Source organism: Arthrobacter sp. B3I4 (assembly GCF_030816855.1).
Taxonomy (GTDB): domain Bacteria; phylum Actinomycetota; class Actinomycetes; order Actinomycetales; family Micrococcaceae; genus Arthrobacter.
On sequence record NZ_JAUSYK010000001.1, the window covers coordinates 1299372 to 1412070 of the forward strand.

Consider the following 112699-nt stretch of genomic DNA (forward strand, 5'->3'; position numbering starts at 1 on the left):
GCGTGCCCTGCAAAAGTGGGGGATCGTGATCCCGGCTGCCACCGCCGGCGATGCCCGGGAGCGCCGCTGGAAAGCGGCCGGCACCGACTTCACCATCAATTCCGGCGGAGGGCTGGCGAGCCCCGAGTTTGCCGTGCTGGATCTGGAACTGGATGCCTACCGGCGGCGGGTCAACGCCTACGCGAAGACCCGGGACGAGCAGCGGCAGCGCGGCGAGGCCTCCGAGGGCACTTCGGCGGTGGTGCTCGCCAGCAACCTGCTGTACCTGACCCCCGCCCAGCGCGCGGAGCTCAATGAGAGGCTTTTCGATCTGCTGCGGGACTACGAACTTGTTGATCCGAACCTGGTGCCTGATGGCGCGGTCCGGATGGCGACCATGTGGTCGATGATTCCCGACGACCGGGGCGGCCCGGCACCCGCCTGAACCTCCAGGGCAACAGAAAAGGCCGGGGAGAGGGTGGTGACCCTTTCCCCGGCCTTTCTATCCTGTTACGCCGGACGGATTGCCTTAGCGGCGGGTGCCGTCGACGCCGTCGGTTTCGATGCGTTCCTTGCGGACTTCCTCATCGACGGTGACCTCGTCGGTCACCACGTCCTTGTCGAGGCGGACGCGCTCGACCGGGACGGTTTCCTTGTCCACGACCGGGCGCTCCTCGTGCAGGATGACCTCGTGCTCTTCATCGCTGAGGTCCGGGCCGGACATCGCGTCGCCGCGGTTGGCCTCGGTGATCGGCTCGCGCTCAAGCCGGACTTCCTCGCGCTGGACCGGGACGGTCTTGGTCACGTTTTCCGTGGTGACGTACTTGCGCAACCGGACGCGGGCTGCTTCCTGCTTCTCGGTGCCAACGTTGAGCCGCTCTTCCGAGCGGGTCATGGCATCGTCCGTGGTCGGGCCCGAGGTGTCGTGGCCGACCGTGCCGTGCTCGTCGTGGCGTCCGGTACCTGCAACACCGGCGGTGCCGGCGTTGTGGCCGGAGGTGGCGTCGGTGTAGGTCCGGCCGCCGCCGCCAAGCTGGTAGTGCTGGTAGAGCCGCTCTTCTTCAGCGGGCTCAAGGTGGCCGTCAGTGTCGACGCGGGGAGCGTCCTTGACCTGGTCCTTGGTGTACGGGACAACGACGTCGTCCCCCTCCACCCGGGCCCCTTCCAGCGGAACGAAGCTCTCCGAGCTGCCGAACAGGCCGGTCTTGGCAGTAACCCAGCTGGGCTGGCCGCTCTCGTCGTCGGCGTAAACCTGGCCGACCGAGCCGATCTTGTCCCCGTCGGTGGAAACGATGTTGCCCTTGCGGTTCAGCAGGTCGTCGATGTGTTCCTTGGTGATCATGGTCTCTCCTTGGATATCAATCATTTACTGCGGTGGGGTGTTGCTCCAGGCAGCCGCCGTGCGGCGTGCTGACCAGCCGTCAGTCTGTTCGACGCCGAGTGGGTGGGGACCCTCCGGCGGTGGTGAAAGCCTTGCTGCTCGACCTTCTGTGCCTCTATCCTAAGCATGCTTACTACCCATTTGGCAAGCAAGCTTACTAATTTTTCTTTAAGTGAACATTGCGGCCCCGCCCCGGCGGCGCTGTTCGGGTGTCCGTTCCGGCGGACACCCGCGGCGCTGCCGGACCATTTATGTCCGCATACGGGGGAAGCCCCCGCCCGGATCCTGGATCCGGGTGCGGAGGCTTCCCCTTGGTACGAAGTGCCGGTTCAGGCCCTAGTGCTGGCCGAGGCTTCCACCGGCGGGCGGGAGGGTGCCGGTGACGCCCCCCGTGCCGGCCCTGCGTTCGGCTTCGCTCGCCGTGTCGCTCTGGGCGGTCCCGTCGGAGTCCCCTTCGATGTCGACCAAGCCGTTGGTCTGATCGAAAGGTTTGGCGTCCGAGCGGCGGCCTGTTCCCTCTCCTGTTAGTGCAGCGTCGTGAGCCAATGCGTCACCCTGCCCGAGCCCCTCGTCCGGGAAGACGCTCCCCGAGGTGCCGGTAGGGGGCACGGTGCTGGGTGTGGCCGGTTGCGCGGTCGTCGGCGGGACCACCGTCGTTTCGGCGGGTGCCGTGTCGCTATCGGAGTCCTTGCGTCCCGACGTCGCGGCGACACCTGCGGCGGCTGCTGCAGCGAGACCGACGCCGGCGATCACCTTGCCGGAGACGCCGGCTTTGCCGCTGTCGCCGCGGGAGGCGGCCGCATCGCTGATATCCGGCGTTCCCGTGGTGCCTGCGCCGACGGTTCCGCGCCAGGCTCCGGTGGCGTAGCCCTCGTCTTCAATGAAGGCTTTAAACCGGTTGAGGTCGCTCTCCGCCTGCTTTTCGACAATGCTGAGCTTGTCACCGATCTTTTCCACGACGCCTTCGGGTTCGTAGTCAAGTGAAAGTTGCACGGACGTCTGCCCGCCGCCGAGGTCCTCGAAGGTGACCGACCCGGCGTTGGTGGCACCCTCCGTTGCGGCCCAGGACACTTTCTGATCCGGGACCTGCTCGAGGATCCTGGCCTGCCACTGGCGGCGCACGCCAGCGATCTCGGCGGTCCATTCAAGCCTGTTGTCGCTGAGCTGCTTCACGCTCTTTACCCCGCCCATGAAGTGCGGGAACTCTTCGAATTGGGTCCACTGGTTATAGGCAACGCTGACCGGAACGTTGACCAGAATGCGCTTTTCAACCTTGGTGCTCACGGTGTCTCCTTTGATTGGAATCGAGGGACCAACAAGAGATGAACTACTCATCAGTATGCTTACTATATAGGTTCCTGCCGAGCCGTGCCAGAGTTTCCGGCTGCGGGCAACGTCAAGCAACCCGTCTGGCGCCGCCTCAGCTGCACTCTGCGGGCCAGGCCGTCAGCCCTTCCGGCCCTCGGTGGCAACGCCTTCAATGAAGTGGCGTTGCCCGAAGGCGAAGAGGACAAGCATGGGCAAGGTGATGAGCAAGGTGGCGACCATGACGAACTGGTAGTCGCCCTGGCCACCGTTCGTGGGACTGTACTTGGTCATGGCGTAGGCGATTCCCAGCGGCGCAGTGAAGCCCTCGACCGAGCCGGCGTTCAGATAGATCAGCGCGGACTGCAGGTTGTTCCAGCTGGCCTGGAACTCGAAGATAAAGATGACCACCAGGGACGGTATCGACAGTGGCAGGGCAATCCGGCGGAAGAGCCCGAAGTAGCTGGCACCGTCGATCCGTGCCGCCTCGAACAACTCGCGCGGCAGTCCCAGGAAGAATTGGCGCTGCAGGAAAATATAAAAGGCGGACCCGAAGAGGTTCATTCCGAAGAGCGGGATCCAGGTTCCCAGCACCCCCAGGTTCTTCCAGATGAGGTACTGCGGAACCATGGTCACTGCGCCTGGGAGCATCATGGTGGCCAGAACGAGCCCGAAGAGGAAGTTCCGGCCCGGGAACCGGAAGTAGGCAAAGCCGAAGGCAACCATGGAACTGGAGATGGTGACAAGCGTCGCGGCCAGAACGGCAATGAGGAAACTGTTGGTCACCCAGTTGACCAGCGGAAGCTGCTCCCAGACCTGCACGTAGTTCTGCGGAGAGAACGTGCGCGGGATCAGGGAATTATCGAAGACCTCGCCGCGGGGCTTCAGGCTGGCGGCGATCAGCCACACCAGCGGATAAAGGAACACTGCGCTGATCACGGTCAGCAGGGTCCACAGCAGCACCTGTGCGGCTTTAGTCCGTTGCGGCCGTGCCTTACGGCGGGGTGGCAGGGGCGCGAGCGGAGTCTCCGCATCTGGTGAGGGGGCGGTGGCCGGCGATTGCGTGCCGGCCGCCTGGGCCCGGGTGGTTGCCATTAGCGCTTTTCCCCTTCGTAGTAGACGAACTTGTTGCCGACTTTGACCTGGACCAGGCTGATCAGCAGGATCAAGACGAACAGCACCCAGGCCATGGCCGAAGCGAAGCCGAAGTTGAACTGGCGGAACGCCTGCTGGAAGAGATAGATGCCGTAGAAAAGTGACGCCTCCGGGGACGTGCTGGTTTGGTCCCGCCAGAAGAGCAGGTAGGCCTGGTCGAAGACCTGCAGGGCCGCGATCGTCAGGACAATCACGTTAAAGAACAAAGCGCCGGAAATCATCGGAATGGTGATGTAGAAGAACTTCCGGACCGGGCCCGCACCGTCGAGGGAGGCCACTTCGTACAGTTCTTTGGGGACGCTCTTAAGCGCTGCCAGGAAGATGACCATCGTACCGCTGACGCCCCAGAGGGTCATCAGGACGATCGAGGGCTTCACCCAGGCGGGATCAATGAGCCACTGGGGACCCGAGATCCCGAAAAACCCGAGCGCCTGGTTGATCGCGCCGGTGTTGCCGTTGAGCAGCAGCAGAAACACCGCGGCGGTCGCTACCGACGGCGTCATCTTGGGCAGGTAATACACGGTGCGGAAGAAGCCGGCCCCACGCCCTACCTGGTTCAGCAGCAGCGCGAGCCCCAGAGCCACACAGATTTCCAGCGGCACCGCCATGATGGCGTAGAACAGGGTGTTGGCCAGCGACGCGGCCACCTTGGGGTCCTCAAAAAGCAACTCGTAGTTGGTGACTCCGGCCGGTTTTGCCACGTTCGTGGCGAGATTGTACCGACTGAAGGAGATCACCAGGCTGTAGACCATGGCGCCGAGCATGAAGACGGCAAAGCCAACAATCCACGGCGAGATGAACAGATACCCGGCCAGTGCTTCCCGCCGGTTGTACTTGGTCCGCACTGGACGAGCTTTGCCGCCCGGCCTGCGCGGCGTGACCTTTACCGATGATTTTGTTTCCACCCCACGGCACCCCCTTCTCGACTCCTCATTGCACGCTAAGCCCGGCGGCGCGCCGCGCCACCGGGCTTGAGGCTTGCTTCCCCCTGCGGCTTCGGCTAGCTTTCGATTTAGCAAGCTTACTTACAGTGTGACAGTTAAAGCGCGTTTCGCCGAGGACTTCCCCGGCCGGGATGCCGATTGAATGGATTCGGGAGGATGCACATGCGGGTTCGTGAGAAGAGCGCTGCTGTACTGGCCGTGGCGGTTCTGGGGCTGACCGCCTGCGGCGGCGGCGGAAGTGCGTCGCCGGCGGCGACCAGCGATTTCAAGAAGGAAGCGTCGGGCAACCTGACGGCCTGGGCGTTTGATAATGCCGACGACGTCGGCAAAGCCCGCATTCAGTACGCGGGCTCCAAGCTTCCCGACGTCAAGATCACGATGGACCAGACGCCCTTTGACGCGCAGAAGTTCACCACCCGGGCTGCCAGCGGCGACGTGCCGGACGTGGTGCAGATGGACCGGGCCTTCGTCGCCACCTACGCCGCCCAGGGCCTCATCAAGCCGCTGGACGGCTGCTTCAAGGCGCAGGGCGTGGACCCGGTCAAGCAGTTTTACCCGGCCGTCACCCAGCAGGTCACCTACCAGGACAAGGTGTGGGCGGTGCCGCAGTTCTACCAGCCGGCCGCAATCATCCTTAATCAGACCGTCCTGCAGGCCGGCGGCGTTTCCCCGGCGGACATCGACACTTCTGACAAGGCGAAGCTCCTCAGCGCAGTGTCCAAAACCTACAAGTCAGAGGGGGACAACCCCTCGACGCTGGGCTTCGACCCGGTGGCGGGCGGCCAGGCAGAGCTCTGGATCCTGGGCCAGGGCGGCCGGCTGGTGGGGGACAAGGGGGTCCCGACTCTGGACGACCCGGCAAACGTCAAGGCCCTGGCCTTCGTGAAGGAAATTTATGATGCGCAGGGCGGTTATGCCAAGGCCAAGAGCTTCTCTGACTCATTCGACACCTTCGGCAAACAGAACCAGTTCGTCAAGAACCAGGTGGGCGCACAGGTGGACGCCCAGTGGTACGTCAACGTTCTGGCGCCCTATTCGCAGCAGCTGAACCTCTCGGCCGTGCCGTTCAAAGACAAGGACGGCAAGCCCTTTACGGTGGCCGGCGGGACCTCGTTTGTGATCCCTGCCGGTGCCAAGAACGCCGATGCTGCCTGTGCCTGGATGACCTCACTCGTCACCGATGAAGCGTGGACCGCGGCGGGCGAGGCCCGGGCGAAGAAGATCTCCTCGACCCCGGGCGGGATTAACACCGGCCTGTTTACCGGTTCCCCCTCGGCGGACAAGCTGATCCGCGACAAGTTCGTCAAGCCCAGCGGTAACGCGGGCTTCGATGAGACCATCCGGACCTATTACGACGTCCTCCCGACCGGAAAGTCGCTCGGCGCCTCGCCGGCAGGACAGGCGATCAAGACCGAACTGGGCAACGCTGTGGCCTCGACGCTGTTGGGAACAAAGGCGCCGGACAAGGCTCTCGCCGATGCCCAGGCCGCCGCAAAGCGCGCCTTTGACCAGGCCGGTTCCTGAGAGCTTTAGCGGCTTAAACCCAGCATCTGGTGCGAAACTGGACGGACTGCGGGCCTTCGTGGCTCAGCGGTCCGTCCAGTTTGCGGTTACGGGTAATCGAGGGAAAGCGAGCCAATGATGGCCGGCAACAAGAGGAGTGATGGCCCCGACATCTTCACGCGGTTCACCACGAAGACGTCGAAGATCCTCGGCCATGCCTGGGTTTTCGGGGCCGCAGTGGCAGTTCTTGTTGTCTGGGCGGTGACTGGACCGTTGCTGGGCTTTTCGGACACCTGGCAGCTGGTCATCAACACCGGAACGACTATCGTCACGTTCTTGATGGTCTTCATCATCCAGAACACTCAGAACCGGGATACCGCTGCGCTGCAGCTCAAACTGGACGCGCTGATGCTGGAACTCCAGGTCAGCAACGCCAAGCTTTACGATGCTGAGAACGAAGGCGAGAAAGAAATAGAACGCCAGCGCCGGAGAATTGAACAAGCGGCGGGGACCGACCGCGCGCCGCAACCGTAGCCTGCGCAGGCCTCTGGCCAGGTGCTACTTCGCGGGCACCGGCTTCGTACCCAGCAGCAGGTTCAGGCCCCAGCCGGCGGCCGTGATCAGCACGACCGCTCCGGCCATGGAGAGCAGTTCAGGCGGGGTGGTCAGTATTCCCAGGCTGACAATCAGTGTTGTTGCCCCTGCCGGCGGATGCGGCTTACGCAGCCAGGTCAGGAGCAACGTGGTGAGCGCAACGGAGAGCGCTCCGGCGGCCACATAGGCAACGGAGAGCCCCCCAACCGGGGCGGGAGGACTGCCCTTGAGGCCGACGGCATACAGGCACAGCACGCCCATCACCAGCCCCGTCAGGTGCCCCACGAGCGTGTTCGCCGGACGGGACGAGGGCTGATCGGGGGATTCGAAAAACAACATGACCGTCGGGCCGAGACTGGGAAAGAGCCAGGGCAGGTGCAGGGCCAGCCCGGCCACCCCGGACAGAGCCAGCAGCACGAGCGAGAGCACGGCGGCATACACGGCCGGGCCCAGCATGGTCCGGCGTGCTTTGAGCCGTTCCAACAGGGGCGGCTTCACGGCCAATCAACCACGGTTGTCCGCCTCTTCCTCCGAGCGCTAGAGACCCCGCCTGGGCCCTGTCCACGTCCCGCCCGTCCGAGGGGCCAGCATAGCGCTGCGGACGGGAACGAAGAAGCATTGAATTATAAGCACGCTTATGTTCCACTGCTTCTACGTCCTCCGACGCGATTTCCGGGACCCCCATGGTCAAAGGAAGTACCGACATGGATGAATCCAGCGCTTTTTCGCGACCCGACAGCCAACTGCGGCGGGCTGTGGAAAACAAACGCGTCCTCGACTACTTGGAGCTGGCCGAATCCTTGGCGGCGCGCTTCGCCGGCAGGGCCCGTGAACGGGACGACCTCACCCAGGTGGCCTATCTGGGCCTGGTCAAGGCGGCGCGCGCCTTCGATGAATCGCGAGGAGTCAGCTTCCCCGGCTACGCCGCGCCCACCATCACCGGCGAACTCAAGCGCTACCTTCGGGACCGGTGCTGGGTCGTACGGCCCCCGCGCCGGGTCCAGGACCTTCGGGGCGAACTGGTGCGTGAGGGCCCCGCGCTGGCGCAGGCCCTGGGCCGGAACCCGACTCCCGCTGAACTGGCCCGGCGGCTTGGGGTTCCGGTCCAGGAGGTCGGGGAAGCGTCCGCGGCGGCCTCCAGCATGCGGCCTGATTCCCTCGACGCCGCCGGCCCGCACTCTGACGGTCCCGCCGCGGCGGAGCTCCTGGCAGTTCAGGATCCTGACTTCGAGCGGCTGGACGAGCTTATCTGCCTGACCCAGGCGGTCAGCGAACTGTCCGCCGAGGACCGGACCTTGCTTTACCGCCGGTACTTCTGCGAGGAAAGCCAGACGGACCTGGGCAGGCGGTTCGGGGTATCGCAGATGCAGATTTCGCGGCGGCTTTCCAGGGTCCTGGTACATCTGCAGGAGCGGCTGTCGGAGCGGCAGATTCAGAGCAGGCCCAGTTCGCGGACCGCGTCCAGGACGTCGTGAGCGGAGACTCCCAGCAACGCCGGGTCGGGATCCGCAGCGAACGTGTCGCCGCGGCGCAGTTCGGCCTGGGTCAACGCGATGTGGGGCCCCGGCGGGGGACCCCACTCCTCGGGAGCAGCCGGTCCGAACAGCACCACCGAGGGGCGCCCGTAGGCCGAGGCGAGGTGCGCCGCCCCGGTGTCCGCCGAGATGACCAGGCGAGCCTGGGCAACCAGCGCCGCGAACTGTGCCAGCGACTGTTTCCCCGCGAGGACCGCCGCGGCGCCCGCGCCGGCCCGAAGCGCGACGTCTGCGGCCCGGGGTCTGTCTGCCGCCCCGCCGGTGAAGACCACGCGGTGGCCGGCTCTCTGTAACCCGGCCGCCACCTCAGCAAAGCGTTCCACCGGCCATAGACGGCTGCCGTAGGCGGCGCCGACGTGGATCAAGGTGCTTCCCGGGCGCTGCGTGGGAATGTCCGGGGCAGACAGGAAGAGGTCGCCGGGATCGGCGTGGATGCCGTGCCACTGCAAAAGACCGGCCCATCGGGCACGTTCGTGGACCCCGTCCCGCCAAGGTGGCCCGGGCTGCGACTCCGAGCGGTGCGAGATGATGCGGTTGGCCTCAAGCGCCTCGATCCGCGACTGGCTTTCCGGTCCGCAGCCGTGAAGGTTTACCGCTACGTCCACGATTCCCGGCCGCAAAGCCAAAGGTTCGTCCAGTCCGTGCGTTGGGAGCAGCTCAAACCCGCCCACCAGGGCCACTGCGTCTTCGAGCCAGCCCTGCGCCGCGTAGAGGAGCCGGTGCTCGGGATAGGCGCGGCGCAGGCCGTGCAGCGCCGGTACGGCCACCAGGAGGTCACCCAGCTTGAGTGCGCGCAGGACCAGCAGCACCGGTCTGCCGTCGTCGTGAAATCCCACCATCGAGGGCGCCCTCCTGTTCCTCTGTTTCCGGATTCTAGCCGGAACCGGTGGTCGGGGCGTTTAGCCGTTGCACGTTCGGGGAACGGTGCAGTTATGGAGCCTTCCGCCGGACGAGTGCTGGGGGCCGTCCTGTTCGACCGGGACGGCACCCTCATCCACGATGTGCCCTACAACGGCGACCCCGCCCGCGTGCGCCCGATGCCCTCCGCCAGGGAGGCGTTGCGCTGCCTCCGGGTGCGGGGCCTTGCCACCGGAGTGCTCAGTAACCAGTCGGGCATCGGCCGGGGCATTCTGACCCTTGAACAGGTGGCTGCCGTGAACGTCCGGGTGGAGCAGCTCCTTGGCCCCTTCGACGTATGGGGTATCTGCCCGCACCGGGCGGAGGACCGATGCGCGTGCCGGAAGCCGGCGCCGGGCCTGATCCGCCGGGCCTGCCGGCAGCTTCGGCTCGCGCCGGCAGAGGTGGCTTACGTCGGCGACATCGGAAGCGACGTCGAAGCCGCGCAAGCCGCAGGGGCACGCGGTATCTTGGTCCCGACCTCCGAGACGTTGCAGACAGAGGTTGAGGCTGCTCCGGAAGTCGCGCCGGATCTTTGGTCCGCCGTCCAGCTGTTACTTGCTGCGCCGTCGGAAAGGCCGACGCACTTGCCGCCGGCAGCGCCGCAGGCGGTGTCGGCACCGGTGTGGAAGGCTGCGGTCCGGGGACAGGTCCGATGAGCCGCGTCCTGATCGCCCGGCTCGACGGCGTCGGCGATGTCCTGCTGGCCGGCCCGGCCGTCCGCGCCGTCGCCTTCGGCCGGCGTCCCGACGGCGGCGCTCCCAACGACGTCGTTGTGCTGTGCGGTCCCGCGGGGGAACCGGCGGCGTCCCTGCTGCCCGGTGTGACGGAGGTTTTTAGCTGGAGCTGTCCGTGGATCGTCAAGCCGGCGCCGCCGGTGAATCAGGGCCACCTTGAGACTCTCAGCTCCTTCGTCCGGAACTCACGGATCGCCGAGGCCGTCATTTTGACGTCATTCCACCAGTCGCCGCTACCGCTGGCCCTGCTGCTCAGGCTGGCGGGCGTGGACCGCATCACCGGTGCCTCCACGGATTTCGCGGGAAGCCTGCTGGACGTGCGGCTGCGGCCCGGCGAGGACTTTCCCGAGGACCAGCCGGAGGCCGAACGCGCCCTGGGTATCGCGGGTGCGGCCGGTTTTCGGCTTCCGGCCGACGACGACGGGAAGCTGCGGGTGCGGGACGTCCCGGACGTGCGCCCCCTGGTGGGGGAGGAGCCGTATGTTGTGGTCCACCCCGGCACGGCCGCGCCGTCCCGGGCGTGGCCCCCGCTGCATCATGCCGCGGCCGTGGAGTTGCTCGAGGGGGCAGGCCACCGGGTCGTGGTCACCGGAGCCCGGAACGAAGCCCGACTGACGGCGACAGTGGCCGGGCCCTCCGCCCTGGATCTCGGCGGCCGCACGGACTTCCGGACGCTGGCCGGTGTGCTGGCCGGGGCCACGGCCGTGGTCACGGGCAACACCGGGCCGGCGCACCTGGCGGCGGCGGTGGGCACCCCGGTGGCGTGCCTGTTCGCTCCGGTCGTGCCGGCGGTCCGCTGGGCTCCTTACGGTGTGCCGCTGGAGATCCTGGGCGATCAAAACGCCCCCTGTACCCTCAGCCGCGCCACCGAGTGCCCGGTTCCGGGGCATCCGTGCCTGTCCTCGGTGTCTCCGGAGCAAGTCGTCGAGGCGGTGGAACGGCTGGCTGGCGGAGTGTCGTCGCTGTCCACCCGCCGGAAAGTGAGGCATTCATGAGGATCCTGCTCTGGCATGTCCACGGCTCCTGGACTGACGCTTTTGTCCGAGGCAGCCACGAATACCTCCTGCCCGTCCTGCCCGGCGGCGGGCCCTGGGGCCTGGGCAGGGCAGGGCGTCCCTGGCCGGACTCCGTCCGCGAAGTCAGGCTGGATGCGCTGGACCCGGACAGCGTCGATGCGGTGGTCCTGCAACGGCCCGGTGAAGCGGCCGAGGTGGCCCGCGTCCTGGGCCGGGAGCCGGGCAAGGACCTTCCGGCGGCCTACCTCGAACACAACGCCCCCCGCGGGGATGTGCCGAACTCGATCCACCCCCTCGCCGACCAGCAGTCCATCCCGGTGGTGCACGTGACCCACTTCAACGAGCTGTTCTGGGATACCGGCTCAACTCCGACGCTGGTGATCGAACACGGCATTCCGGATCCCGGTTACGCCTACACCGGTGAAATCCCCGCGCTTGCCGCCGTCGTCAATGAACCGGTCCGGCGGGGGCGGGTTGCCGGCACAGACCTGCTCGGCCGTTTTGCCGCCGCAGCGCCTTTGCGGGTCTTTGGCATGGGCGGTGACGGGCTGCCCGGCGCCGTCGCCTTGCCGCCGTCGAGGCTCTCCGTGCAGGGGGACCTGCGCACGGACCTGCTGCACCGCGAAATGGCCCGCTGCCGGGTCTACCTGCATCCTTTCCGTTGGACCTCGCTGGGACTGGCCCTGCTGGAAGCCATGCACCTCGGCATGCCCGTCGTGGTGCTGGGAACGACCGAAGCGGCACGTGCAGTCCCGCCGGAAGCGGGAGCGATTTCGACCTGTGTGGATGACCTGGTCCACACCGCCCGGGTGCTCATCGAGGACCCGGACGAAGCCCGCCGCCGTGGGGTGGCTGCGCGGGAGGCGGCTCTGCGCCGCTACGGGCTGGCCGCATTTCTGGCCGCCTGGGATGTCCTGCTGGAGGAGCTGACCGGCCCGCGTTTTCGGACCGGACGCCTCCTCATTCCAGCCCAAGAAAGGTGGAGCGAGTGAAGATCTCAATGGTGTCCGAGCACGCAAGTCCGCTGGCGGCCCTCGGCGGCATCGACGCCGGCGGCCAAAATGTCCACGTGGCCTCCCTGTCCGCCGCCCTGGCCAGGCGGGGGCACCACGTCACCGTGTACACCCGGCGGGACGCGGAGGATCTCGCGGCCAGGGTGCGGGTGGCCCCGTGCCTGGAAGTAGTCCACGTAGAGGCCGGCCCGCCGCGGCATGTGCCCAAGGACGAGCTCCTTCCGTTCATCGGCGAGTTGGCCGACGGTATTGCGCGCGACTGGGAAAAGCGGCCGCCGGAGGTCGTGCACGGGCACTTCTGGATGTCCGGGCTGGCCTCCCTCGACGCGTCCCGGCAGCTGGCCCATGGCGGTCACCGCATCCCGGTGGTCCAGACGTTCCACGCGCTCGGCACGGTCAAACGCCGGCATCAAGGAAACGCGGACACCAGTCCGCCGGAAAGGCGCTGGCTGGAGCCCTCGGTCGGGCGCAGTGCTGACCGCGTCATAGCAACCTGCTCCGACGAGGTGTTTGAGTTGAAGGCGATGGGGGTAGCCCCCGAGCGGATTTCAATCGCGCCCTGCGGCGTTGACCTGAGGCTCTTTTCCGGCACGGGCGCTCGGAGCCCGCGCAATCGGGGCCACCGGATACTTTCCGTCGGGCGTCTTGTGCCCCGCAAAGGGGTGGAGATTGTGATCCGGTCCCTGCCCGCTCTGCGGGACGAGGGTTTCGACGACGTCGAGCTGCTGATCGTGGGCGGCGCCGGTGACGCCGCCGCAACGGAAACCGATGCCGAGGCGCGCCGGCTCCTGGCCGTCGCTGCGGAGCTGGGCGTCCGCGAGCAGGTCACCTTCCTCGGACAGGTGCCCCGCAACGCCATGCCGGGAATCTTCCTCAGCGCGGACGCTGTGGTCTGCACGCCTTGGTACGAGCCGTTCGGCATCGTTCCGCTGGAAGCCATGGCGAGCGGCATTCCGGTGGTGGCAGCGGCGGTGGGGGGTCTGCGGGACACCGTTGTAAACCAGGTGACGGGATTGCTTGTGCCGCCCCAGGATCCGGCGGCTACAGCCGCAGCGCTAGCCCGATTGCTGGCGGACCCGGGGCTGGGCCGGCAACTGGGCCGGGCCGGCCAGCAACGGGCCCGTGCCCGCTACAGCTGGGACCGGGTAGCCGCCGAAACCGAGCATGCATACCGGGAAACCCTCCGAACGAGCGCAAGACACAGTGGGCGCGCGGCCCGCGGGCAGTTCCAGCGGGTGGAAGGAGCGGCGCTGTGACTATCGAATCCTCGTTGGCGCAGGCGATATACCGCTGCCGGGTCAGTACGCGGTCCGCCGCGCTTCCGGTTGCGGTCCGGCAGCCAGCCGACTCGGCCGTTCCGGGCACGGACGCCGCCGTGGAGGCACACCTGCTCAACGTCCTGCCGTCGCTGGAATCACTGCGCGGCCAGTCGGCCCGGTTGGCTGCCTGGGGCGGGGAGTTGGCCCGCCGGCTCCTGGCCGGCAACCGCCTGCTAGCTGCCGGTAACGGCGGTTCGGCTGCCGAGGCGCAACATCTAACGGCCGAACTCGTGGGCCGGTTCGACGGCGAGCGCGCGCCGTTTTCCGCTATTTCCCTGCACGCGGACACCTCAGCTGTGACTGCGATTGGGAATGACTACGGATTTGAGGAGCTCTACGCGCGGCAGGTCCGCGCTCATGGCCGTCCCCGGGATGTGCTGATGCTGCTCTCCACCAGCGGTCGAAGTGAGAATTTGATTCGGGCCGCCAAGGCTGCCGCGGGTCTGGGCGTCACGACTTGGGCGCTGACAGGACAGGGGCCGAACCCGCTCACCCGATGCTGCGATGAAGCAATTACTATTCATGGGCCTGCCGCCAATGCCCAGGAATGCCACTTGATCGCGGTGCACGCCGTCTGCCGGGCGTTCGACGCCGAGATCCACCGGTTAGGCGCACAGGAATTTCCGCGGGAGTTGCGGCCATGAACATTGTTGTGGTGGGCGATGTGCTGCTGGACGTTGACCTGGACGGCGAAGCCACCCGTCTCTGCCCGGACGCGCCCGTCCCTGTCGTCGACATCACCACCGTCAGGGCCAGGGCAGGGGGCGCCGGGCTGGTGGCCAGGATGCTGGCCAATGACGGCCATGACGTGCGCCTCGTGACGGCCCTGGGCCGTGACGAACCCGGGCACCGGCTCCTGGGGGAACTGACGGGCATCACCGTGGTTGCCGGGCCGTCGGGGGCGCCGACGCCGGTCAAGACCCGGCTCCGGGCAGGCGGCCACCCCGTGGCCAGAATTGATGAAGGCTGCCGGGTGCGGTCTGCGCCGGAGGTTACTCCGAAGATGCTGGCGGCGTTAAGCGACGCCGACGTTCTGGTGGTGGCGGACTACGGCCGGGGCCTGACCAGGAACAGCAGCCTGCGGACCGCCGTCGCAACGCTGGCCCGCAGTGTTCCCGTCATCTGGGACCCGCACCCGGCCGGAGCCGCGCCGGTACCCGGGGTTACCGTCGTGACCCCGAACCAGTCCGAGGCCCAGGCCGCCGTCCGGGCAGCCGGGGCGGGTGCTCCCGGGGGGGCCGGTGAGGTTGCCGCGGCACTGCTGCGGCACTGGCAGAGCAAGGCAGTGCTGCTCACGCAGGCGGACCAAGGGGCCACTCTTGTCCAGGTATCAGCCCCGGTGCCAGTTCACCTGGCGGCGCCAAGTGTTGCCGTCCGTGATTCCTGCGGCGCCGGCGACCGGCTGGCGGCCAGTCTTGCTGGCCACCTCGTCAGCGGATCCGCGCTCGAGGAATCCTGCCGCCGTGCCGTCCGGGAGGCGTCCGCGTTCCTGACCGAAGGCGGCGTCGCGGCACTGCCCTCCCTGCCACGCCCGCTGCGGTTCCCCTCCGCAGAAGCGGAACCGGACGCTCTGGCCGTGGCACGGCGGGTACGGGCGCTCGGCGGCACCGTTGTCGCCACCGGCGGATGTTTTGACCTGCTGCACGCCGGACACGCCCGTACGCTTGCCGCGGCCAGGGGCCTGGGGGATTGCCTCATCGTGTGCCTCAATTCCGACGACTCGACCCGCCGCCTCAAGGGGGCCGGGCGGCCGATCATCAGCCAGCAGGACCGTGCCGAGCTGTTGCTCTCGCTCCACTGCGTGGACGCGGTGCTGGTCTTCGACGAGGCCACTCCGGAAAGGGCCCTGGCGCAGCTCCGGCCGGACATCTGGGTCAAAGGCGGGGACTACGATCCTGCCCGGCTGCCCGAAAGCGCTTTGGTGCGGAGCTGGGGAGGCCGCTGCCTGAGCGTCCCATACCACCCCGCACGGTCCACAACCGGCCTGGCGGCGGCGCTGGCCCGCGTGGGCTGACGGCGTTAACACCGGCAATGCGCGCACCAGGACCTGCGGCGCAGAGAAGTTCCGGCCCGGAGCGGGCCGGCCAACGAAAGGAACATCATGACAAGGACCATGCTGCCCACCCTGCCCGGCATCCGGGTGGTGGTGACCGGAGGGGGATCAGGGCTCGGCGCCGCCATCGTCGACGCCGTGCTCGAAGCTGGCGGGACGCCGTTCGTGCTGGACCGGGACGTCCGGAATGTGGCCGGGGCTAAAGCCATCGAAGTCGACGTCGCAGACCGCGCAGCAGTCACGGCGGCGGTGGCCCAGGCGGCTGAAGCCCTTGGCGGCCTGGACGCGGTGGTCACCGCGGCCGGGATTGACCGCTGCGGGAAGTTGGAAGACGTTGCGGCCGATGAATGGGAGAAAGTCATTTTCGTGAACCTTCTGGGCACTGTCTCGGCAGTGCGGGCGGCGCTGCCCTTCCTGAAGTCATCCCGGGGCCGGGTGGTCACCGTGGCGTCGACCCTGGCCAAACGGGCACTGCCGGAAGCCTCAGCCTATTGCGCCTCCAAATTCGGCGTACTCGGATTCAGCCAGGCGCTCGCCGCCGAAACAGCCGGTGAAATCGGGGTGACGACGCTGATTCCGGGCGGCATGAAGACGAGGTTCTTTGATGACCGGGCCGAGCAGTACAAACCGCGTGACGACTCGCGGCTGAACGACCCCGCCAACGTGGCCCAGGCCGTGTTGTTCGCGCTCTCCCAGCCGGCCGGGTGCGAGATCCGCGAGCTGCTTATCTGCCATGCGCAAGAGGACTCATGGCCGTAAGGTCCCGCACATCGGTGTGGACCTCCGCAGGGCTGATGTCCGTCAGCACGGAGATGTCGTGCTCGCACCGGGATGCCGTCCAGCCGACCTGCGTGAGGTCCGCGCCGCACTCGGGACAACGCGTGACCCAGGACAGCTGGACGCGGTGCAGTCCCCGGCCCAGCGGACCGGCGTTGATCAGGTTACCCACCCAGAACAAGCCCACCGTGGGTGTGCCCAGGGCCTGGGCCAGATGCCGGGGGCCGCTGTCGTTGCCCAGCAGGACCGCGCACTTGCTCAGCAGCGCCGCCAGCGTGCCCAGGCTAAGTTCGCCGGCGAGGGTCGAGACCAGATCGGAGCCAGCGGCAGCGACGACCTCCTCGGCCAGTTCCTGCTCCGCCGCCGAACCGATGACCACCACCCGGCAGCCATCGGCCGCGCAACCCGCGGCCACTTCGCCAAAGCACTTGGCCGGCCAGCGCCGCCGCGGGTCCGTGGCACTCGGATGAACCGCTACCAGCGGGCGTTCCGAACGTCCGCGGAGCTGCTCAAGCAGCGCGCCGGCGGCGACGGCGCTTCGCCTCGTGGGCCTAATCCTGGCCTCCAGCTCGGTCGGGGGAGCGCCGGCCAGTCCGGCAACTTCCAGAGCCCGCAGCGGTTCGTGCTGGTAGTAGAGGTAGGGGAGGTTGCGCTCCAGCGGTGCAGCGTCGGGTGTCCGCAGCCCGACGGTGTGGCGGGCGCCCAGACGCAGCAGGAACGGATTGGAGAATCGTCCCCCGCCGTGCACCTGGACGGCGAGGTCGAAGCGTTCCCGCTTCATCGCGTCGAAAAACGACTCGACAGCGGCCGGGTCTTCCAGCCCGGGCCGCACGCCTTCCGAGACCGGCAACACCCGCACATCACGTACCGGGCCCACCGTGTTCTCCAGCAGTTCAACGTGGCCGGGGGTGCCCAGGAGCGTCACCCGGGCGGCAGGATAAGCGGCCGCCAGTGCGGAAACGGCGGGCAACGCGAACAGCAGATCGCCCAGACCTCCGCCGCGCAATACGGCGATCCGCGAGACGTCCGGGAACTTCTCCAGCACGGGGCCGACTCCACAGGGCCGCGGGCCGGCGCCGCCCTGTGCCTGGCCGTATCCCTCGTCGAGTTCTTCCACTGCGGACTCCTGTTGGTTGGATCCTCTTGGCCGTGGGCCAACCCTATGGCCCGGCCGCGGGGTTTGGCTATCGCCCGGGCCGGGGAGTTTCGGTCCCTTGCCGCCGGGCTCTGCGGCCGGCGAAATCCCCTCGGGTGTAAAGGCGCCCGGACGGGGTATAGAGCAGGTAAGACGGCGGGAAGGAACCAGATGTCTTTAACCACTTGGCAGCCGCGTGCCCCTCGGAGCGGGCGTCCGGGGGCGCAGCCGTGACCGGGCCTGAGCCTCACGCCCGCGACGCCGGTCCGCTCACCGAACAGCGCGGCCTCACCGAATGGCTACCCCAACGGTTGGCCTCGCTTCATCCCGCGATCACCGTCGTCGGCGATGTGATGCTCGACGGGTGGTGGTCCGGATCGATCGACCGGCTCTGCCGGGAAGCTCCCGCTCCGGTGGTTGAGGTCGCCAGCCGAAGCTATTCCCCGGGAGGGGCCGCCAACACGGCCATGAACCTGGCTGCCCTGGGCGCCCGGGTGCGGCTCGCCGGGATCACCGGCCAGGACGAAGCCGCCGCCGAACTGTTGCGGCAGCTGGCAGACGCGGGGGTGGACACCAGGTACGTCCATCAGGTTCCGGGCATTGCCACCACCACAAAGACGCGGATCAGCAGCGCCGGGCAGGTGTTGCTGCGGCTGGACGAAGTCCAACGGAACGTCCCGGCGGACGCGCTTGACGCCCTGGCCGAGGCCCTCGCCCAAGTCTTGCGGGACCAGGACGCGGTGGTCGTCTGCGATTACGGTGCCGGGGCGCTCGCCGGACCCGTGCGGGACGAACTGCGGGACGCCGTCGCCGGGGTGCCCGAAATACTGGTCGTGGTGGACGCCCACCAGCCGCAGGCCTGGTCCGAGCTCAAACCGCACCTCGCTACCCCAAACGCGCTGGAAGCAGCCGGGATGATCGGGCTCAAGCTTGGTGCCGGACCCGGTCGGGCGGAACTTATGACCGCCCATCGGGAGGCGTTGCTGGAAGCAACCGGCGCCGAGGCGCTCGTCGTCACCCTCGACCGGGAAGGGACGGTCCTGCTGCCCAGCACCGGCGAAGTCCACCGGACCTGGGCTAGGCCGGTCCACGAAAAGCAGGCCTCGGGGGCCGGTGACACCTTCGTCGCTGCACTGACGCTGGCCCGTGCTGCCTCGCTGCCGCTGACCACCAGTGTGGACCTCGCGCAGGCCGCCGCTGACATTGCGGTTCACCGTTCCGGGACTTCGGTGTGCAGCACCGCGGACCTCAGCAGCCACCTGGGACGCTTCACCGACACCGCGCTCGGCGCCGACGAACTGTCGATCCAAATCAACCTGCAGCGCGCGGAAGGAAAGCGGGTCGTCCTCACCAACGGGTGTTTCGACGTCCTGCACCGGGGGCACACCCGGTATCTGAACCAGGCCAAGCAGCTTGGCGACATCCTCGTGGTGGCACTCAACAGCGACGACTCCGTCCGACGGCTCAAGGGGCCTGGCCGCCCGGTCAACACGATTTCGGACCGCGCGGCAGTGGTGGCCGCACTTAGCTGCGTGGACTATGTCACGGTCTTTGAGACAGCGACGCCGATTCCCCTGATCCAGAAGATCCGGCCCGAGATCTACGCCAAGGGGGGAGACTACACCCCTGCGATGCTGGCAGAAACGCAGGCGGTGGAGGAGTACGGCGGACGGGTCGCAATTCTGGACTACGTGCCCGAACTGTCCACCACCGCCGTCGTGGAGCGGATCCGCCGGGGCACCCCCTGAGCCCGGCAGTTCAGCTCTCTTCCTTTCCCAGCACCACGTCGTAAGCTTCGACATTCCTTTCGGTGACGGTGGTGGGCGATTCGAGGTGGACCGCTGCTGAGGGAAGGATGCCGGCGCCGCCAAATTTTTCCATCACACGCCACTGGGCCAGGACATCCTCACCCGCGTGATCCGGCCCCAACTCCGTCCAGAAACGGAAGGCTCCGGCGTCGTCGAGGGCGGCGCGCCGGTACATTGCACAGCCGCCCACCCACGCCACCCGGTACGGCAGCCACTCGCCCGGGCCCAGATCAATGGCTTCAGCGAGGTGCGTGAGGTTGGCGGCGTTGTGCAGCGGCCAACGGTCGTAGGCGGGCGTGCCGGGACGGATCTTCTCCGGCCGCACCGGGCCGTCCCACACCTCAAAGGCGGTGGTTTCGCCCGGCCGCCTGTCGGACAAGTAGGAAAGCCCCTGCGGCGCCATGCCCACGAATCCGCAGTCAAGGCGATCCAGCGCCTCTTGGAGCGTCGCGAGCGCGGCAGGTTCCAGCCAGATGTCATCGTCGAGGAAGAGGCACCTGTCCGCGCTGGACTGCTCATACAGGAACTGCCGGTGTTCGGCGAGCCCCCTCCGGGGCAGGTGTTGCAGGAGGGTGACCTCCCGCCCCTGTGCCCTGAGGACCCGGACCATGGCCGCCGCTGCCGGGTGTTCCCACCCGGCCGGTCCCTGGGACTGGTCGCTGACCACGACCCGGAAGAACGGATGCGACTGGGCTGCCAGCCCGGCAAGCGTCACCGCAAGTTCCGCGGGACGGTCGCAGGTGGGAATCAGCACGTCGACGGGCGCCGGGGCAGGCCCCTGCGCCCCGGGCGCCGGCCGTTGCGGCATGGCGCCGTTCCACTGCGTCGGGATCCGCTGTGTCACAGCCGGGAAGGGAGCCGGGCCTCCAGAAGGTCTTCGATGTCCGCGATGTCCAGAACCTGCTGGCGGTATTCGCGGCAGAGGATCTCCTGAACGGCAGTTGCCGCTTCGGCATTCTCAGACGCCGTTGCCTCGCCGGCGTAGATGACCCGGAAGTTGTGGCCGAATGCGTCCGCCGCGGTCTGGGCAATGCAGTTGTGCGTGGAGATGCCGGCAAGCACAAGCGTGTCGACGCCCCAGTTCCGCAGCCGCCAGACCAGGTCTGTGCCGAGAAAGGCGCTGTCCCTCGTCTTGACCATCTGCGGCAGGTCCTCGGTGCTGAGCCCCGACACGAACTCGGCCTGCTCGCTTCCCCGGAAAATGAAGCCCTGGTCATCGTCGAGCATGTTGAGGGTCCAGGTGGACCTATCCCTTTCGTGCTCCGTCCGCACCAGCAGGACCTTGGTACCCGACTCCTGCGCGGCCCTGATCAGCCTGTTACAGGCAGTGGTGATGCCTTCCCGCTGGCTTTGGAGCCCAGGATCCTCGAAGAAGGCGTTCTGCATATCAATGATCAGAACGGCGATCATCCGGGCCCCCTTCGTTGGTGTTCTTATCCGCGTGGCGGAGGTTCCTTGAGGACGGGCCGCCCTTGCTGCGCCGCCAGACCAGGGCTGCGGCGGCAAGGGCGAGGATGACGGCTGCCGCGATGACGTAGGGCGCATAGTCCACCCGGTTCTGCTTCGCAGCGGGAGTTTCGCCGGTACCAGGGTCCACGGGACCCGGCGTCGACGGGGAACTTGAGGGGTTGGGCGCCGTCGAACTCGCGCTGACGGAACCGGTAATTGGCGATGCGCTGCTGACCGTGGCGCTGGCGGCACCGGCCGGCAGCAGCAGGGCGGAGGACAGCGCCACGGCGGCGAGGGCGGAACTGAAACGGAATCGCATCGAATTCTCCTTAACAAGCAATTGCAGGAAACGGCGCTTGGAGCTCGGGCGGTGTCACGCCGGATCAATCATCAGTCTACTTACTATATCTTTGAAGGGGCAGTCCGGCCAGCGTGCGCACGGGCAGTGCAAGTTCGAAAATAGTCAGCTTACTTACGAAAAAGCATTGACCTGCTACGTCCGTTCGGTCGATGGTGGAACCGTACGTTTGCCAGGTTCTAAGGGGGCACTTTTGAAGGCCATGGTGTATCGCGGTCCGTACAAGATCCGGGTCGAAGAAAAAGACATCCCAACGATCGAACATCCGAACGACGCCATCATCCGCGTCACCCAAGCGGCAATCTGCGGTTCGGATCTGCACCTCTACCACGGGATGATTCCCGACACCAGGGTGGGGACGACCTTTGGCCACGAGTTCGTCGGGGTGGTCCATGAAGTCGGTTCGTCGGTTGAGAAGCTCAAGGTCGGCGACCGTGTCATGGTGCCGTTCAACATTTACTGCGGCTCGTGCTTCTTCTGCTCGCGCGGCCTGTTCTCCAATTGCCACAACGTCAACGCCAACGCAACGGCAGTGGGCGGCATCTACGGCTACTCGCACACCGCCGGCGGCTACGACGGCGGCCAGTCCGAATTCGTGCGCGTTCCGTTCGCCGACGTCGGCCCCTCGCTGATCCCCGAATGGATGGACGAGGAGGACGCCGTGATGCTCACCGACGCCCTGCCCACCGGCTACTTCGGTGCACAGCTCGGGGACATCAGCCAGGGCGACACCGTGGTGGTTTTCGGTGCCGGGCCGGTGGGACTCTTCGCGGCGAAGTCGGCCTGGCTCATGGGGGCGGGACGGGTCATCGTCGTCGACCAGCTTGAGTACCGGCTGGAGAAGGCACGGACCTTTGCGCACGCGGAGACGTACAACTTCGCCGAATACAAGGACATCGTCGTCGAGCTCAAGAAGGCCACCGGTTATCTCGGGGCCGATGTTGTCATCGACGCCGTCGGTGCCGAAGCGGACGGCAACTTCCTGCAGCACGTCACCGCCGCCAAACTCAAACTCCAGGGCGGGTCGCCGATTGCGCTTAACTGGGCGATCGACGCCGCCCGCAAGGGCGGCACGGTCTCGGTCGTCGGTGCCTACGGGCCCATCTTCAGTGCCGTGAAATTTGGTGACGCTGTAAATAAGGGCCTGACCATCCGCACCAACCAGTGCCCGGTGAAACGTCAATGGCCCCGGCTTTTCGAGCACATCCAAAACGGTTATTTGAAGCCGAGTGACCTGGTGACCCACCGGATTCCGCTGGAACACATCGCCGAGGGGTACCACATCTTCTCGGCCAAGCTCGACGGCTGCATCAAACCTCTCGTGGTTCCCACCGCAGGCTAAGAAGGAGCACGAACCATGACCTACACCGCGAACAAGCCCGCGCTGCCGGAAACCATTGACCAGCTGCGGGCCCGGATCCCCGGCTGGGGTGTCGACTCGGATCCCAAGGACCGGCCTTCGGTACCCAGGGAACAACCCGGCATTGAAACCGGCGCCCACTGGGATTTTCCCGAACGGCAGCCGGAGAAACAGCCACGCGAGCGGTCCATCGAACACGAGTTCCTGACCCCGGTTTTCGGTACCTCGGTGCCTCTGAAGGGTCTTTCGGGAGCGATGCGGAAGTACGCCTATAAGACGTACAGTGAAGCCCGGGCGGCGCACTGGCTGATTCTGGTCGCAGCCGACCGCGTCGACGCGTGGGAAAGCCACCTCGCCTCATTGGCGACGGCACGTCCCGACAATCCTCTGACCGAGACCGGGGTACGCAGCGAGATTCCCGCCCACGGACTCCGCTCCCGCCGCGGCTCCCGCGCCGACAAGAACCACCAGTGGATGGATCCGGTCCTGGTGGCGGGCCCGTGGCTGCTGGCCGGCGGGGCAGTGGCAGTCGGCCTCAAGGCACTCATGAGCCGATGGTCGAAAGGGCGCAGCTAAGCCATGAGCGTCGCAGCCGTGCCGGTGCGCCGGGAAGCGGCCTCACGGTGGCCCGGCCTGTTGCTGGGCCTGGGTCTGGGCGGCTTCATCGACGGCATCCTCCTCCATCAGATCCTGCAGTGGCACCACATGGTCAGCCACGTCGAGAGCTTCCCGGTCACAACGCTTCGCGGCCTGGAAGTCAATACGCTCGCGGACGGATTCTTCCACGCCGGGACCTGGCTGCTCGTCCTCGCCGGCTCGACCGCGGCCATCGTGTCCTGGCGCAAGGGGCAACGGGCGCCCAGTTGGAGGTTCCACTTCGGCCTCCTCATGGCGGGCTGGGGGATCTTCAACCTCGTCGAAGGGCTCATTGACCACCAGCTGCTGGGGATCCATCACGTGCGGGACGACCTCGGCGGCCCCTGGACGTGGGACGTCGGCTTCCTGATCTTCGGGCTCCTGCTCACCGCCGGAGGTTTTGCGCTCCACCGGCTGGGCGGAGAGAAGCCTGCCACCCGGCCGCAACGATAGGGCCGGGAGTGACGGCTAAGCGCGGCCCGACTCGCCCGGCTTAGACGGGGTTATTGGTATCCCCGAGGGACTCCGGGTCCTGCTCTTTGCCGTAGCCGGCCGCGGAGGCCAGGCCGCCGACCTGCTGCCCGGCGTTGGTTTGCCCCGAGGTGAAGCCGCCTTCATCGGTGCCGGGGGCTGCGCCGGCGGCGGGTGCGACGTCGTCGCGCAGGTGTTTGTCGGCGGGCAGATCGCTGGTGGGGCGTGCTCCTTGGTCGCTCATCTCTCCAGACAACCACCCTGCCGCGTCGATCGCAACGGCGTCGCCTAGGGGCGGCCCAACGGCCGGATGCGCGGGATTCTGCAAAATATGGTGAACTAGGCGGGTATGGGCGCATCTGCCCGAGCAACCATTTTCTGTAGGAGCACCGTGCCAAGCAAGGCCCCCACCGGCAAGAAACTCGTGATCGTGGAGTCTCCGGCCAAGAGCAAGACCATCGCCAAGTACCTGGGCGAGGGTTTCATCGTTGAGGCCTCCATCGGTCACATCCGCGACCTCCCGCAGCCCTCGGAGCTCCCTGCAGAACTGAAGAAAACGCCGCTGGGCAAGTTCGCCGTCGACGTCGAAAATGACTTTAAGCCGTATTACGTGGTGTCCCCGGACAAGAAGAAGAAGGTCGCTGAACTCAAGGCGCAACTCAAAGGCGCCGACGCTCTTTACCTCGCAACCGATGGGGACCGCGAGGGCGAGGCCATCGCGTGGCACCTGCTGGAAGTCCTCAAGCCCAAGGTGCCGGTCTACCGGATGACCTTCGGCGAAATCACCAAGGAAGCCATCCACCGCGCCATGGACAACCTGCGCGACGTCGACCAGGACCTGGTGGATGCCCAGGAAACCCGGCGCGTGCTGGACCGCCTCTACGGCTATGAGATCTCCCCGGTGCTGTGGCGCAAGGTGGCCAGGGGTCTGTCCGCCGGCCGGGTGCAGTCCGTCGTGACGCGCATGGTGGTGGACCGCGAACGTGAACGCATGGCCTTCAAATCCGCAGGTTATTGGGACCTGACCGGCCAGTTCGGCGCGGAGTCCGGTTCCTTCAAGGCCAAGCTCGCTTCCGTGGACGGCGCCAAGGTTGCCAGCGGCCGTGACTTCAACGACGACGGCGAGCTCACCTCCCGCGGCGTGGTGCACCTGAACGAGGAACTGGCCACGTCCCTGGCCGCGGGCCTGCAAAACGCGGAGTTCCGCGTCCGCTCGGTCGACACCAAGCCGTACACCCGGCGCCCCACCGCGCCGTTCACCACGTCGACGCTGCAGCAGGAGGCCGGCCGCAAGCTGCGCTTCTCCTCCAAGAGCACCATGCAGGTAGCGCAGCGGCTGTACGAAAACGGCTACATCACCTATATGCGTACCGACTCGAACGCGCTGAGCAACGAGGCCATCACTGCCGCACGGCGCCAGGCCTCCGAACTGTACGGCCCCGAGTACGTTCCACAGTCGCCCCGGGTTTACAGCGGCAAGGCCGCGAACGCCCAGGAAGCGCACGAGGCCATCCGGCCCGCCGGCGACTCGTTCCGGACCCCGGCGCAGGTCGCCAAGCAGCTCTCCGGCGACGAGTTCCGCCTTTATGAGTTGATCTGGAAGCGCACCGTCGCCTCGCAGATGGCCGACGCCAAGGGCTCCACCGCAACCATCCGCCTTGGTGCCGTCACCGAGGGCGCCGCCGATCGCCGGGATGCCGAATTCTCCGCCTCCGGAACCGTCATCACCTTCCCGGGCTTCCTCGCAGCCTACGAAGAAGGCAAGGACGAAAGCCGCGGCGATGAGGACTCCGAGGAGGCCCGCCGGCTGCCGAACGTGGCGAAGGACGATGTCCTTACTGCCTCTGAGATTGCCGCCATCGGGCACGAAACCTCGCCGCCGCCGCGGTACACCGAAGCGTCCTTGACTGCGGAGCTGGAAAAGAAGGGTATCGGCCGCCCGTCGACCTATGCCTCCACGATCTCCACCATCCAGGACCGCGGTTACGTCCGGAAGCAGGGCTCCGCGCTGGTGCCGAGCTGGATTGCGTTCTCCGTGATCAGGCTGCTCGAACAGCATTTTCACGACTATGTGGACTACGACTTCACAGCCGACATGGAAGCGGACCTGGACAAAATCGCCAACGGTCAGGAGGCCGGCCCCGCCTGGCTCAAGCACTTCTACTTCGGTGCCGACGCCGCCCCGGGCCTGCTGAGCATCGTCAACAACCTGGGCGAAATTGACGCCCGGGAAATCAACTCCATCCCGATCACCGACGGCATCACGCTGCGCGTCGGCAAGTTCGGCCCGTATCTGGAAAGCTCGGTCCCCACCGTGGACCCGAAGACCGGCGAGGTCGTGGAGTCCGCCCGCGCGAACGTGCCAGAGGACCTGGCCCCGGATGAGCTCACCGCGGCCAAGGCGGTCGAGCTGATGGAGACCGCCGCACCGGAAGAACGCGTCCTCGGCGAGGACCCGCACACCGGCCACACCGTCGTGGCCAAGAACGGCCGGTACGGCGCCTACGTCACCGAGATCATCCCGGAAATGACCGAGGAGCAGCTCGCCAGCCAGCCGGTGGAGTACTACAAGAACGGCAAGCCGAAGCCGCCGAAGAAGCCGGTCAAGGCCAAGCCGCGCACCGGGTCGCTGTTCGCGTCCATGAGCGTGGACTCAGTAACCCTTGACGAGGCCTTGCAGCTGATGAGCCTCCCGCGGGTCCTCGGCCAGGACGCCGACGGCAACCCGATCACGGTGCAGAACGGCCGCTTCGGCCCGTACCTGAAGAAGGGCACGGATTCCCGCTCGATCGGGTCGGAAGAGGAAATCTTCACCATCACGCTGGAACAGGCGCTGGAGATCTACTCCCAGCCCAAGCAGCGCGGTGCCCGTGCGGCCGTCCCGCCGCTGGCCGAGTTCGGGCCGGACCCGGTCTCAGAGAAGAACATCGTGGTGAAGGAAGGCCGTTTCGGCCCGTACATCACCGACGGCGTCACGAACATCACCGTTCCGCGCAGCACCTCGATCGAGGAGCTGACCCGGGAACAGGCCGTTGAACTGCTCGCCGAGAAACGCGCCAGGGGACCGGTGAAGCGGACCACTACGCGCAAGGCACCGGCGCGCAAGGCCGCAGCCAAGAAGTAGGGGGTGCTGCCCGGCTCGCGGGTTCCGGCCGGGCTCGCTGTCTGCAAACGGCGACGGCGGACGGAACCCGCGAGCGGGCGCCCGCGAGCGGTTGTGCACATAAGCCGGCAGAGGGCTGCTGAAGAACCACGCTCAGGAGCGAGGCTGGCGGCATGGACTCAACACCGGGCCGCATGCTGCCAGAAGCTGGTGTCCTGTGGCGCACAGAGGAACTGCTCGACCGAGGCTTCTCCGCCCGCCAGATTCGGCAGCTGTCCGAGGCGGGAGCCGTCCTGCGGCTGCGCCGCGGGTGCTACGTCCGGGGCAGCTACTGGGCAACCCTTGGTAAGGACGCGGCCTCGCGATGCCGGATAGAAGCGTACGCCCACCGGACCTTGGCCAGTTCGACCGGGTCCTACGTGTTCAGCCACACCACGGCCGCCCGGCTGCACCGGCTCTTTTTGTGGCAGGTGGACAACACGATCCACCTCACGATGCCATTCCTTCCCTCATCCGGAAGCCACGCCCGCGACGTGAAAACGCACACCCGGTCGCTGGCGGCCGACGACATCGTGGAGGTGGAAGGCCACCGCGTCACCTCACTGGAGCGTTCCGCCGTCGACAGTTGCCTCATCTTGAACTATTCGCAGGGCCTGATCCTGATGGACCACGCCCTCCGCCTCGGTGCCGGCCGAAGGGCCCTTGAGTTGCAGTGCACGCGGCTCTGCGGAACATCCGGCGTGGCAACGCTGAGGAAGGTTCTGGCCCACGCGGATCCGCTCTCCGAGTCTCCTGGTGAAACGCTCGCCCGGGACTTCATCCGGCGGGTACGGCTGCCTGCACCAGTGTTGCAGTTTGAGGTCCGGAGCCGGCTCGGCACCAGCCGGCTTGATTTCGCCTGGCCGGAGCGGCGGGTGGCTCTGGAGTTCGACGGGCGGATCAAATACTTCGACTACGCACCGACTGCCGAGGTTATCTTCGCAGAGCGGCAACGGGAGAAAGCGCTGACTGAGCTGGGCTGGAGATTCCTTCGGATCGAGTGGCGGGACCTTTTCCGCGAGCGGGAGCTGAAAGCAAGGTTGATCAAGGCGCTGGAGCAATGAACCTCGGCCGGCTCGCGGGTTACGGGCCGGCTCGCTGTCTGCAAACAGCGACGGCGGACCGAACCCGCGAGCGGGCGGCCGGGCAGCGGTATAGGTTCCGGGAATTGCGCCCGGCCCGGGGACATGATCGAGTAGGAACATGACTGAACAGCCCGCACCGATGGATTCCCAGCCGCTCAACGACCTCGAAGAGAAGCTTTCCCGGGGGGAAGAACCGGACGCCAACCCGGTGGACGTCGTCTTGTCCTTCCTCAACAACGAGGTCTACATCATCAGCTCCGAGACGGTCGACGGCCCGGATTCCCAGGTTGAGCCGCTGGTGCTCGCGAACGCCGCCGGCAAGCCCGTCCTGGCTGTCTTTTCACATCCCAGCCGTGTCGCTGAGCAGTACCTCGCGGCGGCCCCTAACGTGCTGGGGACGCAGGGCGCGGCGATCCTCGGCAACCTTGGCGATGAACTCGGCATGGTGATCAACCCCGGCGCGGCCTTCGGCTTTGAGATCGACCCGGAGGGCGTGGCCAACATCCGCCGTGACTTCAAGCCCGCCGACGAGGATCCGAACACACCGCAGGGCGGCACCCAGGCCTAGCGCTCCCGACCGCTAAGTTCCGGTCCGTTCCGGATTCGCGCCCCGGCAGGCCTCCGCCCGCTGCGGCTCCGTTAGGCGGCCCGGGGAAGCGGAGGGAATAATGGGCCCTATGCGTCTAGGTGTCCTTGATATCGGCTCAAATACCGTCCACCTCCTCCTGGTGGACGCCCATCCCGGCGCGCGCCCTGTGCCGTTCGCCTCGCACAAACGGCCGCTGTCCCTGGTGCAGTTCCTCGACAGCGACGGGAGCATCAACGACGCCGGCCAGCACGAACTGATCGAATTCGTCCTGGAGGCGTGGGAGTTCGCCGCCAGGCACAAAGCCGAGGACCTGCTCGCGTTCTGCACCTCGGCCATCCGTGAGGCGACCAACGGCCCTGCCGTCCTGGCCCGGGTCAAACACGAGACCACCGTGACACTCCGGGAGCTGAGCGGCAGCGAGGAGGCCTCGATGACGTTCTTCGCGGTCCGCCGCTGGTACGGCTGGGGCGCGGGCCCCGTGCTGAACCTCGACATCGGCGGCGGTTCCTTCGAAATGGCCTACGGGGAGGACGAACTCCCGCAACTGGCGACATCGGTTCCGCTGGGAGCCAGCCGGCTTACCCGGGACTGGCTCCAGGAGGACCCGCCGTCGGCCCGAAGCGTCAAGGAGCTGCGGCGCTACATCCGGGCCACACTCAAACCGGTGGTACGGAACTTCGAGAGCCTCGGGAAGGCCAACCACGTGGCCGGGACTTCCAAGACCTTCCGGTCGCTGGCCCGGATCGCGGGAGCCGCGCCCAGCGGCGCCGGGCCCTACGTCCGGCGGGAACTGCACGCCACGGACCTGGGGTTGTGGGCCCAGCGCATCTCGGCGATGGAGGTGGAGGACCGGCTCAACCTTCCCGGTGTTTCCGAGGCCCGCGCCCCCCAGCTGCTGGCCGGGGCGCTGGTGGCCGAGGCTGCTCTTGAGATGTTCGAATTTCCCAGCCTGGAGATCTGCCCGTGGGCGCTCCGAGAGGGCCTGATCCTCCGCCGCCTTGACCAGCTTGTCTCCGAGGGGCCGCTGCAGCCCGCACCCCACGTCACCGCCGCCCGCCAGGCGGAAGCTTCGCCGCCCGGTGGGGCGCACGGGGCAGAGGAAGCGGTCGTGAGCTAAAGGGTGTCGATCCCGGCGTGCGCCGTTCGTCTAGAAGGTGAGAGGCCGGTAAAGGATCGGCCCGATCGTCAAGGAGGACAGCACCATGGCACAGTACCTGCTCAGCATCTACCAACCTGTCGGCCCGGCCCCGGCCCCGGAGGTCCTGGAACCGATCATGCGGGACCTTGAGGCGCTCAACCGCGACATGAAGGCGGCTGGGGCCTGGGTGTTCACCGCCGGCCTTCATCCGACCGACACTGCCACCGTGGTCCGGCAGCAGGGTACCGACGTTCTCGTCACGGACGGCCCCTTCGCCGAAGCGAAGGAGCACCTCGGAGGCTTCACTGTCATCGACGCGCCGGACCTTGACGCTGCGCTGGGCTGGGCAGAACGGCTCGCGCGGGCCACCACGCTTCCCATCGAAATTCGGCCCCTCCAGCACTAGGCGCCACCGGACATGGACCGCGAAGCCGCCGCAGCCCGGCCGCCGGAGCCCTCCGGGTCTTCCGCCGAAGGCCGCGGGGCCTCCGCGGCCGCGCCGCCGGAGCCGGAGATTGGGCGGGTCTTCCGGCATGAGTACGGGCGCGCAGTCGCCGTCCTGACCCGCGTCCTCGGCGACATCGACGCCGCCGAGGACGCTGTCCAAGACGCTTTCACCCAGGCTGTCGCGCGCTGGCCGGCTACGGGTCTGCCGCCCAATCCGGCAGCCTGGATCCTCACCACAGCGCGAAACCGGGCGATTGACCGGGTGCGCCGGGAGTCCCAGCGCGCGGACAAGCAGCACAAGGCATGGCGGCTGCAGGACGCCGGCTCCCCGGCAACAGCGACGCCGGAGGAACACGTTCTTGCCGCTATCTCCAAGGAGGGAACCGTGGACGATGACCGGCTGCGCCTGATCTTCACCTGCTGCCACCCGGCGTTGGCCCTCGAGGCGCGGGTGGCGCTGACGCTGCGGCTGCTGGGCGGACTGACGACGGCGGAAATCGCGCGGGCATTCCTCGTTCCGGACGCCACGATGGCCCAGCGGCTGGTCCGGGCGAAAGCCAAAATCCGCGACGCCCGGATCCCGTACCGGGTTCCGACGGGCGCAGACCTCCCGGACCGCCTGCCAGCGGTGCTCGCAGTGGTCTACCTGATCTTCAACCAGGGCTACGGTTCGAATCCCGGCGGTGAGGCGCCTGCCGGGGACCTCTGCAGCGAAGCGATCCGGCTTGGACGGCTGCTGGCGGCCCTGATGCCCGACGAACCAGAGGTAACAGGCCTGCTGGCCCTGATGCTGCTCACCGAGTCACGGCGTGAAGCGCGCGGAGCCGGCGGCGGACCGGTGCTGCTCGCGGAACAGGACCGCAGCCGCTGGGACGCCGGCATGGTGACTGAAGGCCAGGAGCTGGTGCACCGATGCCTGCGCCGGAACCAACCCGGTCCCTACCAGTTGCAGGCTGCAATTAATGCCGTGCACAGCGACGCGCCCGAGGCAGCAGCAACCGACTGGGGACAGATCCTGCGGCTCTACGACCAGCTGCTCGGGATAGCGCCCGGTCCGGTGGTGGCCCTGAACCGGGCGGTGGCGCTCGCCGAAGTGGAGGGCCCGGCCGCCGGACTCCGCGCCGTCGACACGCTGCCGCTCGAAAACTACTATCTGTTCCACGCCGTCCGTGCCGACTTCCTGGTCCGGCTCGGCCGCCGCGGCGACGCCGCAGCTGCCTATGAGGCTGCCTTGGGTCTGGCCGTCAGCGCATCGGACCGGACATTCCTGGCCGCCCGCCTAGCTGGCCACCCGCGGGGACCCGGGCGTGCAAGCCGCGGACCAAGGCACCTGAGCCCGAAGGGACAAAGCGGGTTAACGGCGAAGGCACCGGCCGTCCGTTGCGGGAAAATGGGGGAAACCCGCGCAGACGACCGGTGCCGGGCAGGCATCCGCATGCCTGCTTCATCACTCGCACCCTCAATGAGGTAGTACCTACGCTAGTCATCGAGGTTGGGAGCAACCTGCGCTGAACATGTGAGCTGGCTGTGAATCGCAACGGACTGCAATGATGGGAACATGAGCAACCGAATCGCATTCCTGGGCTGTGGGTCGATGAACGAGGCAATTCTGGGCGGCATGATCGCCGGCGGGACGGAGCCGGCGGACATCGTCGCTACCGTCCGGCGGGCCGAGCGGGCCGCGGAACTGGCCGAACGCCACCATGGCATCACCGCGATTGCCGGTGAGGAGGAGCCGGAAAACAACGTGCAGGCCGCCACCGGCGCCGCCGTCGTGATCCTCGGCGTCAAACCTGTCGGGATCGCCGACCTGGCCCGCGAAATCAGCGGGGCCCTTTCGCCGGACACCATCGTCGTCAGCGTCGCCGCGGCAGTGTCGCTGGAGCAGCTGGAAGGGGCGCTTCCGGCCGGGCAGCCGGTGATCCGCTCCATGCCAAACACCCCCGCCAAACTGGGCCGCGGCGTCGTGTCCGTCTCCGCCGGAAAGCACTGCTCGGCTGAACAGCTGCAACAGGCCAAAGACATCTTCGCTGCCGTGGGCACCGTCGTCGAGATCCCCGAAGAACAGGTGGACGCCCTGTCGGCGATCAGCGGTTCCGGCCCCGCGTACGTCTTTTACCTGGCCGAGGCGATGGCGTCGGCCGGCGTGGAGCTGGGCCTCGACCCCGAGCTTTCCCTGCTGCTCGCGCGGGAGACCGTCGCCGGCGCCGGGCTCATGCTCGCCGAGCCGGGAGCCGATCCGGCAGCGTTGCGCAAGGCGGTTACCAGCCCCAACGGCACCACCGAACGGGCGCTCGCCACCTTCGACGAACGCAGCCTTCCCGCGATCCTTGCGGCGGGCGCGCGCTCCGCGGCCGAACGCGCCGCGGAAATCACCAAGCAACTCGGCTAGCCGGACGCCGGAAGCCACGACGCCGCCATAACCCGGTGGCAGGATAGGACCCATGGAACTGCACATCACAGGGGACCCCGCGGCGGACAGGCTTCTGAGCGAGGATGCCTTTGCCCTGCTCACCGGCATGCTGCTGGACCAGCAGGTGACCATGGAATCGGCCTTCGCCGGTCCGGAAAAGATCCGCGCGCGCATCGGATCCCTGGAGCCGGCCGCGATTGCCGATTACGATCCGCAGGATTTCGTCGAAATGTTTAAGGAGCGCCCCGCCGTCCACCGGTTCCCCGGATCCATGGCCGGCCGCGTCCAGACCCTTGCGGAAACGGTACGCAGTGACTGGAACGGTGATGCCACTGCGATCTGGACGAAGGGCGGCCCTGACGGGCAGGAGGTGCTGCGCCGGCTTAAGGCGCTACCGGGATTCGGCGAGCAAAAGGCGAAGATTTTCCTGGCCCTGCTCGGAAAGCAGTGCGGTCTCACGGCCGAAGGCTGGCGTGAGGCCGCGGGCCACTATGGCGAGGAGAACGCCTTCCTGTCCGTGGCCGACATCGTGGACCCGGAGTCGCTGGCAAAGGTGCGGGCCAGCAAGCAAGCGGCCAAGGCCGCCGCAAAAGCGGCCAAGACCGCGGACTGATTCGTGGACGCCCCTGCACCCCGTGCTGGGGCGCTAATCCTCGCGGTGCCCGCAGGTAGGCCCTAAGGCCGCGCGGCGAACCGTTCCAGCAGGTCAACGTGGCCGGAGACGATGAGCATGTCCCGCGCGGACACCTTCGTTTCCGGGCGGGCGTAGGTGAAGTCCTCACCGGGGGACTTGACGCCGACAATCGTGACGCCGTATTTCGAGCGCACCTTGGATTCGTCGAGGGTGAAGCCCACAGTCTCGCGCGGCGGGTACATCTTCACGATCGCGAAGTCGTCGTCGAACTCGATGAAATCCAGCATGCGCCCGGAAACGAGGTGCGCGGCCCGGACACCGGCGTCGGCCTCAGGGTAAATGACGTGGTTGGCGCCGATCCGGGTCAGGATCTTGCCGTGCGAGGGGGTGATCGCCTTGACCCAGAGGTGTTCGATGCCGAGGTCCACCAGGTTCACGGTGATCAGGACCGAGGACTCGATGGAGGTTCCGACCCCGACGACGGCGGAGCTGAACTCCTGCGCGCCGAGCTGGCGCAGGGCGTCGATGTTGGTCGCGTCGGCCTCGACCACGTGGGTGAGTACACCGGCCCACTTCTGCACGAGGTTCCGGTCGCGTTCGATCGCCAGCACCTCGCGGCCCTGCTTGACCAGCTGTTCGGCGGTGGACGCGCCGAAGCGGCCCAGCCCGATCACCAGCACGGGCGCGTTGTGGGCGGGACGGTTGACGGCGCCTGAGGAACTAGCCAATGATCGGTCTCTCTTCCGGGTAGTGGTACAGCTGGCTGCGCTGGCGCAAGGCCAGCCCAGCGGCGAGGGTGACGGTGCCGACGCGGCCGGCAAACATCAATGCGGTGAGCACGTAGACCCCGTCGGGGGGCAGTTCCGCGGCCAGGTTGGTGCTCAGGCCCACCGTGGCGAAGGCGGAAATTGTCTCGAACAGCACCCGGTCCAGCGACGCTCCGCTGATCTGCAGCAGGAGCAGGGCCGACACCGCGACCAGCGTGGCCCCGGCGACGATGACGGAGATGGCCACCCGCATGGTTCCCTGCGGGATGGTGCGGCCGTAGATCTTGACGTCCGCGTCGCCGCGGGCTTCGGCGATGATAGCCAGGAACATCACCGCGATTGTGGTGACCTTGATGCCGCCGGCGGTCGACGCGGAGCCGCCGCCGGCGAACATCAACGCATCCGTGAGCAGCATGGTGGTGGAGTCCATGTGGTTCTGATCCACCAGGTTAAAGCCGCCCGAGCGGGTCATGACCGAAGCGAAGAGCGAGTGCGTGATTTTATCACCCAGGCTCATGCCGCCGATGGTACGCAGGTTGTCCCATTCCATCAGTCCCCAGAGCACCGCGCCGGCGGCCAGCAGGATCAATGAGACCTGGATGGTCAGCTTGGTGTGCAGGTTCCACTTTCGCCAGTTCAGCCCGTTTTGCTGCAGCACCATCACCACGGGGAAGCCCAGGCTGCCGAGGAAGACCCCTAGCATCAGCGGGATGAGGATCCACAGGTCGGTCTCGTAGGGGACGATGCCGTCCGAGTGCGGTGTGAAACCGGCGTTGTTGAACGAGGAGATCGCATAGAACACACCGTGCCAGACTGACTGGCCAACGCTTTCGCCCAGCGTCAGGAACCGCGGAATCATCACCAGGGCGAGGACCGCTTCGATCACCACGGAGGTGACGATGACGATCCGCAACAGAGCGCCGACCTCGCCGAGACGGCCGGCGTTGTTCATCGCCTCCTGAGCGATGAGTTTGCCGCGGACGCCGAGCTTCTTGCTCACCATCAGCGCCAGCAGCGAGGCCAGGGTCAGCGTGCCGAGCCCGCCGACAAAGATGCCGACCAAGATAACGAGTTGGCCGAAAAAGGACCAGTGCACCGCGGTGGACACGACAGTCAGCCCGGTCACGCACACGGCAGACACGGCGGTGAAGAGGGCCTGGTGCAGCGGCGTCACCTGCCCCGTGGCGGAGGACATCGGCAGCGACAGCAGGCCGGTAAAGATGAGGACCACGACGGCGAAGGCTGAGAGGGCGAGCCGCGCCGGGGAGGTGTTGGCGATGTTGTCGATGAAGTCACGCAGCCGGGTGAGGATCCACAGGCCCTCGCGCTCCGGCTGGCCGGGGTGCCAGCTGGCCGGGCTCGGTGACCTCGACTGGCTTTGCGTCATGGGTGACTTGTCCTCGGTTGAAACGGTGTCCTTCAGTAGTAAACCACTATATTCCGCGCAAGGACGGGGGAGAGGGCGTGCACTCCGGTAGCCTGTGACTGATGACCTTCCTGCCCGGACTCGTTCAAACCGCACTCCCGACGACGGTGGTGTGGGATCCGGCCATGACGGCGTACAACTTTGGCCACAGCCACCCGATGGCGCCGGAGCGGATGGAACTTACTGTCCGCCTGGCGGGGAGCCTGGGTCTGCTGGACCTGGACCACGTCACGGTGTCCGCCCCCTTGCTGGCTTCGGACGAGGAACTGGGCAGCGTGCACAGCGCGGAATACATCGCCGCCGTCCGCCGCGTCAGCGCCGCTCCGGATGCCCCGGACCTGGAACGCGGCCTCGGCACCGAAGACGACCCTGCCTTCGCCGGCATGCATGAGGCCAGCGCCCGGCTGGCGGGTGGTTCGCTGCTGGCGGCGGCAACGGTCCTCGACGGCAGCGCGGTCCGCGCCGTGAACTTCGGCGGCGGCATGCATCACGCCTCCCGGGAACGGGCCAGCGGCTTCTGCATCTATAACGACGCCGCGCTCGCGATCCAGCGGCTGCTCGACGGCGGCGTGCAGCGGGTGGCCTACATCGACGTCGACGCCCACCATGGCGACGGGACGCAGAGCATCTTCTGGAACGACCCGCGGGTGCTGACCATTTCCCTGCACGAGACCGGCCTGACCCTGTTCCCCGGTACGGGCTTCGCCAACGAAATTGGCGGCCCCGACGCCCTGGGCACTGCCGTCAACGTGGCACTCCCGCCCGGCACCGGCGACGCCGGCTGGCTGCGGGCCTTCCACGCCGTCGTTCCGCAGCTGGTGGGCGCCTTCGAACCGGAGGTCATCGTCAGCCAGCACGGTTGCGACTCCCACCGCCTTGACCCGCTCACCCACCTGAACATCAGCGTGGACGGCCAGCGCGAGGCGGCCACCGCGATTGGCAACCTCGCGGCCCGCTACTGCGAGAACCGCTGGATTTCCACCGGCGGCGGCGGGTACAACGTGATCACGGTGGTCCCGCGGTCCTGGAGCCACCTGATCGCGATCGCCGCCGGCCGCCCGGTTCCGCTGCGCACCCGGGTGCCGGACGACTGGCGGCAGTACGTGCATGAGAAGTACGGGGCGAAATACGGTGTGGAACCGCCCTTGGTGATGGGGGACGACGTTGACCTTTGGTGGCGGTCCTGGGAGGTCGGTTTCGACCCGAACGACGACGTCGACCGCACCGTGATGGCCACCCGTAAGGAGATCTTTCCGCTCTACGGGCTGGATCCCTGGTTCGATTGAGAGGCCGCTGGGGTGCGCGCCAGGTGGGGGCAGTGGCAGCCGCAATTAGTGGATGCCATCCGGCGTATATGTCGCTAGGGTGGAGGGCATGGTGACAGACGACGTATTTGCCGTCATTGCAGAGGCGACCCGGCGCGACATTCTGGTGTCCCTCCGCGACGGGGACAAGGCGGTGGGGGAGCTGGTCCAGGAGCTGGAAGCGAGTCAGCCCACCATCTCCAAGCACCTCAAGGTGCTGCGTGAAGCGGACTTGGTCAGCATGCGCGCCCAGGGCCAGAAGCGCTACTACGCCCTGAACCGTACGCCGCTGGCCGGCGTCGCAAGCTGGCTCGAGACGTTCGACGTCGGCCGCGCCGCCGAAGCGTCACCGCCGGCAGCCCCGGCACCCGCCCCGGCTGCTGCTGCACAGCCGGGCCCGCTCGCCGCGGCGGCTTCCCCTGCTTCCGGTGCCCTCCCAACTGCTGCCCCGGGAGCACCGATTGCCCCGTCCCGGACCGCCCCGGACCGTCCGGCACCCGGCGTGCTCAGCCCGGCCGTCGCCCTTCCCGTCGGCACCGCAGCCGAGGACAAGCGGCCGCAGCAGATCGGCCGCACAGTGGGCCGTGCCGCCACCCGCGCCGCGGACCTGCTGGCCAACCTGCCCAAGTTCGGGCGCAAGAAGTAACCCAACCACCTCGGCTTGGAGGTCATTTCTGCCGCGCGATACAACCTTCGGTGCGTGTCAGGTTGTTCTCACATGGCGGGCTTTTAGGCTCTGAAGTGGGAAAACCCCGGGAGCCGGTGCGACGATGTAGAAACGTAGTCGCACCCGATACCGGGTTCCACATGGAGGAGTTGCAATGGACGCACGGCTCGAAGGTATCCGCGACACTGTCCTGGCCCGGAACCCCGGTGAAGAGGAATTCCACCAGGCAGTTACCGAGGTCTTCGAAAGCCTGGGACCCGTGCACGACCGCCACCCGGAATTCCTTGAGGGCGCCGTCCTGGAAAGGCTCTGCGAACCGGAACGGCAGATAATTTTCCGGGTTCCCTGGATGGACGACGCCGGCCGGGTGCAGATCAACCGCGGTTTCCGGGTGGAGTTCAACTCGGCGCTGGGGCCCTTTAAGGGCGGCCTGCGGTTCCACCCGTCGGTGAACCTGGGCATCGTGAAGTTCCTTGGCTTCGAGCAGATCTTCAAAAATGCGCTCACCGGCATGCCGATCGGCGGCGGCAAGGGCGGCTCGGACTTCGACCCCCGCGGACGCTCGGATGCCGAGGTCATGCGCTTCTGCCAGTCCTTCATGACGGAGCTGTACCGGCATATCGGCGAGTACACCGACGTGCCGGCGGGGGACATCGGCGTCGGCGGCCGCGAAATCGGCTACCTTTTCGGACAGTACAAGCGGATCACCAACCGCTATGAATCGGGGGTCCTCACCGGCAAGGGCATTTCCTGGGGCGGTTCACTGGTGCGGCCGGAGGCCACGGGCTACGGCACCGTGATTTTCACCGAGGAGATGCTGAAGACCCGCGGGCAGTCCTTCGACGGCCAGCGGGTAGTGGTCTCCGGATCCGGGAATGTCGCCATCTATGCGATCGCCAAGGCGCAAGCACTCGGCGCGAGAGTCGTGGCGTGCTCCGATTCGGCCGGCTACATCGTGGACGAGGCGGGAATCGACCTTGAGCTGCTCCGCCAGATCAAAGAGGTGGAGCGCGGCCGGCTCAAGGAGTATGAGGCACGCCGCTCCGGCGTGGCCTACGTCGAGGGTGGCTCTGTCTGGGACGTAGAGGCGACGGTCGCGCTGCCGTGTGCGACGCAGAACGAGCTCGACGGCGATGCTGCAGAGCGGCTGGTCGGCAACGGGCTCGTGGCCGTGGGGGAAGGCGCCAACATGCCCTCCACCCGGGAGGCGGTCGCGGTGTTTCAGGCGGCCGGCGTCCTCTTCGGGCCGGGCAAGGCCGCCAACGCCGGCGGCGTCGCCACCTCTGCGCTGGAAATGCAGCAGAACGCCAGCCGTGACTCCTGGTCCTTCGCGCACACGGAAGAACGGCTCACCGAGATCATGGTCGGAATCCATGACAACTGTGCGGCCACCGCGGCGGAGTACGGAGACCCGGGGAACTACGTGCTGGGCGCGAACATCGGCGGCTTCGTGAAGGTGGCGGACGCGATGCTCGCCCAGGGCCTCATCTAGGGGCGCCATCATGCCCCCGCCGCGGGTTCCCCACGCCGAGTGGGCAGTTCGCGGCAATGTTTCCGGCGAACACTGCCGCAGCTGCGCACTCGGGGACCGCGGGGGTCAGTGCCCGAGCAGCCGGACGTGGTCCGGGTTGAGTTCCGAGATCCGGCTGACGCCCAGCAGCGCCATGGTGCGGCGCATGTCAGCTGCCAGGATCTCGATGGCCCGGTCGACCCCGGCCCGGCCGCCGGCCATGAGCCCGTACAGGTACGCGCGGCCGATCAGGGTGAAGTCCGCCCCCAGGGCCAGGGCCGCGATGATGTCCGCGCCGCTCATGATGCCGGTGTCGAGGATGACGGCCGCGTCGCTGTGGTCGGCTTTGAGTGCCGCGGATACTTCCGGGAGCAGGTGGAATGGAATGGGCGCCCGGTCCAGCTGGCGGCCGCCGTGGTTGGACAGCACCACGCCGTCGGCTCCGTGATCCGCGACCTTGCGTGCGTCATCGACGGTCTGGATGCCCTTCACCACGAGGTTGCCCTTCCACGTCTCGCGCAGCCAGTCGAGGTCCTCGAAGGTCAGGGTCGGGTCGAACATCGAGTTGATCAGGTCGGCCACGGTTCCGGTATAGCGCGAAAGCGACGCGAAGGTCAGCGGTTCGTGGGTGAGGAAGTTGAACCACCAGGCCGGCCGGTACGACGCGTCCAGCACGGTCTTCAGGGTCAGCGCCGGCGGGATGGTCATGCCGTTGCGGACGTCCCGGAGGCGGGCGCCGGCGACGGCGGTGTCCACCGTGACCATGAGGGTGTCGTTGCCGGCCTTCGCCGCGCGTTCGATCAGTTCAAGGGAGCGGTCCCGGTCGGTCCAAAGGTAGAGCTGGAACCAGTTCCGGCCCTCCGGTGCGGCGGCGGCGACGTCTTCGATGGAGGCGGTGCCCATGGTGGACAGCGTGTAGGGGATGCCGGCCGCCGCCGCGGCACCGGAACCGGCGTATTCACCCTCGGACTGCATCATCCGGGTGAAGCCGGTCGGTGCGATGCCAAAGGGCAGGCGGGCGGTTTTACCGAGGATTTCGACGCCGAGGTCCACGGCGGAGACGTCGCGCAGGATGCCGGGGCGGAACTCGATGTCCTGGAATGCCTGCCGTGCCCGGCGCAGGGTGATCTCTGCCTCCGCGGCTCCGTCGGTGTAATCGAACGGCGCCTTGGGCGTGCGCCGCTTGGCCATGTCCCGAAGATCCCAGATGGTGCTGGCGCGGCGCAGTCTGGCGTCCCGGCTGAACTCCGGCTTCTTGAACTGCATCAACGGCGCGAGATCGGCGTATTTGGGTACGCGGCGGCGGAGGGCGGCAGGCACGGGGCCGCTCCGGTCGGTGTCCGGCGCTGTCCCGGCGCGGCCGCCGGTTGCCGCCGCGGTGTCCTCCGGCGTCGTCGGAGCCTCGGGGTTTCCGGGATCGATGGTCTGCGTCATTGCTGCCTCCGGCATGTCTCATCTCGCACTCTTGTGGTCCAACCACACTGTAGAGCCGCGCTCCTACCGCATCAACTACCGCGCACCAGGTGGATTGTTACGCGGCCGCTTTGTTTTCGGACCTGCTGGCGGGCTATGGTCAGGGACATGACAAACCGTTGGTATGCGTATTTTTCGTTGGCTCTGGAGGGGCCCGCGTCTAACTGACACGCATCCAACACACCTTCAGAGCCAACAGGGCAGAGATCATTCTCTGCCCTTCGCCATTTCTCCGGCGGGTTCTGATCAGGGCCCGCTCCGCATCCCGGAACAGGACCCACGATGAGCATCGAAGCAGCCCCCGAGCGCCAGCACTCCACCTCCAACCTGCGGATCAGTGAATTCACCGCGCTGCCCACCCCTGAGGACATGATCGCGGAGCTTCCGCTGGATGCCCGGGGCTCCGACGTCGTCGGCCGCGGCCGGGACGAGGTCCGCGCCATCATGGACGGGCTTGATGACCGGCTTCTCGTGATCGTCGGCCCCTGCTCCATCCACGATCCCAAGGCGGGACTCGAATACGCCCGCCGGTTGGTCAGCCAGGCCGAGAAACACCGTGAAGACCTGCTCATCGTCATGCGCACCTACTTCGAGAAGCCGCGCACCACGGTCGGATGGAAAGGCCTGATCAACGACCCGAGGCTCGACGGCAGCCACGACATCGCCGCCGGTCTGCGCGCGGCGCGCCAGTTCCTGCGGCAGGTCACCGCGCTGGGTCTGCCCACCGCCACCGAGTTCCTGGAACCGATCAGTCCGCAATACATGGCTGACCTCGTTGCCTGGGGCGCCATCGGCGCGCGCACCACTGAAAGCCAGATCCACCGCCAGCTCGCCTCCGGGCTCTCCATGCCGATCGGCTTCAAGAACGGGACCGACGGAGGCCTGCAGGTGGCGCTTGATGCCTGCAGTGCGGCCGGGGCTGCGCAGGCGTTCCTGGGGATCGACGGCGGCGGGCGGGCCGCGCTGGTGAGCACCGCCGGTAATCCGGATACCCACGTAATCCTGCGTGGCGGAAGCCAGGGGCCTAACTTCGCCGCGGCGGATGTCGAAGCCGCCTCGGCCCGGCTCGCTGCCGGGCAGCTGAATCCGCGCCTGATCGTTGACGCGAGCCATGCCAACAGCGGCAAGAACCACCACCGGCAGGCGGAAGTTGCACTTGAGATCGGCGCGCAGCTGGAGAACGGCGGAGCGTCCGCCTCCGCCATTGCCGGCGTCATGCTGGAAAGCTTCCTGGTGGGCGGGGCGCAGTCGCTCGACGTCGCCGACCACGCTGCCGGAGTCGATGACCTGACGTACGGCCAGAGCGTCACCGATGCCTGCATGGACTGGGAGGTGACGTCCTCGCTCCTGGGCCAGCTGGCAGCTTCGGTGCGAGCCCGCCGGGCCCGGGGCTGACCTGCGCGCTGGCCGGCGGACGGTGGCGAAATCCTTGGGAAATCTTGAGCGTATTCCTGCGGAAACCTTTCACATTGGCACCACTAACCTCTAGAGTATCTAGCACATGGTTTGTTTGATGGCTCAGCATCGGCACACCGCCATGTCGATCAGACGGGGCAGCCGTTCGCTTGAGCAAAGGAATAAGGGAAATGTCTTCGGAGGCCAACTTTTCCAACGCGCGCTTCCTCACCGTGGCTGAGGTCGCGGAGGTCATGCGCGTATCTAAAATGACCGTGTATCGCCTGGTGCACTCCGGCGAAATGCCGGCGGTGCGTTTCGGCCGCTCCTACCGTGTTCCGGAAAGCGCCGTCGAGCAGTACCTCAAGGGCGCTGTCGTCGACGGTCGTTCCGAGACGGGCTGAGCCGTCCGGCGTACACCGGGTGAGCAGCAGATCCCCGGAGTCCCGCGGTCATGGTGTGCCCCCGAGAGGCGGTACCCTGTTAAGGAACGTTTTACGTCATTGTAAGAACCTGCCAGTTGTTCAGTCTGCAGCGTAGCCCGCGGACACTTCCCAACGGGCAGGTACTGCATCTAGCCGGTAAGGAACTTTCGTGGGTTCAGTTATTAAGAAGCGTCGCAAGCGTATGGCCAAGAAGAAGCACCGCAAGCTGCTTCGCAAGACGCGCCACCAGCGTCGCAACAAGAAGTAGAGATACTTCGCAAACGTCAATGCCCGTCGCCTTTCGGCGGCGGGCATTTTCTTTGCGCCGGATCCGGCAAAGTGCTGCCCTTTCGGATGGGGGCGTCCCGGACCGGGGTTCCCCGTACCGGGGTGTGTGCTTCTATAGGGTGGGGCCGCGGAAGCGGGAGAAGCCGCGCCAGAGACCGTAGACCGCCCCGCCGACGGTCGCAGCCTTGAGCCCCAGGGTCGCGGCCCTGCGGCCGGAGCGGAAGTCGTAAACCGGCCAGTTGCGGTCGCGGGCGTGGCGCCGCAACCGGGCATCGGGGTTGATTGCTACCGGGTGCCCGACCATGCTGAGCAGCGGGATGTCGTTGTGCGAGTCGCTGTACGCCCAGCACCGGCTCAGGTCCAGGCCTTCCCGCTCGGCGACGAGCCGCACTGCCACGGCCTTGGCCGGCCCGTGCAGGATTTCTCCCACCAGCCGTCCGGTGTAGGAGCCCTCGTGGATTTCACCCACTGTTCCGAGCGCACCGGTAAGGCCCAGCCGGGTGGAGATCACCGTGGCGACCTCGATCGGCGTGGCCGTGACGAGCCAGACCGGGCGGTCCATCCGCAAGTGCTGCTCGGCCAACGCCTTGGTCCCGGGCCAGATCCGGGACTCGATCATTTCGTCGTAGACCTCTTCGCCCAGGGCCTCGATGTCCTCGACGGTGAAGCCTGAGGCCAGGCTCAAGGCGGTGTCGCGGACGGCGTGGACGTCGTCGATGTTCTCACCGCGGCAGACGAACATCAGCTGCTTCCAGGCGAAGCCGGCTGCCTGGGGGATAGTGAACGCGCCGCGCTGGTGCATTTTCCGCGCGACATGGAACAGGCTGGCGCCCCTCATGAGGGTGTTGTCGACGTCGAAGAAGGCTGCTTCGCCGTGCTGCGGCGATGCAGCCGGCCGCGTGGCCACAGCGACGATCTTCTCCTCGGGCATGCCATGAGTCTAGTCAATGTCGGGGATCTCGGCGCGCAGTCCTGCCCCGCCGCACCGGAGCGAAAGGCGGGCCCGGACCGCGTCGACGCCGGGCCGCACTCCGGGCTACCGTGGTTGCATGCTCGAACCCGCTCGCCGTCCCGAGGTAGTCCTCATCACCAAAGCTGACTGCCACCTGTGTGCCGACGCGCGCGACGCCGTCGGACGCGTCACCGCTGCCTTCGGACTCGGGTGGTCCGAGCAGTCGATTGAAGACGACGACGGCCTGCGCGAGCGTTACGCGGAGGAGATTCCGGTGTTGCTGGTCGATGGCGTCCAGCGCGACTTTTGGCGGATCGATGAGGCACGGCTAACCCGAACCCTGCGGGGGCTCCTCGGCCAGCCGGACTGAGTGCGGCGCGCAGCCGCGGTGATCCGGGGCAGCTGCGGCTCGCCGGCTGCCGCTTTGTTGCCTGAACTTCAGTGGCCCTAGAGTGGGACCACAACGCGACGCAATGGAGCAGATAGTGACTTCGCTGGATTCTTCACCTGACGCCCTGCCGGGGGCGGCCGGCGCTGCCGCCAAACAGATCCCGCCAGCGGCCGTGGCCCGGCTGACGCTTTATCTGCGCGCCCTGACCACTTTGTTGGCGGAGGGGGTGGACCGGGTTTCCTCCGAATCCCTCGCCGAGGCGTCCGGCGTCAGCTCCTCCACCCTCCGCAAGGACCTCTCCTACGTCGGTTCCTATGGAACCAGGGGCGTCGGCTATGAAGTGCAGTACCTGAACCGACACATTGCCGCAGCCCTGGGCCTCACCCGCGACTGGAAGGTGGCGATTGTCGGCGCGGGAAACTTGGGAAAAGCGCTCGCGCGTTACGGCGGTTTCGAGTCGCGCGGCTTTGACATCGTGGCCATTCTCGACGCCGACCAGATGGTGGTGGGCAGCGAGGTGGGATGGCTGCGGGTCAGTGATGCCGCGGACCTTGAGGCGGTGCTGCACCGTACCCGCACCAATATGGTGGTGCTGGCCCTGCCGGCAGCTGCGGCGCAGGGCGTCTGCGACAGGGTGGTCGCGGCTGGGGTGCGGAGCATCCTTAGTTTCGCCCCGGTCATGCTGCAGGTGCCGTCCGATGTCAATCTCCGCAAGGTTGACATGGCCACCGAGCTGCAGATCCTGGCCTATCACGCGCAAAGGGCGCAGGACCCGGACGACGCCGACTAGCTTCAGTCGGCCGTTCCGGCTCCCGCGCCCTGCGCGGAGGCCCTTGTGATTACCGGCCGTAGGGGTTCTGTGCGTACGGGTTGGCGAACGGCTGCTTCCGGAAATAAGGCGCCACCGTCGGCAGGTAGGTGATAACGATGCCGGCGATGCCGAGGAGGACTGCCAAAGTGCCAAGGCTGAACGGGAAGAGGCTGAAGATGGAAAGGACGGCGAAGACCGTTCCCAGAATCCGGGCCCAGTTTTTGCCTTTACGCACGTTCAGCGCAACCAGTGCGTAGAGTCCGGCACTGATGACGGCGAAGGCGATAATGCTGCCGATGATCGCACCCTTGATGTCTTCGAAGCTGATGCTGGCACCGCTGGCGGTCATTTGCTGTTCGACCATGTCGCGCATAGCGGGAGTGTCTACGGTCCCGATTGCCAGCAAGAGGGAGACAATCCACACTGCACCCGACGCGACGAGCAACCAGAAAGCCGTGTTGAGCAGCTTCGGCATGCCGGATGAAGCCTCCGGCTGTCCTGAAGGGTACTGCGCGTAGGGGGAGGGGCCTTGGCCGTACTGGTTCTGCCCGTACACCGGCGGTTGCTGGCCGTATTGGTTCTGACCGTAGACCGGCGACTGCTGGCCGTACTGGGGAGCGTTCTGTCCGTAACCCGGCGACTGCTGGCCGTACTGGGGAGCGTTCTGTCCGTAACCCGGCGACTGCTGGCCGTACTGGGGAGCGTTCTGCCCGTAACCCGGCGACTGCTGGCCGTACTGGGGAGCGTTCTGCCCGTAACCCGGCGACTGCTGGCCGTACTGGGGAGCGTTCTGCCCATACTGGGGAGTGTTTTCACCGTACTGCGGAGCCTGCTTGCCCGACTCGGGTCCGTCCGGGTCGGAAGGCTCGACTGGCGGGTTACTCATGGCGGTCCTTTGGGTTGGATGACGGGATGGAACTACCGGGACCAGTTTTCCTAACCCTGCCCCCAGCGTGGTTAATCTCCACCGTACCCCGGCCCCGCGACGGTTTGGGGTATTCCGCCGGCGTATTCTCGGCATCACATCCCATACGCCGGTGAGGCTCGGCTGTGCCCCCTAGGCAGAGTCGGCAGGAAGTGCTGCCGCACGGCGGCGGCACTGGGTCAGCGACTAGAACCGGCGCTTAGCGGCGTCGAACCATGATTGTGCACTGGGCAGCCACATGAGCACGGTCGCGGCCAGACTAAGCACAAAACCGGGCCAGCTCCCGCCGCCCGCGAAGCCCGTGCCGAGGGCGGCGATCAGCAGGCTCACCCCGGCGGCGATGGTCAGGGCGAACCGGGCCCATTCCCAGCCCTCCTTCATCTTCATGGCGAGGATGATCTGGGCGGCGGCCAGGGCAAGGGCCACGAGTACCAGCAGGAGCAACAGGATGCCGGCGGGCGGCGACACCACAAACAGGACGAGCGCCCCGAACAGTCCAACCACACCCGCAAGCAGCCCCAGCAGGCCGCCGACGACCCAGATCCAATAGGAAACCCTGAGTCCGGTGGGCATGGCCGGGACGGAGAATATCTCTGAATAACCGCCCAGCGGCAGGGCCTCGCGGAAGTTCCGCGGGCGATCGTCCGGCCACGTGAAGCGGAACCGGCCCGGCCGGGCTCCCTGGCGGCCGGGACCGTGCTTGTCTGGCTCAGGAAGATCGCCGGTATTGCTCATAAATTTCACTTTAGACCGCCCTGCTGGCGGTTCCCCGGAGGCGCCGAGTCCCGGGCGCGCGTGGCGGCATTCGGGGATACAGCACGCTTGGGCGCCTTAGCCGATTGACCGTTAAAAACCAGTACCCGTGCCATCCGGGAATGGCACGGGTACTGGGTTTGTGCGGGACCGACTAGGCGGCGGGGGCGATGAACGCCAGCTCCAGGTTGATGGCAACCTTGTCGCTGACCAGCACGCCGCCGGTTTCCAGAACCGCGTTCCAGGTCAGGCCGAAGTCCTTGCGGCTGATGGTGGTCTCAGCGGTCAGGCCTGCGCGGGTGTTGCCGAACGGGTCAACGGCCACGCCGTTGAGTTCGGTTTCCAGCGCGACGGGACGGGTAATGCCCTTGATGGTCAGGTCGCCCTGGAGTTCGTAGGCGTCGCCCTTGGGAACGATGGCGTTGGAGACAAAGGAGATTTCCGGGAACTTCTCGACGTCGAAGAAGTCCTCGCCGCGGACGTGGCCGTCGCGGTTGGCATCGCCGGAATCGAAGCTGGCGGTCTTGATGGTGGCGTTGACCTTGGAGTCTTCGACGTTCTCCGCCAGTGCCAGGGTCGCGTCAGCTTCCTTGAACTGGCCGCGGACCTTGCTGATCCCTGCGTGGCGGACCGAGAAGCCGATCTCGCTGTGCGAGGCGTCGAGGGTCCAGGTACCGGTGGTGAGGTTAGCGGGAAGTGCCATGGTGATTCTCCTTGAATGGTTGTGGCTGGTTCGTCCGATCGCTGGTCGCGACCTCATTGGTTGAAGTCTCAACTAACTGCTGCATCCAGTATAAACATGCATTTGCATCTTTTATTCCACCGGCGGGGAACATTTCTGCAAAACGTGCAGTTCTACTTCTTGTAGAAGATTTCGTCATTGCCCCTGCCCTTTGAGAAACTGGTACACATGCCCCAAGCCACTGTTCATTTGCTCCGCCACGGCGAGGTCTACAACCCCGACGGCGTCCTGTACGGCCGGTTGCCTGAGTTTCACCTCTCCGAACTGGGCCGGCAGATGGCCGTGACGCTGGCCGAGCACTTCAGTGCCCGTGCTGCCCAGGGAGCGAACATCGTGCACCTGGCGGCGTCCCCGCTGACCCGCGCCCAGGAAACGGCCCGGCCGATCTCTGAGGCCCTCGGCCTTGAAATCGCCACCGAGGAGCGGATCATCGAGGCCGCCAACTACTTTGAGGGACTGCAGGTCTCCAGGGCCGAAATCTTCAAGCCGAAGCACTGGCCGATGCTGCGCAACCCGCTCCGTCCGTCCTGGGGCGAGCCCTACAAGGAGCAGGCCGCGCGGGTGGCAGCCGCAGTCCAGGACGCTCGCCTGCGGGCCATCGAACTCGGCGGCGAAGGCAGCGAAGCCATCCTGGTCAGCCACCAGCTGCCCATCTGGGCCACCCGGCTCAGCGCCGAAGGGAAGCCCCTGTGGCACGATCCGCGCAAACGCGAATGCACGCTGACCTCCGTGACCTCCCTGGTGTTCGACGACGCCGGATCGCTGTTGCGCGTGGACTACAGCGAGCCCGCGGCCGCCCTCCTGCCCGGCGCATCCAGCACGCCGGGAGCCTGACCATGTTCGAAACCGACCTACCGCTGAGCAGGCGGCGCCTCCTCACCGCCGGCGGCGCTGCCTTGGCTGCCGTGTTTGGACTGTCCGGCTGCGCCCAGGAGGACGATCTTGCCAAGCAGGCCAAAGCCGGGGACAACAAGAACTACGTTGCCGGCGACGGATCGGTCACGGAATTCGCCGTCGGTGACCGGAAGAAGCCCGTGGACATCAAGGGGACGCTGTTCGACGGCACGCCCGTCACGGCGTCGGACTTCCAGGGCAAGGTGACCGTACTTAACTTCTGGTTCGCCGCCTGTGCCCCGTGCCGGGTCGAGGCGCCGTCGCTGGAGGCCCTGCACCAGGAGTTCAAGGGCCAGGGCGTCCAGTTCTACGGCGTCAACCTGCGCGATGAGAAGGCGACGGCGGACGCGTTCGACAAGACCTTCAACCTGACCTACCCGAGCTTCAACGACAAGGACGGGGCAGTGCTGCTGGCCGTATCCGGGCTGGTGCCGCCGGGTGCTGTCCCCACCACGCTGGTGCTCGACAAACAGGGCCGGGTCGCGTCCAGGGTCCTCGGTGAAATCCAGAAGGGCACTCTGAAGTCCCTCATCGCCTCCGCCGTGGCCGAGCAGCCGAGTAGCTGACGCCGTGAACAGCCCCTTCGCCGAAGCCATCCTGAACGGGTCGCTGCTGCTTGCCGTCCCGGTGGCGCTGCTGGCCGGACTTGTGTCCTTCCTGTCGCCCTGCGTGCTGCCGCTGGTGCCCGGCTATCTGGGCTACGTGACCGGGCTGACCGGCGTCGACCTGCAGAAGCAGAAACGCGGCCGGATGCTGGCCGGAATCGGGCTGTTCGTCCTCGGCTTCTCCGTCATTTTCGTTCTCCTCGGCGGGGCATTCGGCCAGCTGGGAACGCTGATCACCGGAGCGCAGAACGCCTGGATTACGCAGCTGCTGGGCGTGCTGGTAATCCTGATGGGCGTGGTGTTCCTGGGCGGGTTCTCCTGGCTGCAGCGCGACGCAAAGATCCACGCCAAGCCGCCGGCCGGCCTGTGGGGAGCGCCGTTGCTGGGCATCACCTTCGGGCTGGGCTGGGCGCCGTGCATCGGCCCGACCTACTCGGCTGTCCAGCTGCTGAGCCTCTCCGGTGGCTCCTCCGCGGCCAAGGGTGCCCTGCTGGCCTTCGTCTATAGCCTCGGCCTTGGCATCCCGTTCCTGCTGATCGCCCTGGCGGTCCGCCGCGGCGTCGGGGTTATGGCCTTCTTCCGCACGCACCGGCTCGCCATCCAGCGCACCGGCGGCGGCATCCTCATTGTGCTCGGCCTGCTGATGGCCAGCGGGGTCTGGGGTGCCTGGGTGTCCGGGCTGCAGTACTGGTTCCAAACCGATGTGAAATTGCCGATCTGATGAGCGAGCGAGTGAACGTACAGAAGAAATCCCGGACCACCGGCAGCACCGGATCCGGCGCCACGCCCGTCGAAACCGCTGTTTCCACTGCCAAGGCCGACGCTGTCCTGCCGTCGCTCGGACCGGTCGGTATGCTCCGCTGGGCCTGGACCCAGCTGACCAGCATGCGCACCGCGCTGTTTTTGCTGCTGCTGCTCGCTGTCGCCGCCGTACCCGGATCGCTGTTCCCGCAGCGGCCCGCCAACCCGGCAGTGGTCACCCAGTACATCAAGGACCACCCGGACTACGGCAAGCTGCTGGACTCACTGCAGCTCTACGACGTGTACTCCTCGGCGTGGTTCTCCGCGATCTACATCCTGCTGTTCATCTCGCTGATCGGCTGCGTCGTACCACGTGCAGTCGCCCACTACAAGGCGATGCGGTCCCAGCCCCCGCGCACCCCGGCCCGGCTGTCCCGGCTGCCCGAATACGGCACGCTCGTCATCCCCGCCGACGCCGGGATCCCGGCGTCGCGCGCCATTGATGACGCCGCCGCCCTGCTGAAGAAGCGCGGCTACCGCGTCGAGGTCCGCGACCGCGACGGCGCCCGGCCCTCCGTCGGCGCCGAACGCGGTTTCCTTCGCGAGGTCGGCAACCTCGTCTTCCACACCGCGCTGATCGGCGTGCTGGTGTCCGTCGCGGCCGGCGGACTGTTCGGCTACAGCGGGCAGCGGATTCTGGTTGAGGGGGACACCTTCGTGAACACCCTGGTCGGCTACGACCAGTTCAGCCCGGGCACCAACTTCCAGTCCAGCCAGCTGCAGCCCTACTCCATCCAGCTGGACAAATTTCAAATCACCTTCGACCGCGAGTCGCAGGGCAAGTTCGGCCAGCCGATCGACTTCAAAGCCGACGTGACCACCAGGGAGAACCCGGACGCCCCCGCCAAGCAGGAGGTGCTGAAGGTCAACGACCCGCTGAACCTCGGGGGCACCAGCATCTACCTGACCGGTAACGGCTACGCCCCGGTGGTTACGGTCCGCGACGGCGCAGGCAACGTCGCCATGCAGGGCCCGGTGGTGGCCAAGCTGCAGGGCGACAACTACTACTCCTCGGTGGTTATCAAGGTTCCCGACGCCAAGCCCGAACAGCTCGCCTTCGCCGGCTTCTTCCTGCCCACCGCCTTCGTGACCCCGGAGGGGGTCTCCTTCAGCGGCGATCCCGAGCTGTTCAACCCCCAGCTGACGCTCAACTCCTACTACGGCGACCTCGGCCTGAACGACGGGGCACCGCAGAACGTGTTCGAGCTCGACGTGAAGAAGTTGACCCCGCTCAACGCGCGCAACCTGCCCACCAAGGGCATCGTGCTGACGCCGGGGGCGACCCATACCCTTCCGGACGGCAAGGGCACGATCAGCTTCGACGGCGTGAAACGCTACGTCGGCGTGGACATCCACCACAACCCCGGCCAGGGCTACGCCCTGTTCTTCGCGCTGCTCGCCGTCGCCGGCCTGGTCACCTCGCTGTACGTCAACCGCCGCCGCGTCTGGGTGCGGACCGGCACCCACGAGGACGGCCGGACCATGGTCGAGTACGGACTGCTGGCGCGCGGCGAGGACCACCGGCTCGCCGGGGAAGCGTCCGCGATCCGGGCACTCCTGGCCGCCACCTGGCCGCTGGACGACACCGCCTCCCAGCCTGTTCCCAGCGCCGGGGCGGACAATAGCCGGGCGGACACCCCGCCGGCCGGCACCGGCACCGAACCTGCGGCGCCCGGCCGCGCCGAACCCTCGGCTCCCGACCGCCCCGCAACCGGCTTCATCCAGTCCACAGCAGGCTCCACCGAGTCAAAGAAGGATCAGTAATGCTCCCCATCAACGAAACCATGGGCCAGTACAGCGAGCTCTTCATGCTGCTCGCAGCGGGCACCTACACGGTGGCCTTTATTGCCTTCGCCTGGGACCTGGCCAAGAGCAGCAAGACCCTGCGCGCGGTGGACCTGAAGGCGGCGGAGCTGTCCGGAACCGAGCCGGCCCGCGTTCCTGTGGGTGCCGGCGTCGGGGCTTCGAGCGGGGCCATGGACCGCGCAGACTCGGACTTGGCCGGCCCGGTCGGGCGCGCTGAACGCCCGACGTCGTCCGTCTCCGGCAGCCAGGCCAATGCAGCGGGCGTGACGGCCGACGGCGGCATGCGCTACGGCGCCGAGCGCCGCGTACCCGCCCGGGTCGCCGTCGCCCTTGCCGTGCTGGGCGCCGCCATCCACGCCGCCGGCGTCATCACCCGCGCGCTCGGTGCGGGCCGGGTGCCGTGGGGCAACATGTACGAGTTCCTGACCACCGGCGCGTTCGTGGCCGTGGCCGTCTTCCTGCTGGTGCTCATCCGCCGCGACCTGCGCTTCCTCGGCACCTTCGTGATCGGGCTGGCGATCATCATGCTGGTCGCGGCCTCCGTCGCGTTCTGGACGCCGGTGGGGCACCTGGTGCCGGCGCTGCAGAGCTACTGGCTGATCATCCACGTCTCCATCGCGGTGCTCTCCTCGGCGCTGTTCACCCTGACCTTTGCGATGTCCGCGCTGCAGCTGGTTCAGTCACACCGGCAGAAGACCATCGCGGCCGGCGGGGCCGACAAGCTTGGCTTCATGCGCCTGGTCCCGAACGCCCTGAGCCTGGAAAACCTGTCCTACCGGATCAACGCGATCGCCTTCGTCGGCTGGGACCTTCACGCTGATGTTCGGCGCCATCTGGGCCGAGAAGGCCTGGGGCCGATTCTGGGGCTGGGACACCAAAGAGGTTTGGACCTTCGTCATCTGGGTCGTTTATGCCGGTTACCTGCACGCCCGCGCCACCCGCGGCTGGACCGGAACCCGCGCAGCCTGGCTGTCGATCGTCGGTTACCTGTGCGTGGTCTTCAACTTCACCATCGTGAACCAGTTCTTCAACGGCCTGCACTCGTACTCCGGCCTGTAGGGGCCAGCCGCTGAATCCGCTACGGTGCCCGGACCCGGGTGCCCGGACCAGGGGTCTCTGTCTGATTCCGTTGCGACGGTCCGATCGCCCAGCGGAACCCGCGAGGACCGGGCCGGACCGGGTTCGTCCCCGCGATCTCACCGTCGGACCGCCGGAGATGGCCGCTACGCCACTGGGCTTAGCGGCCATCTCTGTCAGTTGGGCGGCGGCTGTGAGGCCGACGTCGGCCACCTGGGTTCGTCCCCGCGGTGTCACCACCGGTTCGCCGGATATGGCCGCTACGCCACTGGGCTTAGCGGCCATTTTTGTCATTTGGGCGGGGGCTGTGCGGCCGACGTCGGCCACCTGGGTTCGTCCGTGAGGTGGCACCGCCGGTTCGCCGGAGATGGCCGCTACGCCACTGGGCTTAGCGGCCATCTCTGTCATTTGGGCGGGGGCTGTGCGGCCGACGTCGGCCACCTGGGTTCGTCCGTGAGGTGGCACCGCCGGTTCGCCGGAGATGGCCGCTAAGCCACCTGCTTACCGGCCGTTTTTGTCAGTTGGGCGGCGGCTGGGAGGTCGACGTCGGCCACCGGGGTTCGTCCGCGGGGTGGCACCGCCGGTTCGCCGGAGATGGCCGCTAAGCCGCCTGCTTAGCGGCCACCTTTGTCATTTGGGCGGGGGCTGTGCGGCAGCTGCGGAATGCCGTCTCCTTTTCGGACGCGGGCTTGGCGACCAGCCACGTTCCACCAACGCCGCCCTCACTCTGGTCACCGCCGTAGCCTCCATACCGGGGGCGAACGGAGTCAGATCCCACTGGGTCAATACCACTACCCGCCATCCCGCATCCCGAGCTTTTTCGTCGCGAAAGATGTCACTGCGACGCTGCGCGGGATCGGCGTGATGGCCGCCGTCGTATTGGATGGCGACCTTTTCCCGTCGGTAGGACAAGTCCGGGTCCTCGATCCAGCCACCGGTGTCGTCGAAGATCGGGGCGTTGATGCGAGGCTCGGGCAGGCCGTGTCGGATCAGCAGCAACCGGAGTTCGGTCTCCTTGGGGGAGTCTGTGCCGGCGCGGACCAGAGCCCGGGCGCGTGAGGCATTCCTGTAGCCCGGCTGTCCCTTCTTTCCGGCGAGGTACATGTCAAGGTCGTCGATTGTGGCGAGGGGATTCCGGCGCCGCAGCAGGAAGTCGCCAGCAATCACCAAGTCGTCGAGGCTGAGCATGCTGGCAAGATCGAACCAGGTCCGCAGCGGAGACGTGCAGCGGACCCGCATGCCGGCCACGATTTCCTCCGGTGCAAGTGCACATTGGTGGCCCACGACGTCTTTGCGTCGGACAGCTCGACGCGCCGGCGGGGTCGTCAGGTGAACGACGGCCGTCTTCGCCAGGGAAACGGGGAGGGGGAAACCCCACAGGAGCGCTGCGGATAAATGGCTCACCACCGCGGCGGTCACCGCCGCCAGGGCATGGACGCGGTCGAGAAGCGTTCCCTGCATGGTGGCAGTCGCCCGCACCCCGTGACACGGGCTGACCAGATCCCGAGCCCGGATCCTGCGCCGGCTCAGCCCCGCCGCGCGGGCGTCCTCTATGGTGAATGGTCTGTTGCGAAGCTGCGGAGGAAGCTCACTGGGCTGGCGCATAGGTGGATTCTGCCCCGACAGAACCCGGTGTGGACGTTGTCCACAGGCGAAGCAGGGTGTGGGGGAGTAGTGGTCACCGCCGGCTGGAGCCTGCGACCGGGACACGGGAACGGCGTTTTGTCGGAGACGGCCGCTTCAGCGGTAGCAAAAGCGGCCACTTGTGGCCGATGGGCGGATCTTCGGCTCAGGTCCGGCTCAGGATTAGGAGTCGCTACGGACGTGGGCCGACGACGGTGGACGCAGCCACGCGAGTCGCTACGGACGTGGGCCGACGACGGTGGACGCAGCCACGCGAGTCGCTACGGACGTGGGCGGACGATGGCGGACGCCGCCGCGCGCTGGGGGGTGCCTCTATGGTTTTCGTCAAGCGGCTGAGGGTAGCCGTGGTTCGTAGAAGGTGCCGTCCCTGAGCATGGCGTAGAGGGTGTCGCAGCGGCGGCGGGCCAGGGCGATGAGAGCCTGGTTGTGACGTTTGCCTTCGGCTCGCTTCCGGTCGTAGTAGGCCCTCGACGGAGGATCTTTTAGCGCGGCGAAGGCGGAGAGGAAGAGGGCTCTTTTGAGGATCTTGTTTCCCTTCCGCGATGCGTGGTCTCCGCGGATTGATGTTCCGGATCTCCAGGTCACGGGGGCGAGGCCTGCGTAGGAGGCCAGGTGCCCGGCAGATGCGAAGTCTTTGCCGACGATCTCTGTGAGGATCCGTGCTGCGGTCCTGACGCCGACCGCCGGGAGTGACGTCAGGACCGGGTGAAGAGGGTGGGCCTCCACGAGGGCTTCAACCTGGGTGAAAACGGTGTCGCGGGCCTGCCGGATGTCGGCGAGCATCGTCGCCAACTGTGGCAGCACGATCGTGGCAGCGTTTGTCCCGACGACGGTGACCGTTTGTTGGTCCAGTGCGTCGATGATCTCGTCGGCGAGGCGTTCGCCCATCCTGGGTGCAAGCTTCGTGAGCCGGTTTGCGATCCTGCGCCGGCCGGCATGGCGGAGGGCTTCGGGGGTCGGCCAGGTCCGCAGCAGGTCCAACACTGCCGGGTGGTCCAACCGCGGGCCCAGGACACGCTCCAGTGCGGGGTGGATCTGGGTCAGCAGGCCCCGGATCCGGTTCGAGGTTGCGGTGGCCTGTTTGGCCAGGTCGTCATCGAAGCCGCAGAGCATGGTCAGTTCCGCGAGCTGTTCGTCTGCGATCTGGATGGAGCGCAGTGTGTGCGGCATGGTCCGTGCCGCTTCGGCGATGATGAACGCGTCCCGCGCGTCGGTTTTCGCTTCGCCGGGGTGCAGGTCCGCGATTCGACGCATCGCCAGCCCGGGCAGGTATCCGACTGTGACGCCGGCGGCCCGGGCAACCGCGACGGGGAGTGCACCGATCGTGGCCGGCTGGTCAACCACGAGCAGGATACTGCCGTGCCTGCTCAAAGAGCCGAGGATGTCGCGCAGCCGGGCCTCGTCGTTGGGCAAAGCCTTGTCGAAGAGTTTCTTACCGGCCCGGTCCACGGCAACGGCGTGGTGCTCGCCCTTGCCGACGTCCAGGCCGATGAAGACATCAATGCTTTCGTGGTTTCCGATCACCTGTACCTCCAGTCGCAGCAGCTGATACCCAGTGCTGGACTGTCCGCGGTGTCAGAGCCCGGCACCCACGTTACGCACGACGATCCCAACCTGTCCTGCCTCTATTAGCGGTCTCTCCGGCACCTACCGGACCCGGTGACAACACCCCCCGGATCATTGACGACTGGGGGCGGCAATCATGCCGGGGCCGGCAGGCCAGCACACCCATATCCTGCAACAGGAACGGGCTACGAAAAAGGTAACGGGGGGAGGCCCCGAGGTCACCGCACAGGACAGGGCGCCGCCCCAGGCAAGCCCCCGAAGTGATGAGGACCGCGAGAAGCGGGGGAGTTTACTTGACCTCGTCCGTGCCCTGCGCCGAGTCGCCGCTGTCATGCGTTTCACCGGATCCCGGACGGGATTCGCCGTTGCCGAGCCCGCGTTCCTTGGCGTCCAACTCGGCCTTGAGCTTCTTGAGCCGGTCGGCCTCCGCCTGGTTGCGCCGGCGCTGCTCCAGGTTGCGAAGGAAGTCAGGGTCGTCATCCGGGGCGGTGGGGTGGCGGTACGTGGAAGGGGCCGGAGCGGAACCAGTGCGCGGCCGGCCAATCAGAAACCACAGCACTGCGCCGATCACGGGGAGAACGATTTGCACCACGATCCAGGCCGGCTTGGAAATGCCCTTGGTCTCGCGGGCGTCAGTGCGGATCAGGTCAATCAGTCCGTAGACAAAGACGACCAGTACAACGATTGGTACCACAACGCGGAGCATAGCTTCAGTTTAGCCTCCGCGTGGACTTCCTGCCCCGGGCCAATTGCCCGGGCGGCTAAACTGGGAGCGTGGCTTTCCTGAAATACTCCCTGATCCGTCTGGCGTTGTTCGCGCCGTTGTTCGCCCTGTTTGTTTACCTGCAACTCGGCTGGCTGCTGGCTGCGCTCTGCGCGGGCATGATGGCCTTCGCCATCAGCTTCCTGTTCTTCCAGAAGCAGCGCGACGAGGCCACCGCCTCGCTGCGGAACCGCTTCTCCGGCAAGGCTAAGCCGCTGCGCAGCGCTGGTGAGGTCAACGACGCCGACGCCGAGGACCGTCTCGTCGACGCCCACCCGGACGTCACCGTGCGCACCGACAGCCGCCGCAAAGACGCAAACGACTCCTAATACCGCTCGGTACCCGGCAGAGGCCCGGGAGCCGGTCGGCAGCGTGCCCGGAGCGGGCCCTAGAACCCGCGGCTCAGCACCAGGCCGAGCGAGAACAGCAGAGCGTAGCCGAGGTTAATCAGCCCCGTCTGCTTCAATACGGGGATCAGGCTCTTGCGGCGTCGTCCCGCGATCATCAGCCACGACGGCATCAGGCTCGCCGGAATGAGCAGCAGCACGATCAGCATCCACGGCTTGGCCGGTGCCAGGACGATTACCAGCAGGATCGCCACGGCCAGCATCAGCACGTAGCTTTCCCGGGCGTGCTTGTCGCCAAGCCGTACCGCGAGGGTCTTCTTGCCCGCCACCCGGTCGGTGGGGATGTCCCGCACATTGTTGGCCATCAGCAGGGCACACGCGATGAGGCCTGTCCCGATGGCCCCGATGACAGCGGCGAGACTGAGCCGGCCGGCCTGGGTATAGGTGGTGCCCAGCGTCGCCACCAGTCCGAAGAAGACAAACACGAACAGGTCACCCAGGCCCAGATAGCCGTACGGGTTCTTGCCCCCGGTGTAACCCCACGCCGCGAAGACGCAGCCCAGGCCCACCAAGATCAGCCACCACGCCTGGGTGATGATGACCAGGGCCAAGCCGAACAGCATCGCCAGTCCGAAGGCGGCGAACGCGGCCCGTTTGACGAGCCCCGGCTCCGCTGCGCCGGAGCCAACCAGCCGGAGCGGGCCGACCCGGTCCTCGTCGGTGCCGCGGATGCCGTCCGAATAGTCGTTGGCGTAGTTCACGCCGATCTGCAGGAGCAGGGCCACCATGGCAGCCAGCACCGCGTTGACGAGGCGGAACGCACCCATCTCATAGGCCGCTGCGGACCCGATCAGCACCGGTGCGATGGCGGCCGGCAGGGTGCGCGGACGGGCGCCTTGGATCCATTGTGCGGCTGTGGCCACGTTCAGTACCTCGTTGGTTTGGTGTGTAGAGCTGTTGGACAGACTTGTTTGGAACTTCTCTATTTTCCCTGATGCCGCGCGTCGAGCCGAACCGTCATGGCCAGCCGGTCCGGTTTACCGTTGGGGAGCATCAACAACTCCGCTGCGGTCAGCACGGTCTTGGGAGCCAGCGCACCGGTCAACGCTCCGGCGCCGCCCGCGGCGAAGCGCATCGTGAATGCCTCAGCCGCTTCCGCTGACTGGTCGGCCAGCACGACGTACGCCGCCAGCGCTTGGCCCCATTGGGCTGACGGAACACCGGCCACGAATGCCGCGCGCACGCCGTCGAGCCGCTCCAGCTCGGCCTGCACGTGCGCGGCGGAGACCTTGACCCCGCCGGTGATCACGACGTCGTCGGCCCGTCCCAGCACCGTGAGCGCACCGTCCGTCGAAAGGCTGCCAAGGTCGCTCGTGCGGTACCAGCGGATGCCGTCCTCCTCGACGAACGACGACGCCGTCAGCTCCGGCTCGTCGAGGTAGCCGGCGGCGACGGTGGCGCCGCCGAGCAGGATCCGGCCGTCGGAATCGAGCTTGACCTCCGCGCCGTCCAGCGGCACGCCGTCGTACACGCAGCCGCCGCAAGTTTCGGCCGAGCCGTAGGTGGTTACGGCCTTGATGCCGGCGTCCCGGGCCGCTGTCAGCAGCTCCCCCGACGCCGGACCGCCGCCAAGCAGGACTGCGTTAAAGCGCCGCAGCACGGCCAGCGTATCGGCCGACGGCTCCGCCAGCAGCCGCTGCAGCTGCGTTGGCACCAGCGAGGTGAAGCGGACCGGGTCGGTCAGCTCCAGCGCGGCGGCGGTGAAGGCCTCCGGCGTGAAGCCGGCGGACAGGTCCATGGCCCAGGGCCGGGTGCCGGCGAAGAGCGAACGGACCAGCACCTGCACCCCGGCGACATATTGCACCGGCAGCGCCAGCAGCCACTGGCCTTCGCCCTTGAGTGCCATCGCCGTTGCCATTGAGGAGGCGGCCAGGGCGTCCACCGTGAGGACGGTGGCTTTGGGTGTCCCGGTGGAGCCGGACGTGCGGACCACGACGGCGGCGTCCTCGAACCCGGGCGTTTCCACGAGCCGGACGGCGGGGGAGCCGTCCGCACCGGCGGACAGTTCGACGGCGGGGCCCTCACCGCGAAGGGCAGCCGCGAGGGCCGCGAGGGCGGGTTCGATGTTCGGGGGTTGGGGAGTGTCAGCTCCGGAAGTCATGGCTGCTCCCTAGAAGTAGTAGGGGAACTTGGACCAGTCCGGATCGCGCTTCTCGAGGAAGGCCTCCTTGCCCTCCACCGCCTCGTCCGTCATGTAGGCCAGCCGCGTCGCCTCACCGGCGAAGACCTGCTGGCCGGCCAGGCCGTCGTCGGCGAGATTGAAGGCGAACTTCAGCATCCGGATGGCCTGCGGGGACTGCCGGGCGATGTCCGCAGCGTACTCCAAGGCCACTTCCTCAAGCCGCTCGTGGTCCACGGCCTCGTTGACCGCCCCCATCCGGACCATGTCCTCGGCGGAATATTCACGGGCGAGGAAGAAGATCTCGCGGGCTGCCTTCTGGCCGATCTGGCGGGCCAGCAGCGCCGAGCCGTAGCCGGCGTCGAAGCTGCCCACCGTCGCGTCGGTCTGCTTGAACTTGCCGTGCTGCCGGGAGGCGATGGTGAGGTCGGAGACGACGTGCAGCGAGTGCCCGCCGCCGGCGGCCCAGCCGTTCACGACGGCGATGACCACCTTGGGCATGGTCCGCGTCAGCCGCTGGACCTCGAGGATGTGCAGCCGGCCGGCGCGGGCCGGGTCGATGGTTTCCGGGGTTTCCCCTTCCGCATAGCGGTACCCGTCCCGGCCCCGGATCCGCTGGTCGCCGCCGGAGCAGAAAGAGTGGCCCCCGTCCTTGGCGGACGGCCCGTTGCCGGTGAGCAGGACGGTGGCAACATCCGGGGTCATCCGGGCGTGATCCATGGCCCGGTAGAGCTCGTCCACGGTGCCTGGCCGGAAGGCATTGCGCACCTCGGGCCGGTTGAACGCGATGCGCACGGTCGGCAGGTCCTTGACCACGGTGCCGTCGGCGGAGCGCTCCACCTGCCGGTGGTAGGTCAGGTCCTGGAAGTCGAAGCCGGACACGGTGCGCCAGCGGGTGGGGTCAAAGACGTCGGATACCTTGGCGGGGATTTCGTTGCTCACAGACCGAGTCTAGTAATCGGCTCAGCTGATGCAGAACTCGTTGCCCTCCGGGTCCGCCATGGTGTACCAGGAGTGCGGGCCCTCATTGGCGGTCCACAAGTACGTCGCGCCGCGTGCCTCGAGCGCGGCGCGGACCTCGTCCTTGTCCGCCCCGGCGAGGTTCACGTCCCAGTGCACCCGGTTCTTCACGGTCTTCGCTTCCGGAGCGGTCTGGAACAGGATCCGCGGGGTGGCCGGTTTGGCATCGAGGTCCCCCGGCGGGCGGATCGCGGCTCCGGTCCGCCAGACCAGCTTGCCGCGGTGCCGCGTTGTCTCGGCGTCGGTCGCGAAGCCCTGCTCGATCATGGAGCGGATGAAATCCTCGTCCTGCGGCTCCACCGCCCACTCAAGGGTTTCCGCCCACCAGTCGGCCAGGTTGTGCGGGTCGGAGCAGTCAACAGCGATCTGGATGTTCAATGCCATGGGAGAAACCTACGACGGCGGGGCCCGCGGCGCCAGAGGCCGGGTGCTACTGCACCTGTTCGAGGAGTTCCGGCGGAATGGCGTAAATGAAGATCACGGCCAGCAGATTTTTCGCAGCATGGACGAAGTAGGAGAACATCACGTTCTTGCCCGTCCACACATAGACGAAGACCAGGGTCGCACCCATGGCGAGGTACGGCATGAGCACGGGTAAAGTCAGCGCCTCCTGGCCCACAATATGCAGGGCCGCGAACAGCGCCACCGAGAGGGCGCAGCAGAACCAGACGTTGATCTTCCGGCCCAATTTGCCGATCAGCAGGTGCCGGAAGATGTACTCCTCCACGAACGGGCCGACGATCACCAGCAGCGGCACCATCAGCCAGGCCGGGATCTGCTGCATGAGGGCCTGCAGGCCGGCCTGGTTGGCGGACGTCTGCGGCGGCCCGGTCAGGGCCACCAGGACGGCGGTGAGGATCATCATGGCCACCACCGCCAGCGGCACCATGAGCAGCGTGAACCAGGGCCGCGTTGCCAGGACGCGAAGATCCCGAAGCGCGACGCGGCGCACTGCTGCCAGGGCGAGCAGGCCAATGACTGCGTAGAAGGCCAGGTTCGCGGCGTAGGAGGCCACCGCGGGGTTGGGTGAGAGCTGCAGCAGCAGGGGGACCAACAGCGCGGACGCGGTGGCGAACAACGCGGTGACCGCCACATAGATCCCTGCCGTGGCGTAGTCCAGCCGGGAAAAAACGTAGAGTTCCGGACGCGGCGCCGGTAGTTGACGAGGAACGGTGGCCATGGAAACAGCCTAGCGGCGGCCGGGCGCCGGTGTTGCCCGGGTCACGACTGGACCGCCAAAGCTAGTACTATGGATGAGCCGCGCGACGCTGCGAGCCATGCGGGCTCCGGCACTTCCGTTGACCCCAAATCACGGACCGACCCCGCTTTTGCTGCCCTGACTCGCCTGCCCGTCCCGGCAACACCCCGACCACAAGGAACAGTTGTGCCACAAAGTACTTCCACTGCACCCCAGAGCGCGCCGGCGCAACCCGCCGTCGTCGACTCGACCCTCAGCGCCGAGGGCTACAAGAAAACCCTGAACGGCCGCCAGGTCACCATGATCGCGATGGGCGGCGCCATCGGCGTCGGCCTCTTCATGGGAGCCGGCGGGCGCCTTGCCTCGACCGGCCCGGCACTGATCTTCTCCTACGCCGTCGCCGGCGTCATCGCCTATCTGCTGATGCGGGCCCTGGGCGAACTGATCATGTACCGCCAGACCTCCGGTTCGTTCGTCAGCTACGCCGGCGAGATGTTCGGCAAGAAGGGCGCTTACCTGTCCGGCTGGATGTACTTCATCAACTGGGCCATGACCGGCATCGCCGAACTGATCGCGATCGGGCTCTACTTCCAGTTCTTTTTCCCCAACGTGCCGGTGGAGCTCACCGCCATCGCGGCGCTGCTGCTGCTCGTCGGCGTGAACCTGATGAGCGTCAAGGCGTTCGGTGAGTTCGAGTTCTGGGCTTCGGTCCTCAAGGTCGCGGCCATCCTGATCTTCCTGGCCGTGGGCACCTTCATGGTGGTCACCAACGCCAAGGTGGGGGCGGGCCACGCCTCCGTGAACAACCTCTTCGCGGCCGACGGCGGCATGTTCCCCAAGGGTGCCCTGGTGATGATCCTGGTGCTCAATGCGGTGATCTTCGCGTACAACGCCATCGAGCTCGTCGGCATCACCGCCGGCGAGATGGAGGACCCGGCCAAGGAGGTCCCGAAGGCGATCCGCGCCGTCGTGATCCGCATTGTTGTCTTCTACGTCGGTTCCGTGACCCTGCTGGCGATGCTGCTGCCCTCGGACCAGTACAAGGCCGGCACCTCACCGTTCGTAACCGTCTTCGGTCAGATGGGGCTGCCGTGGATGGGTGACGTGATGAACATGATCGTCATCACCGCCGCGCTGTCGTCCTGCAACTCGGGCCTGTACTCGATCGGCCGGATCTTCCGCACCATGGCCAACAACGGGCATGCCCCGCAGTGGCTCACCCGGATGTCCAAGAGCCACGTGCCGTACGCCGCCATCCTGGCCATCGGCGCCGTCTACCTCGTGGGCATCCTGCTGAACATCTGGCTGGGCGGCTCGCACGCCTTCGACCTGGCGCTGAACACCGCCTCGATCGGCGTCATCTTCACCTGGGCGTCCATCTTCGCCAGCCAGATTGCGCTGCGCAAGACCAAGGGCAACGCCTCCTCCCTGCCGATGCCGGGCTCGCCGTGGACCAGCTGGGCCGGCCTCGTGGCGCTGCTCGCGATCACCATCCTGATCGGCTTTGACACCATGACCAGCAAGACCGGCGAGGTCTTCCACCTGGGCCTCTGGACCCTGGCGACCATTCCGTTCTTCGCGGTGGTGCTGTGGCTGGGCTGGCAGAAGGTTAAGAACAACGAGCCCAAGAGCGAGCTGTTCAGCTAACACTCCCGGACCAGACACGACGGCGGCGGCTACCCTCGGGTGGCCGCCGTCGTAGTGCTTTACCCATCGACTGCTCCGACGATGCCGTTATGAGCGGTCCAAAGGGCCACCCCGGAGCGGCCGATGCACCCAGCTGGAGCCACATCAACGACGCGCCCATTTGACGGAAGTGGCCGCTATGCAAGACGGTTTTGTGGCCATCTGTGGCGAATGGCTGCGCGGGGGCGTGACGGCGGCGCGTTTAGCGGCCGTTCCTGGCAAATGAGTGACCTAAGCGCGGCCATGGTGCGGGAAACCGGCCGGGGCAGGGTCCGCATTGACAGGCGACGCGCCCTTTTGACACCAGCGGCCGCTATGCGAAGTGGTTTTGCGGCCACTAGTGGCGAACGGCTGTTCCCGAGTGGGTCAGACAGCGCGTAGTAACCGTCGGTGGCCAGCAGGTGGCCTGATGGCGAGCACCAGCCGGGCAACGGAGGCGTGGGTTTCCGAAACCCGTCGGCTAAGCGGGGTCAGGGCCTAGGACGGGCACAGAGGAAACCGGCACAAAGAAGCGGCGCCGGGCATCCCCCAAAGGAATGTCCGACGCCGCTGGTCTCTAAGGCTCATGCCGACGACTAGTCGCGCTTGGCTGCGTCCTTGACGTTTTCGCCGACTTTCTTCGCGTCCGCGACGACCTGGTCCTTCTGACCCTCGGCCTTCAGGCGGTCATTGTCGGTGGCGTTTCCGGTGGCCTCCTTGGCCTTGCCGCCGAGGTGCTCTGCCGTGTTTTGAATCTTGTCTCCGATACCCATGGCGTGTTCCACCTTTCGTTTCCGGTTGAAATTCAACGCATTTTCACCATAACACAAAGCATGCTTACTACTTCAAGCCGGGTGGCGGGTAGCGGGTAGCCGTCAACGTGGCCGTTCCTGGCCAGGTCTTCCGCCCCCGACCCCCGGCCCCCGGCGCCTGACGGCCGCGGACCGGGCTAGGCTCGGTTGCATGGCTTCCGGCAAACCTAAATTCGCGGCCCCGCGACTCGCTCCCGTCCGACTGGCTGACCTCCGCCAGGACCCCGCTCCCGCCTTCCGACGGGGTGAGCGCTATGACGGCGTCGCCTATGACCGCGTGGCCGCCGATGGCCTGGAACTCAGCGGCGTCGAGTTCGTCGAATGCGGGTTCGCCGGTGTGTCCTTTAACGAAACCCAACTGCGCGGGGCGACCTTCCGGGACTGCGTGCTGGCGGAGGTTTACGCGCCGGTCTTCACGGCCGCCCGGTCCGGCCTGCGGGACGTGGAAATCCACAATCCCCGCTGGGGCTCTGCCGAGCTGTATGAAAGCAGCTGGCAGTCGGTGCGGATTGACGGCGGCAAGCTCGACTACGTGAACCTCCGCGGCTCCAAGCTGGTGGACGTGCAGATCAGCGACTGCATCATCAATGAACTCGATCTTGGCTCCTGTACGGCGACCCGGGTGGCACTCAAGAACTGCACAGTCGGCAGTCTGGACTTCACCGGCGCCCGGCTCAAGGATTTCGACCTGCGCGGCACGGACTTCCGCTCCCTCAGCGGCCTCGGCAGCCTTTCCGGTGTTGTCGTCGATGATTACCAGCTGACCTTGTTGGCGCCGCTACTGGCCGGTCATCTCGGCATCACCGTCGCCTGACCGGACGGCGCCTCCTTCGGCACGTCATCCTGGGCCGTCCGGTTGACCCGCTCGATCCGCCGTGTAATCTTTATAGAACGAACGGTCGGTAATTTATGTTGCTGCCGGCCCTGCTCCCTTGGTGAAGGATGTTCTCATGGTCGAGGCTTTTCTTGTTGGCGGTGCCCGCACTCCGGTGGGCCGGTACGGCGGCGCGTTGTCCGCGGTCCGTCCCGACGACCTCGCGGCGCTGGTGGTCCGGGAAGCTGTGGCCCGCGCCGGCGTCGACCCCGACGCCATCGACGAGGTCATCCTGGGCAACGCCAACGGTGCCGGCGAGGAGAACCGCAACGTTGCCCGGATGGCGACCATCCTGGCCGGGTTGCCGCTGCACATCCCCGGCATCACCGTGAATCGGCTCTGCGCGTCCGGCCTCAGCGCGATCATCATGGCCAGCCAGATGATCAAGTCAGGCGCCGCGGACATCGTGATCGCCGGCGGCGTCGAGTCGATGAGCCGAGCCCCCTGGGTGCAGGAAAAGCCGCAGACCGCTTTCGCCAAACCGGGGCAGATCTTCGATACCTCTATCGGCTGGCGCTTCACCAACCCCCTGTTCCAGAAGGGCGAGCTTTCCCGCGGCGGCAAAATGACGTACTCCATGCCGGAAACCGCCGAGGAAGTGGCCCGGGTGGACGGCATCTCCCGCGAAGACGCCGACGCGTTCGCCGTCCGTTCGCACGAACGCTCCCTTGCCGCCATCGCGGCCGGCCGTTTCGCCGACGAAATCGTGCCCGTCACCGTGAAGACACGCAAGGCCGAAACGGTCGTGGACACCGACGAAGGGCCCCGCGCCGGGACCACCATGGACGTGCTCGCCAACCTGCGTCCCGTCGTCGCCGGCGGCTCGGTGGTCACCGCCGGGAACTCCTCCACGCTGAACGACGGCGCCTCCGCGATCATCGTCGCCTCGGAAGCCGCCATCCAGAAACTCGGCCTCACCCCGCGCGCCCGGATCATCGACGGCGCCTCCGCCGGCTGCGAACCGGAGATTATGGGCATCGGGCCGGTCCCGGCCACCCAGAAGGTACTGGCCCGGACCGGGCTCGGCGTCGGGGACCTCGGCGCCGTCGAGCTCAACGAAGCGTTCGCGACCCAGTCCCTGGCCACCATGCGGCGGCTCGGCCTGGACCCGGAGATCGTGAACCGCGACGGCGGCGCGATCTCCCTCGGACACCCGCTCGGCTCGTCAGGGTCACGGCTGGCCATCACCCTGCTGGGCCGGATGGAGCGCGAGGACGCCAGAATCGGCCTCGCCACCATGTGCATCGGCGTCGGGCAGGGCACCGCAATGCTGCTGGAGCGCGTCTGATGGCGGACCAGCCCGGCGGACTCGACGCCGAGGGATTCGGAACACTGCTGGTGGAAGAACGTGCGGACCGGCTGGTGGTGCGCCTCAACCGCCCCGAGGTCCGGAACGCCATCGACCAGCAGATGGTCGACGAACTGCACCGCGTCTGCGCGTACCTCGAACAAACGCCAAAGGTGCTCATTCTTGCCGGTGCCGACGGCGTGTTCGCCTCCGGTGCCGACATCGCCCAGCTGCGCGAGCGACGGCGCGATGACGCACTGCAGGGGATCAACTCGACCATCTTCGTCCGCATCGCGAAGCTGCCGATGCCCGTTATCGCCGCTCTGGATGGTTTCTGCCTCGGCGGCGGCGCCGAGCTCGCCTACGCGGCCGACTTCCGGATCGGCACGCCCGGTATCCGGATCGGCAACCCCGAGACCGGCCTGGGCATCCTGGCTGCTGCCGGGGCCAGTTGGCGGCTCAAGGAACTGGTGGGGGAGCCGGTAGCCAAGGAAATCCTGCTGGCCGGCGCGGTGCTCCGTGCCGACCGGGCCCTCGCCGTCGGCCTTGTCACCGAGATCCACGAACCCGCGCAGCTGATCGACGCCGCCCACGCCCTGGCTGACCGGATCGGCCGGCAGGATCCTCTCGCTGTCCGCATCACCAAGTCCGTGTTCCACGCCCCGGCCGAGTCGCACCCGCTGATTGACCAGCTGGCGCAGGGCATCCTCTTTGAATCCCAGGCCAAGTTCGACCGCATGCAGGCCTTCCTGGACCGGAAGACCGACAAGAAAACGGACAAAAAGGCAGCAGAAAAGGCCGACAACGCAACTGACAGCAAGTCAGCTAGTACGCCAGAGCAGAACCCGGACCGGAAGAAGTAGACATGAGCAACCCCGAACTCCCCGCGAACAGTCCCGGCGCCGCCCTTCCCGACTCCGTCGGGGTGCTCGGCGGCGGCCGGATGGGCGCCGGTATCGCCCACGCCTTCCTCATCAACGGTGCCAGCGTCCTCGTCGTGGAACGCGACGAACAGTCAGCGGAGGCAGCCCGTGAGCGCGTGGAGTCCGCGGCGGCCAAGAGCATTGAGCGGGGTGCCACCGACGGTAACCTCGACGAAATGGTTTCCCGGCTGGCCGTGACCGTGGATTACGACGACTTCAAAGACCGGCAGCTGGTGATCGAGGCCGTGCCCGAGGATTGGAACCTCAAAGTGGCCTCCCTGCGCGGCATCGAGGATCGGCTGGCGCCGGACGCGTACCTTGCCTCCAACACCTCGTCACTGTCGGTCAACGGCCTGGCGCGCGAGCTGAGGCGGCCGCAAAACTTCCTGGGTTTGCACTTCTTCAACCCGGTCCCGGCGTCCACATTGATCGAGGTAGTGCTCGGCGAGCAGACGTCCGAGGCCCTCGCCTGGGCTGCTCGCGGCTGGGTTGAAGCGCTGGGCAAGACCGCCGTCGTCGTCAATGACGCCCCAGGTTTCGCCTCGTCGCGGCTGGGCGTTGCTATCGCCCTTGAAGCGATGCGCATGGTGGAGGAAGGCGTCGCCTCGGCTGAGGACATCGACAACGCCATGGTCCTGGGCTACAAACACCCCACCGGCCCGCTGCGCACCACCGACATTGTTGGCCTGGACGTCCGGCTGGGCATCGCCGAATACCTGGCCTCCACGCTGGGCGAACGCTTCGCGCCGCCACAGATCCTCCGCGACAAGGTGGCACGCGGTGAACTGGGACGCAAGACCGGCAAAGGCTTCTTCAACTGGGAAAAGTGAGCCGGGCAGGCTAGTCGAGGATCCCGACGATGTACCCGATGAAGTAGAGCGCCACTAGGAGCACTCCGCCGGCGATCATGATGATCCACAGGTACTGCATAAAGCCCCGGCCCTCGGGTATCTTTGGTCCCTGCGGCCCCACTGAGGTCCCCTCTGCCGGAGGTGTTTCGCCGGGCGGGACGCCCCCGCCCGGTTCAAGGCCGGTGACGTTGTTCTCGAGGGGATCCGGATTTTGGGATGTCACAGTCTGCTCCTGTTCAACTCAGCGCCGCTAGAGCGATGCCTGGGAGTCGAGCGTCTTCTTCATGCCGTCCATCGCGGGGCCGGCCAGGGAGTTGAACGCGGGCCGGGCAATCGGTTCGGCGATTTTCCGCCAGCCCCTGAGCGTGAATTCGGCGGTGTAGTCCACTTTGGATCCCGAGCCATCCGGCGACACGTCGATGGTGTCCACGGAGATGACCGCCTTGTTCTCGCCCCGCAGGGTGATGCGGCTGGCAGTCAGTTCGATGACCTCGTACGTCAGTGCCTGGCGCTTTCCGCGGAACTCGGCTTCGGCGTGGTAGCGGTGGCCGACGGCCACGGGCCCATCCGACAGCTTGTTAACCAAAGGTGTCCCGGGGTCCCACTCCGGCGTGTGCTCAAACGTCGAGAGGTAGGCGAAGGCCCTGGCGGGGTCAAGGGCGGAACGGACCGTGCCGTGAACTGTGATCATTACCCCAGCGTACAGAGGTCCCCGGCAACGGCGTCGGGATGGACCGCAATTTCCCGGGCAGCATTGGAGCGCGGTGACGTTCGTCCGGTGCCCCGGATGCCTGGGCCTAGGATGTTGACGTGACTTTCCCTGACCGCACCGCGTTCGCTCCCATCACGCTCACCGGCAGTCGTGTCGTTTTGGAACCGCTCAGCCAGACCCACCACGACGGCCTGGTGGAGGCGGTGCGCGACGGCGAACTCTGGAAGCTCTGGTACACGTCTGTCCCCGCCCCTGAAGCCATGGCCGCCGAGATCGACCGGCGGCTGGCCCTGCAGCGGAGCGGCTCGATGCTGGCGTTCACCACCAGGCTGATTGACCCGGCCACCGGCCGCCCCGGCAAGGTCATCGGCATGACCACCTACATGAACATCGACGCCGCGACGCCCCGGGTTGAGATCGGTTCCACCTGGAACGCCGCCTCCGCGCACGGGTCCGGCAGCAACGCGGACTCCAAGCTGCTGCTGCTCCGGCACGCCTTCGAAACGCTCGGCTGCCCCGCCGTCGAGTTCCGCACGCACTGGCTAAACCACCAGTCCCGCGAGGCGATCGCGCGGCTGGGCGCGAAACAGGACGGCGTGCTGCGCAGTCATATGCGGACGGCCGACGGCGTGTTGCGTGACACTGTGGTGTTTTCGATCCTGGAGCACGAGTGGCCGATGGTCCGCAGCGGCCTGGAGGCCCGGCTGGCCAGGCGGCGCTAGGACGCCCGGTAAGCTCCGGCGGCCTTCAACGCGCTGTAGTAGGCCTCGTACCCGGCGGCGTTCGGGTGGAAGTTGTCGGGACTGGCGGGGTTGGCAAGGTCCAGATTGATCCACGGGTTTGCGGAGTTGATGCCGTGGCCGAGGAACGCTCCGCGGACGTCGACGTACTGTGCGCCGGTGGCCTTGGCGGCAGCTGCAATGGTCGCATTCAGGCCGTCCGCCAACGCTGTAGCCCGGTAGATAAACAGCGACGTCGGATCGGTCTGACCGGGGGCAATTGGATCGTAAAGGTAGGGGTATCCGGTCACGACAATGCGGGCGTTAGGCGCTGCTGCCTGCACGCTCTGAATCATCGCGGCCACGTCGCCGGCGAGTTTCCCGCTGGCGATCTGGGCAGCAGCGGCATTGCTGGCTTTGTCACAGTCCGGCGCGGCGGCGGGATTGAACATCGCGGTAACGCACTTGGTGACGATTGTTCCGAACCCGAGGTTGTTGCCGCCTGCGGTGATGGTCACCAGTTCCGTGCTGGGGTTCAGTTTTTTCAACTGGGTTTGGACGACATCACCGGTGGTGTTGCCGCTACAGGCAGCTTTGGTGACGAGTTTGATGGCCTTCGTCTCGGCAGCGAGTTCGGAATAGCTGTTCTCACTGCGGTAGCAGGAGTCCAGGTACGCTCCCGCTCCCTGACCGGCGGCGTAGGAGTCTCCCAGCGCGATGTATTTGGTCTTGTCCACCGCCTGCGCCGGCGCTGCTGCCAGACTGGCCGCCATTGCGAAGGTAGCGAGACCGGCTGCCAGCGCAGCCCGCCGACGTCGTAGGCTCAGATTTCCCATGGTGTTCCCCTCAGTAGCACGCGGGTTCAGCGGGCCTTGCCAGGGTGCGGTATCAGTCCCGGGGCGTCAGGCGAGCCGAAAGAAGCCCGGCGGCGACCGGGTCCACCGCCACCCTACCCGAGCCGGTGGCGCCGGCAGGCAGCGTTGATACTCCCTTGTGGAGAACTTTCGCCAATCCAGCGTCTTGGGGGCACAGTGCCAGAACGCTGCGGGAAACGGCTCGCAGCCGGGCCAAGGCGAGGCGCTAAAGTAACCGGGTGAAGACTCCTAGATACGCGCTGGTTACGCGGATGGCGGCAGCTGCTACCGTTGCACTCGCCGGAACGTCCCTGGCCGTTCCCGCGCTAGCCGACGCCGGGCCCTCCCAGCCCGCCGTCGCCGTCGCTCCGATGCCGGACTCGCCAGCGTCGAGCGGCCCCCCGTCGGCGACGACCCCGACGTCACTGGAGTCCTCACCCACTGTCCCGGCCGTCAGCCAAGCAGGGCTTGCCGAGGCGACACTTCGCGATCTGGGCATGACGTTGGAGCAGTTCAACGCCGCGGGGGAACTGGCTAGGCGCGCGGCCGACGCCGTCCCCTCCCTGCACGGACTGCCCGGCTTTGTGGGGATCAGCCTGAAGGACGGCAAGATCGTCGTCCAGGGCACCGGCGCAGAACTTGGGGCCCGGATTGACGAGTTGAACGCCGCCGGCTCGACCGCTGACTTTGTGCTCGCACCGGCCGCCGCAGTTGCGCCTCCCAAAGAGTTGTCCGCCGCCGAACTTATCGCCTCGAGCACGGACCAGCTTTTCGAGGCCTACGTCCGGGAAGTCGGTCCGGCCGGCCTCCAGGCAGTGGCGTACGCCAACGGGCACTTTGTGATCCGCGCCGGTGGCACCAATGCTTCCGAGGGCACGTCTCCGCAAGCTCTGAACCCGCTGGTGCTGCTCGCGCCTACACCGCCATCCACGCCGTCCCAAGTTGTGCCGTCCCAGGTTCCGGTGCCGGGCAAGATTTCGGCTGCGGAATTCGTGTCCCGTTACAAGAACGTCGAACTGGAACATGGCGCACCGGTCAAGACCGAACATGACCTCTTCGGGGGACAGGGGTACGTCATCCCTGGTAATGGATGGGCTGGAGCCTGTTCCCTTGGTTTCAGCGCGTTCAGCCCCACGGGCGAACCGGAATTCCTTACGGCCGGACACTGTGCCGGCGACGGATCAACCACTGATGTGCCTCTGGAAGAGCCGACGTCCTCTCCTGCAGCGGGTGGTGCCCCGCTGGGCAGCCCGGTCATAGCCGCCGGTGCACTCGGCAGCTTTGGATTCAGCCAGTTCGGCGGACCGGGCAACACTCCCATTACTGGGACCGCGGCCAACCCCGGCAACGTAGGGACCGACATCGCGATCATCAAGGGGCTTGTGCTGGGCATGAACACGCAGCCCGCCGCCACGAAGTGGGATGTTGTGGGCAACCCGGAGCCGACCTCGGTCAAGATCATCGGTGAGCTGGCTCCGTTCCCGGGGCAGGCCGTGTGCCGGTCGGGGCGCACTACCGGCTGGAAGTGCGGCACCGTCGACTCCGTCGGCATCTGGGCCATGCCCGGGCCGACGAATGACCTGCGCGCGGTCCGCGCCTTCGACTCCACAACCGTAAAGTCAGACGGTGGGGACTCAGGCGGACCCTGGATCAGCGGCAACTTCGCGGTGGGCACCCACACCGGGGCAGAGACGCAAGGCTACGGAGCAGGACGGGTCCAACTCCGCGCCATTGCAGCCACACTCGTGGATGCGATGAAGCAGATTCCCGGCGTCAAGCTCCAGCTCTTCCTCAACAAGCCCGAACTTTCCGGAACTCCGAGTGAAAGCACGGTATTTTCAAACACCGTCGTTCGTGGGCGCGTTCTGGCTGCCCCCGCGTCGGCGGTTGCCACCGGCTCCACTGTGCACCTGGTCCGCTCCAGCCAGGGCACGGTCCAGGAGACTCTCGATGTTCCGGTGGACGGCACCGGCAACTGGTCGTTCAGGGCCCCGGCGTCGGAAGGATCATTCCAGTTCAAGGCGGAGACTCGAAACGGGTTCAGCAACTCGGGGACCGTGGCTTTCAACTTGAACGTCTCTGAATTGGCCGCCCCGGCAATTACCGCCCCTGCCGGCGGAGCCACAGTTGCGGCCCTAAACCGAATAGAGGGAAAAGGAACCCCCGGTAACGTCGTAAAGCTTTCCGGAGACGTGACTGGCTCGGCCGCGGTGCAGGCTGACGGCTCCTGGACTGTCGTACTCAAAGAACCTCAGGTTTACGGCAAGATTTCCGTTGTTGCCGTCCAGACCGCGCGCGGTCATGCAGACAGTGCTCCCACAACCGCGGAATTCGTTGTGGTGCCGCCGGCACCGATCCTGACAACCACGGTGGACGGCGTTTCGTTCCGACAGGACTCACTGCCGGAAACCTTGACCGGGACTGGAGTCGACGGCGCGGAGGTAATCCTCGCTGTGGACGGGCAGCCTATTGTGGTCCAGAAAGGCGGGTCCGGGGTGGGCGCGAAGTCGGTGTATGCATCCCTGGTCCCGTTCGTCGCGGTGACCAGCGGCCGCTGGAGTGCCCCCTTCCCGGCCGGTCTGGCTGTGGGGTCCCATACCCTCGCCGTTTCGCAATCAGTTGAGGGCGTTATCTCATCGGCTGTCACAGCGCGGTTTTCTATTCGCGCACCGGTTGCCGCTGCGAGCGGACCGGTATCCGCAACGCCTGCAGCCGGAGCGCTGTCACGGCCCGCCTCGGCTGTCCAGGCGCAGGCGGCGCGGGCCAAGAACTGGCCGGGCCCGCCGCTGTTGGTCGACACGGGCGCCGACCGAGTGCTTCCGGCAGCCGCCTCTCCGGCGGCCCCAGTTGCCAGCCCGACGGCCGCAACTGCCTCAGCGGCTCCGGCTGCGCCTGCCGTGGTTGCCCCACCGACGATTGCGGCTCGGGCGCAGAATCAGCCGGACCCGCTGCTACCGCCCAGTACCGGAGCCGGAGGAGTTCTTCCTGCCACCGCTCTGGCAGCAGGGGCGTTGCTGCTAGGCGGCGTTCTTATCGCATTCCGCCGGCGCCGGTCGGTGAACTGAGTTCCGGCCGCCGCTGAAGCTCGCCCTGGATGAAACGCGAGGGAGCTTAAAAGTAGGCGGGAGGAGGGGCCGGCCGGCCCCTCCGCCTGTCCGTGTCCTAGCCGAAATTGGCCACGTAGCTGGGTACACCCACCGCGTCTGTCGTTACCGGTGCCCCGGTGTCGTTGATGACGTGGTCCAAGGTCCCGGCGCCGAGGTTGACGGTCAGCAGACCGTGCAGCTTCACGCCCGGCGTGACCGGGACTTCGAACCCCCGGGTGGCGTGGATCGTGGGGTCGACGTTGTTGTAGACGTAGCTGCCGCCGCCCCAGAGTTCGTGGGTCTTGACCGCGTCGGCCACCTTGTACCCCGCCCAGCCGAGCACGCCGTGGTGTTGCCAGGCGGCCTGGTTGGGTGCGTCGTAGGGCAGCTCGTTCTGGAAGAAAACCGTCCGGCCGTGCTCGCCGTTCCAGACGGTGTTGTACTTCTGATAGTGCTCCACGAACAGGCCGGTAGCGGTCACATGGTCACCGTTGACGACCACGCCGTAGTCGGCCGTGTTGGTGTCCCAGCCGACGCCGTTGCCATGGTCCGCGCGCCAGGCCCAGATGTGGTCGAGGAGCACGTTGTCGCTGTTGACTTCCAGGCTGAGCGCCGCCTTGCCAACGTGGGGGCCGCCGATGCGGAAGAACACATCGTGAAGGGCGGTGGGGTTGGTGGCATCACTGTGCTTGCTGGCCTTGTCGGCAGCCGCGTTGCGTTCGGCAGTGCCGGCATTGGCGGGCTTGACCGTTTTGCCGATCCGCATCAGCGCGGGCGAGTTCACGGATCCGGCGTCGACGGTGATTCCGGCGATCTGGACGCCCGGGGCGTCCGCGACGGTCAGTGGTACAGCCCCGCCGACGGCGGTGAGGGTCGTCATGCCGAGGCCGAGGACGACGGCGTCGGCGCGCTTTACCTCGATGCTGCTGTCGACGTCGTAGACCCCCGGGGTGAACAGCAGGTTCTTGCCGCGCGCCAGCTGGGAGTTGATGGTTTTGACTGAATCGGACGGGCGGGCCACGAAGAAGTCGGACAGCGGAATGCTGTGGCCCGGCGTCGGACCGTTTTCCCAGGTGGTGCCGGTGCAGTTCTGGCGGAGGGCAGGAACGAAGACGCTGTACTGGCCGGCCTCGTCGATGGTCAGGTAGGGCTTCTCACGGCTGACCGGGGTTGTTGCCAGAGTGGTGTACGGCGGGTTCGGGAAGGACTGCGCCGGTGCCCCGTTCACTCCGGAGAAGACCTGGTTCCACACGCCATTGGACCAGCCGCCGATGCTGCTGTCCCGGACGTAATACTGCTGCTGCGAGCCGTTGACGACGGTGCCGGTCTTCGAGTCGGAGATGAAGCCGCCGCTGGCATACTGCGGTCCGGCGGTGCAGTAGTCCATCAGCGAGAGATTCCCGCCGGTGACACTGACGCGGCGCATCGGCGAGGCCTGGGAAGCGGCCCAGAAATTCGCCGAGCTGCGGCAGCCCTCGAGCCCGGTGACATTGATCGAAAGGTTGGAAACGGATCGCCAGAAGTTGTTCAAGGCTATGCAGTTGTCTGCGGTAAGGCAGCGGTTGTAGGCGTCGACGTGGCCGTTGATCACAACGTCCGTGGGGGAGGCGCCCAGCCCTGCCACCTCGGTGGAGTAGCCGACCTGAACGATCAGGGGCTTCTCGGCGCTCCCGTAGGTGCCGGGTTTAAAGAGCAGGGAGTAGCGGTCGGTTCCCATCTCATCATCGACCTGCTCGGCCGCGATGGCGTCCACCGTCGCCTGGATCTCCGCCACCGGCATGCCGGGGTCGAAAACCCGTACGTTGGGACCGAGATCGGGGGCGGCCCCCGGCTTCGGCGCGGCCGGCGCAGGTGCCGTGGGCTGCGCCGCCGGCGCGGCCCCCGCGGGCTGGGCGGTTGCGGGGGTGACTCCCGCGCCGGCGCCCAGGACGCCCAGCAGGACGGCGACGGCGCCGGTGGCGAGCCGGTGGGGGAGCCGATAAGGCGTCCTGGCCTGCGGATGCGCGGCCGCACGGACAGCGCTGAAGTGGGCAAGCGGCATTGCTGGTCCTACTCTCTGTGAGGTCCGGCTTTCAGACCGGTTGCGAGGGCAGCGGCAGTCTGGAAAGAGGACTTACAAGCGACGGGAGTCCGGTATGGACGGCGCCGTGGGAGCGCTCCCGTCGGGGAAGCGTAGCACTGCACCCAGGCCCGGGCAACAGCTTCATCGGCCTTCGGAGCGCGTGCTTGACAGGGGTAAGTGACGTAGGACACCATTCTGTGAGAGCGCTCCCACCAGGAAGCAGGAGCGCTTCCCATCCCCACTCTGGACGGCGCCTAGCCCTGCACCTGATGCGGCGCCTCCATTCCGACAAGGAGTCCCAACGTGAACCACCCCCGCAAAATCACGGCACTCTCGGCGGCAGCCGCGGCCCTGGCCCTGGCCCTTAGCGCCTGCGGAACAGAGGCTCCCAAGGGCGCCGCCGGCGCTGGCGAAACCGGCAAGGAGCCAGTGACCCTGACTGTCGCAACCTTCAACGAATTCGGCTACGAGGACTGCTCAAGGAATATGAGTCGCTCAACCCCAATGTGAAGGTCCAGCACAAGAAGGCCGCAACTACGAACGAGGCGCGGGACAACTTGACCACGCGACTGGCGGCCAAGTCAGGCCTGTCGGATGTCGAAGCCATCGAGGTCGACTGGCTTTCCGAACTGAAGCAGTACCCGGACCAGTTCGTAGACCTCAAGGACCCGGCAGTAGAAGGCCGCTGGCTGGACTGGAAGACGGAGGCGGCCACCACAGAGGACGGCCAGCTCATCGGTTACGGCACGGACTCGGGTCCCGAGGCGGTCTGCTACAACTCGGCGCTGCTCAAGGCCGCCGGTATGCCCACGGACCGGGAATCGGTCGCCAAAATGCTCGGCACCACGTGGGATAGCTACTTCGACGCCGGCAAGAAGTTCGTCGCGGCCAAGACCGGGCCCGCCTGGTTCGACTCCGCCGGGGCCATTTACCAGGGTATGAGCAACCAGTTGGAGAAGGCCTACGAGAACGAGGACGGCACCGTCATCGCCGCCGAGAACCCTGCCGTCAAGGACGTCTACACCAAGGTTCTGGACGCCTCGACCAAGGATAATCTCTCGGCACACCTGCCCCAGTGGAGCAACGACTGGGTCGCCGGTTTCCAGTCCCAGAAGTTCGCCACCACCCTCTGCCCGGGCTGGATGCTCGGCGTGATCGAGGGTAACCGCCGCCGGCGTTAAGGGCTGGGATGTTGCCAACGTCTTCCCCGGCGGCGGTGGAAACTGGGGCGGCTCCTACCTGACCGTCCCAGCCCAGGGCAAGCACCAGGCCGAAGCCAAGAAGCTCGCCGCCTGGCTGACCGCTCCTGAGCAGCAGGTCAAGGCGTTCAAGGCCAAGGGCACGTTCCCCAGCCAGGTCGAAGCACTGAAGAGCGAGGCCCTGCTGGGCCAAAGCAACGCGTTCTTCAACAATGCACCCACCGGCAAGATCTTCGCCGAGCGGGCCCAGGCGGTAGGTGCCACGCCGTTCAAGGGACCGAAGTTCTTTGCCATCAACGACGCCATGCAGCAAGCCCTGACCCGGGTGGACGTGGATAAGTCCGACGACCCCGCGTCATCTTGGGCGAAGTTCCTCACCGCTGTGAAGTCCCTCTAGGCGATGTCGATAACGGACCGGGTGAGGCCGCAGGGCCACCTCTCCGGCGGCCCAAGCACGAGGGACCGGAAGATCCGGCGCCTCGCGTTTTCGCAGCGGGTGTCGCAGTGGGACGTCAAGTTTTCACCGTACCTCTACATTTCGCCGTTCTTCGTCCTGTTTGCCCTGACCGGGTTGTTTCCGCTGCTCTACACCGGCTGGGTGTCACTGCACAACTGGAACCTCATCGGCGGCCAGGGCAAGTTCGTCGGACTGGATAACTTCGGATTTGTCCTCAGCCAGCCGTACTTCTGGAACGCGGTCGGAAACACGCTGAGCATCTTCCTGCTCTCGTCGGTGCCGCAGGTGGTGCTGGCGCTGCTCATCGCAGCAGTGCTGGACGCCAACCTGCGGGCGACGACGTTCTGGCGGATGGGAGTGCTGGTGCCGTTCGTCGTCGCTCCCGTGGCGGTCGGGCTGATCTTCAACAACCTGTTCGCGGACCAGTTCGGACTGGTCAACGAGTTGCTGGCAGGCTTCGGCCTCGACCCGGTCCGCTGGCACTCCGACCAGCTCGCCAGCCACCTCGCGATCGCCACCATGGTCAACTTCCGCTGGATCGGTTACAACGCACTGATCTTCCTGGCCGCGATGCAGGCGATTCCCCGCGAGGTGTTCGAGGCGGCCACCATTGACGGGGCCGGCCGCGTCCGCCAGTTCATCTCGGTGACAGTGCCCATGCTCCGCCCCACCGTGATTTTCGTGGCCATCACCTCCACTATCGGCGGGCTGCAGATCTTTGACGAGCCCCGGGTGTTCGACCAGTCCGGACTCGGCGGCGCCGACCGGCAGTGGCAGACCCTCACCATGTACATCTGGGAGCTCGGCTGGGGCCAGCGCAACTTCGGCAGGGCTTCCGCGGTGGCGTGGCTGCTGTTCCTGATGATTGTGCTGATCGCCGTCCTGAACTTCCTTCTCACCCGCCGCATCGCCAGCCAGGGAGGCCGTAAATGAGTTCCGTCCCGATGATCCGGCAAACCGCAGGTAAGGGCGCCGCGAAAGCGGCGGCCAACCGGTTGAACCCGCCGAACCGGCTGAACCGGCCGGCGCGGCGCGCCCGGGACCAGGGCCGTTCCGGAAGCGCGCGTCGTCCCGGGCGGCTGAGCTACGGCTTCCTGGCCGCCGTGCTGCTGGCGTCCCTGTTTCCGCTCTACTGGTCCTTCCTGGTGGGCAGCCACGACAGCACTGCGCTGAGCCGCGGTGTTCCGCTGCTTCCGGGCGGAAACTTCCTCTCCAATGCTGCGAAAGTCTTCGACAGCATCCCGTTTTGGAAGGCCATGGGCAACAGCATCCTGGTCTCTACGGTCACGGCGGCCTCGGTGGTGGTTTTTTCCACCCTCGCCGGGTTCGCGTTCGCGAAACTGCGCTTCCGGGGAAGTAGATGGCTTCTGGTCTTCGTGATCGCTACCATGGCGGTCCCCACCCAGCTGGGTGTGGTCCCGCTGTTCATCGTGATGGCCAAGCTGGGTTGGACCGGATCCCTCTGGGCGGTCATCATTCCCGGCGTCGTTACGGCCTTCGGAGTCTTCTGGATGACCCAGTACCTTCGGGATGCCCTGCCGGATGAACTCATCGAAGCCGTCCGGATAGACGGCGCCTCCATGATCCAGGCATTCTGGTACGTGGGTTTCCCCGCAGCGCGGCCGGCCGCTGCGATGCTGGCGCTGTTCACTTTCGTGGCAACGTGGACGAACTTCTTCTGGCTGTTTATTGTGCTGGACCCCTCCAACCCGACCCTGCCGGTGGCGCTGCAGCTGCTGCAGGCGGCACACTTTGTGGACTACTCGGTGGTGTTGGCCGGCGCTGTCCTGGCCACCATCCCGCTATTACTGCTCTTCATTGCGGCAGGTCGCCAACTCGTTTCAGGAATTATGCAAGGAGCAGTCAAAGGATGAGCACCACCCCGATTACTTTCCCCGAAGGCTTCCTTTGGGGCGCGGCTACGGCTGCCTACCAGATCGAAGGAGCCGCCCACACCGGCGGCCGGGAGGACTCGATCTGGGATACCTTCGCCCGGATCCCGGGCGCCGTGGCGGACGCCCACAACGGTGACGTGGCCTGTGACCATTACAACCGCTCGGGCCAGGACGTCGAGCTGATGAAATCGCTGAATCTTAAGGCGTACCGGTTTTCGACGTCGTGGGCCCGCTGCATGCCCGACGGCTGGACCCCCAACCCCGAGGGAATCGCATTTTATTCGCGTCTCGTGGATGAACTGCTCGCCGCGGGCATCACCCCCTGGCTGACGTTGTACCACTGGGACCTCCCGCAGGCGCTGGAGGATGAGGGCGGCTGGGCGAACCGTGAGACTGCCCGGTTGTTCGCCGACTACGCTGCCGTGATGCACGAAGCTCTGGGCGACCGGGTCCGGATCTGGACCACGCTCAATGAACCGTGGTGCTCGGCTTTCCTTGGCTACGCCGCGGGAGTCCACGCTCCCGGGCGGCAGGAACCGGCCGCCGCGCTCGCCGCTGCCCACCATCTTTTGCTCGGACACGGACTCGCTGTTCAGGAGCTGCGCCGGCGTGATCCCGCGGCGAGCCTGGGAATTACGCTGAATCTCACCGTCGCGGATCCGGCGGACCCCGGCGCGGCGGACGACCGGGACGCAGCCCGGCGGATCGACGGGTTGCACAACCGCATCTTCCTCGATCCCATCTTCCGCGGCACCTACCCTGCAGACGTGCTGGAGGACGTCGCCGGCCTCGGTTTCGACAGTGTGGTGCAAGACGGCGACCTGGACGTCATTTCGGCGCCCCTGGATCTGCTCGGCGTCAACTACTACCAGGGAGAGGCCCTGACCAAGACGGTACCGGCGGGCGAGGCTCCGACCAGCGAGGCTCCGGCCGCCGCGGCGCCGGAGGAAGCCGGCAGGCCGACGGCGTCACCGTTCGTTGCCGCCGACGGGGTGCACTCGGTACCGCGGGGACTGCCGGTGACGGGCATGGGCTGGGAGGTGCAGCCCGAGGGCCTGACCCGGCTGCTGACCCGGCTGCAGCGGGAGTACACAGGCCCGGCGGGCATCCCGATCTACATGACGGAGAACGGTGCCGCGTACCCGGACGTCCCCGACGCCGACGGCTTCGTCGACGACCGGGAGAGGCTGGCGTTCTTTGAGGCGCATCTGCGCGCGGTCCGCGATGCGATCGACGGCGGGGCGGACGTCCGCGGCTACCTCGCCTGGTCGCTGCTGGACAACTTCGAATGGGCCTATGGCTACCACCAGCGCTTCGGCCTGGTCCGGGTGGACTACGACACCCTGGAACGGACACCCAAGGCGAGCGGTCTGTGGTTCGCCAAGGTGGCGGCGGCGAACGCCCTGCCCGCGGACTAGCAGTCCGGTCCGGCAGTCCGGCCAAACAGTCCGGCCCGGGTGAGCTCGGAGGATGTCGTATTCTCAAAGTGATGAGCGAACAGAACCTCCGGACTCTCCGGGCCGGACCGGCCGGACACAGTCCCACCCTTGAAGACCTTGCGACGGCGGCCGGGGTGTCCCGCTCCACCGCCTCGAGGGCCATCAATGGCGGGTCCCGTGTCAGCCCGGAGGCGCTGGCTGCTGTCAACGCGGCGGTTATTGAGCTGGGCTACACCCCCAACCGGGCCGCCCGGAGCCTGGTTACCCGCCGGACGTCGTCAATCGCCCTGGTGATCAACGAACCCGATGCCCGCGTCATGATGGACCCGTTCTTTGCCGCCGTCATCACCGGCGTGACCGAGGCGCTGCGGGAAACCGAAATGCAATTGGTCCTGCTGATGTCCCGGGCCGGGGGCGACCCTTCCCGGACGCTGCGGTACCTGCGCGGCGGCCACGTTGACGGAGCAATTATCGTTTCGCACCACAAGGCAGACGGCTGGACTGAAGAACTTGCCGCCTCGGGATTGCCCACCGTTTTTATTGGAAGGCCCTGGGACACCCGGCTGGGCATCCACTACGTGGACGTGGACAGCTTCGACGGCGCCCGGCAGGCCGCGCTTCACCTGGCAGCGGCCGGCCGCACACGGCTGGGGACCATCACCGGACCGCTCGACATGACGGCTGCCGCGGACCGGCTCAGGGGCTGGCAAGCCGGCCTCAGCGAAGCCGGGCTGCCGGCCGGACCGGTCGCGCACGGAGACTTCACTCCTGCCGGCGGCACCGAAGCGGCCGAACGCCTCCTGAGCCAGGACAGCCGTCTGGACGGCATCTTTGCCGCTTCCGACCTGATGGCCCGCGGCGCCATCACCGCCCTGCTGGCCTCGGGGCGCGCAGTACCTGGCGACGTCGCCGTCGTCGGCTTCGATGACCACCTGACGGCGCCGGGCGAACTGCCGCTGACCACGGTCAACCAGCCGACGGTGGAAATGGCCGCCCAAGCAGGCCGTCTTCTGCTCGACGACATCGAGAACCCGGGGACCAGCCGGGAGCCGGTCATCTTCCCTGCGCGACTGGTCGTGAGGGCGAGCAGCCTGCCGTAGCCCGGGCGGAGCCGCCGAGGCGCAGGGTGGCGTTGCCTAGCCCTTGCGGTCCAGCAGCAGGTTGGTGATCCGCATGGTGCACAGCCGGTCACCGAGCGCATTGCTGATGACCACCTCGTGGGTGGTAACGGTGCCGCCCAGGTGAATGGGGGTGGCGGTGATGGTTACGAGTCCTTCCCGGGCTGACTTGTGGTGCGTCGCCGAGACGTCCACACCAACCGCCGTCTTGCCCAGTGTGCTGGCGTGGATCACTGCCGCCCAGGAACCCACCGCCTCTCCCACAGCCAGTGAGGCGCCGCCATGCAACAGTCCGAAGGACTGCCGGTTGCCCTCCACCGGCATGGTGGCCACAACGCGGTCTACGGACTGCTCGACGATCTTGACGCCCATCTTCTCGTCGAGCTCGCCCAACGTGATCTTCCACAGCTCGGCATCGCGGGGCTCGGGGGTCATTGTGTCTCCTCTGGTGTGGTGCACAGGGCATGCCGCCTGTCACGGGCCGGTCCGGCCTGCTGTTCCTAGTGTGCCGCAGGACTCATTCATGTACTCTAGACATATTACCGAACGGACGGTCAGTAATGTGCTGGCCATGCCGATCTTGCCCCGTTGGAAGGACCCGTCAACGATGACCACCACTGCAACAGCTCCGGAACCCACTGTGGGCACCGTCGAAATCGTTCCCAGCTTCGTCCGGAACTCGTGGTGGACACCCGACGCCGGTGCTGCCGCCGGCGCCGCCATGGTCCTGGACGCCAGCACCGGGGAGCTGCTGGCCAAGGTGAGCACCGAGGGTCTGGACCTGGCCGCCGTCGTCGATTACGGCCGCACCACCGGGCAGTCCGAACTGGGCAAGCTGACCTTCCACCAGCGTGCCCTCAAGCTCAAGGAACTGGCGCAGTATCTCAACGGCCGCCGCGAGGAGTTTTACGCGCTGTCCGCCCAGACGGGTGCCACCAAGGTCGACTCGCTGATCGACATCGACGGCGGCATCGGCGTGCTCTTCACCTTCGGCTCCAAGGGCCGGCGTGAACTGCCAAACTCGCAGGTCGTCGTGGACGGGCCGATGGAGGTGCTCTCCCGGGACGGCTCGTTTGCCGGCGAGCACATCTACACCCGGATTCCCGGCGTCGCCGTCCAGATCAACGCCTTCAACTTCCCGGTCTGGGGCATGCTCGAGAAGCTCGCCCCGGCCTTCATCGCCGGTGTGCCCACCATCGTCAAGCCCGCCACCCCGACCGGTTACGTCGCGGCCGCCGTCGTGAAGGCGATCGATGAATCCGGCATCCTGCCCGAGGGTTCGCTGCAGCTCGTCTCCGGCTCCGTCCGGACCCTGCTGGACCACCTCGACTACCGCGACCTCGTGGCCTTCACCGGCTCCGCCTCCACCGCCAACACGCTCAAGTCGCACCCCAACGTTGTTACCGGCGGAGTCCGCTTCACCTCCGAAACCGACTCCCTCAACGCCGCGATCCTGGGCCCCGACGCCGTCAAGGGAACGCCGGAATTCGACGCTTTCATTAAGTCCCTCGTGACCGAGATGACCGCCAAGGCCGGCCAGAAATGCACGTCCATTCGCCGCGCCATCGTGCCGCAGGAGCTGGTGTCCGACGTCGTCGCTGCGGTGGGGGAGCGGATCAGGGAGCGGGTCGTCCTTGGTGACCCCCGCGCGGAGGGCGTCACCATGGGAGCTCTTGCCTCCCGGGAGCAGCTCGCCGATGTGCGCGCCGCCGTCCAGGCCATGCTCGACGCCGGTGGTGAACTCGCGTACGGCTCCCTCGATTCGCCGCAGGTCACCAGCGCGGACGGCAGCGTCGGCGTCGTCGAGGACGGCGCCTTCATGTCCCCCGTGCTGCTGAGCTGGGCCGACCCCGAAGCCGAGGAGGTCCACTCGCTGGAAGCCTTCGGCCCCGTCTCCTCGGTGATTGGCTACACGGACCTGGCTGACGCTGTCCGCCTCGCCGCCCGCGGCGGCGGGTCGCTGGTCGCCTCGGTCTGCACCAACGACGCCGACGTCGCCCGTGAACTTGTCACCGGCATCGCGGCGCACCACGGCCGGGTCCTCATGCTCAACCGCGAGGATGCCCGCAGTTCCACCGGGCACGGCTCCCCGGTGCCGCACCTGGTTCACGGCGGTCCGGGCCGGGCCGGCGGGGGCGAGGAACTGGGCGGCATCCGCTCAGTCATGCACCACATGCAGCGCACCGCCATCCAGGGCTCACCCAATATGCTGACGGCCGTCACCGGAGTTTGGCACACCGGCGCGGACCGCAACTTCACCCTAGAAACCGAGGGCCAGCACCCGTTCCGCAAGCCCCTGGCCACGCTGCACATCGGCGACGCGATCCGGTCGGACCTGCGGGAGGTCTCGCTGGAGGAGATCACCAGGTTCGCCAACTCCACCGGCGACACGTTCTACGCCCACACCAACCAGGAAGCGGCGGAAGCCAACCCGTTCTTCCCCGGCATCGTGGCGCACGGTTACCTGCTTTTGGCCTGGGGTGCCGGACTGTTCGTGGAACCCGCGCCGGGCCCGGTTCTGGCCAACTACGGCCTGGAGAACCTGCGCTTTATCACCCGCGGTCGCCGCCGGCGATTCCATCCGGGTCACCCTCACGGCCAAGAAGATCACCCCGCGCGAAACCGACGAGTACGGCGAGGTGGCCTGGGACGCCGTCCTGACCAATCAGAACGACGAAATCGTGGCCACCTACGACGTCTTGACCCTCGTGGAGAAGTAACCCGCCGGTCGTCTTACGGGCTGCGCGTTACTTGGGCTGCGCAGCCGAGTTGAGGACGTGGTTGCGGGCCCTAGCGGTGGCCGCGGCTATCATCCGCTCCAGCGGCCCGCGTCCCTTCGCTTTCTGCCAGACGACGGCGAACACGAGGGCGGCGGCCACCTGGAGACCCCAGGCCAGATACGGCTCATCTGCCAAAAATCCGGTGGCAAGGATCAACAGGTGCGCTGAGTACAGGGTCAGGGTCATGCTGCCTGCGGCTGCCAAGGGCGTCAAGAGACCGCCGACACCGCGGGCGGCCAGCAGCACGGCCCCAATGGCGGCCAGGGACGTTCCGATGGTGAGGAGAATATCCAGGGGCGTGGTGGAGTGCGGTGCCGCGATCGCCAGCCACCACCAGGAACTCGTCGGCAGGCTGGGGTCGGGACCCCAGATCAGCGCGTCGCTGATCGCCTCGTGCGAGAGCGAAGGGGTTGCATCCTCGATGGCCTTCAATCCGCCCAATGGGCCCAGCGCAAGAACTGAAAGCAGCCAGGCGGCTACAGCGAGGGCGGCCCCGCCGGCCAGCAGCCGACTCTGGGTCCGGACTGCCGTGAGGTCCAAGCGCCCCACGGCCAGGCCGGCGCAGATATACGCCATCCACGGCAGCGCCGGGTAGACGCCGGTGAGGAGCGTCTGGCTGAAAAACACGGCAGGATCGCCGAAGGCCGTGGCGAAGGTGGGGTCGTAGCCCGGCTCGGGAAGACGGTCTCGGAGGGCCTGCATCAAGACAGGGCCGACCAGAGCGAAGGCAAGGGCCGTTACGGCCACCTTGCCGGAGGAGAGCCCCAGCAAGGGGATTGCCAGAATGAACATCACCCCGTAATAAGCCAAAATGATGTAGGCAGGCATATCGACATTCGCGATGGCTAGGCCGATCCCCAGGATCAGCACGCCGCGGACGGCAAGGGCAGCCCTGGCCGCGGTCAGGGTGAGTCCGCGCAGCGGACGGCGTCCACCGGAGCTGAAGGCCAGGGAGACGCCGGCCAGCACCGCGAAGAGTGCCGCGGATTTGCCGGCGAACAGCAACCAGCTCAGCGTAGGTTCGAACCGGTCGGTCCAGGCGGGCAGCAGGTGGATGCCCATCATCCCGATCAGCGCGATGCCACGGACGGCGTCCACACCTATGAGTCGCCGCTTGGCCTGAGTCCCGGCGGTTGCCCGGCCCACGGGATCTGTACCTGCCGGGGTACCGGGTTCCTGTCCAGAGGGCGCCTGTCCACTGGTAGCTCGTTCGTGCGTAGGCCGGTCACTGGGAGCCCGGTCATTGGGCCCTGACGCGGGCGGGGCCGGCGTGGCCGGTTCCGGAGCGGTGGGGTCCGGGGCGGATAATCCACTTCCAACGCCTGAGCGATCAGGTGCATCCATAAAGCGTCTCCCCCGAAGATGGGACCTGCGCCTCGCGTGTAATAAGCGACGCACGGCCCAGCAAACCAGTGTTTGCTATGCATCCTCTTTGGCGCACCTGTGGATTCGCTGTGGTGCCGCAGTTCGTTCGTGGCTACGGCCGGGCCGCGCCGTCGTTGCCCGGGACCGCCGCATAGCCGCGCCACCTGTTCTTGTCCGGTTCGGGCAGGTCTTCCCAAGGCAGGGCCGGCGGCATCCAGAGACCGGCCAGAGCGGTTGACCGTTCCTCATACAGCTTTCGGCCGGGATCGGTTGTCGCCCTGCCATGCCGTGCACGTTCGGGGTGTGTTTGAGTGACCGCCGCTTCGGGGCCCGGGCAAGGGATGGCGGGATTGGATTCCAGAACGCGCATTTTCTGTCCTCGACTCGGGTCGGTCCTGTTGGGGGCAGTTCAATCCTGGGGCGGGGGGCTGTGAGGCAGGCCGTGGCTTGCTGTGGCGCGGCTGTGCATCGGCCGCTGCGCGCTTGCGTCTGTAGTTGCTGATTCCGTTAGCGCCTACCGGCCTGGCGCGGGCGCCGGTGCGCCGGATTGCTGAGCGCTCTCACTGGGCAGGCTCCTTGTCTCCGGTTCCGGCGTAAAATTTCAAGGGTAGGAGGTGGCGAAATGTCCCTAGTACTCAACAAAGCCACAACAGTCCTGCCGGTCGATGATGCGGCGCGTGCCCGGCATTTCTATGCGGACACACTGGGTCTCCCGCATCGTGGTGTGGCCGAGGACGGAAGCGAAATGTTCGGCTCAGAGGGCGGCCCTTTGCTGCAGCTGATGCCCGTGAAGGATGGAAAGCATTCGGAGCACACCACCCTGAGTTTTGAAGTCAGTGAAATTGAAAGCACGGTTCGGGAGATGGAAGCCCGGGGCGTCAGGTTCCAGGACTACGATCTCCCGGAGCTCAAAACCGAGAATCACATCTGCACAACGGACTCCGAGAAGTGCGCCTGGTTCATGGACACTGAGCACAACGTTCTCTGTGTGCACGAAAACCTCACCACGGCGGCCGATTACCAGCTCTGATCCTCGACCGCCACAAAAACAGCGCCCCCTGTTGGGGGCGCTGTTTCAGTTTGCGGTCGGAAGCCGCGCGGCCCGTCAGGACCTCGCGCGGCACCGTCGGGCTTCCGCAGCCGATCAGGCCTCGGCGCCGCCGTGCAAGCCGTCGTCGCTACTGTCATCCTCGCGGCCGGTGCCGCGGCCGGACTCACTGCGGTCGGAGAGGTCCATGTTGCCGCGTGCCTCGTCCATGGTGGGGCCGCCGGCGGGAACGCTGTACGTCTCGGGGCGTATGCCGTGCGCCTGTTCCTCGATCAGGGCCTGCTCTTCACTGAAACGGATCACGTTTGCTTCGTCCCCGGCATCGCCGGGAATGTCCTCGCGAAGCTTCGATGGATCCGGAACGATGAATCCTGCGTCAGGTTCTTCCTTGGGGTGGCTCATGGTTCTTCCTTCCTCGCTGAGATGGCTTTCTACCACCGTAGTCCCGGGCGCCAGGAATACCAAGCACGCTTATTATTTCGTTTGGCGGGCGCTGGCTCGCGCGTGCTGGCCGTTGGACGTCTTCAGGCAGCCCTCATCCCGCGGCACGGCGACCGGCCCGGCTGGTTTGGCTGGAAAGTACGACGCCGTTCCGGGGGGACTTTGCCACGGAGGCGCCGACAGCCAGCAGCGATTGTCCGGGAGGGGTAGTCAATGTGCCCCCGGCCGGCCGGCCGCCCCGGGCCGCCCGGTGCCCGCATTCAGGACCAGGGTGTGACGGGGCGGGGCTGCAAGGCGCCGTTGACCGTCAAGTCGACGCGTTCATTGAAGAAACTGATAAGGCCATGGATTTGGGCGGCGTCGCGGAACCGCCGGTCATAGCTCCACGCAATGTTGTCGCCCTGGTCCGAGCCGGTGTAGCTCCAGTACCGGGCCATGCCCTTGTACGGGCACACTGTCCGCTTCCGGCTCTCCTGCAGGAGGTCCAGCCTGACGTCCGACGGCGGCAGGTAATACCGGACGGGCAGCATGGTTTCGTAGAGAAGCTGCGCCGCCGTCGTGTGGGCCAGCGTCACGCCGTCCAGCGCGACCTCCACGTCCGCCGATGACGCGCGGACGTCCACCCGGTGAAACGGATCCCGGGGATGGCCGATGATTTCTTCATCATCCTCAAGCCATTGGAAGGCGGCGAAATCCAGTACCACGTAGCCGGCCAGGTCCGGGTCCTCAAGCCGGAAGGCGGCGCGGGGGACAGCGCCGGACGGCATTGCGACGTCGAACTCCTCCCCGGCGGCGGTATGCCCCGCGAAAGCCGTTCCGGGGTCCAGGAGTCCGGGGGATCCTCCGGACCGGAGCCTGAAAGCGTGCTCCTCGACGGCAGCTGCCGGCAGCGCCGGCGGGACGAGTGCGGCCAGCAGGTCCTGCTCTGGCACGGCGTAAACCGGGGTGACCCGCCGCGGCTCCCAGAGGAGGTAGGCGCTGCGCGTATCGACGACGGCGTTGCCGCTGAAGCTCGCGCGGACCCTCTTGGTTGTGGGCTCGTACCGCAGCTGGGGGAACGCGCCCGTCAGCAGCCGGGACAACTTGGTGGCCATCTATCCAGCGTGGCGCGGCGCACCGAGCGGGTCAATAGGTTCAAGAAGACGAGCCGGAAGAAGATCCTAGCGGGGGACGTGCAGGCCGTTGAACGCCATGGTGATCACGTCGTCGGCCAGTTTCTCAGGCGAGAGGGATCCGCCCGGTTTGTACCATTCGACGATTGAGTTGATGGTTCCGAACAGCAACCGGGTGACGGTGCGGGGGTCGATGTCCTGCCGCAGCGAACCTTCATCCCGGGCCGCCGAAATCAGGGCGGCGACCTTGTGGTCAAAGGTGCGACGCCGTTCCAAAGCGTTGCGTTCGATTTCGGTGTTGCCGCGCAGCCGGAGCAGCAGGGTGACGAACGGGAGCCGCTCCACCAGGACCGAAATCGTTTCGCGGAGCACAAACTCCAGACGCGCGTCCGCCGACCCGTTCTTGGCTTCCGGGCGGTCCAGGACCGCTTCCAGGCCGCCGAGGGCCTCTTCCAGCGCCAGCTTGAGCAGGTCGCCCTTGGAAGGCACGTGGTGGTAGATCGCTGACTTGGAGATGCCGAGGTTCTCGGCAAGGATGCCCATGGACGTGGCGTCGTAGCCGTGGCGGTTGAAGACGTCGACAGCAATCAACAGGACCGACTGCTGGTCATAGCCGGGGCGGCCGCGCTTGGTGGTGGTGGTGGGCATACTCGCTAGTTTCTCATGAACGGTCGGTCGGCCCGGCAAGAGCGGCCCGGCAGAAGCGCCCAGGAGGACGCGTCTGCCGGGCCGGCCAGCGCCGCGGGCGGCGGAACGGATCAGGCCTTGGGGCGCAGGTCGTAGATGCGGCGCAGCTTGCCGTTGGAGCGCTCCAGGGAGCCGGGCTCGACGACGTCGACGCTGCAGGAGGAGCCGACGTGGATCTTGATCTGGTGCTGCAGCAACTTCGCCGCATTCGCGCTGCCCTCCGCCGTGACGGCGTCGCGGCGTTCGATCTTGACCGTCAGCTGGTCCATCCGCTGCCCCTCCGGGCGGGTGAGTTCCAACTGGAAGTGCGGGCTCAGCTCGGGAATCCGCAGCGCAATCTCCTCGATCTGGGAGGGGAACAGGTTCACGCCGCGCAGGATGATCATGTCGTCGCTGCGGCCGGTGATGCGTCCCATCCGGCGGTGCGCCGGTCGGGCGGTGCCGGGCAGCAGCCGGGTGAGGTCCTTGGTGCGGTACCGGATGATCGGCAGCGCTTCCTTGGTCAGCGAGGTGAAGACCAGCTCGCCGGGCTCGCCGTCGCCCAACACGACGGAGGTGTCGAACGGGTCAATGATCTCCGGGCGGAAGTGGTCCTCCCAGATGTGGCTGCCGTCCTGGGTTTCGACCGCTTCTCCGGCCACGCCGGGGCCCATGACCTCGGAGAGGCCATAGATGTCGCAGGCCTTGAGGTTCATGGTGACCTCGAGCTCGTGCCGCATTTCCTCGGTCCAGGGCTCTGCACCGAGCACTGCGTACTTCAGCGAGGTGGACGCCGGGTCGATGCCCTGCTTGATCATGGCATCGGCGATGGTGAGCAGATAGGTCGGCGTGGCCAGGATGGCGTCCGGTTCGAAGTCCTGGATGAGCTGAATCTGGCGTTCGGTCTGGCCGCCGGAGATCGGGATGACGGTGCAGCCCAGCGCCTCGGCCCCGGCGTGGGCCCCCATGCCGCCGGTGAACAGACCATAGCCGTAGGCGTTGTGGACCTTCATGCCGGGACGGACACCGGAGGCGCGCAGCGAGCGGGCCACCAGCTTGGCCCAGTCGGCGAGGTCCTGCTTGGTGTAGCCCACCACGGTGGCGCGGCCGGTGGTCCCGGAGCTGGCATGGATCCGGGCCACTTCCTGCTGCGGCACGGCGAACATGCCGAACGGGTACTCCAGCCGGAGGTCTTCCTTTGTGGTGTAGGGGAACTTCCCCAGGTCGGAGAGCTCGCGAAGGTCGGTGGGGTGGACCCCCGCCTCGTCGAACTTGCGCTTGTACAACGGGACACGGTCGTAGGCGTAGGCCACGGTGTGCTGGAGGCGGCTGAGCTGCAGGGCCTCGAGCTCGTCGCGGGAGATGGTTTCTTCGCGGTCCAGGACAGCGTCGCTGGGGGCGAGGGCAGATTCAGCGGTGGGGGTGGTCATCGGGGTCCCTATTTCTATTTCTTGGAGATGGTGCGGCTGCGGCCGCGGAACTCGGCGACGAGTTCGCCAGGGGGGACATCGGCGGGGAGCCCGCCCGGGAGCGTGGGGGCGGGTGCGCCGGCGGGGGAGGCTGCGGGAGATGCCCCCGTGGCTTCCGTGGCGGCGGGGTCCGCCGCGTAGATCTGGATGTCGTACAGGCCGCTGCGGCCGGTGCTCGCGCGCCGGTTGGCGACGGCGGTAAGGACCTGGCCCTGGAAGGCGGGCTTGATGAAGTTGATGTCGACGCCGGACGCCACGGTGATGCTGCCTTCGTCAGCCAGGCCCGGGTTGGCCGGGTTGCAGGCGAGAGCAAAGGCCGTGTCGCCGAAGGCGAAGATCATGCCGCCGTGCGCCATGCCAAAACCGTTGAGCATTTCCTGGCGGAGCGGCATCCGGATGGTGGCATGGCCGTCGTCGAGCGCCAAGACCTCGATGCCCATCCACTCGGAGGCGTAGTCGTCTTTCAGGATGGGGTGGGTGTCCCCGGAAATCGTCAGTCCAGCCATGCGTCATTGCCTCCAGCTTTATTTACCGAATGTTCATTAGGTAATCCCATCCAGGTGCCCGCTGTCAAGGGGTGTAAGTATGCTGGGACACATGGCCAAAGGAATATATGTCAGCGCGACGACCCCGGGATCCGGTAAATCGCTCATAGCCTTGGGCCTCGCGGATACCCTGCACCGGCATGCGGACCGCATCGGCTTTTTCAAGCCCGTCGTGCACGGCAGCGCCGCCGCGGACCCGATGGTCACGCTGATGAAGTCCCGCTTTGACCTTGACGATGACCGCTGCCGCAGCGGCCTGACCTTCGAAGAGGTCCGCGGACTGCTCGCCGAGGGAAAGCGCGAGGAGATCGACTCCCGCTGCGTCGAAATCTTCGCCGAGATGTCCCGGCATTGCGACGTGGTGATCATCGAGGGCACGGACCTGACCGGCCAGGACGCCGCCGTCGAGTTCGACCTCAACGCCCGGCTGGCCAACAACCTTTCGGCGCCGGTGGTCGCCGTCGTCGGAGCGAAAGGCCGCACCGTCGCCGAAACCGCGGACGCCGTCGAAGTGGCCCGCAAGGAACTCCTCGCCGAGCGTTGCGCCCTGCTGGCCATCATGGTCAACCGCGCCGATCCCGACGAGCTGGAGCGCATCGCCGCGGCCGTTCGGCCGGGGGCCTCCGGCCGTCCGGTCTACGTATTCCCCGAACTGGAGGACATCGCCCGGCCCACCACGGGGGAAGTCGCCGCCGCTTTGGGCATCGGCCAGGTGGCAGGGCTGCCGGACCTGGAACGCGACGTGCACTCGGTCAAGGTTGCTGCCATGAACGTTGCCAACTTTCTGCACGTGCTCGACGACGGCGCGCTGGTGATCGTGCCGGGCGACCGGGCCGACGTGCTGGTGGCGTGCCTGGCGTCGTCGTTCTCGCCGGAGTTCCCGGTGCCGTCGGCGCTGATCCTGACCGGCGGCCTGGCGCCGGATCCCACCATCTACTCGCTGCTGGCCCAGGCGCCCTTTCCGATCTTCGCGGCTCCGGATGACACCTATGTGACCGCCAAACGCGTCTCCGAGGTGCGCAGTGAAATCTGGTCCGGCCACCGGCGCAAGGTGGCCTCCGCGCTGGGTCTGTGGTCCAAACGGGTGGACGAGGCGGAACTGCTGGAACGGCTGCACCTGCCCCGGCCGGAGCGGATGACGCCGCTGCGCTTCCTGCACGATCTGATCGAACGGGCCCGGTCGCAGCGCCGTCACATCGTGCTGCCCGAGGGCAAGGACATCCGGATTCTGCGCGCCGCGGAGATCCTGCACCGCCGCGATGTCTGCGAGCTCACCCTGCTGGGGCGCGAGGCCGAAGTCCGCGAGCTGGCAGCCACCCAGGGCATTGACCTGACCGGCATCCACATCGTTGACCCGGCCACCTCGGAACTGCGCCAAGGCTTCGCGCGGAAATACGCGGAGCTCCGCGCGCACAAGGGTGTGGACCTGGCGAAGGCGCTTGAGGTGCTGCAGGACGAAAGCTACTTCGGCACCATGATGGTCCAGCTCGGCGTCGTGGACGGCATGGTCTCCGGAGCCGCGCACACCACGGCGCACACCATCCGGCCGGCCCTGGAGTTTGTGAAGACCCGCGAGGGCGTCAAAATCGTCTCCTCGGTGTTCCTCATGCTGATGCCGGACCGGGTGCTGGTCTACGGTGACTGCGCCGTGAACCCCGAGCCCAACGTCGAACAGCTCGCCGACATCGCCCTGGCCTCTGCGGAAACGGCGGCCCAGTTCGGCGTTGAGCCGCGCGTGGCGATGCTCTCGTACTCCACCGGCGGCTCCGGCGCGGGTGAAGCAGTCGACGCCGTCCGGCAGGCCACCGAACTGGTGCGCGCACGCCGGCCGGACCTCGCGGTGGAGGGACCGATCCAGTACGACGCCGCCGTCGACGCTGCCATTGCCGAGTCGAAAATGCCTGGCTCGTCGGTGGCCGGCCAGGCGACGGTGTTCATCTTCCCGGACCTGAACACCGGCAACAACACCTACAAGGCGGTCCAGCAGTCCTCCGGCGCGGTCGCCGTCGGGCCGGTCCTGCAGGGCCTCCGCAAACCGGTCAATGACCTGTCCCGCGGCTGCACGGTCGACGACATCCTGAACACCGTAGCGATCACCGCGATCCAGGCCCAGGTAGTTCCGCCACAGGCGGCGCCGGTACCATTCCCGGCCGCCGCAGCCCAGACCGCACCCGTTTTGTCCGTCGAAGCCAAGGCTTAGGAGGCCCCATGCTCGTGCTCGTCATCAACTCCGGCTCGTCCTCACTGAAGTACCAGGTCCGTGACGTGGAGGCCGGCAGCGTCCTGGCCGAGGGGCTGGTGGAGAAGATCGGGATGGGCAACGGCGGCGACGGCGACGGCGAGATCGTGGGTCCGCGCGACCACGCGGAGGCGCTGGAACAGGTGGATGGCGCCATCCACGAGGCGCTGGGCAGCCGGACGCTCGATGCGGTGGGCCACCGGGTCGTGCACGGCGGCGAGCGCTTCTCCGAACCGGTGCTGATCAACAACGAGATCACCCGCGCGATCGAGCGGCTGAACCCGCTCGCGCCGCTGCACAACCCGGCCAACGTGCTCGGCATCCGCGCCATCACCAAAAAGTGGCCCCAGCTGCCCCAGGTCGCCGTCTTCGACACCGCCTTCCACCGCACCCTGCCCGAGCACGCCTGGCGCTACGCCGTGCCGGACGAGCTCTACACAAACCACGGCATCCGGCGCTACGGCTTCCACGGGACGTCGAATGAATACGTGGCGCACCGCTCCGCGGTGCTGCTGGATCTGCCGCCGGAGGAGTTCGACGCCGTGATCGCCCACCTGGGCAACGGCGCCTCCGTCACCGCCATCCGCGGCGGCAAATCCATCGACACCTCCATGGGGTTCACGCCGCTCGAGGGCCTCGTGATGGGCACCCGTTCCGGTGACCTGGACCCCTCCATCCTGGTGTTCCTGGGCCGGGCCGGTTGGTCCGCCGAGGACATTGACTCCATGCTCAACCGGCAGTCCGGGCTCAAGGGCCTGGCGGGGAACAATGACATGCGCTCGGTGGTGGAGGCAGCCGAGGCGGGGGATGCCCGGTCGGCCATGGCGCTCGCGGTCGCGTCCTACCGGCTGGCGAAGTACATCGGCGGGTACCACGTGGCCGTGGGCGGCGCGAAGGCCCTGGTCTTCACCGCCGGGATCGGTGAAAACTCGCACCAGTTCCGCAGCCTGGTTGCCGAACGGCTGGGCGCCCTCGGCGTGGAACTCGACACTGTGCTGAACCGCCAGCAATCCAAGGAACCCCGGGTCATTTCGACGCCGGAATCGGCCCTGCCGGTGCTGGTGGTCCCCACCGATGAGGAGCTGGCGATCGCGGAGGCGACCGCCGCCGTCGTCGCTGATGCATCCGTTGCTCCATAACGGCCGTTTACCCGCTCCAAAACGGTCTTTACCGAGCAAGGGATGGGTAGCGTGGGGGTTATGACCGTACAGAACCTTCCCCTGCGACTGCCCCTGCGGACGGATCGGCTGGTGCTGCGCCGCTTCGAGGCCGGGGACCTCGACGCCTTCCACGCCTACCACTCCCTGCCTGAGACCGCCCGGTTCCTGCCGAGGGAAGCCAAAAGCTACACCCAGTCGATGGAATCCGTCGGCAAATACGCCAACTTCGTCTTCGAGAAGGAAGGCGACTGGATCTGCCTGGCGATCGAAGCGGCGGACGCGCCCGGGCTGCTCGGCGAAGTGGTGCTGAAGTGGCTGCCCGGCTGCGGCCAAGCCGAAATCGGCTGGAGCCTCGCTCCGGAGGCCCGCGGGAAAGGGTACGCGGCCGAGGCGGCGTCCGAGGTGCTGAGGCTCGGCTTCGAGGAGCTCGGCTTCCACCGGATCAACGCCAAACTCGACGCCCTCAATACCGCGTCCGCCGCACTGTGCGAGCGTCTCGGCATGCGCCTGGAATCCACCCAGGTGGACAAGTGGCACTACAAGGGTCAGTGGGCCACTGAGGTCGTTTATGCGCTGCTCGCCGAGGAGTGGCAAGGCCGACGGCGGACCACGGACTCAACGGTTTGACGAAGGTGGCCGCTATTGGGATTCCATAGCGGCCATCTTTGGCAACTGAGCGTCTGAACCGGTCCGGCCGTGCTGGCTGCCGTTCCCGGCGGGTATTCACTGGGCCCGGGGTGGGAGCCGGGGCCCGACGCTCCTGCCCAGTTACTGGTGTCCGCACCGCCTCTGTCGGCGGCCAATCCGTGAAATTCCGCGGAATCTCCGGGACCCGTCCGGGCGCGGTGCCGGGTAACTGGGCTGGAGCGCGCGATGATCCGGCGGGCGTGGCTACACGGACACCCCGACGCCGGGCATGCCACCCAGGTGCGAGCTAGGGTTCCCGCCGCGCGGGCCCTCCCGGGATCTGCTGCCGTTGGACCGCCGAAGAGTTGTCGATTAGCCAAGAATGGCCGCTACGGGGGTTCCATAGCGGCCATTCTTGGCGAACGGGCGACCTTGCCGTGGCGGGACGCAGCAGCTTCCGGGCAGGCCGGCGGAACGGTCGAACGGTCGACCTTGCCTCGGCAGGATGCCCTGGATGCCCTACGGCGCCGGCGGGGCCGTTGTCGCAGGAGCGGCCGACGTCGGTACAGGCGCTGGTTCGGTGGCGCCACCGGTGGGCTGGCCGGCGTCCGGAGTAACCGTTGGTGCCAACGTGGGCTCCGGCGCGGGCGCGGCGGGTTCGCCTGGCACCGGCGGTGCTGTCGTCCCGGCTTCCTCCGAGGCAGGCGGCAGGGTGGCGCCGGGGGACGCGGCTGGTGCGGGAGACTGCGTAGCGCCCGGGGAGGCCGTTGGCGTGGGGACGCCCGACCCGCCCGGAGTGGCGCTGGGATCGGTCCGGACGATCTCCATGATTTGTTCCTTGAAGGCCTCCAACTTGCCCTCGATCTCGGCGAGCGGGACGTTCTGCAGGCTCCGGCCATATTCGGCGATCTGCTGCCACAACGCGTTGAGCCGGGTCATGCCGTCGGCGCTGAGCGGGCCGTCCAGGGTGAGGACCAACTGGCTGGCCAGTGCGTAGGTGAGGCAGCCAAGGCAGTTGTAGTTGGCGGCGGTCGAGAGGTTCTCCGGAACAACGACGTCGGCCTGCCCCACAATGAGCACCACCTGGAACCCCACCGCAATGGCGGCGCAGTCCGTGCAGCTTGCGAACGCGTTCGCCTCGTTGCGGTTGCGGACGTCTTCCCCGTCCTCGGCCCACACAAGGGCGAACGCCACGTCGTAGACCACGGAGCCGTCGGTGGTGTTGACCGCAAGCGACTGGTTGCCGCCCTCCTCAGGTGCCGGCGGCATATCGAAAGGGAACACCCAGGACGGCGCCGCCGTCGTGGTGCCCGAGCCGCCGGACCCGCCCGAACCGTCGGAGGTCCCCGACCCGCCGGACCCGCCAGAACCGGACGTCTGACCAGCTGCGTCGCGGGGGACCAGCACCATGCTCAGCTGCGGCGCCTCGCGGGTGGGTTTCTTCGAACCGGCGGGCCACAGCGCCGTGGTCCGGCCGGCCTGACCCTGCTTGAGATGGCGCCCGGAAACAGCCGGGAAAACCGCCGTGGTGACGTCGCTGAGCGTGCCGCGCTCGTAGGGTTGCACGGGCCGGTAGCTCTCCGCGCCGGGCCACCACGCCCAGGCAAGGCCCGCGATGACGGCTCCGACCGCAGCCATCGCGACAGCGCGCTGTATCGTCTTGCCCCGGGTCTTTTGCCACAAGTTGGTGATGAGCTGACGGCCGGTGCGCAGCAGGATGTACAAGATGCCGAGGACCGGCAGCGCTATGCAGAGGACGGCCAGCACGCGCACGGCAGCGTCGGCAAAGTCCCCCGCGCCCACGCTGTGGGAGAGCATGGCTTGCTGCTTCCAGCCGCTGGCCCAGGCTGTGCCGAGGATCCGCGGCAGCGCCAGCACCATGCTGACGATGCTGAAGGCCAGCAACGGCACCGTGATCAGCACCCACGCAGTAACGACGGCGCGTGCCCAGGGCTTCAGCAGCTGCGCCTCGGGATCGGTACGGCGCCAGGGGATCAGGGCGAGCAAGGTCGGTTTGATCCGCTGGAACAGGTCAGGGACGCCGGTTGCGTCGGCCAGGATGTGGTACCCGTCGAAGCGGACCATGGGCAGCAGTTGCCGGACCATCTGAAGAATCTGGGTGACCACCACCAGCAGCAACGCGTCAAAGCCGGTGGCCCACCAGATGCCCATGATGGCGACGGCGACGATCGCGTTGAAGTACAGCCCGCCCAGGTCGGTGCGGATGCGGCCGGCCCGGCCCAGCCGGTAGGAGTCGGTGACGTCGGTGTAGAACGCCGGCCACATCAGGTACAGCCCCGTGCCCATGGCGCCGGGGGTTGCCCCGCCGCGACGGGCGGCGGCGGCATGCCCGAATTCGTGGAAGCCTGCCGACAGCACCGTGACCAACAGGATCAGCAGCACCAGGCCGGGGTTGGCGAAGGCGTCGTGCGTGGCCGAAGCCAGCCCCTTGACCATCAGCACCCACCAGCAGGCGGCGAGGAAAGCGGCCGTCACGGCGACGACGAGCAGCGGATTGAACAGTGCAACGAACGGTGCGGTCAGTTTCCGCGTACGTTCCGGGTCCGTCACGGTGTACCGGAACCGCATCCCCAAGAGCGGATTCGATTTCTTGACTTCCGGCTGGGAACCGTCGGCGAGCCGCAGGACGCCCAACGGGAGCAGCTGCGTGTCGATGAGTGTCTGTACGTTCGCCGCGCTGACCTGCTTACCGGAAGCGTTACCGGCATGCTGCGCGATCTCTTCGAGGCTGCGGCTGCCGTCCACGGCCTCAAGCACCTGGTAAAGCAGGGGCGTCAGCTGGAGCGTTTGTCCGTCGGCGCGGCGGACCAGGGACGGGGCCTGCTTGTAGCCGGAGCCCTTCGTCTGGCCGATCAGTTGGACGCCGTCGGCCAAGGCAGGGGGCGGCAAGGTGCCCGGGGCAGCAGAGGCCGGCGGGCCGTCCTGCGCGGACGGCCCGCCTTGCACGGTAGTCATCGAGTAGTTACTGCTGGATGTTCGACTGCTGGTCGGCCGAGGCCGTGGCCTCGCCCTCGATGTTCTGCGTGATGATCGCGTCCTGCTGCGACACGGCGTAGGCGTTGCTGTCGATGGACCCGATGTTGGCTGCCACCGCCGCATCGATCGGGGCGGCAACGTTGGCGTTGGCCGCCACTGCGCCGTTGATCGGCGCGGTAATTCCGGCGTTGGCGTCGAGGTTGACGTCGACGTTGAGGAGGTTGCCGTTGAGTGCCCCGGCGGCGTCGGTCGGCAGTGCGCCGAGATCGGGCGCCGTGCCGTCCGGGAGAACGTCCGTGGCACCGCCGACGACGCCGTCCACCGCCCCGTCCAGCGTTCCTCCCGGCAGGGTGCCGCCGGCGTCGACGGTCGCCCCGGAAGCATCCGCCAGAGTGCCGTCGGCGGTGCCGGCGTCACCTGCGGCGGCAGGAGCGCCGGAGTCTGCGGCCTGATCGATGCCGCTGTCCTGAAGGGAGGTGGCGTTCGCGTCGGCCGTGATGCCCTGGTTGATGATGACGCCCTGGTCGGAGAGGGCCTGAGCCTCCGAGCCGGCGGAGAGGATATTGGCGGAAGCCGCAGCGTCGATCGGCGCAGCCACGTTGGCGTTCGCCGCGACGGCAAGGTCGATCGGCGCGGCCGCATCGATGCCCAGGTTCAGGTCGGCGTTCAGGTCCAGTACGGAGGCGACTTCCTTGGCGGGCAGGGCGGTGGCACCCTCGACCATCAGTTCCTCGTCGGACAATCCGTTCATGGTTTGGTCAGTACTCACGAATGACTCCAGTTCCGGCACGGTTGCTGCTGCCCCCGATGAGCAGTTCCTCCATCGATGTGCCTAATGCAGGTCAATAGTAAGCATGATGATCTTTGTTTGGCACTACCAGCCCATCGGGTACTCCGTTACGGCCGGTTTTGAGGTCCGAAAACGACCGTAACGGAGCAATCGATGGGGGCGGGGAGCGCTACTTCAGGCCCGCGCCGGGGAGGAGTTCGACGGCGCCCAGGGAGTCGGCGACGAACGCGTAGTCCCAGGCCCGTTCCTTCCACTGCACGTACCGGCCCGAGGCGCCGCCGTGGCCACCGTCCATTTCGATCTTCATCACGATCGGCTCGCTGCCGGTGTTCAGTTCACGCAGCCGCTGCACCCACTTGGCCGGCTCCACGTAAAGCACCCGCGTGTCATTGAACGAGGTCACCGCGGCGATCTTGGGATACGCCGCGGCCCGGACGTTCTCATACGGCGTGTACGACTTCATGTACCGGTAGACGTCCGGGTCCGTGATCGGGTTGCCCCATTCCTCCCATTCCAGCGCGGAGAGCGGCAGTTCCGGATCCAGAATCGTGGTCAGGGCATCAACGAAGGGCACGGCCGCGACGATCGCGGCGTACTTCTCCGGGGCCAGGTTGGCGACGGCGCCCATCAGCAAGCCGCCGGCGGAACCGCCCATCGCCGCGATCCGGCCCGGGTCCACCCAGCCGGAACCGGCGAGCCAGTCGGTGGCCGCGATGAAGTCCGTGAAGGTGTTTTTCTTGTGCAGTTTCTTGCCGTCGTCGTACCAGTGCCGGCCAAGTTCACCGCCGCCGCGGATGTGCGCGATCACGAAGACAATGCCGCGGTCCAGCAGCGAGAGCCGGGGGATCCCGAAGCCCGGATCCATGCTCAGTTCGTAGGAGCCGTAGCCGTACACCAGCCCGGCCGCCGTCGAGTCCTGCGGCACGGAGGCGTGCCGCAGCACCGAGAGCGGAATGCGGGTGCCGTCGGAGGCCACCGCCCACTCACGGGTCGCGACGTAATCGGCGGCGGAGTAGCCGCCCAGCACCGGGCTTTCCTTGCGCAGCAGCAGTTCGCCCGCCGGAAGCTCCGCCGTCGGCAGGACAAAGTCGTAGACCCGCGACGGCGTGAAGTAGGAGGTGTAGCCCATCCGGATCACCGGAGCGTCGTAGTCGGAGCCGGCGACCCCCGCCGTGTACAGCTCCTCCTCGAAGGCCGGCTCGACGGCGGCGCCCTGGCTATCGGTGCCCAGTCCCGCCAGCGGGAGAACCTGGACGCGTTCGATCGTGTCTTTGCGGATGGAGAGCACCAGATGCGTGGAGGTGACGCCGGCGCCGTTGATGCGCACCTCGTCTGAGTGCGCGACGACGGTGCGCCAGTGCTGCTCGGCGACGGGTTTGGCCAGCTCGGCCGGGTCCACGAGCGAAACCATCGAGTTGATGGCGTCCTTGTTGTGGGTCAGCAGGATGGTTTCGGTGGGAACTCCGGAGGCGTCGGCCAGCAGGAAGGGTTCGGCCTCGTAGAGGATGCGCTCGTCGCGGGAGATGACGGTCGTGAGCCCGGCGTCGGGCGCGTCGAACCGCAGCAGCCGGGTCTCGCTGAACTCGGAGCATCCGATGCCAAGGACCAGGTGGCGGCGGTCAGCGGATAGCTCGAAGCCCAGCCACATGGCGACGTCGTCTTCCTGGTAAATCACCTCATCCTCGGTGACCGGGGTGCCCAGCACGTGCGCTTTCACCTGGTACGGGCGCCACGAGGCGTCCACCACGGTGTAGAAGATCCGGGTTCCGTCCGGGGAGAAGGAGATGCCGTAGAAGACGTTCTCAATCACATCGGGGAGCAGCTCGCCGGTGCGGAGGTCCTTGATGCGCAGGGTGAAGCGTTCATCGCCGGCGTTGTCCACAGCGTAGGCGTAAAGATTCCCGTCAACCGTGACAGCGGAGCCGCCGACGGCGAAGAACGGCTTGCCCTCGGCTTCTATGTTGCCGTCCAGGAGCACTTCCTCGCCGGGGATCGGGACGCCAACCTCGACGGCGGGGGGCGTCCAGTCGGCGACCCGGTCAGCGCTGTCCTGGGCGCGGACGCGGCACTGTATGCCGTACTCCTTGCCTTCGACCGAGCGGGTGTAGTACCACCAGCCGTCCTTGCGGTTGGGTACGGAAAGGTCCGTCTCCTGGGTGCGGCCCTTGATCTCCTCGAAGATCGCCTGGCGCAGCGGCTCCTGGCCTGCGGTGACGACCTCCTGGTAGGCGTTTTCGGCCTTCAGCAGGTCCACGACCTCGGCGGATTCCTTATCCCGCAGCCACTCGTAGCTGTCCTCGAAGACATCACCGTGGTGCGTGCGAAGGAGCGGGACCTTCCTGGCGACGGGGGGCCGCGGGGAGAGCTGCCCGGCAGCGGAGGGGCCGGTGGAGGGGCCGGCAGTGGACGGTCCGGTGGAAGAACCAGTGGCGTTGGTCTGCGTCATGTCCCCAATCTACCGGGCACCGCCGTCACCGGAGGGTGCAGCGACACAGGAGCCAAACAGCGCAAGCCCTAGTTGCCGCCGACGTTGTGGGAGGTGACATATTCCACCAGGGTCCCGGAGGCCAGCGCGGCCGCCACCTCGGCGGTCGCCGCCTGGTTCTGCACGACGATCGACTGTCCGTCCGGGCTGGTGCCGATGCCCGCCGTCGGAAGTGAGAAGAACGAACCGTTCCCGGGCGGCACGGAGCGAAGGCTGAAGGCCAGCCGCTGCAGGGTTTCCGGGGTCAGTCCTGGCGTCACCGAAACATGCGGCAGCACCCCGGCGGCCAGGGCGCGCGCCGCCGCCGGGTCCGTCAGGTACCCGCCGCCCAGCGCCTTGCCCAGCACGGCCTTGAGGAATGTCTGCTGGTTCCTCACCCGCTGGTAGTCGCCGTCGGCGAAGGCCTTGCGCTCGCGGACGAAGTCAAGCGCTAGTTCTCCGTTGAGGTGGTTGATCCCCGGCGGGAAGTAATGTCCCGATTCAAGGGTCGAGGTGAATGGCGTTTTGACGTCCACGTCGATGCCGTTCAGGGCGTCGGTCAGCCCCACGAACCCCGGGAAGTCCAGCAGCACGGTGTGTTGGATTGGCTGACCGAGGAGGGTGCCGACCGTGGTGGTCATCAGGGGGATGCCGCCCAGTTCCAGGGCGGAGTTGACTTTCCCGGGGCCATGGCCGGGGATGTCCACCCACAGGTCCCGCATCACAGAGATGCCGTAGATGCTCTTCCGGTCTGCCGGCAGGTGGAGAAAGACCAGGACATCGCCACGCTGGTCCGATCCGGCTCCGGCGGCTGCCGGGCCCCGGGCGTCCACCCGGCTGTCGCTGCCGATCAGCAGGATGTTCAAGTCCGTCGGCGCCGGTTCCGGCGTCGGGGTGGGCGTGGCGCTCGGGGTCGGAGTTGGGGTCGGCGTGGGTGCGGAGGGGGAGGGCGCCGGGGTCGAAGTCTCGGTGCGCGGCCGGTTCAAGAGGAAGGCCGCAGCGGCGACGGCGATGACCACCAGGCCGGCTACGGCGGCAATAACGAGCTTGCGCCTGCGGCTCCAGCCCGCACCCCCTGGCGCGGACGGCCGATCTGGGCCGCGCTCCGGCGGTTGGTGTGCCATGTCGTTCCCTCATGGTCCGTGCAGCTTCTGGCACCTGACCGGGGGAGTTGCGGCGGACGATTGCGTGAACCAGAGAATATCACCCGGGCTCAGAGACGGCAGAGCAGATCGGGCCGCGGCGGCTTCGGGTGCTTGACTCCCTCCGACGCTTCCGCATATCCTGAACGAACGGTCGGTAATTATTTATCGAAAATGCATAGGAGCAACCATGGCATCGCAGACCCTGCAGTCAGTGCCCGCCGAGCCATCGCCGGCACGGCATGAAACACGGCACGAAATGAGCCCCGAGGACGCGGCCCGCCGTGACGCCGAGGGACAGGCATATTTCGACAAGGTCATGGCCGAGGATTCGCGCATCGAACCCCGTGACTGGATGCCCCCGGCCTACCGTAAGACGCTGCTGCGCCAGATTTCGCAGCACGCCCACTCGGAAATCATCGGCATGCAGCCGGAAGCCAACTGGATCTCCCGCGCCCCGAGCCTCAAACGCAAGTCCATCCTGATGGCCAAGGTCCAGGACGAGGCCGGCCACGGCCTTTACCTTTATTCCGCGGCCGAGACGCTCGGCCAGCCGCGTGATCAGATGATGCAGGACCTGATGGCTGGCAAGGCCAAGTACTCGTCCATCTTCAACTACCCGGCTCGGACCTGGGCGGACATGGGTGCCATCGGCTGGATGGTCGACGGCGCCGCTATCGCCAACCAGGTGCCGCTCTGCCGTGCCTCGTTCGGCCCCTATGGCCGTGCCATGGTCCGGGTCTGCAAGGAAGAGTCGTTCCACCAGCGCCAGGGTTTCGAAATCCTGCTCGAGCTCTCCAACGGCACCCCCGAACAGAAGCAGATGGCGCAGGACGCCGTGAACCGCTGGTACGCCCCGGCCCTGATGATGTTCGGCCCGCCGGATGATGATTCGCCCAACTCCAAGCAGTCAATGGCCTGGAACATCAAACGCTTCAGCAACGACGAGCTCCGCAACCGCTTCGTCGGCATGATGATGGAACAGGTCAAAGTCCTGGGCCTCACGCTGCCTGACAAGGACATCCGCTTCAACGAGGACACCAAGAAGTGGGAGCACGGTCCGCTGGACTGGGAAGAATTCCACGAAGTCATCGCCGGCCGCGGCCAGTGCAACGCCCAGCGCCTCGAACGCCGCCGCGAAGCCCACGAGAACGGCGCCTGGGTGCGCGAAGCCGCCGCGGCCTACGCCGAAAAGCAGGCCAAGAAATCAGCAGAGAAGGTGTCCGCAGCATGACCACCCCCGAACCGCACTCCGGCAACGTCTGGCCCATCTGGGAAGTCTTCGTCCGCTCCAGCCGGGGACTCTCGCACGTCCACGCCGGGTCCCTGCACGCGCCCGACGCCGCGATGGCCCTGCGCAACGCCCGGGACCTCTACACCCGCCGCAACGAGGGTGTCTCCATCTGGGTGGTTCCCGCCGATGCGATCGCCTCATCGGACCCCGACGCCAAGGGTGCCTTCTTCGAGTCGCCGCAAGGCAAGGACTACCGGCACGCGACTTACTACACCAAGAGCGAGGGCGTGAAGCACCTGTGAGCACCCCCGAAACGACAGAAACGGCCGCCCTCGCGGAAGAAACCGCCGGCCACGGCGACATCTCCGTCGGTGTCGCCGGGAGCAGCAACAGCGGCGAAGCAACGGCCAGCGCCACCCGCATCACCCCGGGCAACGCACTGCGTCCGGAGGACATCGCCCTGGCAGTGAGCCGCGGCACCGCCAAGCCCAGCGAAGACGCCGCCGAGCTTGCCCTGCGCCTGGGCGATGACGCCCTGATCCTGGCCCAGCGGCTGGGCCACTGGATCTCCCGTGCACCCGAGCTCGAAGAAGACATCGCCCTGGGCAACATCGCCCTGGACCAGCTGGGCCATGCCCGGTCCTTCCTCAGCTACGCCGGGGGACTGGACGGCCGGAGCGAGGATGACCTGGCCTACTTCCGCCGCGAGCACGAGTTCCGGTCGGTGGAGCTGTTCGAGCAGCCCAACGGCGACTTCGCTGTCACCATCGCCCGGCAGTTCGTGGTGAGCTACTACCAGTTCGAGCTTTACCGGCGGCTGGCGCAGTCCACCGACGCCACGCTCGCCGGGATCGCGGCGAAAGCGGTCAAGGAAGTGGATTACCACCGCGACCACAGTGCGCAGTGGGTGCTCCGCCTGGCCCATGGCACGGAGGAGTCCCGCACCAGAATGATCCACGGCTTCAAAGTCATCTGGCCCTACGTCGACGAACTGTTCCGCGACGATGAGCTCACCGCCCGGCTCAGCGAGTCCGGCGTCGCCGTCCAGCCCTCCAGCCTGCGCGCCGACTTCGACCGGCTCACCGGCGAGGTGCTCGCCGAAGCGGAACTCGACGTCCCGCAGGTCCCCGCTGCCCCCGGCGGTGGCCGCCGCGGGTTCCACTCCGAGCATCTGGGCTACCTGCTCGCCGAGATGCAGGTCCTGGCCCGCGAGTTCCCCGGAGCGAGCTGGTAACCATGCCGGAGATGTACGTCAGCCATCCCACCGCCGCCGCGGTCGCCGGCGAGAACCCGCCCCGGGAACAGAAGACCGCGGAACAGAAGGCCTGGGACCTCGCCGCCACGGTCTGCGACCCGGAAATTCCCGTCCTCACCATCGAAGACCTGGGCATCCTGCGCGGCGTCAAGGTGACGAAGGAACCCGACACGGCCGACGGCGGCATGGTCCCGGCCGTGCAGGTTACCATCACGCCCACATACTCCGGGTGCCCGGCGATGGATGCCATCCGTGACGACCTCACCACGGCGTTCAACAACGCAGGCTACCCGCGCGTCGACGTCGAGCTGGTACTGTCGCCGGCCTGGACCACGGACTGGATGAGCGAGTCCGGCAAGGCCAAGCTGCAGCAGTACGGCATCGCGCCGCCGTCGGGTCATTCCGCGGCCGCCCGGCATGCCGGTCCGATCCGCCTGAGCCTCGCCGTCAAATGCCCGCAGTGTTCATCGTTGAACACCAAGGAACTCACCCGCTTCGGTTCCACCTCCTGCAAGGCCCTCTACGTCTGCCAGGACTGCAAGGAACCGTTCGACTATTTCAAAGTTTTGTAAGGAACAGGTGCCCCCATGACTGTTGTCCGCCAGACCGCCGCTGAGACGGCCGCCGCGACCGGCCGCCGTCGTGCGTCCTTCCACCCCCTGGTTGTGGACGAGGTCCGCCGCCTTACCGACGACGCGATCGAGGTCACCTTCGGCGTTCCGCCCGAACTGGCCGGGCAATTCGACTACCTCCCGGGCCAGTACGTCGCCCTTCGCACCACCCTGCCGGACGAAAACGGTGAACCGCACGAGGTGCGCCGCAGCTACTCCATCTGCGCAGAGCCGCGAAGCTTCGCGGACGGCAGCAGCGAAATCCGGGTCGCAATCAAGAAGGACCTCGGCGGGCTCTTTTCCACTTGGGCCAACGCCGAACTCAAAGCCGGCGACGTGCTGGACGTCATGAGCCCGATGGGCGCCTTCGTGTCCAAGCACGGCCGCGACGGCAAAGAGCAGAACCTGATGAACTCCATGAACCACCCGGAAGAACTGGCGGGGGAGCCGGGCAGTTTTGTCGCCATCGCCGCCGGGTCCGGCATCACCCCGGTGATCGCGATCGCCCGGACGCTGCTCGCGGCGCACCCGGAGACCCGCTTCGACCTGGTGTACGCCAACAAGGCCGCCATGGACGTGATGTTCCTGGAGGAACTCGCCGACCTCAAAGACAAGTACCCGTCCCGCCTCGCCCTGCACCACGTGCTCTCCCGCGAACAGCGGATCGCCCCGCTGCTCAGCGGCCGGATCGACGCCGACAAGCTGCAGGCGCTGCTGGGGACCGCAATCCACAGCGACGACGTCGACGAATGGTTCCTCTGCGGGCCGTTCGAACTCGTCCAGCTGTGCCGGGACACGCTCGCCGCGCGCGGCGTGAAGCCCGAACACGTCCGCTTCGAACTGTTCACCTCCGGCAAGCCGGACCGCCCGGAAGGCAACATCGGCCGCCCGGTGGTCACCGACGACTCCCAGGCCACCTACAAGATCACCTTCAAGCTCGACGGCCTGCAGGGCGAAGTGGCGAGCCCCACCCACGCCCGCGAATCGATCCTCAACGCAGCCCTCCGGGTCCGCCCGGATGTCCCGTTCGCGTGCGCCGGCGGCGTCTGCGGCACCTGCCGCGCCAAGGTCGTCTCCGGTTCCGTCACGATGGATGAGAACTATGCGCTGGAGCAGGATGAACTGGACAGGGGCTACGTGCTGACCTGCCAGTCCCATCCCACCACGCCGGAAGTCTCCGTCGACTTCGACGTCTAGGCCGTTCCGACGCCCGCCTTCTCAGCCCCGCCATCTCAGCCCCGCCGAATCCTAGGAGCCGCATGATTTCCCTGACCATTGCCGACGGCGTTGCCGAGGTCGTCCTGGACGCGCCGCAGAAGCTGAACTCGCTGGACGAGCAGGCGCTGCGGGATCTGGGGCAGGCGTACGACGACGCCGCCGACGCCGCCTCGCGCGGTGAGGTGCGAGCGCTGCTGCTGCGCGGTGAAGGCCGGGCGTTCTGCGCCGGCCGGGACATCGCCGGGGTGACCCCGGAAAGCGACGACGCCCAGGCCTACCTCGGCGGGCTGGTCCAGCCGCTGCTGCAGAAGATGAGTGCCTTCCCCGCGCCCACCTTCGCGGCCGCGCAGGGCGCCTGCCTGGGCGTGGGGCTGGGTCTGCTGCTGGCCACCGACGTGGTGTACGTCGCGGAGAACGCGAAGTTCGGTTCCCCGTTCGCCAAGCTGGGGGCCACCCTGGACTCCGGCGGGCACTGGTACTTCACCGAGCGGCTGGGCATGCACCGGACCCTGGACCTGATCTACACCGCCGACCTGATGAGCGGCGCCGAGGCCGTGGCGCAGGGCCTGTTCAGCCGTGCCATGCCGGCGGGGGAGCTGCTGGAAACCACCCGCGGCATCGTCGCACGGGTCGCTACCGGCGCCACCGGGGCATTCAACGCCAGCAAGGAACTGGTGGCGCACATCCGCGACCAGCGCCTCGGCCTCTGGGCATCCATGGAAGAGGAAAACACCGAGCAGGCGCGGCTCTGCAAAACCGAGGACTATGCCGAGGGCTTCCTCGCGTTCCAGGAAAAGCGGACGCCCGTTTTCAAAGGCTGAAAGCGGCCGAAGGCTCCGGTAGCCTGCGGGTCACGTCCTGACCGGAGCATTCTCAATTTCCCCGGGTGCTTGTAAGGTTCGGTTATGAAACCGGGGAAACTTGTGACCAAAGCAGTCATACCGGCTGCCGGGCTGGGCACACGGTTCCTGCCCGCCACGAAGGCGATGCCCAAGGAGATGCTGCCGGTCGTGGACCAGCCGGCCATCCAGTACGTGGTGGAGGAAGCCGTCAGGGCGGGCCTCACTGACCTCCTGATGATCACCGGCCGGCAGAAGCGTGCGCTGGAGGACCACTTCGACCGGGAACCGAACCTCGAGCGGACGCTGGAGGACAAGGGCGATCTTGACCACCTCGAGGCCGTCCAGCACGCCTCTGACCTGGGACCGCTGCACTTCGTCCGCCAAGGCGAGCCCAAGGGCCTGGGACACGCCGTGCTGTGCGCCCGCCAGCATGTAGGCGACGAGCCGTTCGCCGTCCTGCTCGGCGATGACCTCATCGACGAGCGCGACGAACTCCTGAGCACCATGATCGAGGTCCAGTCCCGCACCGGAGGCTCCGTCGTCGCGCTGATCGAAGTGGAACCGGCGCAGATCAGTGCTTACGGCTGCGCGGACGTCACCGCTATCGACGGCGAAAACTACGTTCGGGTCAACGGGCTGGTGGAGAAGCCCTCAGTCGCGGACGCGCCGTCGAACCTGGCCGTCATCGGCCGGTATGTGCTCCACCCCGCGGTCTTCGACATCCTGGAGCGCACGCAACCGGGCCGCGGCGGCGAAATCCAGCTCACCGATGCGCTGCAGACACTCGCAATGTCGGACGGCGAGGGCGGTGGCGTCTACGGCGTCGTCTTCGAAGGCCGCCGCTATGACACTGGGGACAAGCTCAGCTATCTGAAGGCCGTCATTTCCCTCGCGTCGGAGCGCGTCGAGTTCGGTGAAGAACTGAAAAGCTGGTTGAAAGCCTTCATCAACTGAGGTGGGTTTTTACCGGGTGTCGAGGTCCTCGAACACCAGGAACGTCTGCGTATCCAGGACGCCCGGCATTGACTGGAGCTGGTCGAAAATCACTCTACGCAGATCGACGTTGTCCACGGCCCGGACCAGCAGGATGACATCGAAGTCACCGCCGACCAGGGCAATGTGGTGCACCTCCGGGATCGCCCGCAGCAGCTCCCGCAGCTCCCGCCAGGAATGCTGGCGCACCTTGAGGGTCACGTAGGCGGAGGACTTCAGGCCGGCCTTGATCGGATCCACCAGCGCGGTGAACTTCGTCAGGACGCCTTCTCCGGTTAGCCTGGCGATCCGGGTGTAGGCGTGGGCGCGGGAGATGTGAACGTTCTCGGCCACCTGGGTCACGGACATCCGCCCGTCCCGGGTCAGTTCCGCAATGATGCTCCGGTCCACGCTGTCCAGCGGTACCGGTTGCCCAGGCTCGGTCTCTGCCATTTGTCTACGACTCCCGCCGGTAAGCTAGCTCACACTTACATTCCGTCTTCAAGATTAGGGCAAAAATCGGGACCTCTCCACGATTTGGCGCGAGGGTGGATACGAAACGGCGCCCGGGACCATACTGGGAACGAATAGTGGCTACCGAAGGACGGACCAATGACGATCTCCGCAGACTCCACTGCGCAACAGCCGGGCGACGCCGTTCAGGAGCCCGCCGCAGGGCAGACGGCTCCCAATGGCACAGCAGATGCTGCCAGCGAGGCGGTGCGTAAGTTTGGCATCACGGTTGAGGACTACATGCTGCCCGCGCGGCACCCGATCCAGATCGTCGGCCCGGACGGCACCCCCAATGCGCACACAGAGCAGGGTGCCCAGCCCGGGCACGAGTACAGCCTCCCCGGAGACCCGGAACTGATGGCTGCCTACGAACAGCTCGTCGTCGGGCGCCGAGTTAACGACCAAAACTCTGCCCTGGTCCGGCAGGGACGGATGGCCGTCTACCCCTCCAGCCACGGCCAGGAGGCCTGCCAGGTGGCGGCGGCACTCTGCCTGTCCGACGGCGACTGGCTGTTCCCCACCTACCGTGACTCGGTGGCCGTGATGGCCCGCGGCGTGGACCCGGTGCAGACCATGACGCTGTTCCGCGGCGACTGGCACGGCGGCTACGACCCGGCCAAGCACCACGTCGGCATCCAGTGCACACCGCTGACCACCCAGCTGCTCCACGCCGTCGGCGTGGCCCACGCAGCCAAGCTGCGCGGCGAGGACACCGTTGTCCTGGCCATGTGCGGCGACGGCGCCACCAGCGAGGGCGACTTCCACGAGGCGCTGAACTTCGCCGCGGTGTTCCACCTGCCCGTCGTCTTCTTTGTCCAGAACAACCAGTACGCCATCTCGGTGCCACTGGCCCACCAATCCGTTGCACCGTCGCTGGCGCACAAAGCGGTCGGCTACGGCATGGCCGGTGAACGCGTGGACGGCAACGACGTCGTCGCGCTCCTCGCGGTGCTTGGCCGGGCAGTGAAGCTGGCCCGCGAGGGGTCCGGGCCGCTGCTGGTGGAGGCGCACACTTACCGCATGCAGGCCCACACCAACGCCGACGACGCCACCCGCTACCGGCAGGACAGCGAAGTGGCCGAATGGGTGGCCAAGGATCCGCTCAGCCGCATGAAGACCTACCTCACCGACCGCGGGCTGCTCGACGACGACGGCGCGGCCCGGATCGCGGGCAAGGCGGAAACGGTCGCCACCCAGCTGCGCGAGGGCCTCGGCGAAGACGTCCCGGTGGATCCGCAGGAGCTGTTCAAATACGTCTTCTCAACACCGACGCCGCAACTGAAGGAACAATCCGCCCTGCTCGCCGATGAGCTCTCCCGGGAAGAGGCCGCGAAATGAGCCCCACCGTCACCACCTCCTCCGAGGCGAACGGCAATGTCAGTGCCGCCACGGCGCGCGCAGCGGCCAAGGCGGCTGCGGAAGCCGAGAAGACCGGCCCGCAGCCCGTCACTCTGGCCAAGGCGCTCAACACCGCCATGGCCGACGCCATGCACGCCGATGAATCGGTCCTGGTCTTCGGCGAGGACGTCGGCATGCTCGGCGGTGTCTTCCGGATCACCGACGGGCTCACCAAGACCTTCGGCAAGAGCCGCTGCTTCGACACCCCGTTGGCCGAATCCGGCATCGTGGGCATGGCCGTGGGCATGGCGATGAACGGCATGCGCCCGGTCATCGAGATGCAGTTCGACGCCTTCGCCTACCCGGCCTTCGAACAGATCGTCAGCCACGTCGCCAAGATGCACAACCGCACCAAGGGCACCGTGAAGCTGCCCATCGTCATCCGGGTCCCGTACGCCGGCGGCATCGGCGGGGTGGAACACCACTGCGACTCCTCGGAGGCCTATTACGCCCACACGGCAGGGCTTAAGGTCTTTACCCCGGCAACCGTGGCCGACGGCTACCGGATGCTCCGCGAGGCCATCGACTCTGATGACCCGGTGATGTTCATGGAACCCAAGAAGCTCTACTGGTCCAAGGACCAGGTGGACCTGGAGGCGCTCCGCGCAGAGCACGCAGCGAACACCGAACGCGGCACGTCCTCCGAAGGCCGTGCCGCCGTCGCCCGCCCCGGCACCGACGCCACCCTGATCGCCTACGGGCCTTCCGTCCCGACGGCGCTGGCCGCCGCAGCCGCTGCCGCGGAGGAAGGCCGCTCGCTGGAAGTGATCGACGTCCGCTCGATCGTGCCGTTCGACGACGAGACGGTCTGCGCCTCCGTCCGCAAAACCGGCCGCGCCGTCGTCATCGCCGAAGCCCACGGCTTCGCCTCCGTGGCCTCCGAAATCGTGGCCCGGGTCCAGGAACGCTGCTTCCACCACCTCGCGGCCCCGATCCGCCGCGTCACCGGCTTCGACGTGCCGTATCCGGCGCCCAAACTCGAGCACTACTACCTGCCCGGCGTGGACCGCATCCTCGACGCCGTCGACGACCTCCAGTGGGAAGACTGACCATGAGCGAACCCAAAGTATTCCTCCTGCCCGACCTCGGCGAGGGCCTCACTGAAGCCGAACTTGTGAACTGGCTGGTCGCCGTCGGCGACGAAATCCGGGTCGACCAACCGATCGCCGAGGTGGAGACGGCTAAGTCCATGGTCGAGGTCCCGTCCCCGTACGCCGGCACCGTCGCCGTGCTGCACGGAGAACCGGGCCAGACCCTCGACGTCGGCAAGCCGCTGATCTCGGTGACTCCGGCTGGGGGTGCCACCTTGCCTGCTGCTGATCCGTCGCCTGAGCCGTCAACTGCTGTTGCTGAGTCGTCCGACGCTGTTGCCGCTGAGGTTTACCGCGAGGAGGAGAAGGCTGGATCCGGGAATGTTTTGATCGGGTACGGGACTCCGGGTGGGCATGGGGTTGCCCGGCGGTCCCGGGCACCCAAGCGTGCCGTGTCGGCTGAGCCTGTGGCTCAGGTGTCCGACGCTGAGAAGGCTGCCGATGAGCTGCTGCTGATGCGGACCCGGGTGCCGGGGAAGCTGGGAGCTGTCATTTCGCCGCTGGTTCGCCGGATGGCGAAGGACCACGGCGTCGATCTGGGGGAGCTGCAGGGCTCGGGTACCAGCGGGCTGATTATGCGCCGCGACGTCGAGGCGGCGATCAAGCCTGCCGGGGTTGTTGAGGCCACGGTTTCCTCCCCGGTCGAAGCGCCGGTCCAGCCGGGTCCGGCTGCCGGGGACACCGACGCCCGCACCGGCCTGGGCGTTACGGGCCGCACCCCGGTCCGGGGCGTCCGGAAGGCTGTGGCCGCCAACATGAGCCGCAGCCGGTCCGAGATTCCCGAAGCCACCGTGTGGGTGGATGTGGATGCCACGGCACTGGTGGAGCTGCGGGCCGCCCTGAAGAAGGCCGACCCGCGCTCCACCCCCGGGCTGCTGGCGTTCATCGCCCGCTTTGTCACCGCCGGGCTAAAGAAGTTCCCGGAACTCAACACCCGGATCGTCACCACCGAGGACACCGCCGCCGGGGCCAGCCAGGAAATCGTGGCCTTCGACGGCGTCAATCTCGGTTTCGCGGCGCAGACGGACCGCGGGCTGATGGTTCCCTCAATACGCAACGCTGACAGGCTCACCGCCCGGGAACTGGACGCGGAGATCCGGCGCCTGACCGCCGTCGTCCGCGACGGCAAAGCGACGCCCGCGGAACTGGGCAGCGGCACCTTTACGCTGAACAACTACGGCGTCTTCGGCGTCGACGGCTCCGCCGCCATCATTAACCACCCCGAGGTGGGAATCCTCGGTGTCGGCCGGATCATCGACAAGCCCTGGGTGGTCGACGGCGAACTCGCCGTCCGCAAGGTCACCGAACTGACGCTCACCTTCGACCACCGGGTGTGCGACGGCGGAACCGCCGGAGGATTCCTGCGATACGTGGCCGACGCGATCGAGAACCCGGGATCCGCGCTGGCCGACATGTAGGCCCAGGAAAGGCCGCCAGACCGCGCCCGGGCCCACGGCCACGTCGGCCGTGGGCCCTAATGCTGGCCCGCAGTCGAGGCGTCCTGCCCGGCGCGGGCCTTGGCCAGCAGGGTCCGGGCCGCCATCTGGGCCATCTTCCGCGTCGCCGGCGACAGGTAGGCGCCCTCGCGTTGAATCAGTGCGATCGTGTCGAACAACGGCTCCGCAAAGGGAACGGTGTGGACGTTTCTGGGAAAACCCTGCCCCTTCACAATGGCCTCAGAAACGAACGTGTCGGCAGCCCCCGCTGCCACCAGCCCCAGGGCGGTGTCCACGTGCTCAACCTCGATCGCCGGGTCGACCTTCAATCCTCTGAGGTGTGCCCGCTCCAGAATCTGACGCCGGGTGGGGTCGCGCCACCCGGCGAAGGCGTCGTAGAGCACCAGCTTGGACTCCACAAGCTCCTCGATCGTCATGGGACCCCGGGCGGCATCGCGGGTGGCCGATACGAAAAAGACCTGGTCCCGGAACAGCGGCTTGACCGCCAGCCCGGTCTCAGACACCGGCAGAACGATCAGGCCTGCCTCGATTTCCCCCGACGCGACGGATTCCGCTACGGCCACCGAGTTCAGTCCCACTAGCCGCACTCTGACCTTGGGATACCGGCGGTGGAAGCGCTGCACCAGGTCGGCCAGGTCGTAGTACGCGCCGTAGCGCAGCACACCGAACGTGCAGACGCCTCCTTCCAAGGCTGACATCGACCGTAG

General features: G+C 66.9%; 104 protein-coding genes and 4 pseudogenes (2 of these 108 only partly in view). 64 read left to right on the forward strand and 44 right to left on the reverse strand.

Annotated features, from left to right (window positions below; all coding sequences use genetic code 11):
* On the forward strand, positions 1-424 hold the 3' portion of the coding sequence (locus QFZ61_RS06110) for a helix-turn-helix transcriptional regulator (protein ID WP_307034281.1). The gene continues 227 nt to the left of window position 1, outside the view; only the last 424 of its 651 coding nucleotides appear in the window; its start codon lies beyond the left edge, outside the window; its stop codon occupies positions 422-424.
* 84 nt (positions 425-508) lie between these two features.
* Here QFZ61_RS06110 and QFZ61_RS06115 read toward each other — a convergent pair whose 3' ends face one another.
* The 4 genes from QFZ61_RS06115 to QFZ61_RS06130 form a co-directional block, all read right to left on the reverse strand.
* Complete coding sequence (locus tag QFZ61_RS06115) at positions 509-1321, reverse strand: PRC and DUF2382 domain-containing protein (protein WP_307034284.1); 813 nt, start codon at positions 1319-1321, stop codon at positions 509-511.
* A gap of 375 nt (positions 1322-1696) precedes the next feature.
* Positions 1697-2644, reverse strand: a complete 948-nt coding sequence (locus QFZ61_RS06120) for an SRPBCC family protein (RefSeq protein ID WP_307034286.1) — start codon at positions 2642-2644, stop codon at positions 1697-1699.
* A 162-nt stretch (positions 2645-2806) separates the two neighbouring features.
* Complete coding sequence (locus tag QFZ61_RS06125; protein ID WP_307034288.1) at positions 2807-3760, reverse strand: carbohydrate ABC transporter permease; 954 nt, start codon at positions 3758-3760, stop codon at positions 2807-2809.
* Positions 3760-4665 (reverse strand): carbohydrate ABC transporter permease, encoded by a 906-nt coding sequence (locus tag QFZ61_RS06130; RefSeq protein WP_307034290.1) that lies wholly within the window; start codon positions 4663-4665, stop codon positions 3760-3762. The genes QFZ61_RS06125 and QFZ61_RS06130 overlap by 1 nt, the downstream gene beginning before the upstream one ends.
* Positions 4666-4926: 261 nt before the next feature.
* Here QFZ61_RS06130 and QFZ61_RS06135 point away from each other — a divergent pair, with 261 nt between their 5' ends.
* On the forward strand, positions 4927-6288 hold the full coding sequence (locus QFZ61_RS06135) for an ABC transporter substrate-binding protein (protein WP_307034292.1): 1362 nt from the start codon (positions 4927-4929) through the stop codon (positions 6286-6288).
* Between the two features lie 114 nt (positions 6289-6402).
* The gene (locus QFZ61_RS06140; RefSeq protein ID WP_307034294.1) at positions 6403-6801 is read left to right on the forward strand and encodes a low affinity iron permease family protein; all 399 of its coding nucleotides are present in this window, start codon (positions 6403-6405) and stop codon (positions 6799-6801) included.
* Between the two features lie 24 nt (positions 6802-6825).
* On the opposite strand, the gene QFZ61_RS06145 is transcribed toward QFZ61_RS06140, so the two are convergent.
* Positions 6826-7359 carry an HPP family protein gene (locus QFZ61_RS06145; RefSeq protein WP_307034296.1) on the reverse strand — a complete coding sequence of 178 codons (534 nt, stop codon included), beginning with the start codon at positions 7357-7359 and terminating at the stop codon, positions 6826-6828.
* A 206-nt stretch (positions 7360-7565) separates the two neighbouring features.
* Between QFZ61_RS06145 and QFZ61_RS06150 the strand changes: the two genes are divergently transcribed.
* Positions 7566-8336: a sigma-70 family RNA polymerase sigma factor gene (locus QFZ61_RS06150; protein ID WP_307034298.1), complete on the forward strand. Its 771-nt coding sequence runs from the start codon at positions 7566-7568 to the stop codon at positions 8334-8336.
* Here QFZ61_RS06150 and QFZ61_RS06155 read toward each other — a convergent pair.
* Positions 8294-9235 carry a glycosyltransferase family 9 protein gene (locus QFZ61_RS06155; RefSeq protein WP_307034300.1) on the reverse strand — a complete coding sequence of 314 codons (942 nt, stop codon included), beginning with the start codon at positions 9233-9235 and terminating at the stop codon, positions 8294-8296. The two genes, QFZ61_RS06150 and QFZ61_RS06155, sit on opposite strands and share 43 nt — an antisense overlap.
* A gap of 93 nt (positions 9236-9328) precedes the next feature.
* Between QFZ61_RS06155 and QFZ61_RS06160 the strand changes: the two genes are divergently transcribed.
* From QFZ61_RS06160 to QFZ61_RS06190, 7 genes are all read left to right on the forward strand, one after another.
* Complete coding sequence (locus tag QFZ61_RS06160; protein WP_307034302.1) at positions 9329-9952, forward strand: HAD-IIIA family hydrolase; 624 nt, start codon at positions 9329-9331, stop codon at positions 9950-9952.
* Entirely contained in the window at positions 9949-11025 is a 1077-nt protein-coding gene (locus tag QFZ61_RS06165) for a glycosyltransferase family 9 protein (protein WP_307034304.1), read from the forward strand. Before QFZ61_RS06160 ends, QFZ61_RS06165 begins: the two co-directional genes overlap by 4 nt.
* Positions 11022-12038, forward strand: a complete 1017-nt coding sequence (locus tag QFZ61_RS06170; protein ID WP_307034306.1) for a glycosyltransferase — start codon at positions 11022-11024, stop codon at positions 12036-12038. The genes QFZ61_RS06165 and QFZ61_RS06170 overlap by 4 nt, the downstream gene beginning before the upstream one ends.
* On the forward strand, positions 12035-13315 hold the full coding sequence (locus QFZ61_RS06175) for a glycosyltransferase (RefSeq protein WP_307034308.1): 1281 nt from the start codon (positions 12035-12037) through the stop codon (positions 13313-13315). The genes QFZ61_RS06170 and QFZ61_RS06175 overlap by 4 nt, the downstream gene beginning before the upstream one ends.
* Positions 13312-14022, forward strand: coding sequence for an SIS domain-containing protein (locus tag QFZ61_RS06180; RefSeq protein WP_373427135.1), 711 nt, complete (start codon positions 13312-13314; stop codon positions 14020-14022). Before QFZ61_RS06175 ends, QFZ61_RS06180 begins: the two co-directional genes overlap by 4 nt.
* A complete protein-coding gene (locus QFZ61_RS06185) occupies positions 14019-15392 on the forward strand; it encodes a PfkB family carbohydrate kinase (protein WP_307034310.1) in 1374 nt (457 codons plus the stop codon). Before QFZ61_RS06180 ends, QFZ61_RS06185 begins: the two co-directional genes overlap by 4 nt.
* Before the next feature lie 87 nt (positions 15393-15479).
* Positions 15480-16190 carry an SDR family oxidoreductase gene (locus QFZ61_RS06190; protein ID WP_307034312.1) on the forward strand — a complete coding sequence of 237 codons (711 nt, stop codon included), beginning with the start codon at positions 15480-15482 and terminating at the stop codon, positions 16188-16190.
* Here QFZ61_RS06190 and QFZ61_RS06195 read toward each other — a convergent pair.
* Positions 16156-17325, reverse strand: coding sequence for a glycosyltransferase family 9 protein (locus tag QFZ61_RS06195; protein WP_307034314.1), 1170 nt, complete (start codon positions 17323-17325; stop codon positions 16156-16158). The genes QFZ61_RS06190 and QFZ61_RS06195 overlap by 35 nt on opposite strands.
* Positions 17326-17573: 248 nt before the next feature.
* Between QFZ61_RS06195 and rfaE2 the strand changes: the two genes are divergently transcribed.
* A complete protein-coding gene (rfaE2, locus tag QFZ61_RS06200; RefSeq protein WP_307034316.1) occupies positions 17574-19091 on the forward strand; it encodes a D-glycero-beta-D-manno-heptose 1-phosphate adenylyltransferase in 1518 nt (505 codons plus the stop codon).
* A gap of 10 nt (positions 19092-19101) precedes the next feature.
* Here the strand turns inward: rfaE2 and QFZ61_RS06205 are convergent, their stop codons facing one another.
* Genes QFZ61_RS06205 through QFZ61_RS06215 form a run of 3 tightly spaced genes read right to left on the reverse strand, consistent with a single transcriptional unit; the run spans position 19102 to position 20919 of the window.
* Complete coding sequence (locus QFZ61_RS06205) at positions 19102-19995, reverse strand: glycosyltransferase family 2 protein (protein WP_307034318.1); 894 nt, start codon at positions 19993-19995, stop codon at positions 19102-19104.
* On the reverse strand, positions 19992-20561 hold the full coding sequence (locus QFZ61_RS06210; RefSeq protein WP_307034320.1) for a cysteine hydrolase family protein: 570 nt from the start codon (positions 20559-20561) through the stop codon (positions 19992-19994). The genes QFZ61_RS06205 and QFZ61_RS06210 overlap by 4 nt, the downstream gene beginning before the upstream one ends.
* Complete coding sequence (locus QFZ61_RS06215) at positions 20539-20919, reverse strand: hypothetical protein (protein ID WP_307034322.1); 381 nt, start codon at positions 20917-20919, stop codon at positions 20539-20541. The genes QFZ61_RS06210 and QFZ61_RS06215 overlap by 23 nt, the downstream gene beginning before the upstream one ends.
* Before the next feature lie 232 nt (positions 20920-21151).
* Between QFZ61_RS06215 and QFZ61_RS06220 the strand changes: the two genes are divergently transcribed.
* Genes QFZ61_RS06220 through QFZ61_RS06230 form a run of 3 tightly spaced genes read left to right on the forward strand, consistent with a single transcriptional unit; the run spans position 21152 to position 23407 of the window.
* Positions 21152-22300, forward strand: coding sequence for a zinc-dependent alcohol dehydrogenase (locus tag QFZ61_RS06220; RefSeq protein ID WP_307034324.1), 1149 nt, complete (start codon positions 21152-21154; stop codon positions 22298-22300).
* 15 nt (positions 22301-22315) lie between these two features.
* Positions 22316-22894, forward strand: a complete 579-nt coding sequence (locus tag QFZ61_RS06225; RefSeq protein WP_307034325.1) for a hypothetical protein — start codon at positions 22316-22318, stop codon at positions 22892-22894.
* Between the two features lie 3 nt (positions 22895-22897).
* Complete coding sequence (locus QFZ61_RS06230) at positions 22898-23407, forward strand: DUF2243 domain-containing protein (protein WP_307034327.1); 510 nt, start codon at positions 22898-22900, stop codon at positions 23405-23407.
* A 40-nt stretch (positions 23408-23447) separates the two neighbouring features.
* On the opposite strand, the gene QFZ61_RS06235 is transcribed toward QFZ61_RS06230, so the two are convergent.
* Positions 23448-23669, reverse strand: a complete 222-nt coding sequence (locus QFZ61_RS06235; protein WP_307034328.1) for a hypothetical protein — start codon at positions 23667-23669, stop codon at positions 23448-23450.
* A 147-nt stretch (positions 23670-23816) separates the two neighbouring features.
* On the opposite strand from QFZ61_RS06235, the gene topA reads away from it, so the two are divergent.
* From topA to QFZ61_RS06275, 8 genes are all read left to right on the forward strand, one after another.
* Complete coding sequence (gene topA, locus QFZ61_RS06240; protein WP_307034331.1) at positions 23817-26549, forward strand: type I DNA topoisomerase; 2733 nt, start codon at positions 23817-23819, stop codon at positions 26547-26549.
* Positions 26550-26701: 152 nt separating this feature from the next.
* The gene (locus QFZ61_RS06245; protein WP_307034333.1) at positions 26702-27631 is read left to right on the forward strand and encodes a type IV toxin-antitoxin system AbiEi family antitoxin domain-containing protein; all 930 of its coding nucleotides are present in this window, start codon (positions 26702-26704) and stop codon (positions 27629-27631) included.
* Positions 27632-27770: 139 nt separating this feature from the next.
* Entirely contained in the window at positions 27771-28220 is a 450-nt protein-coding gene (locus tag QFZ61_RS06250; protein ID WP_307034335.1) for an SseB family protein, read from the forward strand.
* A 109-nt stretch (positions 28221-28329) separates the two neighbouring features.
* Complete coding sequence (locus QFZ61_RS06255; RefSeq protein ID WP_307034337.1) at positions 28330-29358, forward strand: Ppx/GppA phosphatase family protein; 1029 nt, start codon at positions 28330-28332, stop codon at positions 29356-29358.
* 85 nt (positions 29359-29443) lie between these two features.
* Entirely contained in the window at positions 29444-29785 is a 342-nt protein-coding gene (locus tag QFZ61_RS06260) for a YciI family protein (RefSeq protein ID WP_307034339.1), read from the forward strand.
* Positions 29786-29797: 12 nt separating this feature from the next.
* Positions 29798-31297, forward strand: a complete 1500-nt coding sequence (locus QFZ61_RS06265) for an RNA polymerase sigma factor (RefSeq protein ID WP_307034341.1) — start codon at positions 29798-29800, stop codon at positions 31295-31297.
* Positions 31298-31384: 87 nt separating this feature from the next.
* Positions 31385-32218 carry a pyrroline-5-carboxylate reductase gene (proC, locus tag QFZ61_RS06270; protein WP_307034344.1) on the forward strand — a complete coding sequence of 278 codons (834 nt, stop codon included), beginning with the start codon at positions 31385-31387 and terminating at the stop codon, positions 32216-32218.
* A 52-nt stretch (positions 32219-32270) separates the two neighbouring features.
* Complete coding sequence (locus QFZ61_RS06275; RefSeq protein WP_307034346.1) at positions 32271-32852, forward strand: HhH-GPD-type base excision DNA repair protein; 582 nt, start codon at positions 32271-32273, stop codon at positions 32850-32852.
* Positions 32853-32914: 62 nt separating this feature from the next.
* Here the strand turns inward: QFZ61_RS06275 and QFZ61_RS06280 are convergent, their stop codons facing one another.
* Positions 32915-33553, reverse strand: a complete 639-nt coding sequence (locus QFZ61_RS06280; RefSeq protein ID WP_373427191.1) for a TrkA family potassium uptake protein — start codon at positions 33551-33553, stop codon at positions 32915-32917.
* Positions 33554-33593: 40 nt separating this feature from the next.
* A complete protein-coding gene (locus QFZ61_RS06285) occupies positions 33594-35027 on the reverse strand; it encodes a TrkH family potassium uptake protein (protein ID WP_307034350.1) in 1434 nt (477 codons plus the stop codon).
* Positions 35028-35128: 101 nt separating this feature from the next.
* Between QFZ61_RS06285 and QFZ61_RS06290 the strand changes: the two genes are divergently transcribed.
* The 3 genes from QFZ61_RS06290 to gdhA all read left to right on the forward strand — a co-directional run bounded on the left by QFZ61_RS06290 (position 35129) and on the right by gdhA (position 38529).
* A complete protein-coding gene (locus QFZ61_RS06290; protein WP_307034352.1) occupies positions 35129-36352 on the forward strand; it encodes an acetoin utilization protein AcuC in 1224 nt (407 codons plus the stop codon).
* A gap of 88 nt (positions 36353-36440) precedes the next feature.
* Positions 36441-37016: a helix-turn-helix transcriptional regulator gene (locus QFZ61_RS06295; protein WP_307034354.1), complete on the forward strand. Its 576-nt coding sequence runs from the start codon at positions 36441-36443 to the stop codon at positions 37014-37016.
* A gap of 175 nt (positions 37017-37191) precedes the next feature.
* Complete coding sequence (gene gdhA / locus QFZ61_RS06300; RefSeq protein WP_307034355.1) at positions 37192-38529, forward strand: NADP-specific glutamate dehydrogenase; 1338 nt, start codon at positions 37192-37194, stop codon at positions 38527-38529.
* Between the two features lie 105 nt (positions 38530-38634).
* On the opposite strand, the gene QFZ61_RS06305 is transcribed toward gdhA, so the two are convergent.
* Positions 38635-39981 (reverse strand): alpha-hydroxy acid oxidase, encoded by a 1347-nt coding sequence (locus tag QFZ61_RS06305; protein ID WP_307038031.1) that lies wholly within the window; start codon positions 39979-39981, stop codon positions 38635-38637.
* 321 nt (positions 39982-40302) lie between these two features.
* On the opposite strand from QFZ61_RS06305, the gene QFZ61_RS06310 reads away from it, so the two are divergent.
* The 3 genes from QFZ61_RS06310 (at position 40303) to QFZ61_RS06320 (ending at position 42108) form a co-directional block, all read left to right on the forward strand.
* The gene (locus QFZ61_RS06310) at positions 40303-41415 is read left to right on the forward strand and encodes a 3-deoxy-7-phosphoheptulonate synthase (protein WP_307034357.1); all 1113 of its coding nucleotides are present in this window, start codon (positions 40303-40305) and stop codon (positions 41413-41415) included.
* Between the two features lie 191 nt (positions 41416-41606).
* Positions 41607-41819 carry a helix-turn-helix domain-containing protein gene (locus QFZ61_RS06315; protein WP_307034359.1) on the forward strand — a complete coding sequence of 71 codons (213 nt, stop codon included), beginning with the start codon at positions 41607-41609 and terminating at the stop codon, positions 41817-41819.
* A 190-nt stretch (positions 41820-42009) separates the two neighbouring features.
* Complete coding sequence (locus tag QFZ61_RS06320; RefSeq protein WP_003792170.1) at positions 42010-42108, forward strand: 30S ribosomal protein bS22; 99 nt, start codon at positions 42010-42012, stop codon at positions 42106-42108.
* Positions 42109-42240: 132 nt separating this feature from the next.
* On the opposite strand, the gene QFZ61_RS06325 is transcribed toward QFZ61_RS06320, so the two are convergent.
* Positions 42241-43059 carry an HAD family phosphatase gene (locus QFZ61_RS06325; RefSeq protein WP_307034361.1) on the reverse strand — a complete coding sequence of 273 codons (819 nt, stop codon included), beginning with the start codon at positions 43057-43059 and terminating at the stop codon, positions 42241-42243.
* A gap of 118 nt (positions 43060-43177) precedes the next feature.
* Between QFZ61_RS06325 and QFZ61_RS06330 the strand changes: the two genes are divergently transcribed.
* Together QFZ61_RS06330 and QFZ61_RS06335 are read left to right on the forward strand one after the other, a co-directional pair.
* A complete protein-coding gene (locus QFZ61_RS06330; protein ID WP_307034364.1) occupies positions 43178-43450 on the forward strand; it encodes a glutaredoxin family protein in 273 nt (90 codons plus the stop codon).
* Between the two features lie 115 nt (positions 43451-43565).
* Complete coding sequence (locus QFZ61_RS06335) at positions 43566-44261, forward strand: redox-sensing transcriptional repressor Rex (RefSeq protein WP_307034366.1); 696 nt, start codon at positions 43566-43568, stop codon at positions 44259-44261.
* 49 nt (positions 44262-44310) lie between these two features.
* Here QFZ61_RS06335 and QFZ61_RS06340 read toward each other — a convergent pair whose 3' ends face one another.
* From QFZ61_RS06340 to QFZ61_RS06350, 3 genes are all read right to left on the reverse strand, one after another.
* Positions 44311-45168, reverse strand: coding sequence for a hypothetical protein (locus tag QFZ61_RS06340; RefSeq protein ID WP_307034369.1), 858 nt, complete (start codon positions 45166-45168; stop codon positions 44311-44313).
* Between the two features lie 225 nt (positions 45169-45393).
* The gene (locus QFZ61_RS06345; RefSeq protein WP_307034371.1) at positions 45394-45942 is read right to left on the reverse strand and encodes a hypothetical protein; all 549 of its coding nucleotides are present in this window, start codon (positions 45940-45942) and stop codon (positions 45394-45396) included.
* Between the two features lie 172 nt (positions 45943-46114).
* A complete protein-coding gene (locus QFZ61_RS06350) occupies positions 46115-46663 on the reverse strand; it encodes a YceI family protein (protein ID WP_307034372.1) in 549 nt (182 codons plus the stop codon).
* Between the two features lie 207 nt (positions 46664-46870).
* Here QFZ61_RS06350 and QFZ61_RS06355 point away from each other — a divergent pair, with 207 nt between their 5' ends.
* From QFZ61_RS06355 to ccsB, 5 genes and pseudogenes are all read left to right on the forward strand, one after another.
* Positions 46871-47536 carry a histidine phosphatase family protein gene (locus QFZ61_RS06355; protein ID WP_307034374.1) on the forward strand — a complete coding sequence of 222 codons (666 nt, stop codon included), beginning with the start codon at positions 46871-46873 and terminating at the stop codon, positions 47534-47536.
* Positions 47537-47538: 2 nt separating this feature from the next.
* On the forward strand, positions 47539-48162 hold the full coding sequence (locus QFZ61_RS06360; RefSeq protein ID WP_307034376.1) for a TlpA disulfide reductase family protein: 624 nt from the start codon (positions 47539-47541) through the stop codon (positions 48160-48162).
* A gap of 4 nt (positions 48163-48166) precedes the next feature.
* Complete coding sequence (locus QFZ61_RS06365) at positions 48167-48922, forward strand: cytochrome c biogenesis CcdA family protein (RefSeq protein ID WP_307034378.1); 756 nt, start codon at positions 48167-48169, stop codon at positions 48920-48922.
* Entirely contained in the window at positions 48922-50766 is a 1845-nt protein-coding gene (locus tag QFZ61_RS06370) for a cytochrome c biogenesis protein ResB (RefSeq protein ID WP_307034380.1), read from the forward strand. The genes QFZ61_RS06365 and QFZ61_RS06370 overlap by 1 nt, the downstream gene beginning before the upstream one ends.
* A pseudogene (ccsB, locus tag QFZ61_RS06375) lies at positions 50766-51867 on the forward strand (c-type cytochrome biogenesis protein CcsB). The gene QFZ61_RS06370 and the pseudogene ccsB overlap by 1 nt, the downstream one beginning before the upstream one ends.
* Before the next feature lie 648 nt (positions 51868-52515).
* On the opposite strand, the gene QFZ61_RS06380 reads toward ccsB, so the two are convergent.
* The 3 genes and pseudogenes from QFZ61_RS06380 to QFZ61_RS06390 form a co-directional block, all read right to left on the reverse strand.
* Entirely contained in the window at positions 52516-53346 is an 831-nt protein-coding gene (locus QFZ61_RS06380) for a hypothetical protein (RefSeq protein ID WP_307034382.1), read from the reverse strand.
* Between the two features lie 507 nt (positions 53347-53853).
* Positions 53854-55079, reverse strand: a pseudogene (locus QFZ61_RS06385) (IS110 family transposase).
* A 305-nt stretch (positions 55080-55384) separates the two neighbouring features.
* Positions 55385-55801, reverse strand: a complete 417-nt coding sequence (locus QFZ61_RS06390) for a PLD nuclease N-terminal domain-containing protein (RefSeq protein WP_307034384.1) — start codon at positions 55799-55801, stop codon at positions 55385-55387.
* Between the two features lie 68 nt (positions 55802-55869).
* On the opposite strand from QFZ61_RS06390, the gene QFZ61_RS06395 reads away from it, so the two are divergent.
* Positions 55870-56187, forward strand: a complete 318-nt coding sequence (locus QFZ61_RS06395; RefSeq protein WP_307034386.1) for a DUF4229 domain-containing protein — start codon at positions 55870-55872, stop codon at positions 56185-56187.
* A 59-nt stretch (positions 56188-56246) separates the two neighbouring features.
* Here the strand turns inward: QFZ61_RS06395 and QFZ61_RS06400 are convergent, their stop codons facing one another.
* From QFZ61_RS06400 to QFZ61_RS06420, 5 genes are read right to left on the reverse strand one after another with little or no spacing between them, the layout of a single operon-like run.
* Positions 56247-57128: a 1,4-dihydroxy-2-naphthoate polyprenyltransferase gene (locus tag QFZ61_RS06400; RefSeq protein ID WP_307034388.1), complete on the reverse strand. Its 882-nt coding sequence runs from the start codon at positions 57126-57128 to the stop codon at positions 56247-56249.
* Between the two features lie 59 nt (positions 57129-57187).
* Complete coding sequence (locus QFZ61_RS06405) at positions 57188-58366, reverse strand: AMP-binding protein (RefSeq protein WP_307034390.1); 1179 nt, start codon at positions 58364-58366, stop codon at positions 57188-57190.
* A 9-nt stretch (positions 58367-58375) separates the two neighbouring features.
* Complete coding sequence (locus QFZ61_RS06410) at positions 58376-59326, reverse strand: 1,4-dihydroxy-2-naphthoyl-CoA synthase (RefSeq protein ID WP_307034392.1); 951 nt, start codon at positions 59324-59326, stop codon at positions 58376-58378.
* A gap of 21 nt (positions 59327-59347) precedes the next feature.
* Entirely contained in the window at positions 59348-59788 is a 441-nt protein-coding gene (locus QFZ61_RS06415) for a VOC family protein (RefSeq protein ID WP_307034394.1), read from the reverse strand.
* A 46-nt stretch (positions 59789-59834) separates the two neighbouring features.
* Positions 59835-60584 (reverse strand): CPBP family intramembrane glutamic endopeptidase, encoded by a 750-nt coding sequence (locus QFZ61_RS06420; RefSeq protein WP_307034396.1) that lies wholly within the window; start codon positions 60582-60584, stop codon positions 59835-59837.
* Positions 60585-60788: 204 nt separating this feature from the next.
* Between QFZ61_RS06420 and QFZ61_RS06425 the strand changes: the two genes are divergently transcribed.
* Entirely contained in the window at positions 60789-62249 is a 1461-nt protein-coding gene (locus QFZ61_RS06425) for an amino acid permease (RefSeq protein WP_307034398.1), read from the forward strand.
* Positions 62250-62863: 614 nt separating this feature from the next.
* Here the strand turns inward: QFZ61_RS06425 and QFZ61_RS06430 are convergent.
* Positions 62864-63040, reverse strand: coding sequence for a CsbD family protein (locus tag QFZ61_RS06430; protein ID WP_307034399.1), 177 nt, complete (start codon positions 63038-63040; stop codon positions 62864-62866).
* Positions 63041-63230: 190 nt separating this feature from the next.
* On the opposite strand from QFZ61_RS06430, the gene QFZ61_RS06435 reads away from it, so the two are divergent.
* From QFZ61_RS06435 to QFZ61_RS06450, 4 genes are all read left to right on the forward strand, one after another.
* A complete protein-coding gene (locus QFZ61_RS06435) occupies positions 63231-63893 on the forward strand; it encodes a pentapeptide repeat-containing protein (protein WP_307034402.1) in 663 nt (220 codons plus the stop codon).
* A gap of 136 nt (positions 63894-64029) precedes the next feature.
* Positions 64030-65241 (forward strand): acetyl-CoA C-acyltransferase, encoded by a 1212-nt coding sequence (locus QFZ61_RS06440; RefSeq protein ID WP_307034404.1) that lies wholly within the window; start codon positions 64030-64032, stop codon positions 65239-65241.
* Positions 65241-66104: an enoyl-CoA hydratase/isomerase family protein gene (locus QFZ61_RS06445; RefSeq protein WP_307034406.1), complete on the forward strand. Its 864-nt coding sequence runs from the start codon at positions 65241-65243 to the stop codon at positions 66102-66104. The genes QFZ61_RS06440 and QFZ61_RS06445 overlap by 1 nt, the downstream gene beginning before the upstream one ends.
* A 2-nt stretch (positions 66105-66106) precedes the next feature.
* Positions 66107-66994 carry a 3-hydroxyacyl-CoA dehydrogenase family protein gene (locus tag QFZ61_RS06450; RefSeq protein WP_307034408.1) on the forward strand — a complete coding sequence of 296 codons (888 nt, stop codon included), beginning with the start codon at positions 66107-66109 and terminating at the stop codon, positions 66992-66994.
* A 10-nt stretch (positions 66995-67004) separates the two neighbouring features.
* Here the strand turns inward: QFZ61_RS06450 and QFZ61_RS06455 are convergent, their stop codons facing one another.
* Together QFZ61_RS06455 and QFZ61_RS06460 are read right to left on the reverse strand one after the other, a co-directional pair.
* A complete protein-coding gene (locus QFZ61_RS06455; RefSeq protein ID WP_307034410.1) occupies positions 67005-67238 on the reverse strand; it encodes a DUF6480 family protein in 234 nt (77 codons plus the stop codon).
* Positions 67239-67265: 27 nt separating this feature from the next.
* Positions 67266-67706, reverse strand: coding sequence for an SRPBCC family protein (locus tag QFZ61_RS06460; protein WP_307034412.1), 441 nt, complete (start codon positions 67704-67706; stop codon positions 67266-67268).
* Positions 67707-67825: 119 nt separating this feature from the next.
* Here QFZ61_RS06460 and QFZ61_RS06465 point away from each other — a divergent pair, with 119 nt between their 5' ends.
* Positions 67826-68449 carry a GNAT family N-acetyltransferase gene (locus tag QFZ61_RS06465; protein WP_307034414.1) on the forward strand — a complete coding sequence of 208 codons (624 nt, stop codon included), beginning with the start codon at positions 67826-67828 and terminating at the stop codon, positions 68447-68449.
* On the opposite strand, the gene QFZ61_RS06470 is transcribed toward QFZ61_RS06465, so the two are convergent.
* Positions 68446-69282 carry an SGNH/GDSL hydrolase family protein gene (locus tag QFZ61_RS06470; RefSeq protein ID WP_307034416.1) on the reverse strand — a complete coding sequence of 279 codons (837 nt, stop codon included), beginning with the start codon at positions 69280-69282 and terminating at the stop codon, positions 68446-68448. The two genes, QFZ61_RS06465 and QFZ61_RS06470, sit on opposite strands and share 4 nt — an antisense overlap.
* Before the next feature lie 257 nt (positions 69283-69539).
* Here QFZ61_RS06470 and QFZ61_RS06475 point away from each other — a divergent pair, with 257 nt between their 5' ends.
* On the forward strand, positions 69540-72365 hold the full coding sequence (locus QFZ61_RS06475; RefSeq protein ID WP_307034418.1) for a hypothetical protein: 2826 nt from the start codon (positions 69540-69542) through the stop codon (positions 72363-72365).
* Between the two features lie 97 nt (positions 72366-72462).
* Here QFZ61_RS06475 and QFZ61_RS06480 read toward each other — a convergent pair whose 3' ends face one another.
* A complete protein-coding gene (locus QFZ61_RS06480) occupies positions 72463-74427 on the reverse strand; it encodes an adenylyl cyclase (protein ID WP_307034420.1) in 1965 nt (654 codons plus the stop codon).
* Positions 74428-74730: 303 nt separating this feature from the next.
* Between QFZ61_RS06480 and QFZ61_RS06485 the strand changes: the two are divergent.
* From QFZ61_RS06485 to QFZ61_RS06505, 5 genes and pseudogenes are all read left to right on the forward strand, one after another.
* Positions 74731-76044, forward strand: a pseudogene (locus tag QFZ61_RS06485) (extracellular solute-binding protein).
* A gap of 3 nt (positions 76045-76047) precedes the next feature.
* A complete protein-coding gene (locus QFZ61_RS06490; protein WP_307034422.1) occupies positions 76048-77037 on the forward strand; it encodes a carbohydrate ABC transporter permease in 990 nt (329 codons plus the stop codon).
* Complete coding sequence (locus tag QFZ61_RS06495) at positions 77034-77978, forward strand: carbohydrate ABC transporter permease (RefSeq protein WP_307034424.1); 945 nt, start codon at positions 77034-77036, stop codon at positions 77976-77978. Before QFZ61_RS06490 ends, QFZ61_RS06495 begins: the two co-directional genes overlap by 4 nt.
* Positions 77975-79417, forward strand: a complete 1443-nt coding sequence (locus QFZ61_RS06500; protein ID WP_307034425.1) for a glycoside hydrolase family 1 protein — start codon at positions 77975-77977, stop codon at positions 79415-79417. The genes QFZ61_RS06495 and QFZ61_RS06500 overlap by 4 nt, the downstream gene beginning before the upstream one ends.
* Before the next feature lie 71 nt (positions 79418-79488).
* Positions 79489-80538, forward strand: coding sequence for a LacI family DNA-binding transcriptional regulator (locus QFZ61_RS06505; RefSeq protein ID WP_307034427.1), 1050 nt, complete (start codon positions 79489-79491; stop codon positions 80536-80538).
* A 36-nt stretch (positions 80539-80574) separates the two neighbouring features.
* Here QFZ61_RS06505 and QFZ61_RS06510 read toward each other — a convergent pair whose 3' ends face one another.
* The gene (locus QFZ61_RS06510; protein ID WP_307034429.1) at positions 80575-80991 is read right to left on the reverse strand and encodes a PaaI family thioesterase; all 417 of its coding nucleotides are present in this window, start codon (positions 80989-80991) and stop codon (positions 80575-80577) included.
* Between the two features lie 172 nt (positions 80992-81163).
* Between QFZ61_RS06510 and paaZ the strand changes: the two are divergent.
* Positions 81164-83276, forward strand: a pseudogene (paaZ, locus tag QFZ61_RS06515) (phenylacetic acid degradation bifunctional protein PaaZ).
* A 27-nt stretch (positions 83277-83303) separates the two neighbouring features.
* On the opposite strand, the gene QFZ61_RS06520 reads toward paaZ, so the two are convergent.
* Positions 83304-84434: a heparan-alpha-glucosaminide N-acetyltransferase domain-containing protein gene (locus QFZ61_RS06520; protein ID WP_307034431.1), complete on the reverse strand. Its 1131-nt coding sequence runs from the start codon at positions 84432-84434 to the stop codon at positions 83304-83306.
* Between the two features lie 889 nt (positions 84435-85323).
* Between QFZ61_RS06520 and QFZ61_RS06525 the strand changes: the two genes are divergently transcribed.
* Complete coding sequence (locus QFZ61_RS06525) at positions 85324-85731, forward strand: VOC family protein (protein WP_307034433.1); 408 nt, start codon at positions 85324-85326, stop codon at positions 85729-85731.
* 114 nt (positions 85732-85845) lie between these two features.
* Here the strand turns inward: QFZ61_RS06525 and QFZ61_RS06530 are convergent, their stop codons facing one another.
* The 5 genes from QFZ61_RS06530 to QFZ61_RS06550 form a co-directional block, all read right to left on the reverse strand.
* Entirely contained in the window at positions 85846-86151 is a 306-nt protein-coding gene (locus QFZ61_RS06530) for a hypothetical protein (protein ID WP_307034435.1), read from the reverse strand.
* Positions 86152-86450: 299 nt separating this feature from the next.
* Positions 86451-87284 (reverse strand): DUF427 domain-containing protein, encoded by an 834-nt coding sequence (locus tag QFZ61_RS06535; RefSeq protein ID WP_307034437.1) that lies wholly within the window; start codon positions 87282-87284, stop codon positions 86451-86453.
* Between the two features lie 66 nt (positions 87285-87350).
* Positions 87351-87950, reverse strand: coding sequence for a TetR/AcrR family transcriptional regulator (locus QFZ61_RS06540; RefSeq protein ID WP_307034439.1), 600 nt, complete (start codon positions 87948-87950; stop codon positions 87351-87353).
* Positions 87951-88060: 110 nt separating this feature from the next.
* Complete coding sequence (gene paaK / locus QFZ61_RS06545; RefSeq protein WP_307034441.1) at positions 88061-89398, reverse strand: phenylacetate--CoA ligase PaaK; 1338 nt, start codon at positions 89396-89398, stop codon at positions 88061-88063.
* Between the two features lie 14 nt (positions 89399-89412).
* A complete protein-coding gene (locus tag QFZ61_RS06550; protein WP_307034443.1) occupies positions 89413-89943 on the reverse strand; it encodes a hotdog fold thioesterase in 531 nt (176 codons plus the stop codon).
* Between the two features lie 91 nt (positions 89944-90034).
* Between QFZ61_RS06550 and pta the strand changes: the two genes are divergently transcribed.
* The 3 genes from pta to QFZ61_RS06565 are packed head-to-tail and all read left to right on the forward strand — an operon-like array spanning position 90035 to position 94008.
* Positions 90035-92182, forward strand: coding sequence for a phosphate acetyltransferase (gene pta, locus QFZ61_RS06555; RefSeq protein ID WP_307034445.1), 2148 nt, complete (start codon positions 90035-90037; stop codon positions 92180-92182).
* An 8-nt stretch (positions 92183-92190) separates the two neighbouring features.
* On the forward strand, positions 92191-93360 hold the full coding sequence (locus QFZ61_RS06560) for an acetate kinase (RefSeq protein WP_307034447.1): 1170 nt from the start codon (positions 92191-92193) through the stop codon (positions 93358-93360).
* Positions 93361-93420: 60 nt separating this feature from the next.
* Positions 93421-94008 (forward strand): GNAT family N-acetyltransferase, encoded by a 588-nt coding sequence (locus QFZ61_RS06565; protein ID WP_307034449.1) that lies wholly within the window; start codon positions 93421-93423, stop codon positions 94006-94008.
* 519 nt (positions 94009-94527) lie between these two features.
* Here QFZ61_RS06565 and QFZ61_RS06570 read toward each other — a convergent pair.
* From QFZ61_RS06570 to QFZ61_RS06585, 4 genes are all read right to left on the reverse strand, one after another.
* Entirely contained in the window at positions 94528-96984 is a 2457-nt protein-coding gene (locus QFZ61_RS06570; RefSeq protein ID WP_307034451.1) for a hypothetical protein, read from the reverse strand.
* Between the two features lie 7 nt (positions 96985-96991).
* A complete protein-coding gene (locus QFZ61_RS06575; RefSeq protein ID WP_373427136.1) occupies positions 96992-97774 on the reverse strand; it encodes a peptidoglycan-binding protein in 783 nt (260 codons plus the stop codon).
* 190 nt (positions 97775-97964) lie between these two features.
* On the reverse strand, positions 97965-100241 hold the full coding sequence (locus QFZ61_RS06580) for a S9 family peptidase (protein WP_307034453.1): 2277 nt from the start codon (positions 100239-100241) through the stop codon (positions 97965-97967).
* 68 nt (positions 100242-100309) lie between these two features.
* The gene (locus tag QFZ61_RS06585; RefSeq protein WP_307034455.1) at positions 100310-101383 is read right to left on the reverse strand and encodes an LCP family protein; all 1074 of its coding nucleotides are present in this window, start codon (positions 101381-101383) and stop codon (positions 100310-100312) included.
* A gap of 208 nt (positions 101384-101591) precedes the next feature.
* Here QFZ61_RS06585 and paaA point away from each other — a divergent pair, with 208 nt between their 5' ends.
* The 7 genes from paaA (at position 101592) to galU (ending at position 107515) form a co-directional block, all read left to right on the forward strand.
* Entirely contained in the window at positions 101592-102635 is a 1044-nt protein-coding gene (paaA, locus tag QFZ61_RS06590; protein WP_307034458.1) for a 1,2-phenylacetyl-CoA epoxidase subunit PaaA, read from the forward strand.
* Entirely contained in the window at positions 102632-102937 is a 306-nt protein-coding gene (gene paaB, locus QFZ61_RS06595; RefSeq protein WP_307034460.1) for a 1,2-phenylacetyl-CoA epoxidase subunit PaaB, read from the forward strand. Before paaA ends, paaB begins: the two co-directional genes overlap by 4 nt.
* The gene (paaC, locus tag QFZ61_RS06600) at positions 102934-103869 is read left to right on the forward strand and encodes a 1,2-phenylacetyl-CoA epoxidase subunit PaaC (protein ID WP_307034462.1); all 936 of its coding nucleotides are present in this window, start codon (positions 102934-102936) and stop codon (positions 103867-103869) included. The genes paaB and paaC overlap by 4 nt, the downstream gene beginning before the upstream one ends.
* Positions 103870-103880: 11 nt before the next feature.
* Positions 103881-104462 (forward strand): 1,2-phenylacetyl-CoA epoxidase subunit PaaD, encoded by a 582-nt coding sequence (gene paaD, locus QFZ61_RS06605; RefSeq protein WP_307038034.1) that lies wholly within the window; start codon positions 103881-103883, stop codon positions 104460-104462.
* A 15-nt stretch (positions 104463-104477) separates the two neighbouring features.
* Complete coding sequence (gene paaE / locus QFZ61_RS06610; RefSeq protein ID WP_307034464.1) at positions 104478-105698, forward strand: 1,2-phenylacetyl-CoA epoxidase subunit PaaE; 1221 nt, start codon at positions 104478-104480, stop codon at positions 105696-105698.
* 62 nt (positions 105699-105760) lie between these two features.
* Positions 105761-106540 carry an enoyl-CoA hydratase/isomerase family protein gene (locus QFZ61_RS06615; RefSeq protein WP_307034466.1) on the forward strand — a complete coding sequence of 260 codons (780 nt, stop codon included), beginning with the start codon at positions 105761-105763 and terminating at the stop codon, positions 106538-106540.
* 84 nt (positions 106541-106624) lie between these two features.
* Positions 106625-107515 carry a UTP--glucose-1-phosphate uridylyltransferase GalU gene (gene galU, locus QFZ61_RS06620; protein ID WP_307034468.1) on the forward strand — a complete coding sequence of 297 codons (891 nt, stop codon included), beginning with the start codon at positions 106625-106627 and terminating at the stop codon, positions 107513-107515.
* Positions 107516-107524: 9 nt separating this feature from the next.
* Here galU and QFZ61_RS06625 read toward each other — a convergent pair whose 3' ends face one another.
* On the reverse strand, positions 107525-107986 hold the full coding sequence (locus QFZ61_RS06625) for an Lrp/AsnC family transcriptional regulator (RefSeq protein WP_307034470.1): 462 nt from the start codon (positions 107984-107986) through the stop codon (positions 107525-107527).
* A 159-nt stretch (positions 107987-108145) separates the two neighbouring features.
* Between QFZ61_RS06625 and pdhA the strand changes: the two genes are divergently transcribed.
* From pdhA to QFZ61_RS06640, 3 genes are read left to right on the forward strand one after another with little or no spacing between them, the layout of a single operon-like run.
* A complete protein-coding gene (gene pdhA / locus QFZ61_RS06630) occupies positions 108146-109384 on the forward strand; it encodes a pyruvate dehydrogenase (acetyl-transferring) E1 component subunit alpha (protein ID WP_307034472.1) in 1239 nt (412 codons plus the stop codon).
* The gene (locus tag QFZ61_RS06635) at positions 109381-110493 is read left to right on the forward strand and encodes an alpha-ketoacid dehydrogenase subunit beta (protein ID WP_307034474.1); all 1113 of its coding nucleotides are present in this window, start codon (positions 109381-109383) and stop codon (positions 110491-110493) included. The genes pdhA and QFZ61_RS06635 overlap by 4 nt, the downstream gene beginning before the upstream one ends.
* A 2-nt stretch (positions 110494-110495) precedes the next feature.
* Complete coding sequence (locus QFZ61_RS06640) at positions 110496-111953, forward strand: dihydrolipoamide acetyltransferase family protein (protein ID WP_307034476.1); 1458 nt, start codon at positions 110496-110498, stop codon at positions 111951-111953.
* A 56-nt stretch (positions 111954-112009) separates the two neighbouring features.
* Here the strand turns inward: QFZ61_RS06640 and QFZ61_RS06645 are convergent, their stop codons facing one another.
* Positions 112010-112699, reverse strand: the 3' portion of a protein-coding gene (locus QFZ61_RS06645) for a LysR family transcriptional regulator (RefSeq protein WP_307034478.1). Its footprint extends 243 nt past the window's final position; only the last 690 of its 933 coding nucleotides appear in the window; the start codon falls outside the window, past its right edge; its stop codon occupies positions 112010-112012.

Bases quoted from the DNA above. Each gene is read 5' to 3' on its own strand.
- QFZ61_RS06250 (WP_307034335.1), top strand. From the start codon at position 27,771: ATGACTGAACAGCCCGCACCGATGGATTCCCAGCCGCTCAACGACCTC.
- QFZ61_RS06445 (WP_307034406.1), top strand. From the start codon at position 65,241: ATGGCGGACCAGCCCGGCGGACTCGACGCCGAGGGATTCGGAACACTG.
- QFZ61_RS06480 (WP_307034420.1), bottom strand. From the start codon at position 74,427: ATGCCGCTTGCCCACTTCAGCGCTGTCCGTGCGGCCGCGCATCCGCAG.
- QFZ61_RS06330 (WP_307034364.1), top strand. From the start codon at position 43,178: ATGCTCGAACCCGCTCGCCGTCCCGAGGTAGTCCTCATCACCAAAGCT.
- pdhA (WP_307034472.1), top strand. From the start codon at position 108,146: ATGACGATCTCCGCAGACTCCACTGCGCAACAGCCGGGCGACGCCGTT.
- QFZ61_RS06615 (WP_307034466.1), top strand. From the start codon at position 105,761: ATGATTTCCCTGACCATTGCCGACGGCGTTGCCGAGGTCGTCCTGGAC.
- QFZ61_RS06265 (WP_307034341.1), top strand. From the start codon at position 29,798: ATGGACCGCGAAGCCGCCGCAGCCCGGCCGCCGGAGCCCTCCGGGTCT.
- QFZ61_RS06560 (WP_307034447.1), top strand. From the start codon at position 92,191: ATGCTCGTGCTCGTCATCAACTCCGGCTCGTCCTCACTGAAGTACCAG.
- paaB (WP_307034460.1), top strand. From the start codon at position 102,632: ATGACCACCCCCGAACCGCACTCCGGCAACGTCTGGCCCATCTGGGAA.
- QFZ61_RS06360 (WP_307034376.1), top strand. From the start codon at position 47,539: ATGTTCGAAACCGACCTACCGCTGAGCAGGCGGCGCCTCCTCACCGCC.
- QFZ61_RS06625 (WP_307034470.1), bottom strand. From the start codon at position 107,986: ATGGCAGAGACCGAGCCTGGGCAACCGGTACCGCTGGACAGCGTGGAC.
- QFZ61_RS06635 (WP_307034474.1), top strand. From the start codon at position 109,381: ATGAGCCCCACCGTCACCACCTCCTCCGAGGCGAACGGCAATGTCAGT.
- galU (WP_307034468.1), top strand. From the start codon at position 106,625: ATGAAACCGGGGAAACTTGTGACCAAAGCAGTCATACCGGCTGCCGGG.
- QFZ61_RS06540 (WP_307034439.1), bottom strand. From the start codon at position 87,950: ATGCCCACCACCACCACCAAGCGCGGCCGCCCCGGCTATGACCAGCAG.
- QFZ61_RS06580 (WP_307034453.1), bottom strand. From the start codon at position 100,241: ATGACGCAGACCAACGCCACTGGTTCTTCCACCGGACCGTCCACTGCC.
- pta (WP_307034445.1), top strand. From the start codon at position 90,035: ATGGCCAAAGGAATATATGTCAGCGCGACGACCCCGGGATCCGGTAAA.
- paaA (WP_307034458.1), top strand. From the start codon at position 101,592: ATGGCATCGCAGACCCTGCAGTCAGTGCCCGCCGAGCCATCGCCGGCA.
- QFZ61_RS06420 (WP_307034396.1), bottom strand. From the start codon at position 60,584: ATGGCCACCGTTCCTCGTCAACTACCGGCGCCGCGTCCGGAACTCTAC.
- QFZ61_RS06490 (WP_307034422.1), top strand. From the start codon at position 76,048: ATGTCGATAACGGACCGGGTGAGGCCGCAGGGCCACCTCTCCGGCGGC.
- QFZ61_RS06370 (WP_307034380.1), top strand. From the start codon at position 48,922: ATGAGCGAGCGAGTGAACGTACAGAAGAAATCCCGGACCACCGGCAGC.
- paaD (WP_307038034.1), top strand. From the start codon at position 103,881: ATGTACGTCAGCCATCCCACCGCCGCCGCGGTCGCCGGCGAGAACCCG.
- QFZ61_RS06505 (WP_307034427.1), top strand. From the start codon at position 79,489: ATGAGCGAACAGAACCTCCGGACTCTCCGGGCCGGACCGGCCGGACAC.
- QFZ61_RS06460 (WP_307034412.1), bottom strand. From the start codon at position 67,706: ATGATCACAGTTCACGGCACGGTCCGTTCCGCCCTTGACCCCGCCAGG.
- QFZ61_RS06260 (WP_307034339.1), top strand. From the start codon at position 29,444: ATGGCACAGTACCTGCTCAGCATCTACCAACCTGTCGGCCCGGCCCCG.
- QFZ61_RS06210 (WP_307034320.1), bottom strand. From the start codon at position 20,561: ATGATCGCCGTTCTGATCATTGATATGCAGAACGCCTTCTTCGAGGAT.
- QFZ61_RS06415 (WP_307034394.1), bottom strand. From the start codon at position 59,788: ATGGCATTGAACATCCAGATCGCTGTTGACTGCTCCGACCCGCACAAC.
- QFZ61_RS06510 (WP_307034429.1), bottom strand. From the start codon at position 80,991: ATGACCCCCGAGCCCCGCGATGCCGAGCTGTGGAAGATCACGTTGGGC.
- gdhA (WP_307034355.1), top strand. From the start codon at position 37,192: ATGGACGCACGGCTCGAAGGTATCCGCGACACTGTCCTGGCCCGGAAC.
- QFZ61_RS06500 (WP_307034425.1), top strand. From the start codon at position 77,975: ATGAGCACCACCCCGATTACTTTCCCCGAAGGCTTCCTTTGGGGCGCG.
- QFZ61_RS06405 (WP_307034390.1), bottom strand. From the start codon at position 58,366: ATGACTTCCGGAGCTGACACTCCCCAACCCCCGAACATCGAACCCGCC.
- QFZ61_RS06290 (WP_307034352.1), top strand. From the start codon at position 35,129: ATGACCTTCCTGCCCGGACTCGTTCAAACCGCACTCCCGACGACGGTG.
- QFZ61_RS06275 (WP_307034346.1), top strand. From the start codon at position 32,271: ATGGAACTGCACATCACAGGGGACCCCGCGGCGGACAGGCTTCTGAGC.
- QFZ61_RS06430 (WP_307034399.1), bottom strand. From the start codon at position 63,040: ATGGGTATCGGAGACAAGATTCAAAACACGGCAGAGCACCTCGGCGGC.
- QFZ61_RS06470 (WP_307034416.1), bottom strand. From the start codon at position 69,282: ATGGGAAATCTGAGCCTACGACGTCGGCGGGCTGCGCTGGCAGCCGGT.
- QFZ61_RS06325 (WP_307034361.1), bottom strand. From the start codon at position 43,059: ATGCCCGAGGAGAAGATCGTCGCTGTGGCCACGCGGCCGGCTGCATCG.
- QFZ61_RS06350 (WP_307034372.1), bottom strand. From the start codon at position 46,663: ATGGCACTTCCCGCTAACCTCACCACCGGTACCTGGACCCTCGACGCC.
- QFZ61_RS06115 (WP_307034284.1), bottom strand. From the start codon at position 1,321: ATGATCACCAAGGAACACATCGACGACCTGCTGAACCGCAAGGGCAAC.
- QFZ61_RS06295 (WP_307034354.1), top strand. From the start codon at position 36,441: ATGGTGACAGACGACGTATTTGCCGTCATTGCAGAGGCGACCCGGCGC.
- QFZ61_RS06190 (WP_307034312.1), top strand. From the start codon at position 15,480: ATGACAAGGACCATGCTGCCCACCCTGCCCGGCATCCGGGTGGTGGTG.
- QFZ61_RS06235 (WP_307034328.1), bottom strand. From the start codon at position 23,669: ATGAGCGACCAAGGAGCACGCCCCACCAGCGATCTGCCCGCCGACAAA.
- QFZ61_RS06355 (WP_307034374.1), top strand. From the start codon at position 46,871: ATGCCCCAAGCCACTGTTCATTTGCTCCGCCACGGCGAGGTCTACAAC.
- QFZ61_RS06155 (WP_307034300.1), bottom strand. From the start codon at position 9,235: ATGGTGGGATTTCACGACGACGGCAGACCGGTGCTGCTGGTCCTGCGC.
- QFZ61_RS06585 (WP_307034455.1), bottom strand. From the start codon at position 101,383: ATGGCACACCAACCGCCGGAGCGCGGCCCAGATCGGCCGTCCGCGCCA.
- QFZ61_RS06125 (WP_307034288.1), bottom strand. From the start codon at position 3,760: ATGGCAACCACCCGGGCCCAGGCGGCCGGCACGCAATCGCCGGCCACC.
- QFZ61_RS06535 (WP_307034437.1), bottom strand. From the start codon at position 87,284: ATGGCCACCAAGTTGTCCCGGCTGCTGACGGGCGCGTTCCCCCAGCTG.
- QFZ61_RS06215 (WP_307034322.1), bottom strand. From the start codon at position 20,919: ATGCGATTCCGTTTCAGTTCCGCCCTCGCCGCCGTGGCGCTGTCCTCC.
- QFZ61_RS06495 (WP_307034424.1), top strand. From the start codon at position 77,034: ATGAGTTCCGTCCCGATGATCCGGCAAACCGCAGGTAAGGGCGCCGCG.
- QFZ61_RS06310 (WP_307034357.1), top strand. From the start codon at position 40,303: ATGAGCATCGAAGCAGCCCCCGAGCGCCAGCACTCCACCTCCAACCTG.
- QFZ61_RS06150 (WP_307034298.1), top strand. From the start codon at position 7,566: ATGGATGAATCCAGCGCTTTTTCGCGACCCGACAGCCAACTGCGGCGG.
- QFZ61_RS06305 (WP_307038031.1), bottom strand. From the start codon at position 39,981: ATGACGCAGACCATCGATCCCGGAAACCCCGAGGCTCCGACGACGCCG.
- QFZ61_RS06390 (WP_307034384.1), bottom strand. From the start codon at position 55,801: ATGCTCCGCGTTGTGGTACCAATCGTTGTACTGGTCGTCTTTGTCTAC.
- QFZ61_RS06345 (WP_307034371.1), bottom strand. From the start codon at position 45,942: ATGAGCAATACCGGCGATCTTCCTGAGCCAGACAAGCACGGTCCCGGC.
- QFZ61_RS06640 (WP_307034476.1), top strand. From the start codon at position 110,496: ATGAGCGAACCCAAAGTATTCCTCCTGCCCGACCTCGGCGAGGGCCTC.
- QFZ61_RS06135 (WP_307034292.1), top strand. From the start codon at position 4,927: ATGCGGGTTCGTGAGAAGAGCGCTGCTGTACTGGCCGTGGCGGTTCTG.
- QFZ61_RS06255 (WP_307034337.1), top strand. From the start codon at position 28,330: ATGCGTCTAGGTGTCCTTGATATCGGCTCAAATACCGTCCACCTCCTC.
- paaK (WP_307034441.1), bottom strand. From the start codon at position 89,398: ATGACCACCCCCACCGCTGAATCTGCCCTCGCCCCCAGCGACGCTGTC.
- QFZ61_RS06440 (WP_307034404.1), top strand. From the start codon at position 64,030: ATGGTCGAGGCTTTTCTTGTTGGCGGTGCCCGCACTCCGGTGGGCCGG.
- QFZ61_RS06165 (WP_307034304.1), top strand. From the start codon at position 9,949: ATGAGCCGCGTCCTGATCGCCCGGCTCGACGGCGTCGGCGATGTCCTG.
- QFZ61_RS06160 (WP_307034302.1), top strand. From the start codon at position 9,329: ATGGAGCCTTCCGCCGGACGAGTGCTGGGGGCCGTCCTGTTCGACCGG.
- QFZ61_RS06380 (WP_307034382.1), bottom strand. From the start codon at position 53,346: ATGCAGGGAACGCTTCTCGACCGCGTCCATGCCCTGGCGGCGGTGACC.
- QFZ61_RS06530 (WP_307034435.1), bottom strand. From the start codon at position 86,151: ATGAGCCACCCCAAGGAAGAACCTGACGCAGGATTCATCGTTCCGGAT.
- QFZ61_RS06565 (WP_307034449.1), top strand. From the start codon at position 93,421: ATGACCGTACAGAACCTTCCCCTGCGACTGCCCCTGCGGACGGATCGG.
- QFZ61_RS06185 (WP_307034310.1), top strand. From the start codon at position 14,019: ATGAACATTGTTGTGGTGGGCGATGTGCTGCTGGACGTTGACCTGGAC.
- QFZ61_RS06435 (WP_307034402.1), top strand. From the start codon at position 63,231: ATGGCTTCCGGCAAACCTAAATTCGCGGCCCCGCGACTCGCTCCCGTC.
- QFZ61_RS06245 (WP_307034333.1), top strand. From the start codon at position 26,702: ATGGACTCAACACCGGGCCGCATGCTGCCAGAAGCTGGTGTCCTGTGG.
- QFZ61_RS06140 (WP_307034294.1), top strand. From the start codon at position 6,403: ATGATGGCCGGCAACAAGAGGAGTGATGGCCCCGACATCTTCACGCGG.
- paaE (WP_307034464.1), top strand. From the start codon at position 104,478: ATGACTGTTGTCCGCCAGACCGCCGCTGAGACGGCCGCCGCGACCGGC.
- QFZ61_RS06525 (WP_307034433.1), top strand. From the start codon at position 85,324: ATGTCCCTAGTACTCAACAAAGCCACAACAGTCCTGCCGGTCGATGAT.
- QFZ61_RS06570 (WP_307034451.1), bottom strand. From the start codon at position 96,984: ATGACTACCGTGCAAGGCGGGCCGTCCGCGCAGGACGGCCCGCCGGCC.
- QFZ61_RS06170 (WP_307034306.1), top strand. From the start codon at position 11,022: ATGAGGATCCTGCTCTGGCATGTCCACGGCTCCTGGACTGACGCTTTT.
- QFZ61_RS06285 (WP_307034350.1), bottom strand. From the start codon at position 35,027: ATGACGCAAAGCCAGTCGAGGTCACCGAGCCCGGCCAGCTGGCACCCC.
- proC (WP_307034344.1), top strand. From the start codon at position 31,385: ATGAGCAACCGAATCGCATTCCTGGGCTGTGGGTCGATGAACGAGGCA.
- QFZ61_RS06550 (WP_307034443.1), bottom strand. From the start codon at position 89,943: ATGGCTGGACTGACGATTTCCGGGGACACCCACCCCATCCTGAAAGAC.
- QFZ61_RS06340 (WP_307034369.1), bottom strand. From the start codon at position 45,168: ATGAGTAACCCGCCAGTCGAGCCTTCCGACCCGGACGGACCCGAGTCG.
- QFZ61_RS06225 (WP_307034325.1), top strand. From the start codon at position 22,316: ATGACCTACACCGCGAACAAGCCCGCGCTGCCGGAAACCATTGACCAG.
- QFZ61_RS06230 (WP_307034327.1), top strand. From the start codon at position 22,898: ATGAGCGTCGCAGCCGTGCCGGTGCGCCGGGAAGCGGCCTCACGGTGG.
- QFZ61_RS06315 (WP_307034359.1), top strand. From the start codon at position 41,607: ATGTCTTCGGAGGCCAACTTTTCCAACGCGCGCTTCCTCACCGTGGCT.
- QFZ61_RS06450 (WP_307034408.1), top strand. From the start codon at position 66,107: ATGAGCAACCCCGAACTCCCCGCGAACAGTCCCGGCGCCGCCCTTCCC.